Below are 84,211 nucleotides of genomic sequence, written 5' to 3'. Positions count from 1 at the left end.
CCACCGCCCCGAACGCCGCCCCGCTCAAAACGCCCAGAATGTCGGGGGAGACGAGAGGGTTGCGAAACGCCGCCTGATAGGCGCCCCCGGATGCGGCGAGGGCCGCGCCGATGAGACAGGCGGCCAGGATGCGCGGCAGCCGGATCTGAACGATCACATTGTAGAGAAAATCATAGTCAGCCGCAGGCAGGTGAATGAGGCCCGCGGAGGCGAGAACAAGGCGGCCGACGTCCATCAGGCCGACAGGGGCGCGGCCGATGGCGAGGGCGCTCGAGGCCGCCAGCGCGACTGCGCCGATGAGAGCGGCGGCAAACAGGCTCCCCGACGCGAGCGACCACGCTTTTGCGAGCCTTATGCCTGCGGAAATGTCTGACACCTCGCTCCTTCCCGCGCCATGCGCATGGCAGGCTAATTCAACAACCGGTCAAGATCGGCGTCGTCAAGATCGACATTGAAAAAAAGCCCGTAGAATTTCTTCGTTTCATCACGGACGTCGAGCGGAAAGGCGTCGGGGTAAAAGCGGTGCGCCAGAAATTGCGCGCCGAGCGCCTGCATATAGCCCGGCGGCCGGTCGATCCAGTTGAACGGCAGGCGGGGAACGCGCACGATCCCGCCATCACCCGCCGCTTTCACGGCGCGCCAGCGCGGGTCGGCCGCCGCGCGTCCGGCGAACGCCTCTTCCGCCGTGACGATGACGTCCGGCGCCCAGGAGATGATCTCCTCCAGGCTGACATGTTCAAGCCCGACCAGTTCGGCCTGTTTGCAGTGGTAGACATTCTCGCCGCCGGCGCGCCTGATCGCCTCGGCGTGGATCGACAAGTCGCAATCGGTCGCAAGACCGTCCGGCGATTCGGCGTAATAGACCTTGACCCGCGGCGGCTTCAGCGCTGCGACATGGGCGTCGAGCCGGGCGAGCGCCGCGCTCACATAACCCGCGAGCGCGCCGGCGCGCGCCGGCGCGCTCAGGATCTCGCCCATCAGGGCGAAGGCCTTCGGATAATCGGCGAGCGTATCGATCTTCATGAGGACGAGCGGCACGCCCGCCTCGGCGAAGCGCTTTTCGAGTGGCGCGCCTTCAAGGAAGGTGTTGGCCCAGCCGACGACGATGTCGGGCTTTAGCGCGAGCAGCGCCTCAAGGCCGGTCTGCTGGCCATGTCCCATCATATTGCCGAGCACTGGAAGGTCGCGCGCGTCCGGCGCTATGAATCGCGCTCTATCGCCCGGGCGCGGCAGATAGGGCGGAAAATTCCAGCCGAGCAGCGTCTTGGGATCGACCGCATAGACGACGAGCGCAACCGGCGGGGCGGTTGCATAGACGCGCTCGACCCGTTCCGGCAGGACGACGCGCCGGCCGGTCATGTCGACGATTTCGCGCGCCGTAGCCGGCGCTGCTAAAAACGCCGCCAGAAGCGCCGCTGCGAGCGCGAACCAGGCTTTGCGGGAGCCTCTGAAGATGGCCATCGTCTTATCGTTCCTTCGAGCCTGAAGCCGGCGTTAAGCCTGCAAAAGCAATGGGCCGCTTCAAGGGGAGCAGATCAAAAACTGCGACTATAATGCAACACTTACGCTTGAAGGGCGCGGGAGCGGTCAAATCGTTTTGCTCTCAGCGCGAGCCGTGCTGTATATTAATATATACAGCAATCCACGACGGGCAAGCTGAATCGCGGACGCATTGGAGCGGACCGCGTGGCGCTCGCCTTTTGTCCCGACGTCGAAGGTCGAAAAGATGGCCAGTTCGCAAAAATCTCGTAAAGCGCTTCTTATCCTCTCCTCTGCGGTTTCTTGCCTCGCGCTCGAGGCCCACGCGCAATCGGCCAATCCCGATCAGGCTGTCGTTTTATCGACCGTCAATGTCGACGCCTTGAGCGCGCAAACGCCGGACACGGTGGCGGCGAAGAACACGCCGGCGACGGTTTATGAAGTCGGGCCGACCATCATCGACATCCTCAATCCGGGCGGGGCGGCCAACCCCTATCGCGCGGTTTCGATCCTGCCCTCGGTCGACGCGCCGGCTCTCGACCCTTATGGCCTTTCCAATATTCCGGGCGGCAACAAGGGGTTTCGGGTGCGCGGCGAACTGCCGCAACATGGCTCGAGCAACATCACTTTCGATGGCGTTCCGCTCGCCGGCGTCAACCCCGGGGCAGGAGCGCAATGGCTGTTCGCGACCGAAAACATCAAGGCGATCGAACTCTATCAGGGACCGGTCGCATCCGACGTCAATTCCTTCTTCACTAACGCCGGCGTCGTCAATTCGCTGCTGCGGTGGCCCGAAACAAAGCCCGGCGCGGAATTCTCGCAAGGCTTTGGCTCCTATAATTTCCTGCGCAGCTTCTCCCGCGTCGATACGGGTCTGTTGTTCAACGGCACGACCAACGCCTTTGTTTCAGGATCCTGGACGGACGCCGACAACTGGCGTAGCCCCGGCAAGGCGGCCAATAATAATTTCAATGTCGCGGCGGGTCTCCATACACAAATCGAGGCCTTCGACGCCAAGCTTTTCTTCTCCTACAACAGCATGCGTCAGAATACGCTGCCGGCGCTGACCTATGCTCAGGTCAAAAATCTCGGGGCCAACAATTATTTCGGCTATTCGACGAGCCCTTTTGCGCTCGCCAATTACTACAAGAACGTCCGCCAGAATTTCAACGACTGGGCGCTTCTCGGCGAATTCACCTATGCGCTCTCGGATTCCGCAAAGATTGTGCTGAAGCCGTTTTACACAAATGAACAGGGCAATTACTGGGACCCTCTCGCCAATGGCCGCATCCGCAACTGGATCATCGATCACGACTGGTATGGGCTCACGGCCGAAATTCAGGGCCGCGTCGCAGATACCGACATGAAGCTCGGATATTGGTGGACGTCGCTCGGCTTGCCGGGGCCGCCGACGGCGTGGCGGACCTACGCGCCGACGACGAGCGGCTCCCTTGTCGGCCCGATGTGGATGTTGCTTGCGCAGGAGACGAGCCGCAACCAGTTCCAGAGCGTCTACGCGACGATGGAGAAACGGCTCGGCGATCTGCGCCTTGAATTCGGCAGCCGCTATGTCTGGAACGACATGCCCGGCGTCAACGCCTACTCTGGCGCCGGAGTTGGCGGACTCTCCTATGACGCGGCGCTTGCGGCTTCGCCAGGAGTTATTGCCGCGAACAGCGTAACGAGCCACACCACAGGCGCTTTCCTGCCCTTCATGGCGGCGAGCTACGATCTGACCAGCGAGCTGCAATTGCGGGCGAGCGCCGGCGCCAATTATGGCGGACCCTCTTACGACGCTTTTCCCGTATATCAGACGAACGCCGCCGCCTTTGCGGCGAAGGGGATCACCGCCAATCAGCTCTGGCAGCAGATCAAGCTCGAAACGTCGGCGGCGCTCGACGCTGGCCTGCGCTGGACCCATGAAGTTTCCGGCCTCGGCGTCTTCTCGATCGAGCCGACGGGCTATGTTTCGCGCAACTACAACAAAGGCGTCACCTACGATCCGGGCATCGGCATCCAATATGCCCAGAATGTCGGCCAGTCGCTCGCCTATGGCGCGCAATTGCTCGGTCGCTGGAAGCCGATCGAGACGCTCGATATTTTCGCCTCCATGTCCTATGATCGGAACGTCTTCGTCTCCAATCTGCCGGTGCTAGCCGGCGCATCGGCGGCGACTTACGCTGGCGCCAATGTCACGGGGACGCAGCTCCCGGACGTGCCGGAATGGACCGCGGCGCTTGGCGGCACATGGCGCTACGGGGATTTTGCCTTCACGCCCGTCGCCAATTTCACGGGCTCGCGCTGGGGCGATACGACTCGCACGCAATATCTTTCGGGCTATGCGACGGTTGACCTCAACTTCGCCTATCATTTCCAGCTTCCGGCCGCCACGCTCGAGGCGAGCCTCACAATCAGCAATCTCCTCAACGCGCAATACATCGGATTTATCAATAATTCCTACTTTCAGCAGTCGTCGCTGACCAACGCCTTCTACTATCCGGGGGCGCCGCGCGCGGTCATAGGCAAGATCGCCATGAAGCTCTGACAGGCTCTGGCGCACATGTTCCGAAGGCGCGGCGCCAGCTGTGCGGACTCGAATCAAATCAAGCAGGGGAACGGCATTCAAGATATGCTCTCGGTTTGAATTGGACTCCGTCGAAACGAGATGGAGATGAAGAACCAGTCCAGCGGGAACAGATCAACGCGGCGCCGACAAAGCCCGACGCGGCCGGAGGCCTTGGCCAGAAACTTCGGACGCCTCGACGGCGGAGAACGCTCTTGACGAAGATTCGGCGACTGTCGAGTTCGCCGAATCTTCGTCAAGAAGGCGAACCGCCCCGATCGCCCAGTCATCGGCGTTCGGGTTTTTGGCTTGGTCGAGGATGGATTGAACTAGCCGAGGGCGGCGCGAAACTCGGTTTTGCCGACGATCGAGCGTAGGGAAATCGGCACGACGATGCGCGCATAAAAATTGCCTTGCCGGTTTATCAGATGCTTGACCTTGCCAGCGATTTTCGCGCCAACTTTGTAGCACCAGAATGGACGGAAACGACTGATTTTCAAGATGTTTTAGAGATATCAAGGAGATAGAATGGTGCTGCGAGAGAGGATTGAACTCTCGACCTCTCCCTTACCAAGGGAGTGCTCTACCACTGAGCTACCGCAGCCGACGCCTCTCAGGGCGGGATGGGAGGCGTATGTGCCATAGGCGCGGCAGATAGGCAAGCCAGATCGGGCGATGCCAGCAGGAAGCTTGTCTCACCTGCCGCGCCGCTCTAAAAGCACTGGATGACGGCGGCTTGAGCCGGGCCGGGCCTTGAAACAAGGGTGAGAAGATGGGAAGTTCCCGCTTCGACGCTTCCGCTTCACACGAGGGGCGAGATGCGCCTGCCGACCGCAAACAGGCCGAGCGGGAGCGCCTCGCGGCGGCGCTGCGGGCCAATTTGAGTCGGCGCAAGGCGCAGAGCCGGGATCGCCGAAAGGATCAAGCCGTGGGAGAAACGCTGGAAGGCGCCCCGGCCGGTGGAGCGCGAGACGTCGCTCAAGGCGGCAATCCAGCTGAAAAAGGCTGATTCAGCGCGCGCAATGTTCCAACGGGGTTGGAAAATGGAGGATTGATGGATCGCATTCGCATCGTCGGCGGCCAAACGCTGAACGGCGTCATTCAAATTTCGGGCGCCAAGAACGCGGCGTTGCCGCTGATGATCGCTTCTCTGCTCACCGCGGGGACTTTGACTCTCGACAACGTTCCAAACCTCGCCGACGTCAGCATGCTCTTGCGCATTCTCGGCCATCACGGCGTCGATCATTCCATCGACGGCCGGCGATTCGGCGCCGCGCCAAATGCCAGCCGCCCGATTCATCTGACCGCCCGCGACATCGTGGATACGATGGCCCCTTACGAACTCGTCTCGAAAATGCGGGCGAGCTTCTGGGTCATCGCGCCGTTGCTCGCCCGTATGGGAGAGGCCAAGGTTTCGCTGCCCGGCGGCTGCGCCATCGGCACGCGGCCGGTTGATCTCCTCATCATGGCGTTGGAAAAGCTTGGCGCGAGCATAGAGATCGAGGCCGGCTACGTTCACGCCAAGGCGCCTAAGGGCCTCAAGGGCGCGACGATCGATTTTCCCAAAGTGACGGTCGGCGGCACGCATACGGCGCTGATGGCGGCCTCGCTCGCGCATGGCCACACTCTGCTCGTCAACGCGGCGCGCGAACCGGAGATCGTCGATCTGGCTGATTGTCTCATCAAGATGGGCGCGAAGATCAAAGGCGCCGGACAGTCGCTCGTCGAGATCGAGGGCGTCGGCAGCCTTAATGGCGCGAGCCATCGCGTCCTGCCCGACCGGATCGAAGCCGGAACCTACGCCATTGCCGCGGCCATGGCAGGCGGCGACGTCATGCTGGAAGGCGCCGAGGCCGGCCTTCTCCAGAGCGCGCTCGACGCCATCGAGCAGGCGGGCGCCAATGTCGCCGTGACGAATGAGGGAATAAGGGTCCGGCGCAATGGCGCGGGAATCATGCCGGTCGACATCACCACCGCGCCCTTTCCGGGTTTTCCGACCGATCTGCAGGCGCAGTTCATGGCCTTGATGACAAAGGCTAAGGGCAGCTCCAAAATCACCGAGACAATTTTTGAAAATCGCTTCATGCATGTGCAGGAGCTGGCGCGCCTTGGCGCCCATATCAAGCTCGACGGCGACGTCGCCCTGGTCGAGGGCGTCGAGCACCTTCAGGGCGCCCCTGTCATGGCGACCGATCTGCGCGCTTCAGTGTCGCTGGTCATAGCCGCGCTGGCGGCGGAAGGCGAGACCATGGTGAATCGCGTCTACCATCTTGATCGTGGCTTCGAGCATCTCGAGAACAAGCTCGGCGGCTGCGGCGCGATGATCGAGCGTCTGTCGAATCCGGCTTGACGCGGGACCGTTCGCAACCCAGATGCTTAAATAATACATCCACGGGATATTTCGATGAGCGAGACCGCGGCGCTTCAACAGCTTCGTCTGGTCGCATTCGACCAGGAAGATCTCGAAGTCATATCGGCCAATCTGCAGGATGCTCTCGTCCAGGTCGGCGACATGGCGTTTCTCGCCGACTCGAAACAGTTCGCTTTTCTTGCGGCGCGTTTCGATTGGGTGAAGGCTGCGACGGGCTGCTTGGAGCGTTGCCGCACAGGGCTCCATTTCGAGCGCGTTTTGAAGGTGTCGTGCGCGGGCTTCGCGCAGCGTGACAAAACGCGCATCCTGAACCTGCTCAGCATCGGCTTCAGGGAGACCGCCTCGCCGGGCGGCGAGATTGATCTCATCTTTTCGGGCGGCTGCGCGCTCCGGCTCCAGGTGGAATGCCTCGAAGCGCGTCTGCGCGACCGCGATGAGCGTTGGAAGGCGAAGGCGCTGCCTGGCCATCCCTGCAATCAGGAACCCCGTTCTGAGTGAACATTGCCGCCGGGGTTTCGAGCGCCAGCGGGTTGCGGCGCGGCGGACTTGCCCCTACTCTGGCGGCCATGTTCGAAAGTCTTTTTCAATCCTTTGAGGATCAGGCCGACGCCTCACAAACGTCGGCTCGGGTGGCGGCGCTACGCGCCCAATTGCGGCGCCTCGGCCTCGACGGGTTTATCGTTCCGCGGGCTGACCGGCATCAGAACGAATATGTCGATTCATCAGAAGAGCGGCTCGCATGGCTGTCCGGCTTCACCGGCTCGGCGGGACTTGCCGTCGTTCTGCGCGATCGGGCCGCGGTTTTCGTCGATGGCCGCTATACGCTTGCGGTGATGGATCAGGTCGATCTCTCCGTTTTCGAGCCGGTCGCGTTGGCCAAGGCGACGCCGTCGGCATGGCTCGAAGAGAATCTGCGTCGCGGCTCCCGGATAGGCTACGACCCCTGGCTCCATACGCCGGGCCAGGTCGAGCGTTTCGCCAAGGCGGTTGAGGCGGCGGGCGGCGCCTTGATCCCAGTCGAACGCAATCCCATTGACGTCATCTGGGCGAACCGGCCCGCGCCGCCGCTCGGCAAGATCACTCTGCATGCGCGCAAGCATGCCGGCGAGACGGCGGCGCGAAAACTTGCCCGCGTAGCGGCGGTTCTCGCAGGTAATGATCTCCTCGTCGTAAGCGATCCGCACTCCGTCGCCTGGGTTTTCAATATTCGCGGCCAGGACGTTTCGCACACGCCTTTGCCGCTTGCCCACGCGCTGATTTTCAAGACTGGCAAGCCACGCCTCTACGTGGATGCGCGCAAGCTTGGCGAGAAGCTGCGCGGAACGCTCTCCCAACTCGCCGATCTGAAAGAGCCGCGGCATCTCGAGCATGATCTCGAGGAGCTTGGCCGCAAAGGCAAGAAGGTGTTGTTCGACGCGGCGACGGCGCCGTCCAGGCTGGTCGGAATCGTCAAGGCCGCGGGTGGGGTCTGCGACATCGGCTCCGATCCCATCGCGCTGATGAAAGCCCGCAAGAACGCCGCCGAGATTGCCGGCGCGCGCGCGGCGCACATAAGGGATGGCGTAGCCTTTGTGCGCTTTCTTCATTGGTTTGCGCAAAATGCGCCCGCGGGGAAGCTTACGGAGATTGATGCGGCGCAAGCGCTTGAAACGTTCCGGCGCGAAACCGGCAAGCTGAAGGATGTGTCCTTTCCCTCCATCGCCGCCGCGGGCGCGAACGCCGCCATTCCGCATTATCGCGTTACGATCAAGACCAATGCGCGCATCCGCAATGGCATTTTCCTGATCGATTCCGGCGGCCAGTACGAAGACGGCACGACGGACATCACGCGCACGCTCGCGGTCGGGCGTCCCACCGCCAAGATGCGCGACCGCTTTACGCGCGTCCTCAAGGGTCATATCGCGATCGCCCGCGCGGTCTTTCCCAAAGGCACGTCGGGCGCGCAGATCGACGCTTTGGCGCGGCTGCCGCTGTGGCGCGCGGGCCTCGATTTTGACCATGGCACAGGGCATGGCGTCGGCTCCTATCTGTCCGTGCATGAGGGGCCGCAGCGCATCTCAAAGCTCGGTTCGACGCCCCTTGAGCCTGGGATGATTTTGTCGGACGAGCCCGGCTATTATAGCGCCGGGCATTGGGGCATCCGCATCGAGAATCTCGTCGTCGTCGAGCCGAGAAGCATCAATGGCGCCGAACTCGAAATGAACGGATTTGAAACCCTGACGCTGGCCCCGATCGACCTCGAGCTGATCGAACCGAGCCTTCTCGACGCGGAGGAGATCGCCTGGCTCAACGCCTATCATGCGCGCGTGCGGCATGAGCTTTCGCCTCTGCTCGAGCCGGGCGCGCGGCGCTGGCTAGCCAAAGCGACAAAGCGGATATGACGCCTTTCATTTCAAATTGACAGCAACGGCTTTTTCTTCATCTGTTCCAGATGCAAATGCGCCGCGCCCTTTCCGCTTGACGCTCCAGATATCCTTCTCATCGAGACGCTCCACATCATGTCCGACCTGAACGAACTCCAGACGACGATCCTTGCGGAAATCGCGGCCGCCCTTGACGAGGCGGCGCTTGATGCTGTGAGGGTGTCGGCTCTCGGCAAAAAGGGCTCGATTTCGGCGCTGCTTTCGGGACTTGGGAAGATGACGCCGGAGGCGCGCAAGAGCGAAGGGGCGGCGATCAACAGCCTCAAGGACAACGTCAATGCGGCGCTGGCGGAGCGGCGCGCGGTGCTGAAAGAGGCGGCGCTCGAGGCGCGGCTCAAGACCGAGACGATCGACGTCACTTTGCCGGCGCCGGCGCAAGGCGTCGCGCTCGGCCGCATCCATCCGGTGACGCAGGTGATGGATGAACTCGCCGAGATCTTCGCCGACATGGGATTTGCGATTGCCGAAGGGCCGGATATCGAGAGCGACGATTATAATTTCACAAAGTTGAACTTTCCGCCGGACCATCCCGCGCGGGACATGCACGACACTTTCTTCTTCAATCCCGACAAGGACGGCAATCGCAGGGTTTTGCGCACCCATACGAGCCCGGTCCAGGTGCGCACCATGCTGACGCAAAAGCCGCCGATCCGCGTCATTTGCCCCGGGCGCACATACCGCTGTGATTCCGACCAGACCCACACGCCGATGTTTCATCAGGTCGAGGGTCTCGTCATCGACCGCTCCGCCAATCTTGGCCATCTGAAATGGATTCTCGAAGAATTCCTCAAGGCGTTCTTTGAAGTGCCCGAGGTGAAGATGCGCTTCCGGCCGAGCTATTTCCCCTTCACCGAGCCTTCGATGGAGGCCGACGTCCAATGTTCGCGCAAGGGCGGAGAAGTGCGCTTTGGAGAGGGCGAGGATTGGCTCGAAATCCTCGGCTGCGGCATGGTGCACCCCAATGTCCTGCGCAATTGCGGCCTTGATCCCGACGTTTACCAGGGCTTTGCATGGGGCATCGGCATCGACCGCCTCGCCATGCTGAAATATGGCATGCCGGACCTGCGCGCCTTCTTTGAGGCGGACGTGCGATGGCTGAAGCATTACGGCTTCCGGCCGCTCGATCTTCCGACATTGGCTGGCGGTTTGAGCGGTTGAGGCGCCGTATTTCACGCCAAGGTTTCAATAACGCCGGAGCGATCGCCTGAGACGCGGAGCCAAGCGCCATCGAAACGCACGCGCCTAAAAATCGCTCGCGATGCCTTTCACCTCCCAATCGCCGTAGCGCACCGGCTCGGGTCCATCGCGGCCATTGATTTCCCTGGGCCGCTCCGCGCTTTCCCGCGCTTTGGCGCGGCGGCGTTCCTCCGCCTCGGCAAGCGCGCGGCGGGCGGCGGCGGGCAGATCCATCGCGGAGGCCGCTGCGCCGCCGTCGGTCTTCTCTTCAGTGCTCATCCATTTTTCCCCAGATTTTTGCATCAAAGGCGTGTTTACGCTTTTAGAAGCTTTTGGATTGGGACAAAAGCCCGCGCGAAATCTTGCCGGCCATGATATAAGAGCAGCGATTCAAGGCACATCTGGCAAAACCCTGATCCCAGTCATCAAAAAGCCCCCTGGCGGAGCATGAGTTTGAACGCACCTCCGCGCCGGCCCGATCGACAACGCAACCGCAAAGGCGCGCTCAATCGGCCGGGTCAAAGTGGGTACGCCGACGCTTCGAGACTCGAAGCCGAGCAGCATCCGGGCTTGCCGGCGCGCATCGCCGCGGCCGCCATTCTCAATGATATCGTCGGCAAATCCCATTCGCTCGAAGAATGTTTTTCGCCGGGCGCGATTCCCGCGCGGCTCGGCGGCCTCGACGCGCGCGATGTGGCGCTTGCGCGCTCGATCGTCACCGTTGCGCTGCGCCGGCTCGGCACCATCCGGGCGGCGCTGGGCGAACTTTTGGACAAGGCGCTGCCGCGTCAGGTCTCCTATCTCGAGTGGACGCTGATCGCCGCCGCGGCGCAGATCCTCTTCCTCGATGTGCCCGATCACGCGGCGGTCGATCTCGCGGTGCGCGCGACGCGCCTCGAGACGAAAAGCGCCCCCTTCGCGGGGGTCGTCAATGGCGTCCTGCGTAATCTCGCGCGGGGCCGGGACCAGATTTTGGCGAAGAGCGATCCGCTCGATGATGACACGCCGCCCTGGCTCGCCGCGCGCTGGCGCAAGATCTACGGCGAGGCGCTGGCGCGCGCCATCGCGAGCGCCAATCGCGACGAGCCGACCCTCGATGTCACCGTGAAATCTGATCCCGCGCTTTGGGCGGAACGGCTCGGCGGCGTGGTTCTGCCCACAGGCTCCGTTCGACTGACCACGCATGCCGCCATTACGGAACTGCCCGGATATGCGGATGGCGAATGGTGGGTGCAGGACGCGGCCGCGGCGTTGCCGGCGCGCCTGCTCGACCCCAGCCCCGGCATGCGGATCGCCGATTTTTGCGCGGCGCCCGGCGGCAAAGCCGCTCAGCTCGCGGCGGCGGGCGCGACGGTCACGGCGATCGACCGCTCGGCGGAACGGCTGAAACGTCTTGCCGCCAATTTTGCGCGGCTCAATCTCCATGCCGACATCATCGTCGCCGACATCGCCGGCCTCAAGGCGCCACCCTTCGATGCGGTCCTGCTCGATGCGCCATGCCTTGCGACCGGAACGATCCGGCGTCATCCTGACATCGCCTGGATCAAGAAGGCGACCGACGTCGCGACGCTCGCCGCGGTGCAATCGCGTATGCTCGACAAGGCGGTGGAGCTCGTGAAACCGGGCGGCGTGATCGTCTATTGCACCTGTTCCCTCGAGCCCGAGGAAGGCGAGCTGCAGATCTCCGCGCTGCTTCGACGCAATCCCGATGTGCTCCGGTCGCCGATTTTGCCGGGCGAGGTCGGCGAGGTCGCCGGGGTCATCAACCAAAATGGCGAATTGCGGACCTTGCCCTCGCATCTTCCCGCCGATGATCCGAGACTGTCCGGCCTTGACGGGTTTTTCGCGGCCCGATTGATGCGGCGTGGTTAATAAAGCCGAGAGGATTTTCACGGATAATTTAACCTTGCCAGGAGTTTTCCGGTTTCAGCGAATCGGCAAATTTCTCTAACTGTCTGTTTTATCGCATTTTCCTGGCGCAAGCGGCGGCTGCTTCGCGTGAAAATGCTTCTGGCGCCGATCGTCGTCGTGAAAGCGCGCGCCGCGTGCGGGATCGTTACGGCTCGGGTAGCCAGGAAGTCGAGGAGTTAAGACCTGTGGCCGGCGCGATTTTAAAGGATCGGCTGCATGTCGCGGGTCTTCTTGCCGCGCGCGGCGCGAGCGCCCTCTGGCGTTTGTCGATGGCGCCTTGGCGTCTCATGACCGGATTGCGTCAGCGCCCGCCCGAACGTTTGCTGATCGCGCCGCAGGACATCCGAACCAGCGACCCGACCCTCGCGGCTGACATTTATGCGGGCTATTTCGCCTTTGGCGGCAAGATCGTCAACGCGCATGGGCGCTCCCCCTTCGAGCTCGAACCGCGATCGGAAGCCTGGGCGCGGGCGCTTTCGAGTTTTAGCTGGTTGCGCCATTTGCGCGCCGCCGATACGGCGATCGCCAAGGCCAACGCGCGCGCCCTCGTCGAGGATTTTCTCACCGCCTCAGGCAAGCCGGGTCACGGGCCGGCGTGGGAGCCGCGCACCGCCGCGCGCCGCCTCCTGTCGTGGCTGTCGCAATCGCCGATCATTCTGCACGGCGCCGACCGCGTCTTCTACCGCCGCTTCATGAAAAGCATCGGGCGCACCGAGCAGTTTCTCGAGCGCAAACTCGCCGAGGGCCTTGCCGGAGAGGATCGCCTCATCGTCGCCGTCGCCCTTGTCGAATTGGGCCTTTGCGCCGAAGGCGCCGGCAAGCTGCTGCAGCGGAGCACGAGGCTGCTTGCCGAGGAGTTGCAGCGCCAGATTCTTCCCGATGGCGGGCATGTCAGCCGCAATCCGCAAATTCTCATCGACCTTCTGCTCGATCTGTTGCCGTTGCGGCAGACTTATGCCGCGCGCGGCGTGCAGCCGCCATCGCAGCTCCTCAACGCCATCGACCGCATGATGCCCATGCTAAGGCTTTTCCGGCATGGCGACGGCACGCTCGCCCTGTTCAACGGCATGGGCGTTACGCCGCCGGAACAGCTTGCGACCGTGCTTGCCTATGACGACGTCCGCGCCCGCGCTCTCACCAACGCGCCGCACTCGGGCTATCAGCGCCTTGAGATGCAGGACGCCATCGTCATCGTTGACGCCGGCCGGCCGCCGCCGCCGATTTTTTCGACGCGCGCTCATGCGGGCTGCGCGTCCTTCGAGTTTTCCGTCGGCGCGCAGCGTCTCGTCCTGAATTGCGGTTCGCCGGACGCCAACCGCGCCACGGCGCAGGAAGCCGCGCGCATGACGGCCGCGCATTCGACCCTCGTCGTCGATGACACCTCCTCATGCCGTTTCGCCTTTCACGTCGGCCTGCGCAAATGGCTCGGCGACGAGATCGTCTCAGGGCCGGATCCGGTGGACGTCGAGCGCCGGGACGAGGCGTCTGGCTCAACGCTCGTCATCCAGCATAATGGTTATGAGCCGCGCTTCGGACTTATCCATCAGCGCCGCCTCGCCTTGCACAGGGACGGCAAATGGCTCGACGGCGCGGATCGCCTGCGCGCCTCTGGCCCGGCCGGCTCGATGGAGCGGCGTCCCTTCGCCTTGCGCTTTCATATCCATCCCAATGTACGGTTGAAACGGGTGCGCGAAGGTCACGCCGTCCTTTGCGTGCTGCCGAACGGCAGGCGCTGGCTGTTCGAGACCTTATGGATGGCCGAAATCGAGGAGAGCATTTTCTTCGCGGCGCCCGATGGTCCGCGCGCCTGCGCCCAGATCGTCATCGAGGGCGAGACGGAAGACGATCTTGAGATCGCCTGGAGCTTTCGCCAGCTCGAGAAGAAAAAGCGCGATGCGGCGCCGGAAGGCTGATGCGCCGCCGTTCGCGATCCTTTAATGCGCGAAGCGCCGCGTCGCCTTCGTCCAGTCGCGCGCGCGCTGCTCTGGATCGGCGCTGAGCGTGATGTCGGTCACCACCGCCGCGCTGTCGGCTCCTGCCTCCAAGACGCCGGCCGCGCGCTCGAGCGTCACGCCGCCAATGCCGACGAGCGGGATTGCGCCGATGCGCTTCTTCCATTCGCCGAGCCGGGCGAGGCCCTGCGGCGCGAAAGGCATTTTCTTCAAAATCGTCGGATAGACCGGCCCCAGCGCAATATAATCCGGCTCTGTTTCAAGCGCGCGAAAAAGCTCGGCCTCGTCATGCGTCGAAACGCCGATACTTATCCCGGCGCGTCGAATGGCCGGCAGGTCAGCCGTGTCGAGATCGCTTTGGCCGAGATGAATAAAGTCGCAGCCGGCGTCGATGGCATGACGCCAATAATCATTGACGACGAGCTGCGCGCCCGCTGTTTCGCACAGCGCCCTGGCTTTACGGATTTCCGCGCTCAAAATATCGTCGGGAGCCTCCTTGACGCGCAGTTGCACGAGCCGCACGCCGCAGGGCAGAAGCCTTGCGATCCAGTCCGAGCTGTCGACGATCATATAAAATGGATCAAGCACGCGCGAGATCCGTGAAGGCGCGCCCGATCACAGGGGTCGAGGGCGCCGCCATATCGCGCGGCTGCATCGGATCGGCGCGATAGGCCATGCGTCCGGCCTCAACCGCGAGGGCGAAGGCGCGCGCAATAGTGGCGGGATCGCCGGCCTTGGCGATGGCGGTGTTGAGCAAAATCGCGTCATAGCCAAGCTCCATCGCCGCCGCGGCATGAGAAGGCGCGCCGATGCCGGCGTCGACGATCAGCGGAACTTGCGGAAAATGCGCTCTCAAGGCGCGCAGGCCATAAGGATTATTGAGGCCGCGCCCGGTTCCGATCGGCGCGCCCCACGGCATCAGCACCTCGCAGCCGGCGCGGAGCAGTTTTTCGGCGACGACAAGATCCTCGGTCGTATAAGGAAACACCTGAAAGCCGTCGCGGCTCAAAATGGCCGCCGCCTCGACGAGGCCGAAAACATCAGGCTGCAGTGTGTCTTCTTCGCCGATGACCTCCAGTTTGATCCAGGGCGTGTTGAACACTTCGCGCGCCATCTCTGCCGTCGTCACAGCCTCTTTCACAGTGCGGCAGCCGGCGGTATTCGGCAGCACGCGCACGCCGAGCTGGCGGATCAGCGCCCAGAAATTTTCGCCCGCGCGGCTTGATCCCGATTCACGCCGCAGCGAGACGGTGACGATCTCGGTCTTCGCCTGCGCGATCGCGTTGCTGAGAATCGCGGGGGAGGGATATTGCGCGGTCCCGACGATGAGCCGAGAGGCAAACGAAACGCCGTAAAGGCTGAGCGCGTCGGCGTCCATATCAGCCTCCCTGCCGTGGGCTGACGATTTCGATTTTGTCGCCCTCTTTCAATCTCGTCTCCGAGCGGTCGGTCCTGCGCACAAACTTCTGGTTGAGCGCGGTTGCGACATGATGATCGTCATAATCAAGTTCGCGCAGCAGGGCGGCGAGCGTATCGGCGGCGGCCTCAAGCCTCTTGCCGTTGACTTCTATTTGCATCCAACTCCTCCGCGAGGCTGGCGCCGTGGAGAGCGACATCAACGACCCGTCGCGCCAGCGCGGGCGCCAGCAAGAACCCGTGCCGATAGAGGCCATTGAGGGTGATCATATTGTCGTTGACGCCGATGCGCGGCAGATTGTCGGCGAAGGCGGGACGGACGCCGGCGCCGGTCTCGATGATTTCGGCTTCCGCGAAGGCCGGATGCACGGCATAGGCGGCGCCCAGAAGCTCCAGCATCGCGCGCGCGGTGATGCGGCCAGCCTCGTCGTTCTCGATCATCGTCGCGCCGATCATGAAGCGCCCGTCGCCGCGCGGCACGATATAGACGGGATTGCGCGGATGGATCAGCCGGATCGGCCGTGTGAGTTCAACCTCACGCGTGTAAAGGACCAGCATTTCGCCCTTGACGCCGCGCAGGGCAGGCAGCGTTTTCCGCGCGTCAAACCCACGGCAATCGACGATCCAGTCGGCGTCCTTTTCGCGCAGGTCAGCCTCGACGCCATATCGCAAACTCACATTGTCCATTGCGTCAAGACGCGCGGCGAGCGCCGCCGTCGCCGCGCGCGGATCGAGATGAGCCTCACGCGGAAAATACAGCGCCTCGTCGAAACGGCCTTCAAGGTCCGGCTCGAGCGCTGCGATCGCCGCCGCGCCGATCCGCTCATATTCGCGCGTCCGGCGCGCAAAGCGCGTCAGCTCCGGCCGGTCGCGGCTGGGAGCGATAACAAGGGAGCCATGCGTCTCTGCGACCGGCACGGTCCCGGTCCAGTAGCGCAGCGATTCGACGCCGAGATCGACGACAAGCGGCTCGGCGCTTTCCGCCTCGCACCAGGGCGCAATCATGCCGCCGGCGAGATAGGAGCAGCCGAGCCCTGGCCCCTCGCGCCGTTCAATAAGCTCGACCCGGCAGCCGGCGCGGGCAAATTCATAAGCCGTCGTCAGCCCGGCGACGCCCGCGCCAATGATTTTTACGCGCAAGGTCATGCGCGCCTCCAGAAGAGGAGGCCGGCGGAGTGGGGGACTCTATTGGTAGAGAAATTCAAAGGTTCACCATCCCTACGCCAGTGCGAGCTGGATCAGGTTCGAAGGGTCGCCGGGCCGCTTATTCAAGCGTTGCCAGCCTCTCAGCCCCCTGACGGGGATCCCCTAGGTTTGCGCGACCATAGGTAAGCGCGCGCGAGCCGGGCGTCAAGCGCAAGGTCTCGAGCACGGCAGTTGCTCGGCACATGAGTTCCTGATATGTTCTCCACGTCGCGTCGTACGGGCCAAAGCTTTTAGCTTCTCTTGTGGCTGCGTTTAAGGCGGGATCCTGTGCAATCTGTGGATAGACCGGCCGATGCCATAGGCCGCCGATTCTGCAAGCCTATGATAGCCGCCGCCCCCGCTACCTTTCACGAAAGGCCCGCGTGAAAAAGAACGTCTTCACCATCGCGCCGAGCGCGCCCTTTCTGAAGACCTTCGCCAAGGCCTTCCTTGATGGCGATGTCGTCGAAGGGTTTTCCAAAAAACTTGGGCCGTTGGCGCTCGCGGAAGCGACCATTTATGTGCCGACGCGCCGCGCCGCGCGCGCGCTGACGGACGAGTTTTCCCGCGCGGTCGGCGCCAGCGCGACCTTGCTGCCGCATATCCTGCCGCTCGGCGCGCTGGAGGAGACCGAGACGAGCCTCATCTTCGAGGAGGGCGCCGGAGACGAACTCGGCCAGCCGCTCGATCTGCCTCTGGCGATGGGCGACATCGCGCGGCGCATGCAGCTTTCAGAGCTGATCCTGTCCTGGGCGCGAGCCCTGCGCCACGCCATCGTGCGCGTCGACGCGCAAGGCGGTTATGTGGTCGACGCGCGGGAGTCTTTTCTCGTCGCGACCACCGCCGCCGACGCCTGGCATCTGTCCGGCGAACTGGCGGGGCTCATTGATGAACTGATCATTGAGGACATCGACTGGGAAAGGCTCGATCCCCTGGTGCTGCCGGAGTTCGATCCCTATTGGCGCATCACGCTCGATTTCCTGAATATCGCGATCAAGGGATGGCCAAAAATTCTGGATGAGCGCGGGCTCGTCGACAAGGCGCGGCGCCAGGTCGCGCTGATCGAAAAGCAAAGCATAAAATTGCGCGAGGGACGGTGGCAGGGACCGGTCGTTGCGATCGGCTCGACAGGATCCAATCGGGCGACGGCGCGTCTCCTCAAAGCCATCGCTGAATCGCCCAAAGGCGCCGTCGTGCTGCCGGGCCTTGATCTCGACCTCGATGACGCCGCCTTTGCGCTGATTGGCGGAGACGGCGAGCATGAGGCCGCCTTCACCCATCCGCAGGCGGCGATGAGCCGGCTTTTGCGCACGCTGCAGCTCTCCCGCGCGGACGTCGCGCCGCTTGGCGAGACATCGGTCAGTCAGCGCCTCAGGGAGCAATTCCTGTCGCAGGCTCTGCGCCCCGCCGAGGCCACGGATGAATGGATTGCCTATCGCGGCCGGATCGACCGCGCCATGCTCGACGAGGCGCTAGCGGGCGTCAGCCTGATCGAAGCCGCTGATGAGCGCGAGGAGGCGCTGGGCCTCGCCATCGCCATGCGCGAGGTTTTGGAGGCGCCCGGGCAAACGGCGGCGCTGGTGACGCCGGACCGCGAATTGGCGCGGCGCGTCGCGGCCGAATTGCTGCGCTGGGGCGTCGCGGTCGATGATTCCGGCGGCGATCCTCTGAGCGCGAGCCCTGCGGGCGTTCTGGCGCGGCTCGCCATCGCCTGCGCCGCCGAGGACATGAGCGCGGCGAGCCTCGCGGCGCTGCTGGCCCATCCCGGAGTGCGTCTTGGATTCTTGCGCGATGACATCGGGCGTCTGTCTTCCCTCTTCGAAATCGGCGTCTTGCGCTCCAGCGCGGCGGGCGAGCGAGGCGCTCGCGTCGTCGCTGATCCCGCGCGCGCGATCGCTATGGCGCGGGCGGAAGCGAGGGATCGTTTCGCCCATCCGGCCAAACGGCGCATTTCCGCGCCCGAATGGGAGATGCTTGAGGATCTGCTCCGCCGCCTCGCCGCGGCCTTCGCACCGGCGCTCGCCCTCGAAGGCGAGCACGATCTCAAAAGCTGGATCAGCGCGCATCGGGCGGCGATCGCAGCGATCACGGCCGGGGAGGACGCGCGAACGAGCGGCGAGGATGTCGGAGCGCTCGACGCCCTCTTCGATGAACTGTTCGCAAACGCGACGGCCGGCATGCGCTTCGACGCCGAATCCTACGGCTTCTTCTTCGCGGCTGTGGCGCGCGACGCCAGGTTGCGCGGACCGCAAAAGGCGCATCCGCGATTGAAGATTCTCGGCCTCCTCGAAGCGCGCCTGATGGACGCTGATCTGATGCTGCTCGGCGGCCTCGACGAGACAGTCTGGCCGCCGCAGGCGCGCGCCGACGCCTTTCTCAACCGGCCGATGCGCGCGGCGCTGGGCCTGACGCCGCCCGAGCGCAAGCTCGGCCAGACGGCGCATGATTTTACGCAAGGTTTTGCGCGGGCAACGGTGATCCTAAGCCGCGCGCAAAAGCGCGGCGGCGCGCCGACCGTCGCGTCGCGTTTCCTGCAGCGGCTTGCGGCGCTGGGCGATGAGAGCTGGCGCGGCTGCGTCTTGCGGGGACAGGTCTATGTCGATCTTGCGCGCGCGATCGACCGCCCCCTCGCGCCCGCGCCGCCGATCAGGCGGCCGGCGCCAAGACCGCCCCTCGAGCTGCGTCCTTCGAGCCTCAGCGTCACCAAGATCGAGACCTTGCGGCGCGACCCTTATGCGCTCTATGCCGAAAGAATCCTCGAACTTGCCGAATTGGCGCCGATCGGGCGCGCCGCCGGGCCGGCGGAAACCGGCAGCGCCATTCACGCCGCATTGGAGCTTTTCGTCAAAGCCCATGCCAGCGGAAAACTGCCCACGGGGGCGCGCGACGAGCTTCGCCAGCTCTTGCGCGACGGACTGAAGGATCAATTGGATGATCCCGATTTTCGTGGCTTCGCCTGGCCGCGTCTTGAAAAGATGATCGACTTTTATTTGCGCTTTGAGGCGGGGCGGCGGGACGGCGTTGAGCAAATCAGAAGCGAAATCTCGGGCAAGCTCGAACTGACGCTCGGCGATGGGTCGCCCTTCATCCTGACCGCGCGGGCGGATCGCATCGAGTTGGCGAAGGACGGCTCGATCACGCTCATTGATTATAAAACAGGGACGCCGCCGGGGACCAAAGAGATTCTGGTCGGCTTCGCGCCGCAGCTCACGCTTGAGGCGGCGATGGCCCGCCGCGGCGCATTTGATCTTCCGCCCGATCGAGACGCGATTTTCGGCCTCTACCTGAAACTCGGCGGCGCAGATGGCGGCGAGATCAAGCCGGTCGATTTCGCGCGGGAAAAGACAACCTTCATGGACGTGGCGGACGATCACTTTGCCGCGCTCATCGCTTTGCTGACCCAGTTCCGCGATCCGGCGACGCCCTATCCAGCGCGCCCGTTCCCCAAATTCGCCAAGACCTACAACGCCTATGACCATCTGGCGCGGGTCAAGGAATGGTCGCTGAGCGGCGAGACGGAGGGCGGCGCATAATGGCTCTCGCCAACATCCCTCTGCACACGCTGGAAAAGCAGCGTCAGGCCTCAGATCCCGGCGCTTCCGTGTGGGTCTCCGCCAATGCCGGCTCCGGCAAGACGCATGTGCTCGCCCAGCGCGTCGTGCGGCTGCTGCTGCAAGGCGCGCCGCCCTCGAAAATACTCTGCCTGACCTTCACCAAGGCGGCGGCGGCGAATATGGCGACGCGCGTCTTCGATACTCTGGCGCTATGGACGCGGCTCGACGACGCGGACCTGCGCAAATCAATCATCGCGACCGGCGCGCCAGACCCCGGCGCGCGGGACAGAGTCGCGGCGCGGAAACTCTTTGCGCGGACGGTCGAGACGCCGGGCGGGCTGAAAATCCAGACCATTCACGCCTTCTGCGAAAGGCTGCTTCATCTCTTTCCGTTCGAGGCGAACGCGCCCGCGCGTTTCGAGGTCGCCGATGAGACGGGGCAGGCCGAACTGTTGCAGCGCGCCCGGCGCGAGGTGCTGGATCACGCATCCCGCGATGACGCGGCGCTCGCGGCCATGCTTTCGCGCGTGACGGAGGATTGCTCGGGGCAGGGATTCGAAACCCTCGTCAAGGAGGCGATGCGCCATCGCGCCATGTCCCGCGCGTCCTGGCCGCAGAATCATGAGTCCAGTCTTCGCAGGGCTCTGGGGCTGGCCGCGGGGCGGGACGTCGCCGCGATCAGGCGGCAGATGATCGAGGACGGCCTCACTCCGGCGCGATGGCGCGAGATCGCCACATTTCTCGAAGCAGGCGGCGCAACAGACTGCAAGAGGGCGGCGTTGTTCCGGCAAGCGGCCTCGCATCGGGCGGATGGAGACGCCGAATCCTGCCTTGGCTCTTATCTTTCGATTTTCTTCAAGGGCGATGACGAGCGATATGTCAGCCTCCTCACCAAGGCTTTGGCGAAACAGCGGCCGGACATCGAGGCCGGGTTTTATGCCGAGCAGGAGCGGCTCGAGCTTCTACGCGCCGAACAGAAAGCCGCCGCCACCGTGGAGCGCTCAGTCGCGCTGGCTCTCCTCGTTGATGCGATCTTCCAGCGCTATGAGGCGATGAAGGCCGCGCGCGGCATCCTCGACTTCGATGATCTCGTGTCGAAGACGCTGGCGCTGCTCGAACGGTCCGAGGCGGCATGGGTGCTTTATAAGCTCGACGCCGGGATCGACCATATTCTCGTCGACGAGGCGCAGGACACGAGCGCCGCGCAGTGGCGGATTCTCGAGCGGCTGACGGGCGACTTCGCGGTCGGCGCGGGCAGCGCGACAAGCGCCCGGACTTTCTTCGCCGTCGGGGACGAAAAGCAGTCGATCTTTTCATTCCAGGGCGCGGCGCCGCATATGTTCGGCGAGATGCGGCAGAAATTCGAGCGTAAATTCACCGCCGGAGCGGAGACCTTCGCGCATGTGCGGTTGACGCAATCTTTTCGCTCGGCGCCCGGCGTGCTGGCGGCCGTCGACAAAGTGTTTGCTCCGCCAGCCCATCAAAATGGGCTCGTCGCTGATCTCGACGTCTGGATGCCGCATGAAGCCTTGAAGGAAAAGCTTCCGGGCCTCGTTGAGATCTGGCCGCCGGTTGGCGCCGAGGCGCGCGAGAGCGCGCGCGACTGGAGGCTGCCGCTCGACATTCTGGACGAGGTGGACCCGGCAAGCCTTATTGCGCAGCGCGTCGCGCAAAAGATCGCCGGTCTTATTGCTGAGGGGTCGGGAGAGTGTGTTTACGACAGCGCGGGCGGCGGCGCGCGTCCTATCCGCGCGGGCGATATTCTCATTTTGGTGCGAACGCGCGGCGCCTTTTTCGACGCCGTGATTCGAGCGCTTAAGCAGAATGGCGTGCCTGTCGCCGGCGCCGACCGGCTTGAGCTTGCCGAACATATCGCTGTGCTTGACCTTGTCGCGGCGGGGCGCGCGGCGCTTCTGCCCGAGGACGACCTGAACCTTGCCGCGGTTTTGAAATCGCCGCTGATCGGCTTTGACGATGACGATCTTTTAGCGCTCGCCCCGCGCCGCCCGGCGAGTCTTTTCGAGGCGCTCAAAGCCTCGCGCAAGGAAAAATGTGAGGCGGCGGGGCAAAAGCTTGACCTTTGGCGCAGCCGCGCCGCGCAAAATCCTTTCGCCTTCTATTCCAGTCTGCTCTGCGAGGATGGCGGGCGGCGCGCGATGGAGGCGCGGCTTGGCCCGGAGGCCGCCGACGCCATTGACGAATTTTTGCGCCTCGCTCTCGCCCATGAGGCGGAGGCGGCGCCTTCGCTTTCAGGCTTTCTGTCCGACTTCGAGGCGGTGGAGCGTTCGATCAAGCGCGATATGGAGAGCGGGGCCGACGTCGTGCGCGTCATGACCGTTCACGCGGCGAAAGGGCTTGAGGCCAAAATCGTCTTTTTGCCGGATACTTGCGGCGCGCCGTCGCCGCGCCATGATCCGAACATTTTTGTGCTTGGCGCCGGACCCTCCGCCGCAATCGCCTGGTCGCCGCGCAAGGCGGCCGATTGCCAGGCTGTGGTGCTCGCGCGGGAAAATATGCGCGGCGCAGGACAGGATGAATATCGGCGCCTTCTTTACGTCGCCCTGACGCGGGCCGAGGAGCGGCTCTATATCGCGGGGTTTCATGGCTCGAGAGGGCGCGCTCAAGGCTGCTGGGGCGAGATGATCGACGCAGCGCTTGCGAATGATCCGGATATCGAAAACGCCCCGGCGTTCTGGAACGCGGATGACAGCATCCTTCGTCTCGTCTCGAAAGGCGGTTATCCCGCCTCCCTTGTTTCGCGGGCGCCCCCCGCCGCCGCAGCGTCCCCGCCGGGCTGGCTCTGGCGGCGCGTCGATCCGGTGATGGAGCCGGCGCCGCCGATTCGGCCGTCGAGCGCGCTCGCATCGGCCGATCGCTGGGTTGACTCTTCTCTGACGCCGGCGCGGCGTGAGGCTTTGCGTCTCGGCTCCTTGACGCATGTGCTGCTGCAATATCTGCCCGACCTTCCGCCGGAGAGTCGCTCAAGGGCGGGGCTGGCGTTTCTCGGGGCGAGAGCCGGCGATCTCGATGCGCCGACGCGAGAAGATCTTCTCAAGGCGGCGCTCGCGGTGATCGGCGCGCCGGAGCTTGCGCCCCTGTTTGGCCCCGAATCAAGGGCGGAGGTCGCGGTTTCGGGCAAGATCGCCCTTCCGCGCGAAAAATCGATCGAGATCATAGGGCGGATCGATCGCCTGGGGATCGCGGGGGATGACGTGCTTGTGGCGGATTTCAAGACCGGCGCTCCTTGCGCCACCGCCGACATCCCGGCGCGCTATCTGATGCAAATGGCGCTGTATCGCGCCGTGCTGGCGCCGCTCTGGCCCGCCAAGCGCCTGCGCATGCTGCTGATCTGGACCGATGGGCCTCTTGTCGCGACCCTCGACGACGCTTTGTTAGACGGGGCTCTCGCGGCGGTGGCGTAAGGCGCGTTTGTGATCATCGTATCTATTTGTTCTGACATAAGAGTCAGCTAAAGCGCCAGGGAATCGGCGCGGCAAAAAGCGCGCACCGACGAGGGCGCCTTGACGCAAGAGCCGAGCCTTCTTACTTTCGAAATGAAACGCAGGTGGAATTTCTCCGCGCAGAATGATGAGAGCAGCCCATGTCGACCGTCAAAGTCACCGATGCGAATTTTAAAAGCGATGTGGTTGGCGCCGGCGGCCCGGTTGTCGTTGATTTCTGGGCTGAATGGTGCGGCCCCTGTAAAATGATCGGCCCGGCTCTGGAAGAAATCGCCGACGAATTAGAGGGCAAGGTGACGATCGCCAAGCTCAATGTCGACGAGAATCCGGGCACCGCGGGCGCTTATGGCATTCGCAGCATTCCGACTTTGTTGCTGTTCAAGGAAGGAAAGCTCGCCTCGACCAAGGTCGGCGCGGCGCCGAAGGGCGAACTCAAGAGATGGATATCCGAGGCTATCTGAGCTTTCCAATTCGCGCCATTTTGTGCGCCGGTTTATAATGAAAGGACCCCGCAGGGGTCCTTTTTGCTTGGGACAAGAATGGCTTACGCAGTCAAAGAGCTGTTCTTGACGCTCCAGGGCGAGGGCGCTCAGGCCGGGCGCGCCGCCGTATTCTGCCGCTTTGCCGGCTGCAATCTGTGGTCTGGCCGCGAAAAGGACCGCATCGAGGCGACCTGCAGCTTTTGCGACACCGATTTTGTCGGAACCGATGGGGAGGGCGGCGGCTCTTTCGCGCGCCCCGAGGCGCTTGCGGCCGCGATCGAGGCGGCCTGGCGCGGCGGAACCGGCGATCGTTTCGTCGTCTTTACTGGCGGCGAGCCTTTGCTGCAACTCGACGAGGCGCTGATCGAGGCGGCCCATGCGCGCGGTTTTGAGGTCGCCGTCGAGACCAACGGGACGCTGGAGCCGCCGCGCGGCGTCGACTGGCTATGCGTCAGTCCCAAGGCGGGCGCGGCGCTGACGGTAACGCGCGGATCTGAACTGAAGCTGGTGTTTCCTCAAGCGGATTTGCCGCCCGATGCGCTGAGCGGGCTTGATTTCGCGCATTTCTGGCTGCAACCCATGGATGGCGCTGATGTCGCGGCGAATACGGCCGCGGCGATCGCCTATTGTCTTTCGCATCCGCATTGGCGCCTCAGTGTCCAGACTCACAAGCTGATCGGCATTCCATGAAGATTTCGGCATGAAAATCACGCAGGCGTTTCATTTCGAGGCGGCGCACAGGCTGCCGCATGTCGGCGAAAAACATCGTTGCTACCGGCTGCATGGCCATTCCTACCGCGTTGAGGTGAACCTTGAGGGCGCGGTCGACCAAAGAAGCGGGTTTGTCGTCGATTTCTTCGATATAGAGGCGGCGTTCGGGCCGCTGCTGGAACGGCTCGACCATCATTACCTCAATGAGATCGAGGGGCTTGAAAATCCGACGGCGGAATTGATCGCGGTCTGGATTTTCGATCGCATCAAACCGAAGCTGCCGCAGCTCGCCGGCGTCAAAGTGTTCGAGACGCCGGATTGCTGGGCTGACTATGATGGGGCTTGACGGCCCCATCAGCTTGCGCGCCTCGCTCAATTGGATTTTTGCCGGCGCATCGCGCTCGGGTTCTGCCGAGGCGTCGGTCGAAGCCTATTGCGGCGGCGTTCCGTTCAGCGCCAGCACCTCGCCTGCCAGATAAAGGCTGCCGGCGATGAGGATGCGCGGCGGCAAGCGCCATTCGCGCGCCGAGAGGAAGCGAAGCGCCAGTTCGATGCTTTCGCAGGCCGCGGCGGGGATGCCGACTTCATCGGCGGCGAGGGCGACGTCCCGCGCGGGTTTGCCGTAGAGTTCCGCCTCGACGGGAACAGCCAGCGCTTCCTGCGCAATGCCCTTGAAGGAGCGCAGGAACGCGGCGGTGTCCTTGGTCGTCAGCGTGCCGCAAATAATGATCAGCGGCCGTTCTGTCCGGTCCTCGAAATCGGCCATGGCTTCGGCTAGCGCGCGCCCACCGTCTTCATTATGGCCGCCGTCGAGCCAGATCTCGGCGCCGAAGGGCGCAATTTCACAGATGCGTCCTTTCACCATATTTTGCAGGCGCGCCGGCCACTCGACCTGGGTTAGGCCGCGCTCAAAAGCTTGCGGATCGAGGTCCGGTTCGACGCAGCGCAGGGCAGCGATGGCGGTTGCGGCATTCTGCTGCTGGTGGCGGCCGAGAAGCCGCGGCAGCGGCAGGTCGAGCAGGCCGCGCTCGTCTTCGAATATAAAGCGGCCTTGTTCTTCCCGAGCCGAAAAATCGCGCGCCGCAATGAATGCCGGCGCGCCGACGCGCGCCGCCTCAAGCCGAAGCGCCTCGAGCGCCTCATCCTGTTGCGCGCTCAAAATTGCCGGAACGCCCGGCTTGAAGATGCCCGCCTTTTCAAAAGCGATCTTCGCGAGCGTATCGCCAAGATATTCCGTGTGATCGATCGAAATTGACGTGACCACGGTAGCTTTCGGGGGCGGGATGACATTGGTGGCGTCGCCTCTGCCGCCAAGGCCGACCTCGAGAAGCAGATAGTCAGCCGGCGTTTCACTGAAAATCTTGAAGGCGGCCGCGGTCGTAAACTCGAAAAAGGTGATCGGCGCGCCCGCGTTGACCTCTTCGCAATAGCTCAGCGCCGCGAACAGCGTGGCGTCGCTGACCAGTCTGCCGCCGCCCTTCGCGCCGAGCCGGATGCGCTCGTGAAACCGCACGAGATGCGGCGAGGTGTAGACATGAACGCGCTTGCCCGCGGCCTCGAGGATCGCCCGCATGAAGGCGATCGTCGAGCCTTTGCCATTGGTGCCGGCGACATGAATGACGGGAGGAAGCTTCTGCTCCGGCGACCCGATGGCGGCGAGCAGACGCTCCATGCGCCCGAGCGTCAGCTCGATGTCTTTGCGATGCAACAGGAACAGGCGAGCCAGAAGGGCGTCGAGCGGGGTCATGGTTCGCGTGTTCCGGCTTGCGTCAGGCGGCTCGCTCAACGAGCGGGGTGCGCGTCAAAAGGGAGCAAACGCGGGCGAGGGTCGCGCGCATATCCTGACGCTGCACGACCATGTCGATCATGCCATGCGCTTCAAGATATTCCGCGCGCTGAAAACCTTCCGGCAGCCGTTCGCGAATGGTCTGCTCGATGACGCGCGGCCCGGCGAAACCGATGACGGCGCCGGGTTCGGCGATGTGGACGTCGCCCAGCATGGCGTAGGACGCGGTGACGCCGCCCGTCGTCGGATTGGTCAGCACCACGATATAAGGCAGGTTGGCCTTGCGCAGCCGCTGCACGGCGATGGTCGTGCGCGGCATCTGCATCAGGGAAAAGATGCCCTCCTGCATCCGCGCGCCGCCGGAGGCGGTGAATATGATGAAGGGCGTGCGCCGCTCGAGCGCCGTCATCATGCCCGTGATGATAGCCTCGCCGGCCGCCATGCCGAGCGATCCGGCTAGAAAATCGAAGTCCTGAATGGCGACGACGACCTCCATCCCTTCGAGACGCCCGCTCGCGAGCTTCACGGCGTCCTGCGCCTCGGTCTTGGCGCGATATTCCTTGAGCCGGTCGGTATAGCGTTTGACGTCGCGGAATTTCAGCGGATCGAGCGGCACGTCCGGCGTCGCGAGCTCTTCATAGACGCCGCCGTCGAACAGATTGTTGAGGCGGGCCTTCGGCCTGAGGCGCATGTGATAGCCAGATCCCGGCACAACGAAAAGATTGGCCTCGAGATCTTTATGGAACACCAGTTCGCCGCTTTCCGGGCATTTGACCCAGAGATTTTCGGGCGTTTCCCGGCGCAGGAAGGATCTGACCTTCGGCGGGACGACGTTTGAAATCCAGTTCATGCAAGTTCCTGATGCAGCGGGCTCTTGGCGTTCCCGGCCTGTCGATCCGGCCAAGGCTGGCGCCTATTTACGGGCTTCGGGGCCTGTTTGCGACAGAAATATGCAAACGTGACGCTGACCGGCTTTGACCGGGCCGGCCTATGCTCTCGCCGGCGCGGCCTGACGGACGCCTTTTGCGATGTCGGCGATAAGCTCCGCGACCGCCGGGACGGTCCGGGGCGTCGCTTTGCCTGCGGCGTCGAGCGAGGCGCGCAGCGCTTCGACGATGGCCGAGCCGACAACCACGCCATCCGCATGGGCGGCTATCGCCGCGGCGGTTTGCGCCGACTTGACGCCGAAGCCGACCGCGACCGGCAGGCTCGTATGGCGCTTGATTCGCTCGACCGCCGCCGCCGTCTGACTGAAATCGGGCGTCGCGGCGCCTGTCGTGCCGGTGATCGAGACATAATAGACAAAGCCGGACGTATTTGCGAGAACCGCCGGCAGCCGCGCCGCGTCGGTCGTCGGCGTTGCGAGGCGGATGAAATTCAGCCCGGCTTTGAGTGCCGGCAGGCACAGCTCGGCGTCCTCCTCCGGCGGCAGGTCGACAACGATGAGGCCGTCGACGCCGGCTATCTTCGCGTCATGCAGGAATGCTTCGACGCCGTGGACATAGATCGGATTGTAATAGCCCATGAGGACGATTGGCGTCGTTTGATCGCCGGCGCGGAAATCCGCGACGAGGCGCAGGGTTTTGATCAGGGTCGTTCCGGCCGCCAAAGCGCGCAGCCCCGCGGCCTGGATCGCGGGACCATCGGCCATCGGGTCCGTGAATGGCATGCCGACCTCGATCACATCCGCGCCCGCCTTGGGAAGGGCCTTCAGAATCTCGAGACTGGTCGCAATATCCGGGTCGCCCGCCATGACGAATGCGGCGAGCGCGGCTCGGCCCTCTTTGGCGAGGTCCGCGAAACGGCGGTCAATGCGTGTTGGCGAAGAGTCTGACATCGGCTGTTGGACCATGAGCGGAAAGCGCCGCGCGGCGCGAACGCTGGCCAATAGAGGATTTTTCGGGCTGGGGGAAGGGTTTTGGGGCCGGGAGCAAAAAGCGGGCGAGCGGGCGCAGACGGCCTTATCCCTCACCGCGCTCATTCGCCGGATCTCGTTTTCCCTTGCGGCGCGGCAGTGCGGTCGGCAGAGCCGTGACGCCTTGGACCCGCATCTGCTAAGCTCGCGTAAGCTAACGCCCGCGCGCCTAGAGAGAGAGCATGACGCCAGAGAACGCGCCACACCCATCCCGAAACCGCTAACCCATGCTCCGGCGCGCGCTCTCCCGCGTCAGTGGCGCTTTGGCGACCTTGTTCATCGTCATCGCGCTGGCGTTCTTTCTGATGCGGCTCGCGCCGGGCGGTCCATTCGATTCCGCGCGGCCTCTTGATCCGGCGATCGCGCAAAATCTCCGCCATATCTACAGGCTCGATCTGCCTCTTGCGCAACAGTTCCTCGTTTATCTCCAAAGCCTCGCGCGCGGCGATTTCGGGCCGAGCTTTCACTGGCGCGATTTTTCGGTCAATGAGCTGTTTGCGCATGCGTTGCCGATTTCGATGCGGCTCGGCGCGGAGGCCATGATCGCCGCGCTTTTGATCGGCGGCGCGCTCGGGATCGCAGGCGCATCGAGCGGCGGCTGGCGCGCAAAGCTTGGCGCGCGGGCGGTTGACGTCGCCGCCCTCATCGGCGTCGTGCTGCCGCCCTTCGTCGTCGCGCCGCTCCTGCAACTTTTCTTCGGTCTCACGCTGCATGCGCTGCCGGTCGGCGGCTGGAACGATGGGGCGTGGCAAAATCAGCTGCTTCCCGTCGCGACTCTCGCCTTGCCGCAAATCGCGGTCATCGCGCGGCTGATGCAGGCCGCGCTGCGCGACGCCCTTGCCGAGCCGCATATCCGCACGCTTCACGCCTTTGGCCTGCCCGCGCGCCATATTTACGCCCACGCGCTTCGCGCCGCGATCTTGCCGACGCTCTCCTATCTCGGCCTCGCCGCCGCCAATATCCTGACCGGCTCGGTGATCGTCGAGACCATTTTCGGCATTCCCGGCATGGGACGCTACTTCGTCGATGGCGCGCTCGGCCGCGATTACACCCTCGTCATGGGAACGGTCGTCGTCGTCGCCGCGCTCGTCATCTTTTTCAATCTGATCGTCGACCTGATCTACAGCTGGCTCGATCCAAGAGTCGCGGACGCGCGCGCGCCATGAACGAGGCTTTGCCATCTTTGCATTCCGGCGCCGCGACGGCGAAGAGCATCCCGCGGAGCCTCGCACTGTTGGCGCTGATCGCGTTCTGCTGCGTCTTTGGCCCGCTCGTTTCGCCACATCCTTTCGATCGCGTCTATCCTGATTATGTTCTCGCCGCGCCGTCGCTCTCGGCGCATCCGACTGCCGAGGAGGCGCGCCTTGGGATCGAGGACCTCGCTCAGCGCATGGGAGCCCATATCGCGTCCATGCAACAGAACGGCGGTCAGCTCGACGTCCTGCTGGAGGCCGGGCGGCGGCTTGATCCGCAAACTCTCGATGTCTTTGCAAGTTCGGACCTTTTCGGCCGGCCCAAAGTCGCCGAGAGCAAGGACGACGGCCGAAAGCTGCGCCTCGTGATCCCGTTGCGGCATAATCTCTTCCTGTTCGGGACCGACGCCAATGGCCGCGATCTCCTGACGCGAACGCTGATCGCTGGCCGCGTCTCGCTCGCCGTCGGCCTGCTCGCCTCCTTTGTCGCTCTCGTCATCGGGGTCGCCTATGGCGCCATCGCCGGCTACGCGGGCGGGCGCATCGACGCCGTGATGATGCGCGTCGTTGAAATCATCTACGCGCTGCCTTTCATCTTTTTCGTCATCGTTCTCGTGATGCTCTTTGGTCGCCATTTCGTGCTCATCTTCGTCGCGATCGGCGCGGTCGAATGGCTCGACATGGCGCGCATCGCGCGCGGCCAGACCCTCTCCCTCAAGCGCCGCGAATATGTAGTCGCCGCGCAAGCTCTGGGCGCGAGCGCGCCGGCCATCATCTGGCGCCATATTCTGCCCAACGCCGCCGGACCCATCACCGCTTATCTGACGCTGCTCGTGCCGCGCGTCATTCTACTCGAAAGCTTCATCTCTTTTCTGGGGCTCGGCGTGCAGGAGCCTATGGCGAGCTGGGGCGTGCTGATTGCCGACGGCGCCCGCAATATCCAGGGCGCGATCCATCTCCTGATAGTTCCGGCGGCGTTTCTCGGCGCGACGCTCGGCGCCCTGCAGAGCCTCGGCCAGTCGCTGGAAGAAAGGTTTGCCGGCAATTTCGGGGCGGGAGACGCGCCGGAATGAGCCCTCAGCCGCCGATCCTTGCATTTCGCGATCTTTGCGTCGCCTATGGCGCGAGCCGGGTCGTCGATCATGTCAGTTTTTCGCTTCGCCGGGGCGAGGTCGCCGCTATCGTCGGGCAATCGGGCTCCGGCAAGAGCCAGAGCGTCCTTGCCGCGCTAAAGCTTCTTCCGCCCGGCGCGGTCGCTGCCGGCTCGGTCATGTTCGACGGGGTCAATCTGCTCGCCCTTTCCGAAAGGCGGTTGAACGCCATTCGCGGCCGCCGCATCGCGATGATTTTTCAGGAACCCATGTCCTCGCTCGATCCGCTCTTTTCGGTCGGCTCGCAGATTGTCGCGATTCTACGCTTTCAGGCCGGACTGTCCGCCAGGGCGGCGAATTTGCGCGCGGAGGAGTTGCTGGCGCTCGTCGGCATTGAGGAGCCAAAGCTGCGGCTTCGCGCCTATCCGCATCAATTATCCGGCGGCCAGCGCCAGCGCGTCGCCATAGCGATGGCGATCGCCTGCGACCCGGAGGTGCTGATCGCCGATGAGCCGACGACGGCGCTCGACGTGACCGTCGCCGCGCGCATCCTCGATCTTCTCGCTGAATTGCAGCAAAGGCTCGGGCTCGCGATGATTTTCATCAGCCATGACCTTGGCCTTGTGCGCCGCTTCGCCAGCAGCGTTCACGTCATGGCCGCAGGCTCGATCGTCGAGAGCGGCCCCGCGCGGGAGGTTTTTGCGCGCCCGCGCCACCGCGTCACGCAGGAGCTTCTGTCCGCAGCGCCGGTCCTGCGCCTTGGACCGCAAGGAGCGGCGCCCGAAATTTTGCATGCGGAAGACATCAAAGTGGTCTACCGCCTGCGCGGCGGCTGGCTGGCCAAAGCCAGAGAGATCAAGGCAGTGGATGGCGTCAGCCTCAGCCTCGGCCGAGGCCGCACCCTTGGAATCGTCGGCGAATCGGGTTCAGGCAAATCGACGCTAGCGAGGGCTCTGCTCAAGCTCGTCCCCGCGAGCGGAACCATTCGTTTCGAGGGCCGCGATCTTGGCGCGCTCGACGCCGCCGGTGTGCGTTCGCTGCGGCGCTCCATGCAGATGGTGTTTCAGGATCCTTACGGGGCGTTGTCGCCGCGGATGAGAGTCGCCGACATCGTCACTGAGGGATTGCGCGTGCATGAGCCAAATCTCACCTCCCGCGAGCGCGACGAGAGGGCGGCGGCCGCGCTTGAGGAAGTGCGGCTCGATCCGAACGCCAGGCGCCTGCTGCCGCGCGCCTTCTCCGGCGGCCAGAGGCAGCGCATCGCCATCGCGCGCGCGATCATTTTGCGGCCGCGACTTCTCGTGCTCGACGAGCCGACATCGGCGCTGGATCGGACCGTCCAATATGAGATATTGAGGCTCCTGCAGGATTTGCAGGCGGCGCACGGCCTCGCCTTTGTGCTGATCAGCCATGATCTTGCCGCGGTTCGCGCCATGGCCGACGAAATCGCCGTCATGAAGGACGGGCGCATTGTTGAGCAGGGTCCGGCGCGCGCGATTCTGGAGCATCCGCGCCATCATTATACGCAATCGTTGATCACGGCGGCGTTGCGCTATCGCGGCGGCTGATAGCGAGAATATTACGTCCATTCCATAGAGCTGCGGTCACGGCTATTGTGCTATGCGTGTATCGGAAGGATGCGTCAGGAGCGGGCCGCCATTGATCGGCCGTCAACATGAACATGCAGGGTGGGACATGCTTTTTGATGGTGAGACGATCCAGGTTGAAGAGCTTGGCGAGGGCCTTGTCGAACTCCGCTTCGCGCGCAAGGGGGAGGCGGTCAACAAGCTCGATCGCCTGGCTTTTGGCGAGCTGGCGCGCGCGATCGGCGCCGTCTCGCACGCGCCCGGGCTCAAAGGCGTGCTCATTTCAAGCGGTAAGGACGCCTTCATCGTCGGCGCCGACATTTTCGAATTTGTCGACATCTTCCGCCGCGAGGAGAAAGAGATCGCCGATTTCGTCGCCGCCAACGCCAAAATCATAACGGCGCTGAGCGATCTGCCGGCGCCAAGCGTCGCCGCCATCAACGGCCTTGCCCTTGGCGGCGGGTTCGAGGTCGCCCTTGCCGCAGACTATCGGGTGATGTCCTCCGCGGCGAAAATCGGCCAGCCGGAAGTCCATCTCGGCATTTTTCCCGGCTATGGCGGCACCGTTCGGTTGCCGCGCCTGATCGGCCTCGCGGAAAGCGCGCAATGGATCATTTCCGGCGCCCAGCAGACACCGGAAGCGGCGCTCGCGCGAGGCGCCGTCGACGCGGTGGCGAGCCCTGAGGATCTGCGCGAGGCGGCGCTGACCCAGCTCAGGAACGCTGTCGCCAATCCCGCCGAATGGCGCCAGCGGCGCGTCGACGCGGCGAAGGCGCTCTCCTTCGAGGGGCAGAACGTCCATGACTTCCTCGCCGGAGCCGAAGTGAACGCGGCGAGAGCCCTGCCGCATTACCCGGCGGCGCATGACGCCGTCGAATTGCTGGAGCTTGGAGCCGGACTGGATCGCGACGCCGCCCTTGCCCTCGAGGCGGAGCAATTCGCGAGAACGGCGCGCTCGCAGGCTGCGGCATCGCTCATCAATATTTTCATCAACGAGCAGGCGCTCAAGAAGATCAGCAGGCAATACGCGAAGTCCGCGGCGCCGGTGCGTCGGGCGGCCGTTATCGGAGCCGGCGTCATGGGCGCCGGCATCGCCTATCAGAGCGCATTGCGCGGCGTGCCGGCAATCTTGAAGGATGTTTCGGACAAGGCGCTCGACGCCGGCATGGCGGAAGCGCAAAAACTGCTCGCCAAGCAGGTCGAACAGGGAAGGCTTTCTCTCGATCGCGCCGATGCGATCGCCGCCGCGATCACGCCGAGCCTGACCTTCGACGGCTTTGGCTCCGTCGATGTCGTGATCGAGGCGATCGTCGAAAACATCGACATCAAGGCGGCGGTCTTCCGGCAGATTGAGGGGATCGCCTCCGCCGAAACGATCCTTGCCTCCAACACATCATCCTTGCGCATCGCCGATCTGGCGGACGGCCTGCGGCATCCCGAAAATTTCATCGGCATGCATTTCTTCAACCCGGTTCCGAAGATGGCGCTCGTCGAAGTCGTGCGCGGGCCGAAAACCTCGGAAGCCGCCGTCGCGACCATCGTTGGCTATGCCAGCGCGCTCGGCAAGACGCCGGTCGTCGTCGGGGACTGCCCCGGCTTCGTCGTCAATCGCGTGCTGACGCCCTATCTCATCGCGTTCCTGCACCTCGTCCGCGACGGCGTCGATTTCCACCATATCGATCGCGTCATGGAAGGATTTGGCTGGCCGATGGGGCCGGCCTATCTGATCGACGTCATCGGCCTCGATATTTCCCATCATGTCGCCGAGATCGTATCGGCCGGCTTCCCGGAGCGTATGGCGGCTTCGCATCCCTCAGCCATCGACATTCTTTTGGCCGATGGACGCCTCGGCCAAAAGAACGGCCGCGGTTTCTATCTCTACGCGAGAGATCCGAAAGGCCGGCCGCGCAAGGACTCCGATCCCGCCGCGCCGGAGCTTTTGGCCGCCGGGCAGCCGCGCGGCAAAACGACGATCACGGATGCGGAAATCATCGAACGCATGATGCTGCCGCTGATCCTTGAGACCGCCCGCTGCTTTGAGGATGGCGTCATCGGCTCGCCGGGCGAGGCGGATATGTGCCTGCTTCTCGGCCTGGGCCTGCCGCGCTATCTCGGCGGCGCGCTGAAATACGCCGATTACCTCGGCCTTCAAAATATCGTCGAACGCTCAGTGAAATGGCGCAGCCTCGGCGAGATTTATCGGCCGAGCGAGAAATTTTCCGCGCGCGCCGCGGCGGGGAAGGGGTTTTATGAGGGGTGAGGGGTCCACGCCGGGGGCCGTCGGCGATGCGCCAGCAGCCGCTGCCCCGGCCTTAAGGGCCAGCGGTAGTAGGGTGGAGGCTTCAGTCCAACTCTTAGAGCGCTTTCCGATCGAATGGAGTCATTCGATCGATCAGAAATCGCTCCAGATTCAAAAACTTGAGTATATCCTTGTCGATCAGATCGAACCGATCTGATCGGAATATGCTCTAGCCAGCATGCGGTTCAAGGTGTCTCATGGCGTTTGAAGGACGAGTTGTGTGTGGGCCGTACAACCGCCGCCTGTGACGCGTGTGACTCGCCGGCGGTCATTCACGCCCATCGCTTCAGACATATTCGCGGATGAACGCTCCTGCGTGAGCGAGCGCCCGGCGGCCGGCTTCAAGACGCGCATTCCATAGGGGCCACGCATGAATCATGTGCGGCCAGATCTCCAACGTCGCTTGCACATCGGCGGCGCCGATCGCGGCGGCGAAGCGCGTGGCGTCCGCAAGCAATGTTTCGGCCGACCCCACCTGAATCAGCGTCGGCGGAAGGCCTTTCAGATCGGCATAGAGGGGGGAAACCCGCGGGTCCTTCCTGTTTACGGCGGGCGGAAGATAAGCATCAGCCAATTCCACGAGGTATCCCTTGTGGATGATCGGGTCCGTTGCCTCTTTCGTGACGAGCGTCTCGCCCGACATGGTCAAGTCGGTCCATGGCGACACGAGCCAAGCGCAGCCGGGCGTCTCTTCCCCGGCGTCACGCAGCCGATTGATCAGCGCCACGGCGAGGCCTCCCCCCGCACTGTCCCCGCCGATGGCGATACGCCCCGCCGCGACGCCTTGATTTCGCAAGAAGCGCCAGGCCGTCCACGCATCGTCGAGGGCGGCGGGAAAAGGATGCTCCGGCGCCAGCCGGTAGGCCACCGCCAGCGTCCGGGCTTGCGCGGCCCGGCCCGCCTCGGTGACCATGCGGCGATGGCTGAGAATGGAGCCTGAGCAATAGCCGCCGCCATGAAAGAACATCAGGACCCGAGTGGCGTCGCTGCCAGGCGCGATCGACCATTCGCCGGGCACGCCGCCGAGATCGACCGGATCGAGGCTCACATCGTCGGCCGGCGGCCAGATGGAGCCGACTTCGTCGAGGCGCTCGCGCCGCTCGGCCCATCCAACGGGCCGGGGCCTGGAACTCAACAATGAGCGGACCGCAGTGATCTCGCCGCCATTCATATCCTCGGCTCCCCGATCGAAACAGCTTTAGAGGATCTCCCCGAATACTTCAGTCGTCCGCTTTGAGTCAGATGCTGATCGCCGATCTGGCCTCAATGCGCTTCGTCCCAGTTTTGCGCCGCTTTCGCATCCACCTGCAGGGCGACGGAGAGCTGCAAATAGGGATGCGGCGCCTCGACCATGATTTTCCGCACCACCTCGATCGTCGCCTCGATCTCGTCGTCCGGCGCCTCGAACACCAGTTCGTCATGCACCTGCAGCAGCATTTGCGCGGAGAGCTTCGCCCGCTCCAGCGCCGCGTCCATGCGCGCCATGGCGCGGCGGATGATGTCGGCGGCGGACCCTTGAATCGGCGCGTTGATCGCGGCGCGTTCGTTGAAGGCGCGCTCCGACGGATTTGTCGCTGTTATGCGCGGATAATGGCATTTGCGGCCGAAAATCGTCGTCACATAACCGTTTTCGCGCGCAAATTTCTTCGTCGCGTCCATATAGGCCCTGATGCCGGGGAAGCGTTCGAAATAGCGCTTGATATAAGCGCCCGCCTCCTCGCGCGGGATCGCCAGCTGATTGGCGAGGCCGAAGGCGGAGATGCCATAAATAATGCCGAAATTGATCGCCTTGGCGCGCCGGCGCACTTCGGGCGGCATGCCCTCGATCGGCACGCCGAACATTTCGGAGGCGGTCATCGCGTGAATGTCATGGCCTTCGGCGAAGGCGGACTTCAGCTGCGGTATCTCGGCGATATGCGCGAGGAGGCGCAATTCGATCTGGGAATAATCGGCCGAAATGAGCTTATGTCCCGGCGCTGCGATAAAAGCCTTGCGGATTTTTCGTCCCGCTTCGTTGCGCACGGGAATATTTTGCAAATTCGGCTCGGAGGATGAGAGCCGCCCCGTCGTCGTCGCCGCCAGCGCGTAGGAGGTATGCACGCGGCCCGTCGAAGGATTGACGAAGCTCGGCAAAGCGTCGGTGTAGGTTGATTTCAGCTTGGAGAGCTGACGCCAGTCGAGAATGCGGGCGGCAAGCGCATTGCCTTGTTCGGCGAGGTCTTCGAGCACGCCCGCCGCTGTCGACCATGCCCCGGTCGCGGTTTTCCGCGCGCCCGGCAGGCCCATCTTGCCGAACAGAATGTCGCCGAGCTGCTTTGGCGAGCCGAGGTTGAAGCTCTCGCCGGCGAGCTCGAAAATCAGGGCCTCGAGCCGCGCCATATCCTGCGCGAATTCGCCTGAAAGCCTTGAGAGAATGGCGCGGTCGATCGAAATGCCGCGTCTTTCCATGCGCGCCAAAACCTCGATCATCGGACGCTCGAGCGTCTCGTAGACGGCGCTCATGCGCTCGGCCGCGAGGCGCGGTTTCAACACGCGCCACAGCCGCAGCGTCACATCGGCGTCCTCGGCCGAATATTCGCTCGCCCTGTCGATCGCAACCCTTGCAAAGCCGATGAAGGTGCGCCCCGAGCCCGCGACCTCGCCGAACTGGATTGGCTTATGGCCAAAGTATTTTTCGCTGAGCACATCCATGCCGTGATCGGTGCGGCCCGCGTCGAGCACATAGGAGAGCAGCATGGTGTCTTCGACCGGGCCAACGTCGATGCCGCGCTGGAAAAACACCAGCCGGTCGAACTTCATGTTCTGTGCGATTTTCAGAATGTCCGGCGCTTCCAGGAGCGGCTTCAGCCGCGCCAGAACCTCGTCCATCGGCAATTGGCCGGGCACAAGATCGCCGCCGCCAAAAAGATCGCCGGCGCCCTCGCCCTTGTGGCGCAGCGGGATGTAGCAGGCGCGACCCGGCGCGGCGCAAAGGGAGATTCCGACGAGTTCGGCCTGCATCGGATCGAGCGAAGAGGTTTCCGTATCGACCGCGACGACGCCGCCCTCCAGCGCTTCGGCGATGACAGCGTCGAGCCGCTCAAGGCTCATAATGGTTTCATAGCTTTTGACGTCGAATTTTTCCGCAAGCGCGCTGGACGCGCGCGCCGCCGCCAGCTCGCCCGGCCCGGTCGCGATGGCTTTTTGCGGCGCCTGTTCCCCGTAGCGGGCGTTACGCTTCGGCGCCTGTTGCGCGGGGTCGGCCGCCTCGGCGCCGGGCTGGGCTGGAGCGGGGAGGGGCGCGCCGTCGCGGCCGCGCCAGCCGGCGGCGCCGGTGACTGCGGGGTCCGGCTCGATGAGCGCGGCCTCAACGCCATAGGCCTCAGCGGCGCGCTTGGTGATGGTGGTAAATTCCAGCGCCTTGAAGAAGGCGACCAGCGTCTTGCCGTCGGGCGCCGCGAGGCCGAGATCGTCGAGAGGAACCGTGAGTGGCGCGTCGCAAACAAGAGAAACGAGCTGCTTCGACACCTTGATCAGCGCGACGCTGTCGGGATCGGTCAGAATTTCGCGCCGCTTCGGCTGCTTGATCTTATCCGCGGCGGCGAGCAGAGAGTCGAGGTCGCCATATTCATTGATGAGTTGCGCCGCGGTTTTAAGGCCGATGCCGCGCGCGCCCGGCACATTGTCGGTCGAATCGCCGGCGAGCGCCTGAACGTCGATCACTTTTTCAGGCGGCACGCCGAAATAGGCGCAGACTTCCTCGAAGCCGATGCGGCGCTCCTCGCGCGAGCCTTTGGCGCCGGCCTCGCCCGAGGCCGGATCATACATTGCGACACCGGGCCCGATGAGCTGCATCAGATCCTTGTCGGCGGAAATGATGAGAACATCCGCGCCGCGCTCCTTCGCCTGCCGGGCATAGGTCGCGATGAGATCGTCAGCCTCGAAACGGTCCTGTTCAATCGGCGGCAGTCCGAAGGCGCGCACCGCGGCGCGCATCAGCGGGAACTGGGGGATGAGATCTTCGGGCGGCTCGGAGCGGTTGCCTTTATAGGGCGGATAAATCTCCTTGCGGAAGGAGTTCTCCGACTTATCGAAAATGATCGCAAGATGAGTCGGCTTGATGCCCGCCGCGCCATCCCGCACGAACTGAAACAATTTCGTGCAGAACAGGCGAAGGGCGCCCGTAGGCAATCCATCGGAGCGGTAATTATATTTCGCATCCTGGCGAATCGACTGGAAATAGGCGCGGAAAACGAAGGATGATCCATCAACCAGGAAAACATGATCTCCGGCCTGGACGGGTCTTTGCATGGGCGACATGGGTTGCGACATCTGGGAACGAGATAAAATACAGCATAAGCGGGCGCACCGGACGGCGCTACCTCGCAGAAGGCCCGCCTCGCAATGGGCCGCGTTCAGCCCGGGATTTGGTCAAAAGGCGGCGACGCTTCTTGTGCAACCAAACAAGGCCTCGATCGTTATGGCTCCGCCGCACGATTGCCTTTCGTACGCGCAAGACGTGGTTTAAGCGAGTGACGCCCGCAGTGTAACTAAACCCTTATGAAGTATATTTCCAGGCTTGGTTGCACGTGCCCTGGCCTGGTTCTTGTCTATGAGAGCGGACTATCGTAATCGCAAGCAAGCAAGAGCGTTCGCTCGGCCACCCCTCCTCAGGCTTCACGCCTCGTCGCGGCTCGAGCCCCTCCTGCGGCGCAAGCCCGGCTCGCGGCGCGTATCAGGGGAGCGGGGCAAGTCTCATTAGCGGCGATGATCCGCCGGCTCAAGGTTGTTGGTGAAGTTGGTCAAGCGCATGGATTTCGAGGCTGTCTTCAATTGCCTTCCCACGCCGACGATGGTCATGGACGCGAATTTCAATATCGTCGCCATGAATCAGGCCTATCTCGACGTCACGGGCCGGGACAGGGAGGGCCTCCTTGGCCTGAATGTCTTTACAGCCTTTCCCGCCGGAGGAGAAAGCCGCCGGCAGCTGCAGGAATCCTTTGAGCGCGTCCGCAATCAGGGGGTCGCCGACGCGCTCCCCGTACTTAATTATCCAATTTCGGGGGAAAATGGCCTGGAGCAGCGATCCTGGAGCTGCACCCATGTGCCTCTGTTTGGAGCGGACGGCAAAGTCGCTTTCCTTGTGCAGAATACACAGGACATCACGGAACTTCCGCAGAAGGCGCAAGCGAGGCAGGGCGTTCCCCCGGCAAGCGAAAACTTTGCAGGGTCGCCCCATCGGCGCCTGCAAATGGTTCAGGTGCTGAACCAAACCCTTCTCGCCACCGCCCACCAGCTGGACCGCCTGTTCATGCAGGCCAGCAATTTCATGTGCGTTCTGCGCGGGCCGGACCATGTTTATGAGATGGCCAACGTCGCCTTCCGGGAACTGGTCGGCGGCCGCGATATTCTCGGCAAGACCGCCCGCGAGGCGGTGCCGGAGGGAGCGAGTCAGGGCTATATCGACATCTTGGACAGGGTGTTCGCCACCGGCGAAGCTTTCGCCAACCGCAAGATGCGCGTCGTTCTGCAGAACGATAAGGGCAAGCTTCAGGAATATTTTCTCGACTTGATGTGTCAGGCGATTATCAGCGGGACGGGAGAGATCACCGGGCTGTTCGTCGAGGGCTCCGACGTCACTGAGAATGTGCGGTCCGAACAGCGTCAGTCGCTTTTGATCCGGGAGCTGCATCATCGCGTCAGAAATACGCTCGCCACCGTGCAGGGCGTGATGAACACGACTGCGAAGAGCTCCGTGACGATCGAAGAATTTCAGGCGGCTTTCGCGGGGCGCATCGGTTCGCTGGCGAAGACCCATGCCGTCATGACGGAAGAATTCGATCAGTCCGTCTCTTTCGAACATCTGCTCAATCAGGAGCTTGGCTGCTACGCGGAGGATCTTGGGGATCGCATCCGGCTACGCGGGCCGGCGGTCGATCTGCCGTCCCAGATCGCCGTTCCGCTCGGCATGGCGGTTCACGAACTGACCACCAACGCCGCCAAATATGGAGCTCTTGCCTCCGAGAATGGCCGTATCGCGGTCGATTGGAGTCTGGCCGACGGCGCCGCCGGCGCGGCGTTGCGCTGGGAATGGAGCGAGACCGATGGTCCGATCGTCAAGCCGCCGCGCCGGGAGGGGTTCGGCTCGATGCTGTTGAAACGCGTGCTGTCGCAACAGATCGGCGCTGAGGTCAATGTTGCTTTCGAGCCCGAGGGATTCCGGCTTCGAATGCTCGTTCCCCTGCGGTCGGAGCGCTAGCTTTTTTCCGCTCAAGCTTCTTCGAAGCTGGGCGACGGGGCCATGAAACAGCCGCCGCCCTCGGTCTCACGCTCGACCTGGACTTGAACCCGGACCTGGACGGGCGGCGAAAACACGCGGAGCATGATCGCCCTCGTGCGCGCTCGTCATGCTCCGGCGATTTTGCTCTTTCAGGCGTCGCGCCAAAGGATAAGGGGATCGACTGCGCGTCCAGTCGATCCTGCTGGTTCGGCCTGCCGCGTCCTACTGGGGCTGGGCCTGCGGCTGGGCCTCGTGATCCTCGTCGTGATCCTCGTTATCTTCGTGGTCGGCATGCGCGGCGAACGGGCCAAACGCGTGCGGCCTCACGCCACGCATGAGGAAGGGCAGCCGGCGCCGTTGATCATCGGTCAGGCTTTGATAGAGCGGAGCGGCGGCGTCCGCCAGCGCTTTCAAAGTCTCGCCCTTGGCGATGTCAAATTCGCTGAGCTTGCGCAGCCAGGCGATGGCGTCCGCGGGACGAGGTTCGTCATGGGCCTTCTCGAACCGGTCGGCGGCGTTCTTTGCGCCGGCGCGCAATGCGGCTTCGACCGGCGGCCACAGCTTTTCCTGTTCTGGGGTCAGCTGCAGGCCGGCATGGAGCGCGGCGATATGGGCGTCAAAGAAAGCGGCGCGATCGGCGGGCGAAAAGCGCGCATGCGGCGGTCCTCCGCGCATACCCATGCCCATGCCCATGCCGCCGCCCACTCCCATGCCGCCGCCCATTCCCATGCCGCCGCCCATTCCCATCCCATTGCCCATTCCGGGATGAGAAGGCGGGCCTCCTGGCGGCGACTCTTGCGCGCGGACGTTCCACGCGGCGAGAGACAGACCTGAGCCGAGCAGCGCTATCATCAAAAGAGGCAGGCGCGTTTTCATTGTTTTCTCCAGTGGCTGCACAGAAATGCATTAGAGAACACTGACCGGGCGTTTCAAATGAAGCTTTCGTCATTGCGAAACGTCCATTGGCGGAAGGGATCCCGCTGTCAGCGGCGCCATCCTGCCACGACCATGTCGACGAATTATTGACGTTTGCGGCGTTTCGCCCGGCGTTCAACCGGATGTTACTCCGGGCACCATATATCGGATCAAGATGGCGCGCTTGATTTAACTCAAATTCAACGGCGTCCTGCCAAACTCTACCCTAAATTTCTCGACCTGCGCATTGGGAGCGGATCACCACTATGGTCCAGCCGAAGAAAACGACGTCCGCGGCTTTCGGCGACATTCTGGCCGGGCTCGACGGCCCTCAACGGGGTCCGGCGGCTCGCGTCTCCTCGGCTCCTTCGTCGGCGTCGGGCGCCAGCATGGACGTGTCCTGGATAAAGTCCGCACAGGCGCGCGCAAGGGCCGCCCAAATGGCGCAGCAGGCCGCGGAGTTAGAGAAGGAGCCCGAAAGGGCGTCTGTGAAGGAGCGCGAAAAGGGTCTTGATCCAGCTCATCGGCTGCGGCGCAATCTCGGCGGCCTTTCATGGGGCTGGCGCGGCGGATTCGGCCCGCATTCTAGCTCCTATGGCCCGGATTCAGCGGGGGAAGAAGCCAGCGCCAGCTCGCCTGACGCCGCCGATGCGACGGGCGCGAGCGAGGTCGCCGAAGCCACGACGGACGCCGCCATCAGCCAGCACCCCGTGCATGCGTTGCGGCGGCTGCTGAGCCAGATCCCGTGGGTCTGGTGGCGCGCCGAGCGCGCCCGCGCGACGTCGCCGGGTGCGACAGGCGCGGAAGCCCCGCCGCGGATCGAGCTGGCGCCGCCAAAAAGCGAAGACGAAGCGATCGCGGAGGAACTCGGGCTTGGCGCCGATCTCGCAATTGCCGATCTGCGACGCATCAGGCGCGAATTCGCCAAGAAGAATCACCCGGATCGATTTGAGCCGGCCTTGAGGGTTGGAGCCGCCCGCCGCATGACGATCGCCAATATGTTGATCGACGCCCATTTGAAGCAGAAGCCGCATTGAATTAGCTGGCTCCGGGCGGCAAAGGGAAAAAGGCTCGCGCAGAGGAAAGGGCGAGACCTCGGAACGAAAGCCTTTTCAAGCGGGGCGAGGCCCGCATAAGATCGCGTCGGGCTTGCCGCGGACAGAAAGCCTTACGATCCGCAGGAGAGAGTCGTGACGCAAAATCCGACGCGCGCCAAAGCGCCGATGAGGCGCGCCCGATGAATGCGGCGGGAGAGCGGCCGCTCTCGATTGATCTCAATTGTGACTGCGGCGAGGGATTCGGCGCCTACGCCATGGGCGATGACGCCGCCATGCTCGATATTGTCACGAGCGCGAGCGTCGCCTGCGGCTTCCACGCCGGCGATCCGGACATTATGGCGGCGACGTTCAGGGCGGCCAAAGCCAAAGGCGTCGCCATCGGCGCACATCCGGGCTACCCCGATATTTCGGGATTTGGCCGCAGGCCCCAATCGTTCGGCCTCGATCAGATCGAGAGGCTGATCGCCTATCAGCTCGGCGCCGCGCAAGGCGTTGCGAGCTATGCGGGCCACAACCTTTCTTATGTGAAGATCCACGGCGCGTTGAGCAATCTCGCAATGACCGACCGCGACGTCGCCCGAGCGATCGTCCGCGCCATCAAATCCGTCGATCCGCGCCTTTCTTTTCTCGCCGTCGCCGGCACGCAGCTGGAGGCCGCGGGCCTCGCCGAAGGGCTTGCCGTCGCGCGTGAAATCTACGCCGATCGCGCCTATACGGACGCGGGGCTTCTGGCGCCGCGATCCTCGCCCGGCGCGGTGCTGCATGACGCTGAGGAAATCGCCGAGCGCGTTCTTTCCATGGTCCTCGAGGGCGCGATCATCGCACAATCGGGTAAACGCATCGCGGTCGGCATCGACTCCATCTGCGTTCACGGCGATCATCGGGACGCCGTCGCGACCGCGAAAACCGTCCGCCGGCGCCTCGAGGCGTCGGGCTTTGTCCTTGCGCCTTTTGCAGCCACGTAAGAAAGCCCATGTTGAAAGAAACGCCGGCCGCCACCGCGCCGCGCTATCTCGTCGCCGGCGAATCCGCGCTCGTCGTGGAATTTGGACAGTGTATCGACGCGTCCATCCACGAATGCGTGCTGGCGCTCGACGAGGCGATCGCGGCTGCGCAACTCGGCGGCGTCCTGGAGACAGTGCCGACCTACCGCTCGCTGATGATCCATTTCGATCCGAAGCGCACGTCGACGAGGGCGCTGGCGGAAGCCATCGCCCGCCTCGACGCCGTGAGCGCGCCTCGAAAGCGCAAAAGGCGTTGGCGTGTGCCGGTCTGCTATGATCCGCCCTTCGCGGAAGATCTCGGCGAGGTCAGCCAGATCCTCGCCCTGACCGCCGACGAGATCATCGCCCTACACTCCAGCGCGCTCTACCGCGTCTATATGTATGGCTTCGCGCCGGGCTTCACCTTCCTCGGCGGCCTGCCGGACGCGCTGGCGATCTCGCGCCGCGCCGCGCCAAGGCCGCCGGCGCCGCCGGGATCATTGCTCATCGCCGGAGGGCAGGCGCTGGTCGCCAGCATCGCCATGCCGACCGGCTGGTATCAGATCGGCCGGACTCCGCTAAAAATCTTTGATCCGCGCCGCGAGCCGATGTTCCTCATTGATGTCGGCGATGACATCCGTTTCGAGCGTATCGACGTAATGCGCTTCGCCGAGCTGAGCCTTGCAGCGGACGATGGATCGCCCATCGCTCATTGCGACGAAGATGAAGAAGACCCGCAAGTCGCGACGGATCGCTGACATGGCCGGGCGGCTGCGCATTCTGTCGGCCGGCCCCGGCGTGACGATCCAGGATGCCGGACGGCGCGGCTATCTGCGCTTTGGCGTCACGCCCGCGGGTCCGATGGACTGGAGCGCCTTTGAAACGGTCCTTCTTGCGCTCGGCAACGAAGATAGAGCGGCGGCGATCGAGATTTCCGTCGGCGGCCTTAGCGTGGCGGTCGAGGAGGGCGCGTTCCTGGTCGCCTTCGCAGGGGGCGCCTTCAACTGGCGCCGCGACGGCAAGCCGCTGCCCCCCGCGGCGCGGATTGTCCTGAAGCCTGGCGAGATCCTTTCGGCGCAGGCCGGAAGCGAGGGGGCCTGGGCTTACCTTGGCGTCGCGGGCGGCTTCGATACTCCGGTTGAATTGGGCAGCCGTGCGACCCATGTGCGCTCTGGCGTCGGCGGTCTCGAAGGCCGGATGCTGCGCCGGGGCGATGTTCTGCCGATTGGGGCTGCCGCTGCGCCTTCGCCGGCCGAAGAAGCCGAGATTGATGCGCCCTGGCTCAACAGGTCGAAAGGGCGCTTTCGCGTTCTGGCCGGGCCGCAGGACGATTATTTCTCGAGCGAGGCGCTGGCTGCTTTCTTCAGGGAGAAATTCACCCTGACGCCTGCCGCCGACCGCATGGCCTATCGCTTCCACGGCGCGCCGGTCTCCCATGCGCGCGGCTACAATATCGTCTCGGATGGGGTTGCTCTCGGCGCCATTCAGATCGCCGGGGACGAGGCGCCGTTGATCCTGATGGCCGACCGGCAGCCGACGGGCGGTTATCCGAAGCTCGGGCATGTCATTCGAGCGGATATCGGCCGCCTCGCCCAGATGCGTCCGGGCGAAAGCTGCGGGTTCAGCATCGCGAGCCTCGATGAGGCGCTGGCGGCCCTGAGCGCGATCGAGCAGGAGATCGCAACGACCATCGCGCGCCTGCGGCCGCTGCGGAGGGAGTTGACGACAGCCCTGTTGCTGGACTCCAATCTGATCGACGGCGTTGTCGACGCCCTGGACGGGCAGGGGTGACGGGCCAGACGAGTTCAACGCCGGCGCCGTTGTGGGCGCGGGTCGGAACATGTCGCGCTTGAAGGGGACCGCTTCACTCGCGGCTAAGACAACGCCTTATGGCGATTTGCACAGAAAATGACGGGGAAGGCGACATTTTGTTGAAGTCGATGACGCCTGCGTCAAACCGGCGGCTTGACGTCTTAAAAGGTAGACCCTATCCCTATAGACGGGACACCCCTCCCCAACGAGGGGCGCCCATCTGTAAGGATGGCAAAAATGATAGCGTCGACTCCCGCCGTGAAACCGGTGAGGCCTTATTTTTCGTGCGGTCCTGCGTCCAAGCGTCCGGGATGGAAGCTTGAAAACCTTGAGAACGCCCCGTCGGGCCGTTCGCACCGCTCCTCCATTGGCAAATCCAAGCTGAAGCTTGCAATCGATCTCACCCGCGAGATCTTGCAGGTTCCGGCCGATTATCGCATCGGCATCATGCCGGGCTCCGACACCGGCGCCGTTGAGGCCGCCTTGTGGTCGCTTCTGGGACAGCGCGGCGTCGACGTCGTCGCCTGGGAAGCTTTTAGCGAACATTGGGTCATCGACATCGTCGAGCATCTGCGGCTGGAAAACGTCCGCGCGATGGTCGCCGATTATGGCGAGATCGTTGATCTTTCAAGCCTCAACTTCGATCATGACGTCGTTTTCGCCTGGAACGGCACGACGTCGGGCGTTTGCGTGCAGAACGGCGATTTCATTCCCGCCGACCGCAAGGGCCTCACCATTTGCGACGCGACATCCGCCGCTTTCGGCCAGAAGCTCGACTGGGACAAGCTCGATGTCGTCACTTATTCCTGGCAGAAAGTGCTTGGCGGCGAGGCGGCTCATGGCATGCTGATCCTGAGCCCGCGCGCGGTTGAAAGGCTCGAGACCTATACGCCGCCGTGGCCCGTGCCAAAGCTGTTCCGTCTCGCCGAGAAGGGCCGGCTGATCGAAGCCATTTTCGAGGGCGAGACGATCAACACCCCGTCGATGCTCTGCGTCGAGGATTATCTCGATGCGCTGAACTGGGCGAAATCCATCGGCGGCCTCGATGCGCTGATCGCGCGCGTCAACGCCAACGCGAAGGCGATGGCTGATTGGGTTGAAAGAACGCCCTGGGTCGCCTTTCTCGCCGCTGATCCTGCGATCCGCTCGACAACCGCCGCCTGCCTCAAAATCGTCGATCCGGCGGTTGTCGCCGGCGGACCCGAGGCGGAGGCGGCGTTCTCCAGGGAGCTCGTGAGCTTCCTCGAAGCGCAGGACATCGCTTATGACATCAACTCTTACCGCGACGCGCCTCCCGGCCTGCGAATCTGGTGTGGCGCGACAGTCGACACAACCGATCTGATCGCGCTGACGCAATGGCTCGACTATGCCTACGCCAAGGCGAAGCGCGAGTTTTTCGCGAAAGCGGCCTGAACCTCGCGATCATCCGATTGCATTCGGCTCAAGGGGCGTTCTCTCTTCGCGGGAGGACGCCCATTATTTTTGCTTCGGCGCCCAACGCAGGAAACGCCGCCCTTGCGCCGCGGCGGCGCTCGCTTCATAGAGGGCCGCCTTCACAAGCCTGCCGCCCAATCGCGCAACCCTTGCTGCCTGGCTTGAAAATGGCTTGGGAGTAGGGCCATTTGATAAATGCCGCCTGATTGAGGCGCATTCGGAGAAGTTCTTTTGCCTGCGCGCGTCCTGATTTCGGATTCCCTTTCGCCCGCCGCCGTCGCCATCTTCAAAGCGCGCGGCGTCGAGGTCGCGTTTGAGCCGGAGCTAGGCCGGGACAAGCACGCGCTCGCCGAGGCGATCGGCGACTTCGATGGCCTCGCGATTCGATCGACGACGAAAGTGACGTCGAAGCTGCTCGAACGCGCGACGCGCCTCAAGGTCATCGGCCGCGCCGGCATCAGCATCGACAATATTGACCTCGCGGCGGCGACCGCCAAGGGCGTCATCGTGATGAATACGCCGTTTGGCAATTCGATCACGACGGCTGAACATGCGATCGCGCTGATGTTCGCGGTGGCGCGTCATATCCCCGCCGCCGACGCCTCGACGCGCGCCGGACGATGGGAGCAGAACAAGTTTCTCGGGGTCGAAATCACCGGCAAGGTGTTGGGCCTTATCGGCTGCGGCAATGTCGGATCGATCGTCGCCGACCGCGCGATCGGGCTACGCATGCGCGTCATCGCCTTCGACCCTTTCCTGTCGCCGGAACGCGCTTTCGATCTTGGCGTGGAGAAGGTTGAGCTTGACGACCTCCTGACGCGCGCCGATTTCGTCTCCCTGCACACCCCGGTGACGCCGCACACGAAGAACATTCTCTCGGCCGAAAATCTTGCCCGGACCAAGCCTGGCGTGATGATCATCAACAGCTGCCGCGCGGCCCTGCTCGATGAGAATGCGCTGCTCGCCCTCCTCGAGTCGGGTCATGTCGCCGGCGCGGCGCTCGACGTTCTCGAAAAGGAGCCGGCGCCGCTTCTTGGCCACCCGAATGTGGTGTGCACGCCGCATCTTGGCGCCTCGACCAAGGAGGCGCAGGAGAATGTCGCGCTGCAGATCGCCGAGCAAATGTCCGATTATCTGATGCGGGACGCTATTTCGAACGCGGTTAATTTCCCCTCGATCACGGCGGAGGAAGCGCCGAAGCTGAAACCCTTCATTGCCCTCGCCGACCGCCTCGGCTCCTTCGCCGGGCAGCTGATCGACAGCAATATCAAGAAAGTGTCGATCACCTACGAGGGCGAAGTCGGCGAGCTCAAGATCAAGGCGCTGACGGCTTCGATGATCGCCGCGCTGCTGCGCCCGCTGCTCGCCGACGTCAATGTCGTTTCCGCGCCGACGGTGGCGAAGGAGCTCGGCGTCGTGATCGATGAAGTGACAAGGGCGGCCGAGGCCGATTTCGAATCGGTCGTGACGCTTTGCGTCGAAGCTGCAGGCCGCGAGCGCTGCGTGTCCGGCACCGTCTTTAACGATGGCAAGCCGCGAATCATTTCGATCAATGAAATCAAGGTCGACGCCGCGGTCGGGCCGTCGATGATCTATGTCACCAATGAAGATAAGCCGGGGTTCATCGGCCGCTTCGCCAGCATACTTGGCAATGCCGCGATCAATATAGGGACCTTTGCGCTTGGCCGGGACCGCGAGGGCGGATCGTCGCTCGCCCTCGTCGAAGTGGACGGGCTGGTGCCGGATAAGGTGCTCGCCGAGGTCAAGCAACTGCCTGGCGTCAAAGAGGTCAAGGCGCTGCGGTTTTAAGAACGTGAGGGTTTCCGCGCCCGGTCATCCCGCTTAGAATATGATGCCGAAAGTTGCAGACTTATCGGGCCGGCGTCATGCGGTAAAACAAAGGCTTAAGGGGCGGAATGCGGCTCCGCCTGAACGCCTCGCGCTTAAGCGCCGTCCCGCGCGACGCGCTGTGGCGGGAAAACATCGCCCAGTCGCGATTTCGCGCCGGCCGCGTTGGGCCAATTGAATTGGCTGCTCCGCTGTGCGCCATAAACTGCATGGTCTTGTCGTCGAAAACGCGGCTTTTGCTCGGCTGCTCCGTTGGGCTTCTCGTCAGCCCGCTTGGCGCGCAACCGGCGCGCGCCGATGATTCGGCGCCTGCGCTCGACAAGAGCGCCTACAGCCTGTTCAACCCGACGCCGACGGACGCCATGCGGGCCTTCGAGCCCGAGCGCCCGGCCAAAATCCTCAATCCCTTTACCGTCGACGCAGGCCATTTCCAGATCGAAAGCGATTTTCTCTCCTACACCCACGCGAATGTCGCGGGCGCGGGCACGACGCAGTTCGAGACCGCTGATCCGACGATCAAGCTCGGCCTCACGAGCTCCATTGATTTGGAACTCGATTTCTACGGCTATCTGACGTCCGCGACGCATAGCAACCAGACCGGCGGCCTTATCGCCAACGGCCATGGTTTCGGCGACACAATCATCAAGACCAAGATCAATCTTGTCGGCAATGACGGCGGAGACTTTGCGATGGCGCTCGTGCCTTTCGTCAAAGCCCCCTCCGCCGCGCCGGGTCTTGGCAATGGCGTGGTCGAAGGCGGTGTGGCGCTCCCGATGCAGATCAACCTGCCGAGCGACTTCGTTCTCGCTTTGCAGACTGAGTATGACATCTTGAAAAACGCCAATGACAGCCAGCGCTACGCAAATCTCGTCAATATCGCCAATCTCAGCCATAGCCTGTCTTTCATCAGCAAGGATCTGAGCGCCTCCATCGAATTCTTCTCAGCAGTCGGCACGGATCCCTTTACGCCCGCCGTGTACACGCTGGATCTTGGTCTCGCCTATTTGATCCAGCCGAACGTGCAAGTCGACGCGGGAGCCAATTTCGGCCTGACCAAGGCATCGCCGAGCCTCAATCTTTATACGGGTGTCACGACGCGTTTTTGAGTCGGCGCTGAAGGTTAGAGGACGCCTGGCGGCGCGCCGATCTTCAAAATCTTGCTCGTGAGCGGCGCGTCTCACAAGCAAAAGAGCCTTGAAGTGGCTTGGCGCCGATCAAATCTGGTGAAAACTTAAGCAACTGTGGTCATTTGCAATGCAACGTGTCGAGCGAAAGGCCTAACTGTGGCGCTGATGTATCGCTTGACCGAGAAACGATTTCAGGATGCGATCATTCATTGAATGCTTTGCCATGATGTGCGCTTCTTAACCTTAGTCAGAGGCTTGGACTAAAGGGGAGCCGCATCCATGTCACGCCGGACGAACACTCTATCAACTCTTTGCGTGGGAGCCCTTTTGGCGGCTTCCGCGCAATTCGCCTACGCCGCCGATGTAGCGCCGGCTAAACCGCCGGCAGGATGGTGGGACACCTTTACCGTCGGCGCGGTCATCGAGGCCGGCATAACCGTCAACCCTGATTCTCCGTCGAACGGCCTGAACTTCGGCTCTCTTTACACCGACAAAGCCAATTCCCTGCTGCTCAATCAGTTTCTTTTGACGGCGGCGCGGCCGATTGATCCGACGTCGAAAGACTATGATTTCGGCTTCAAGTTCCAGGGCATGTATGGCTCGGACGCTCGCTACACTCACTTCCTGGGCGAACTCGACTACGCGATCAACAGCCGCTACCAGCTCGACGTCGTCGAAGCCAATCTTCAGGCGCATTTGCCCTGGCTGACCTCGGTATTTGCAGGTGGCATTGACGCGAAAGTCGGCCAGTTCATTTCGCTCCAGGGCGAAGAAACCATCGACCCCACCAACAACTTCTTCTATTCGCATTCCTATATCTACAACTTCGGCATCGCAGCCAAGCTGACCGGCGCCGCGTTCGTCGCGCATGTCATTCCCGAGCTCGACATTTACGCCGGCTTCAATACGGGCAATAACACAGGCTTCGGATGGCCCGGCGACAACAACGCCGGCGTTGGCTTCGAGGGCGGCATCGGCCTCAACCTGCTCGGCGGCAACCTGACTGCTCTGGCGACCACAAACATCGCCCCTCAGAATCCGGCGACGCCTCTCGGCGACGCGGCCTGCGCCTGCTACCCGAGCAACACCTTGCGCTATCTCAATGACCTCGTCGTCACCTGGAAAGCGACAGATAAACTCACCTTCGTGTTCGAAGGCAACTACGCCCATGATGACACGAACATACCAGCTGGCGGCGCCAGCGCTTATGGGGCTGCCGGATACGCCTCCTATGCCATCACCGACTGGCTGAAGCTCAACGGCCGCGCCGAGGTCTGGCGCGACAACAATAACTTTTTTGTTTCGTCGCTTGGAGCTCCCGGCAACTTCAATTTCGTCAACAGCGAGCACGGCTTCTTGAACTTCGGCGGATACCCGCCCGCGGGCGCCTTCGCTCCGGCGCCGACGACTTATCTGGAGCTGACGGCTGGCCTCAATATCAGCGCGCCGCCGATCCCGAACCTGTTTAACGTCCCGAGCGCCGCCTGGATCAAGAGCGTCATGGTGCGGCCTGAAATCCGCTACGACTCGTCCTTGAATGGCACGACGCCCTTCAATGTCGCGACGAAATCCTCCCAGTGGACCTTCGGCGGCGACATCCTCGTCAAGTTCTGAGCTGTCGGCCGGTCGCCGGCCGCGCTTCCGGAAGATCCTATAGGGCGCTCCCGCGGATATGCGGTGGCGCCCTTCTTATTGAGACAGCCGGCGCAGAATTGGCTGCGAGAGACCCCTCGTGGAGACTTGGCGGCCGTTCTCAGGGCGAAAATTAATGCAAAGCCTCAGCTCTTGGCCCATGCTGCGCCGGGGCCGGCCGCGCCTCGACGCCTTCCCGCGAACTGGCGCACGCTTTTTTTGTGCGGCGGCACGGCCAATAGGGGCCCTGAGTGTGGCAGCTATGCATCTCTGGGGACGCAAATTATTTTCCTGACGCGATAAGCCATTGAATGAATCTCGCTCCTGTGCCCTTTTTGTGTTCACGCAAAGCTTGGACCGAGGGGAGCCACATTGATGTCAGGCCGGACGAATACGCTACTATCCCTTTTCGCCGGAATTCTTCTTTCGGCTTCAGCGCCAATCGCCTATGCCGCCGATCTGGCGGCGACGCCGGCGCCAGCGCCCGCGACTCCTCCGATTGACCTCGCGTTCGGAATGAAGCTCGCGAATGATTACGTGTTCCGTGGCATCGATCAATCGAACGGCCATTTTGCGGCTCAAGGGTATGTAGAGGCCCGGATTCTGGATTTCGCCTATCTCGGCGCTTGGACGTCAAACGTCAGTTTCCCCACCGCGTATGGACTCACCAATCCTGCGGCCGAAGTCGATTTGTATGGCGGCCTGCGTCATACCTGGGGCGCCCTGACGCTGGACGTGGGCGCGCTCTATTATGAATATCCGAATCAGTCGTACCCGTTGCCCGGCCAGGTTTCGATCAATTATTACGAAGTTTATTTTAAGCCGACCTACGTCATCAATGACACATTTACCGTTGGCGGCAATCTCTTCGTCACGAACAATTACGTCAACACGGGAGCGGGTGGGACCTATCTCAGCGGTACGCTGAAGGCAAACCTCCCGCCACTATTGCCCTACAAGGATATCGCGACCTACATTTCCGGCGAAGTCGGAGAAGAGTTCCTCGGAACAGCCCGGACGGGACTCGATTTACCGTCTTACACCACTTGGAATGTCGGCATCGGCGCGACGTGGAATGTGATGACGCTCGACTTGCGCTACTCGGGCAGCTCGCTGAGCCGCGGGGAGTGCACGATTGTCAGCGGCGTGCCGAACTGGTGCGGCAATCGCTTCATCGCCAGTCTTGCGATCGACACCACGCTGCTTACGCTCGGCAAATAGGCTGATGGATCAGAGCCTCCGGTCATCGGCCTGAGCTCCTGAAGACAAAGGCCTTGATCGAGTCGAGGCGCGCATCCAAACCCATGATGCCGCGGCTGACGCTGCGGCATTTTTGTTTCGCCGGTAAGAATCGCGCCAGCTTCCTGCTGCGTCCGGGACGGCAAAGGGCCGCCACAAGTTGTGGCGGCCCTTAACTTATCAACGAGGCAATGCTTTAAGCCTGCCTCAGGCGGCGACGGCGGCCGGCTGCGCCTCGATGACTTCGGCGTCGACATGGGACGCGAATTTCTCGAAATTGGCGCGGAACATATCGACCAGTTTCATCGCCTGAGCGGCGAACTCTTCTCTCGAGGCCCAGGTCTCGACCGGATTAAGTATTGACGATTCGATCCCGGCGACGGCGAGAGGCGTCGCCAGGCCAAAATAGGTGTCCCTGCGATAAGCCGCCTTCGCCAGCGAGCCGTCGAGCGCCGCGGCGAGAAGGCCGCGCGTGACCTTGATCGGCATGCGGCGGCCGACGCCATATTTACCGCCCGTCCAGCCCGTATTGACGAGCCAGCAATTCACATCGTGCCTCGCGATGAGATCGCGCAGCAGATTGCCGTAGACGCTCGGATGACGCGACATGAAGGGCGCGCCAAAGCAGGTCGAGAAGGTCGCCTGCGGTTCGCTCACGCCCTTTTCCGTTCCGGCGACCTTGGCGGTATAGCCCGACAGGAAATGATACATCGCCTGCGCCGATTCGAGTTTTGCGATCGGCGGCAGAACGCCGAAGGCGTCGCAGGTCAGCATGACGATGTTGGTTGGATGGCCGGCGCGCCCCGTCGCCGACGCATTGGCGATGAAATGGAGCGGATAGGCGATCCGCGTGTTTTCGGTCTTCGACGCATCGTCGAAGTCGGGCGCGCGCGTCTGCGGATGAAGGACGACGTTTTCCATGATCGCGCCGAAACGTTCGGTCGTGGCGAAGATTTCGGGCTCCGCCTCGCGGGACAGCTTGATCGCCTTGGCGTAGCAGCCGCCCTCGAAATTGAAGATCCCCTCGGGGCTCCAGCCATGCTCGTCGTCGCCGACGAGCGTGCGCGCGGCGTCGGCCGAAAGCGTGGTCTTGCCGGTGCCGGACAGGCCGAAGAACAAGGTCGAGGCCCCGTCCCGGCTTACATTGGCGGAGCAATGCATCGGCATGACCTCTTTGGCCGGCAGCACGAAGTTCAAATAGCTGAACACCGATTTCTTGATTTCGCCGGCATAGCTGGTGCCGCCGATCAGCACGATTTTGCGGCTGAAATCGATCGCGACGACCGTTTGCGAGCGGCATCCGTGCCGCGCCGGATCAGCCTCGAAGGAGGGAAGATCGAGGATCGTCAGGTCAGCGACGAAGGACTGGATCTCCTCCCTTGATGGCCGGATCAGAAGGTTACGGATGAACAGTGAATGCCACGCATATTCGGTGATCACGCGGACATTGACCCGGTTGGCGGGCTCTGCGCCGCCGAAAAGATCCTGCGCGAAGAGATCGCGGCCAGCCGCATGCGCGAGCATATCCGCGTAAAGAACGTCGAAATGGGCTGGCGTGATGGCGCTGCTGTTGTCCCACCAGATCGTCTCTTCGGTCAGCGCGTCCCGGACGATAAATTTGTCTTTTGGCGAACGGCCGGTGTGAACGCCCGTTTCGGCGACGAGCGGGCCGTCCCTTGCGACCTTCGCCTCGCCGCGGCGAATGGATTCCTCATAAAGCTGTGGCGCCTCGAGGTTATAGGAAATGCTCTTCAAATCTTTGAGGCCGAACTTTTCGACTCCGAATGAAGGGTTAAAGAAACCGGCTTGGTTAGTCATTGTCTCTCCGCCAATTGGTCGGTGGCTCCGGGGCAAAGACGAAGAACAATCTCCGCAGCTCCCGGTGCATGAGCGAGTTGTCGAGGCAGACTAGACCAGTCTGCCCGTGAGTAACATCATACGTTTAGGCTATGACCCGGCCACTATCAAAACGCCGTTTAGGGGCCCGCTCCTCAGCGCGGCCCTGGAAAGCCATGGTACAGGCCGGACGAGGACGTGTGAAGCAATCCGCGCGCCATCCCGGTGAGCTATTATAATTACAGATCGCGCGAGCGGCTTCTGCGTTTCAATGCCGGGGGTTCGTCAGAACCGCAAGCCCATTGCTGCTGCCGGTTCCACGATTTCGCCTTTGACTCCCCTCAAAGAAACGCGAGCACGGCCTCCAGCGTCGCCTCGGGGTTTTCCTCGGGCAAGAAATGGCCCCCCTGGAGCGGCTGGCCCTGCACGTTCCCGGCCCATTGGCGCCAGATATCAAGGGTCGAGCTGTCGCCGCCGCCCAGTCCGCGCCCGCCCCAGAGAACCAGGAGCGGCGCCGTGATTTTTTTGCCGGCGGCTTCGTCGGCTTCGTCGTCGTTGCGGTCGATCGTCGCGCCGGCGCGATAATCCTCGCAGGTCGCATGAATGCGCGAGGGCTCGTTCAGCGCGGCGCGATAATGGGCGAGGGCGCGGGGATCGAAGGCGGACAGATCCTTGGCGGCGGTCCAGTTCGCGAGCGTGTAATCGACGTAAAAATTCGCGGCGGCGCCGATCAGCGTCTCCGGCAAGGGCTCCGGCTGCGCCAGAAACATCCAGTGATAGGCTTTCAACGCTTCCGCCGCATTGAGGCTCCGCCAGCGCGAGGCGGTTGGAATGATGTCGATGAGGGCGAGTTTTTCGAGGCGCTCCGGGTGATCGAGCGCGAGCCTATAGCCGACGCGCGCGCCGCGATCATGCCCAAGGAGGCTGAAGCGGATATGGCCGAGTTTTTCCATCACCGCTATGGCGTCCTGCGCCATCAGGCGCTTGGTATAAAGGGCGCCCTTTTCGCTGCGGGGCGCGCCGGACCAGCCGTAACCGCGCATGTCCATCAAAACGACCGAAAAGCGCTCGGCGAGCTTTGGCGCGATCCTGTGCCATTCGACATGGGTTTGCGGATAGCCATGCAGCAGCAGCAGCGGAGGGCCTTCGCCGTGCGCGCGCACGAAAAACCGCCCGGCCTCCGTAGCGACCCAATGCGTAGAAAAGCCGGGAAAAAGATCGGCGAGATCTGTCATAAGAGCGCTCCTTGCCTCTGCGCCGGGTCGGCGGCCGCGACGCCTGCGGCCCCGCCGCACTTGACATCAGAACCGCCGGACTCCTAAACGTGTTGCATCTCAGGCCGAGCGCTGCATGTCCGTCAAGCCAAAGCTAAATGTCCTTCTTTGCGCGCCGCGCGGTTTTTGCGCTGGCGTCGTCCGCGCGATCGACGCTGTCGAAGAGGCGCTTCGCATTTATGGCGCCCCGGTCTATGTGCGCCATGAGATCGTGCACAATAAATATGTCGTTGAGACGCTGAAAGCCAAAGGCGCCATCTTCGTCGAAGAACTCGACGAAGTGCCCGACACCTCGCAGCCGGTGATTTTTTCCGCCCATGGCGTTCCAAAATCGATTCCGGTCGAGGCTTCCTCGCGCAACATATTCGCCATCGACGCGACCTGTCCTCTGGTGACAAAGGTGCATCGCGAAGCCGAACTGCACCACAGGCAGGGCCGCCAGGTGCTCCTCGTCGGCCATGCGGGGCACCCGGAGGTCGTTGGCACCCTCGGCCAATTGCCGGGCGGCTCGATCGTTCTGGTGCAGACCGTCGAAGACATCGCGACGTTGCAGGTCGCGGATGAAAATAATCTCGCTTATGTGACGCAGACGACGCTGTCGGTCGACGACACGCGCAACATGGTCGACGCCTTGACGCGGCGGTTTCCAAATATCGTCGGGCCGCATCGCGAGGATATTTGCTATGCGACCACCAATCGCCAGGAGGCGGTGAAGCGCATCGCCCCGATCGTCGATGCGCTGATCGTCGTCGGTTCTTCGAACTCCTCAAACTCGCAGCGACTGAAGGAGGTCGCCGAGCGCTCGGGCTGCAAGCTGGCGCGTCTCGTGCTGCGGGCCGACGACGTGGAATGGGAATTATTTTCCAATATTTCTTCGCTTGGCATCACGGCGGGGGCCTCCGCGCCGGAAATCCTCGTCGAAGAAATCATGGACGCCTTCGCGCAGCGGTTTGATTTGCATGTCGAGGAGATCTCGACCGCGAATGAGGGCGTATTCTTCCCGCTGCCGCGTGAGCTGCGCCGCGCCACGGTCTAAAACATAACGCCGAAAAGGCGCACACTTTTCGGACCCACATCATGCGTCAAAACTAAGGTTCGAGCTTGATGCGTTTTCGTTTGAACGCATTCTGCTCAAACGCATGGTGATTCCGGTTGGAATCCATCAAGTCGCCCGCACATCGCAGTGACAACGCTCGCAAAACATCCCTCCGCAATTCTCATCGCCGGACCGACCGCCAGCGGCAAGTCGGCGCTGGCGCTACGGCTGGCGCGCGCCATGGGCGGCGTTCTCATCAACGCCGATTCAATGCAGGTCTACCGCGATCTGCGAGTTTTGACGGCGCGTCCCAGCATCGAGGAAGAGGCTCAAGCGCCGCATCGCCTGTTCGGCGAGATCGACGCAGCGGTCAATTATTCGGTCGCTCTCTGGCTCGAGGCCGCGCGCGAGGCGCTGGGCGAAGCGCAGACCGAAGGGCGCCTGCCGATTTTCGTCGGCGGCACAGGGCTTTATTTCAAAGCGCTGACGCAAGGCCTATCCGCCATTCCTCCTGTGCCGGAAGAGATTAGGGCTCGTGTGCGAGCTGAGGGCGCCGCCGCCACTCCCGCCGAGCTGCACCGGCGGCTTGCCGCCTGCGATCCCGTGATGGCGGCGCGCCTGCGCCCGACCGATCCGCAACGCATTTTGCGCGCGCTCGAAGTTTTTGAGGCGACGGGGCAAAGCCTTGCCGCGTTCCAGGGCCTGCGCTCGCCGCCGCTGATGGACATCACTCAGACCCGCGCCATGTTCCTCGATCCCGGCCGCGACGAGCTCAAGCGGCGGATCGGCGCGCGTTTCGACCTGATGCTTGACGCCGGCGCGCTGGAGGAGGCCGAAATCCTGCGCGGGCGCGATCTCGATTCCGCGCTGCCGCTGATGCGCGCGCATGGGCTTCGCCATCTGATCGCCTGTCTCAACGGCGAAATCACCCTCGGCGAGGCGAGCCTTTTGGCCAAACGCGACACCTGGACCTATGCGCGGCGCCAATTCACCTTCGCACGCCATCAACTACCTGGATTTGAATGCGCGAATGAAGCCGGCGCCGAGGCTTTGGCGCTGGCGTAGCCGTGAACTCAGCGCGGGCCGGCGAGACTTTCCTCATCCATGCCGGCGATGGCTCTGGCGAAATCGCGCGCCTCGAAGGCTGCTATGTCGCCGGGACCTTCGCCGATGCCGATGTAGTGGACCGGCAGCTTGAATTTCTCGGCGATGGCGACGAGGATGCCGCCGCGCGCGGTGCCGTCGAGCTTGGTCATGACGAGGCCGGTGACGCCCGCCACTTTACCGAAAATCTCGACCTGGTTCATGGCGTTCTGGCCGACGGTCGCGTCCAGCACCAAAAGCACGGCATGCGGCGCGGAGGGATCGACCTTTTTCATGACGCGGATGATTTTTTCGAGTTCGGCCATCAGTTCGGCGCGATTTTGCAGGCGCCCGGCGGTATCCATTAAAAGCACGTCCGCCTCGGTCTCGCGCGCCCTGCGGATGGCGTCGAACGCCAGCGCCGAGGCTTCTGACCCCTGCTCGCGGGCGACGACCTCGCAGCCGACCCGCGCGCCCCAGATGCGCAATTGCTCGATCGCCGCGGCCCGAAAAGTGTCTCCCGCGGCGAGCATCACGCGCCGGCCTTCGCCGGTCAATTGCGTCGCCAGCTTGCCGATCGTCGTCGTCTTTCCTGATCCGTTCACCCCGACGACGAGAATCACGTAAGGTTTGACGCCTGCGTCGATCTCGATCGGCCGGGCGTAGGGCGCAAGCACGCGCTCGACCTCCGCCGCCAGAATTTCCTTGACCTCTTCGACCTCGATCGTCTTGTCATATCGGCCTTTGCCGACGATTTCGGCGATGCGCGCGGCGGTGGCGACGCCAAGATCCGCCCGGATCAGCACGTCTTCGAGGTCGTCGAGCATTCCCGCGTCGAGACGTCGCTTGGTGAAGATCGCGACAAGGCCCGTGCCGATCGAATTGGACGAGCGCGCAAGGCTGTGGCGCAACCGCTCCCACCAGCCTTTCGGCGCGGGCTCAGCCGGAGCTGGAACGGGCGTCGCCGCTTCTTTCTGTTGTGGCGGCGGCTCGGCCGCGGCCGCCGGCTCCCCCCGCCGGTCGAACATCCGGCCAAGGAGACCGAGTTTCGGCTTGGCGGCGCCATTGCCCGCGTCATTGTCTTTTGCCATTCAAAGTCCGGTTTTGCCATCGAGGATGGCGCCATCAAAGGCTGGAGCCGCAACGCTCGCTCAGGGGCGGTGGCGGCAGCTCGCCTCACTGCTATATAAGCCCTCTGCGCTCAATTGAAGGCGCTGATCCTGCCCGGCGTGACTTTCAGCATTTGCGCCTTGCCTTCGAGACCGGCAAAAGCGGAAGGATCGGCGCCTGTCAGCCAGACCTGCGCGCCAAGGATCGCCAGCAAATCATAAAGCGCGGCGCGTCGCGTCGGGTCGAAATGCGCGGCGATCTCATCGAGCAGGACCAGCGGCGCCATGCCGCTCATCGCTTTGACGAGACGGGCCTGCGCGAGGATGAGGCCGACGAGCAGGGCCTTCTGCTCGCCGGTCGACGTCTGCGCCGCCTCCGCCTGCTTGACGCCGTGGCGGACGCGCAGATCGCTCGACTGCGGTCCGATCAATGTGCGCCCGGCGCTGGCGTCGCGCCCGCGATTGTCGCGCAGGATGCGGCGATAGATGTCTTCGGCCTCGAGCGCGGGACGGGTTTCGATGAGACTGTCGATTTCGCCCTGAAGCTTCAGTTCCGCGAAGGGAAACCGCGAATCGGCTTCGCCCCGCGCATCGGAAATCAGAGCGGAGAGTTTTGAGACCGTCTCGAAGCGGGCGGCGGCGACGGCGATGGCGAGTTCGGCGACTTCGCGCTCGATCGCGTCGAGCCAGATGCGCTCGCTCGACCCAAGACGGTCTTCGAGCAGGCGATTGCGGCCGCGCAGAGCGCGTTCGAGCGCATTGACCCTTGCGCCGTGATCGGCGTCGATCGAAAGCACGAGACGGTCGAGGAAGCGCCGGCGGTCTCCGGCGGGCCCGGTGAAGAGTCCGTCCATGGCGGGCGTGAGCCAGACGACGCGGACATGATCGCAAAAAGCGCGAATCGACGGCGCCGATTCCCGGTCGATGCGATATCTGCGCGAGGGCGCCGCCGCGCCATTCTGCTCGATCCCGGTGCCGAGCTGGACGCCGCCGAGGGACGTTTGGATCTCGACCGAAACGGCAAAGCCGCCTGCGCCGTCATTGCGGGCGCAATCGCCGAGCTCCGCCCGGCGCAGGCCGCGCCCCGGCGTCAGCAGCGAAAGAGCTTCGAGCACATTGGTCTTGCCCGCGCCATTGTCTCCCGTCAGCACGATCGTCCGCGCGTTCAATGCAAGGTCAAGCGTGGCGTAGGAGCGAAAATCAGAGAGCGTCAGGCGTTTGACGCCAGCCTGCGCCGGATCTTCGCGCTTATGCGTCAAGGTTTCGGTCGGCGGAGCGGCGGCGTGCATGGATTCCCGGGATTTTGCTTGCGTCGCGCCGGCGCGCGGGATTGGCTAGAGAAGTGCGGCGCTTCTTTGCCCCTGAAGCTCGAAGTGCTCAGGGGGATCGGTCAGCGGAGAAAATAATGGTTCGCGAGACGAAATGCAGCAAAGCAGCAACTCGGAGACATTTTCGTTTTCTTCAGCGCGGCAACCTCTTTCAGCAAAAATGCGCCGGATTTGATAGCGAACGCGCCTTCGGCGTCCAAAATCGCGCCGATGAACATGGCCGATGAGCTTCTCTCCTCCCTGCGCCGGAGGACCGACGCGGATCTTGAGCCCCTTGCCGATCTTTGGGTCGCGAGCTGGCGGGAAGCAATGCCGGATATTGATTTTTCCGCGCGAAGGGAATGGTTTTGCGGCCATCTGCCGGCGTTGGAGGCGGCTGGAGCGATGACGATCTGCGGCCGCGACGATGGTGGGCGCCTCCTTGGTTTCGTCACCTTCGATCCCGCCACCGGCTATCTTGACCAGATCGCGGTCGCGAGCGAGGCGAAGGGCTCTGGCGCGGCTGCGGCCCTTTTGCGGGAAGCCCGGCGGATCTCGTCCAAGCCTCTGTTTCTCGACGTCAATCAGGACAATCCAAGGGCGCTCCGCTTCTACGCACGAGAGGGATTTGAGACGGTCGCGACCGGCGTCAACCCGCATTCGGGGCTGAAAATCTGGCGGCTGCGCGCAGCGCCGCCCGGCTAAAATATCTTTTTAGAGCCCCTCGATTCCAAAAATTTTTCGGGAGGCCCTTGAGAAATTTTCTCAATCGCGTCATGAAGGCCGCGCATAACGTCGCAGCCGTCTTATGACCGCCGCGCGCAAACGCGCATGGAGATTTCACGAATGCTTCAACAGTTTGTCACGGTACAGGATTTTGGCGGAAAGCCGCTCAAACGCGTTCTGATGACGACCTCCGAGCAAGGCGTCCATGTCGCCGATCCGGGAATGCTCAGCGCCATCAAGTTCGGCATTTCCGCGCCGACCGCTGTCAATCCCCGGCATGTCTTCAACTTTGACGAGCCCATCTTCGACGATCTGATGTCGCAATGGCAAGCAAAAAAAGAAACATGCGCCACGACCTGGGCGAAGCTCGGACAGTTCCAGGCGAGCGATCACGACGACGATTGCGACGACTAGTCGCGGTTGAAGCGAACTCGTTTTCGCGCTGAATTCTGGTTTCGCGCCCTCTTGGCTGAGAGGGCGCTTTTTTATTCCGCCGCCGCCTGATCGCTTTTCAGAGCCGCCGCGCCGGTCTCGAATTGCAGCTTGGCCAGGCGGGCGTAGAGGCCATTCTTGTTGACGAGGGCCGCGTGGGCGCCTTCCTCGACGACGCGGCCCTTGTCCAGAACCAGAATCCGGTTGGCGTTGAGCACCGTCGCGAGACGATGGGCGATGACCAGCGTCGTGCGCTCGGACATGACTTTTTCGAGCGCCGTCTGGACCAGCACTTCGTTTTCCGAATCGAGCGCCGACGTCGCCTCGTCGAGCAGCAGGACGGGCGCATCCTGCAAGATCGCCCGCGCAATGGCGATGCGCTGGCGCTGGCCGCCCGAAAGCGTGACGCCGCGTTCGCCGGCCCGCGTGGCGTAACCTTCCGGCAAGGCGCTGATGAAATCATCCGCCGCCGCGCGCCGCGCAGCGTCTCGCACCTCTTCGTCGCTCGCGTCCGGCTTGCCATAGCGGATATTGTCGGCGATCGAGATGCCGAAGATCACCGGATCTTGCGGCACGCCTTTGATCCGTTTGCGCAATTCCGCCGGATCGGCGCTCTTGATGTCGACGCCGTCGAGCAGGATGCGTCCGGCGGACGGGTCGTAGAAGCGCTGCAGGAGCTGGAAGATCGTCGTCTTGCCGGCGCCGGATGGGCCGACGATCGCAACGGTTTCGCCGGGCGCGATGTGGAAGGAAAGATCGCTCAGCGCATCCTCGTCGGGCCGCGTCGGATAGGCGAAGGCGACGTCCTCGAAGCGAATTTCGCCGCGCCCCGGGGAGGGCAGGGGAACGGCCGGAACCGGCGCGACGATGCGTGGCTTCAGGGCGAGAAGCTCGCCAAGGCGCCCGGCGGCTCCGGCGGAGGAGGCGATTTCGCCCCACACCTGGCTCAGTTCGCTCAGCGAGCTCGCCGCCAGAACGGCGTAAATAAGGAACTGCGACAGCATGCCGCCGGTGATTCGTCCCGCGAGCACGTCATGGGCGCCAAACCAGAGCACGCCGACGATGCTGGAGAAGACCAGAAAGATCACCACGATGGTGAGGCGCGCTCGCGCCGCCGCGGCTTTCTGCGCGGCCTCGTAAGCGCCTTCCGCGGCGGCGTTGAAGCGCTCCGCCGTGGCGTGCTCCGCGCCATAGGACTGCATCACCCGCACGGCCGAAAGATTTTCGGAGGCGTAAGCGGTCGCCTCCGCCAGCGTGTCCTGCGCCTTGCGCGAGCGCTTGCGCACGAGACGACCCGAGGCGACCAGCGGCAGCACGATGATCGGAATGGCGATGAGGACAGAGGCCGAGAGTTTCGGGCTCGTATAGACCATCAGCGCGATCGCGCCGGCGAACAGGAAAAAGTTGCGCAAGGCGAGAGCCGCCGTCGCGCTGAAGGCCGACTTCAGCTGTATCGTATCGGCGGTGAGCCGCGACATCAGTTCGCCGATGCGGGCCGAATCGAAGAAGGCCGCGTCGAGCCCGCAGAGATGCTCGAAAACCCTCGATCGCAAGTCCGCGACGACCCGCTCGCCCAAAGTGGTGACAAAATAAAAGCGCGCGCCTGACGCGATCGCCAGGATCGCGGCGACGCCGATGAGCGCGAAGAAATACTGGTTGATGAGGCCGGCGCTCTCCTGCGTGAAGCCGAAATCGATCACGCGCCGGAGCGCCATCGGCACGGCGAGGGTCGCCCCGGCCGCCGCCGTCACGGCGAGCAGCGCGCCGGCGATCCGCCCTCGATAGCGCGCCACATAAGGCAGCAGCGGCAAAAGCGCGCGCGGCGACGGCTTCTTCGGCTTTTCGACCGGTACGGCGACCGGTTCTAAAGAGACGGCGGTTTCGGTCATAAATCTCTACCAGCTAGCTTCGATGTGCGGGCGGGACTCGCCCGCGCCCGTTTATGAAGGCGTGGGCGCCTTCACGGCAATTCACGGTTTGGACATCAGGTCGGTCGCATGATGCGGTCGCTGACGCTTTACTCCAGATTAAGGGCGACGTCTTCTGTTCGCCCGCTAGAGCATATTCCGATCAGATCGGTTCGATCTGATCGACAAGAACATGCTCTAGCTTTTGAATCTGGAGCGATTTCTGATCGATCGAATGACTCCATTCGATCGGAAAGCGCTAGGCGGCGGATTCGGCGCGATGGACAGCGCGCGCTTCGATCGCCGCGAGGAGAATGCAGAGTGCTATTCCCTCCGACGCGGCGCGCACCTCGGCAAGGGTCGGGAAGGTCGGCGCGAGGCGCAGGTTGCTGTCATGCGGGTCTTTGCCATACGGCCAGGTGGCGCCGGCGGGGGTGAGCGCGACGCCGGCGGCCTTGGCCAGCTCCACGACGCGCTTCGCCGTTCCGGCGGTGGCTTCGACGCTGATGAAATAGCCGCCCTCCGGCGCGGTCCAGCGTGCGGCGCCGGTCCCCGCGAGATGACGCTCCAGCGCCTCGGCGACGGCGGCGAATTTCGGCGCGATCAGAGCGCGATGGGCGTCCATGTGGCGCTCGACGCCGGCGACGTCGCGCAGAAAGCGGACGTGGCGCAGCTGGTTCAGCTTGTCGGGGCCGATCGAGCGCTTCGACGCGCTGGAAAGATACCAGCGCACATTGGCGGCGGAGGAAGCGAAAAAGGCGACGCCGGCCCCGGCAAGCGTGACTTTCGACGTCGAGGCGAAGATGAAGGCCCGGTCGGGATGGCCGGCGCGTTCGCATTCTTCAAGGATGTTGGGGATTTCGTTGCGGCGTTCCGTCAAATGATGGACGCAATAGGCGTTATCCCAGAACAGCCGGAAATCGGGCGCGGCCGCGCGCAGCGCGGCCAACCGTGCGATCGTCTCGTCGGAATAGATCTCTCCGGTCGGATTGGAATATTTCGGCACGCACCACATGCCTTTGACGGAAGGATCAGCGGCGAGCTTTTCAACAGCGTCCATATCCGGTCCGTGGCCCGTCATGGCGACGGGCAGCATGCGGATGCCGAATTCCTCAAGGATCGCGAAATGACGGTCATAGCCGGGCGCGGGGCAGATGAAAGCGGGGCTTCCCTCTTTCGACCATGGCCGGGCCGAGCCGGGAACGCCCTTGAGCAGAGCATAGACGATGCAATCATGCATCAAGGCGAGGCTCGAATTGTCGCCGACGACGACACGGTCTGCGGGCGCGCCGAGAATGGGCGAGAACAAGGCCCGCGTTTCGGCGAGACCCTGCAAATTGCCGTAATTGCGCCCGTCCTCGCCAGCCGCGCTGAAATAATCGCCATTGCCGGGAAGGGCGAGCATGGCGTTGGCGAGATCGAGCTGATCCGGCGCGGGCTTGCCGCGCGTCATATCGAGCTTCAGACCCTGGCTGCGGAAGGCGTCATATCGGGCTTGAACGCTGCTTCGCAGCGCCGCGAGCTCAGGCGTGGAAAGATCGGCGATGAGGGTCATGGGCGCTCTTCTTTTTCAAATGTCAGGCGATAAATTTGGCGTGTTCATAACGCTCCGCGCGCGTCCGCGCCAGCGCGCCATCGCCGCAGTTTGGAAACCAGCCATTGACGGCGGTTGCTGAAATGATGCCATAGGTGATATTGCCGCGGCAGTGGGGCAAGAAGCGATTTGCGCGTACACGGGAACTGGATGGCGTGACGGGTGACAAGGTTCTGGTCACGGGAGCCTCGGGCTTCGTCGGATCCGCCGTGGCGCATGCCTTGGCGAAAACCGGCTATCGGGTCAGGGTGCTGCTGCGCCCGACCGCGAGCCGGCTGAATCTCGCCAATCTCGACGCCGAAATTGTCGAAGGCGATATGTGCGATCCCGCGTCCGTCGCCAAGGCGATGGCCGACGCGCGGTTCCTGTTCCATGTCGCCGCCGATTATCGCCTTTGGGCGCGCCGCCCGCAGGACATCCTTCGCACCAACAGCGAGGGAACGCGCGTCCTGATGGAGGCGGCGCTCGCCGCCGGCGTCGAGCGCGTCGTCTATACGAGCAGCGTCGCCACCATCGCATGTCCCTTGAGCGGCGCTCCCGCCGATGAAACAGCGAAGCTCCCCGCGTCCGGCGCCATCGGGGCCTATAAGCGCAGTAAGATCGTCGCCGAGAACATTGTGCGGGAGATGATCGCGCGCAATCAACTGCCGGCCGTCATCGTGCATCCCTCGACCCCCGTCGGTCCGCGCGACGTGAAGCCGACGCCGACCGGCCGCATCATTGTCGAGGCGGCGATGGGCCGCATTCCGGGCTATGTCGACACCGGCCTCAATCTCGTCCATGTCGACGATGTCGCCGAGGGTCATCTCGCCGCGCTTCGTCAAGGCAAAATCGGCGAACACTATATTCTAGGCGGGCAGGATGTGCCGCTCGCCCGCATGCTGGGCGATATCGCCGAATTGTGCGGACGCAGGCCGCCGCGGTTTCGCTTCCCGCGTCCGCTGCTCTATCCCCTGGCCCTTGCCGCCGAAGCCGCCGCGCATTTCACTCAAAAAGAGCCTTTTGTGACGATCGACGGCCTGCGCATGTCGAAGCACCGGATGTTTTTCAGTTCGGCCAAGGCCGAGCGTTGCCTCGGCTATGCGGCGCGGCCCTATCGCGAAGCGCTGAGCGACGCGTTGGCGTGGTTCACCCAAAATGGGCATTTGAAATGAGCGCTATCGCGATCGAACCTTCAAAAACGCATAAGGGCGAGAATTTCCCGGTCGCCTCGAAACTGATCGCGCCGCAGCACCGGGCCGCGATCCTTGCCTATTATCAGTTCGCGCGCGGCGCCGACGACGTTGTAGACAATGGGCTTTTGTCACCCCAGCAAAAGCTCGACGGGCTCGACGCTTTCGAGGCGACGCTGCTGGGTAAAAGCGAAGCGGTTGCGGCGGCAAAGCCTCTGCGCGCGATTCTCGCCGCGCAAAAAAAATTGTCGCCGCGCCACGCGCTCGATCTCCTGCGCGCATTCCGCATGGACGCAGTCAAGCACCGCTACGCCAATTGGGATGAATTGATGGACTATTGCGCCCATTCGGCGGCGCCGGTCGGCCGATTCGTGCTTGACGTCCATGGCGAGAGCGAAGCGACATGGCCTGCCTCCGACGCGCTTTGCAGCGCGTTGCAGGTCATCAATCATTTGCAGGACTGCGCCGCCGACTATCGCAATCTCGATCGCGTCTATATCCCCGGCGACGCGCTTGCCGGGGCAGGCGCCTGCATCGGAGCCCTTGCCGGCGACAAGGCCTCGCCGCAACTCAGAGCCTGTCTTGACGGTCTCATCGCCAAAACCGCGACGCTGATCGAGGCCGGCGCTGCTTTGCCGCCACAGGTCCGCGATCTGCGCCTCAGTCTCGAGACTGCGGTGATCGCAAAGCTGGCTCAGCGGCTCAACCAGATCTTACGCGAACGCGACCCTTTGAGGGATGAAGTTCATCTCGGCAAGGCGGCCGCGTTAGGCTGGGCCTGCGTCGGCGTTGCGTCCAGCCTTCCCAATATCCTGCGGCGTTTGGCGCGGCCGGCCTGGAAGGCGGCGCAATGATCGCCAACGCTCAAGCCGGGGCGGCCAAAGCCTGCCCCGAGCCGCAGAACGCGGGAGCGGACGCCGCCGCGCATTCGCGCGGCAGCTCCTTTTATGCGGCGATGCGCATTCTGCCGCCGGCGCAGCGCGAGGCGATGTTCGAAATCTATTCCTTCTGCCGCGCCGTCGACGACATCGCAGATGACGGCGGCCCGGCCCCGGCGCGAAAAGCGGCGCTGGCGCAGTGGCGGAGCGACATCGACGCGCTTTACGCCGGAACGCCGCCGCAGGCCTTCGCCGCAAGCCTTGCGCCAAACGTTACTCCGGGGCTTGCGGCCGCGATCAGTTCCTTCGATCTGCGCCGCGAGGACTTCCTGGCGGTCATCGACGGCATGGAGATGGATGTCGACGCCGACATCAGGGCGCCGGACTTTGCGACCCTCGATCTCTATTGCGACCGCGTCGCGAGCGCGGTCGGGCGCCTCAGCGTGCGGGTTTTCGGCGTTCCGGCGCAGGAGGGCGGCCCGCTCGCGCATCATCTCGGCCGTGCGCTGCAACTCACAAATATCCTGCGCGACCTTGATGAGGACGCAGGGATCGGCCGGCTTTATCTGCCGCGCGAGGCTTTAACCGCCGCCGGCATCGACGAGACGACGCCGCAGACGGTTCTCGCGCATCCGGCGCTCGCCGACGCCTGCGCTCCTCTCATTTTGCGCGCGGAAAATCATTTCCGTGAGGCGCTGGCCATCATGGCGCGCTGCCCGCGCAAATCCGTGCGCGCGCCGATGATCATGGCGATGGCCTACCGGCCCATTCTGGCGCGCCTTCGCGAGAGAGGCTTCGCGCCGCCGCGCGCGCGCGTCCGGGCGTCGAAATTTCGCATTGTGCTTGCGCTGCTGCGCTATGGGCTCGTCTGATGAGACCGGCCTGATGGCAAAAGCTGTCGTCCACGTGATAGGCGCGGGCCTCGCCGGGCTCGCCGCCGCGGTGCGCCTTGCGGGAGGCTCTCGCGACATCATCGTCTATGAGGCCGCCCGCCAGGCTGGCGGGCGCTGCCGGTCTTATTTCGATACGACGCTCGGCATAGTGATCGACAATGGCAATCATTTGCTGCTGTCGGGGAATGCCGAGGCGCTGGATTTTCTGCGCCGCGTCGGCGGCCTCAAAGGCGTGTCGCAACCGGCCGAGGCTGATTTCGCTTTCGTCGATCTCGCCACCAAGGAGCGGTGGCGCCTGCGTCCCAACGCCGGCCCGCTGCCCTGGTGGATCTTCGCGAAGGGCCGCCGCGTTCCTGATACAGGCTGGCGCGACTATCTCGGCTTGGCAAAGCTTCTCATTCCGGGGCGCGACAAGCGCATCGACGAGGTGCTGACTTGCCGGGGCGCGCTCTATGACAGGCTCTGGCGGCCGTTTCTCCTCGCCGCTCTCAACACCGAGCCGGCAGAGGGCTCCTCGAAGCTCGCGGGGGCGGTCGTCGCGGAGACGCTTGCACGCGGAGGCGCCGCCTGCCGCCCCATCGTCGCGCATGGCCTTTCGGCCGCCTTCATCGAGCCGGCCGTGATGCATCTCGTCAAGCGCGGCGCCGACGTCCGGCTCGACCATCGGCTGCGGAAAATCATATTCGCCGGCGACCGCGCGGCGGCGCTGGATTTCGGCGACGCGCGCGTCGATCTGAACGCGGAGGATGAAGTCATTCTCGCCACGCCCCCGGGGGTCGCGCAGGATCTGATGCCGGGCCTCGTCGCCCCGCAGGATTTCCGGGCGATCGTCAACGCCCATTTCAAGATCGCGCCGCCGGCGGGTCTGCCGCCCATTCTTGGCGTCGTCAATGGCGAGGTCGAATGGATTTTCGCCTTCAAGGATCGGCTGTCCGTGACCATCAGCGGCGCGGATCGCCTGCTCGACGCTGGGCGGGAGGAGCTTGCCGCGCGGCTTTGGGCGGAAGTAGCTGAAGCGGCGCATATTGATCAGCCGCTGCCGCCGTGGCAAATCATCAAGGAAAAGCGCGCGACATTCGCCGCGACGCCGCAGGAGAATACGCGCCGCCCCGACGCCGTGACCAGCGTCGCCAATCTGACGCTGGCCGGGGACTGGACGGCGACGGGTTTGCCCGCGACGATCGAGGGCGCCATCCGGTCAGGACATCGCGCGGCGGATGTGATCGCTGGCCGCAAGGCGTGACCGCGACGGCCTTCGGCGGGCAATGGATAAAGGAACCTGGAGTGGAAGGTAAATTTGGCTCGGCCGTAGCCGATGAGGGCGAAGCGCCCGGATTGGCCCTCGGTCAGATCGAGGCTGCGATTTCTCGCGCCCAAAAAGCGCTGCTTGGCCAGCAGCGTCCCGACGGACATTTTGTCTTCGAACTCGAAGCTGATGTGTCCATTCCGGCCGAGTATATTCTGTTCCGGCATTTCCTCGGCGATCCCGCCGACGCTGAGCTTGAAGAAAAGATCGCCGTTTATCTGCGTCGGCATCAAACGGCCGATGACGGCTGGCCGCTGTTCGCCGAGGGCGCTTTCAACACCAGCTCTTCGGTCAAAGCTTATTTTGCGCTGAAGATGATTGGCGATTCGCCCGACGCTCCGCACATGAAGCGCGCGCGGGCCGCCATTTTGAAGCATGGCGGCGCAGCCAACACCAATGTCTTCACCCGGTCGCTGCTCTCGCTCTATGGCGCGACGCCGTGGCGCAGCGTCCCGGTGATGCCTGTCGAGCTGATGCATCTGCCGCGCTGGTTTCCGTTCCATTTGAGCAAGATCTCCTATTGGGCGCGCACGGTGCTGGCGCCCCTGGTGGTCGTGCACGCTCTGAAGCCGAAAGCGCGCAATCCGCGCAATGTTGGCATCGAGGAGCTTTTCATTGAGCCGGCAGACCAGGTGCGGCGCTGGCCGGGCGCTCCGCATCAGACATTTCCCTGGACGATGATCTTCGGCGGCATCGACCATGTGTTGCGCTGGCTCGAGCCTTACTTTCCAAAACGCTCACAGAAGAGGGCGATCGACAAAGCCGTGGCTTTCGTGACCGAACGGCTGAACGGAGAGGACGGACTCGGCGCGATTTACCCGGCCATGGCTTATTCCGCCATGATGTTTCATGCGCTCGGCGTTCCGGCTTCGGACCCGAGGATGATCCAGGTCAGGAAGGCGATCGACGGGCTCCTCATTATCAGGGCGGACGAGGCCTATTGCCAGCCTTGCGTCTCTCCGGTTTGGGACACGGCGCTCGCCAGCCATGCGCTGATGGAAAGCGCGGGGGCGGGGGCTAAAACGCCCGGTGAGCAGACCGGCGCGTCCGTACGGGAGGCGCTCAGTTGGCTCGCGCCGCGCCAGGTTCTCGATGTCGCCGGCGACTGGGCGACGCAAAAGCCGCATGTGCGTCCGGGCGGATGGGCGTTCCAATACGCCAATCCACATTATCCCGATCTCGACGACACCGCGGTCGTCGTTCTGGCGATGGATCGCGCCGCGAAGACCTTGCCGGGAGGCGGCAAGGACGCCTCTTACGACGAGGCGATTTCCCGCGCGAAGGAATGGATCCTTGGGCTGCAAAGCGCCAATGGCGGCTTCGGCGCCTTCGACGCCGATAATGATCGCGAATATCTCAACGCCATTCCCTTCGCGGATCATGGCGCGCTGCTCGATCCGCCGACAGCCGACGTCACGGCGCGCTGCGTCTCCATGTTGGCGCAGCTTGGCGAGACGGCGCGCGCGAATCCCGCCCTCGCGAGCGCGGTCGATTATCTGATCGAGGAGCAGGAAGAGGACGGCAGCTGGTTCGGCCGCTGGGGCATGAACTACATCTACGGGACGTGGTCGGTTCTCAGCGCCTTCAACGCGATCGACGCTGATCGCGGTCTTGAGGCGGTGCAAAAAGCCGCCGCGTGGCTGAAACGCATACAAAATGCGGATGGAGGCTGGGGAGAGGATGGAGAAAGCTATGCGCTGGAGTATAAAGGCTATGAGCCGGCGCCGAGCACTTCGTCGCAGACGGCTTGGGCCTTGCTCGGACTGATGGCCGCGGGAGAAGTCGATTCGCAGGAAGTGGCGAAGGGTCTGCGCTATCTGACGAAGACGCAAGCGGGGGATGGGTTTTGGACAGAGAATCGCTTCACGGCGACCGGCTTTCCGCGCGTCTTTTACCTGCGCTATCACGGCTATTCAAAATTCTTCCCGCTCTGGGCGCTGGCCCGTTATCGCAATCTGAAAAGCGGCAATCGCCTCACGACGCAGTTTGGGATTTAGACGCGCATCCGGCGAGGGGGCGCATCGTCGCCGTTACCGGCCTCAAGGCGGAGGCCAGGCTCGCAGCGGGGCCGCAGGTTCATGTCATATCGGGCGGGGGCGACGGCGCGCGCCTGAAGCGCGAGCTGGAAGAAGCCGCCGCATCGAAAGCTTGCGCCATCATCAGCTTCGGCGTCGCCGGAGGCCTCGCGCCCGGCCTCGCGCCCGGCGCTGTTCTGGTCGCGCGCGCGATCATCAGCGCTGATGGCGAGAGGGTTTACGCCGATCCCGCCTGGTCGCGGGCTTTGTCCGAAACGCTCAGTGCGCCGCTCGTTGATTTCGCAGGGGTTGACGCGCCGGTCGCCGGCAGTGCCGGCAAGCGTGATCTCCATCTTCAGACCGGCGCCCATGCGGTGGACATGGAATCGCATATCGCCGCGAAGATCGCCGCCGATCGCGGGATTCCTTTCGCGGCGCTGCGCGTCGTCGCCGACCCGGCCGAGCGGCAGCTGCCCCATGCGGCGCTGGTCGCCATGCGCCCGGACGGCGCCATCGCGTTTAAGGCTTTGATTGTCTCGCTGCTGCGGGATCCGGGTCAGATCCCACAATTGGTCCGCACGGCCCGCGATGCGCGAGCCGCCTTCACGGCTCTACTCCGCGGCAGACAGATGCTCGCCGTCGGATTTGGCTTCTCTAATCTCGGCGAGCTTGTGCTCGACGTGCCGGCTGAAGACGAACTCGGCGGGCCTTTGCCGGTCTAGCGGAATATCCGGCGACATTGGCCCTGTCGTGCGAATGCCGCCGATCGCGACTTTCAACGCCTGCAAGGGATTGCTGAAGGCCTCGTCGACAGCGGTCGCCTCGAAGCCGCAGTGCACCATGCAATCGGCGCATTTTTCATAATTGCCGGTGCCGTAGCGATCCCACTCAGTCTCCTCCATCAGCTCCTTGAAGGTTTTCGCATAGCCTTCGCCGAGCAGATAGCAGGGCCGCTGCCAGCCAAACACCGTGCGGGCCGGATTCGCCCAGGGGGTGCAGTGATAGGTGCGGTTGCCGGCGAGAAAATCGAGGAACAGAGTCGACTGGAAGAACGGCCACGCCTTACCGCCCTTGCCGCGTGAGAATATGTCACGGAACAGCGTCTTGGTTTTTTCGCGATTGAGGAAGTGCTGCTGATCCGGCGCGCGCTCATAGGCGTAACCAGGGGAAACAGTGATGCCCTCGATGCCGAGCGCCGCGATCGAATCGAAGAATGAGGCCACGCGCGCCGGATCGGCATTGTTGAACAGCGTGCAATTGATGGTGACGCGGAAGCCCTTTTCCTGCGCGAGCTTCAACGCCTTCAACGCGCGGTCGTAGACGCCCGGCTGGCATACCGACTGATCGTGCATCTCCTCATCGCCATCAAGATGGATCGACCAGTTGAAGTAGCGGTTCGGCTTATAGCGATGAATGTTCTTTTCGAGCAGCAGCGCATTGGTGCAGACGGTGACATATTTGCGCCGGGCGATGGCGCCCTCGACGATCTGCGGCAACTCCTTGTGCAGCAGGGGCTCGCCGCCGGCGATGACGACGACCGGCGCGCCGCATTCATCGATGGCGTTGAGGCACTCTGCGAGAGGCAGGCGCTGGTTCAAGATCTCATCTGGATAATCGATCTTGCCGCAGCCGGCGCAGGCGAGATTGCAGCGGAACAGGGGCTCGAGCATGAGCACCAGCGGAAAACGCTTGCGCCCGGAAAGACGCTGGCGAAGCACGTACCCGCCGATCTGGGCCATTTGGAGAAAGGAAATTCCCAATGCCTGCTCCTCGCATAAATTGTGCGCCGACGGCGATCGGCGTTGCAAATGATGTGTTCCGTCCGGATCGCTGAACTGCCCCTTTCATAAACCGGGACGCCCGATTTACCAAGGCTTGACGGCGTCCGCCTTCGCGCGCCAGCTCAAACGGTGCGGATCAGTCTTTTATCGTCTTGTTTCCAAGAATAATTTCAACCTAAAAGTCAGCCGCTTCCCCTGATCGTGATGGAGACTCGGCGAGGAGTTCTGGCGGCAGCTTGAATTCGATATTTTCTTCGACCCCTGGCAGCGTCGAAACTTCGACCGGCCCTAATTCCCGCAGCGCGTCAATGACCTCGCTCACGAGGATTTCGGGCGCCGACGCCCCCGCCGTCAGTCCTACGACCGCGACGTCGCGCAAAACTGCAAGATCGAGTTCACTGCGATCGGCGATGAGAAAGGTCGGGATTTTGGCTTCGCTCCCGATCTCGCGCAGACGATTCGAATTGGAGCTGTTCTTGGCGCCGACGACGAGAAGCACGTCGACCAATGCGCTGAGGTCGCGCACGGCGCTCTGCCGATTCTGCGTCGCATAGCAGATATCCTTGGTTTCCGGCCCAACGATATTGGTGAACTTTCGCTTCAGAGCTGCGATGATGGTTTTTGTGTCGTCGACGCTCAGCGTCGTTTGCGACACATAGGCGAGAGGGGCGTTGACGTCGATGTCGAGCCGCTCGACGTCGGCTTCGCTCTGCACGAGGCGCACAGGGCCGGGGATGCGCCCGACCGTCCCTTCGACCTCCGGGTGGCCCGCGTGACCGATCAGCAGCACGGCGCGCTTCTGCTGAACGTAACGCTGGCCCTGCGCATGAACCTTGGCGACAAGCGGACAGGTGGCGTCGATGACCGGCAGTCCGAGTTCGAACGCTTCCTCTTCGACGCTGCGGGCGACCCCGTGGGCCGAAAATATGGTCCGCGCCCCTCGCGGCACTTCGGCGAGGCTCTCGACGAACACCGCGCCCTTGGCTTTCAGCCGTTCGACGACATAGCCATTGTGGACAATCTCGTGGCGGACGTAGATGGGCGCGCCATATTTTTGCAGCGCCTGCTCCACGATGTCGATGGCGCGGACGACGCCGGCGCAGAACCCGCGGGGCTGGGCCAAGATTACCTTCATAAATTTACCTAGCGTCGAACCGGATGTGGCCTTACAAGCAGGCGACGCCTACTTTTAAACTTTGCGGTCAGCTTGTAACAATGACAATCCTCTTGTCAAACGCCCGCCGTTTCCAAATGCTGAACGTTACAGGGGATAAAGGGTTATCCTGATCTTCCCGACTTTGGCGAAGTACATCATCTAGCCCCGCGTCCGTCTCACCAAGGCCGCATCCAGGCTCTTTCGATTGGCGATAGCACCCGCATGATCACACTCCCAGACAATACCGACGCGACGGCGCCATCCGAATCAAAAGCTCCCGAGCCTATTTCCCGGGCGATCACGGCGATCGTTGATTCTTGCAGACGACTGAAATGGCTCGTTATCGCGCTCGCGGCGCTGGTCACGATCGCCTCCGGCTACTATGCGGCGACGCATTTCAACATCAATACGAACACAAATGATTTCATCTCGGCGAAACTGCCCTGGCGGCAGAATCTGATCGCGATGGACAAGGCGTTTCCGCAGCGGGCGGATCAAATCGTCGTGGTCATCGACGCAAAGACCCCGGAGCTAGCCGAGGAAGCGACGGAGCGTCTGACGGAACGCTTGAAGACGCGCCCGGACCTCTACTCCTCGGTGCTGCGTCCCGATGGCGGCCCGTTCTTCAACAAGAACGGTCTTATGTACCTGCCTGTTTCGGAAGTGCAGAATACCGTCGAGGGACTGTTCAAGGCGCAGCCCTTCCTCTCCGTCCTGGCGTCGGACCAGAGCCTTCGAGGCGTGAGCGATGCGTTCTCCTTCATCAACAAGGGCGTCCGCACCAAGGCCGGAACCTATGATGATTTCGACCGGCCTCTCGTCGCGCTCAACGGCGCCTTCGAGTCATTGCTGGCTGGCAAACCGACGTTCTTTTCCTGGCGCGGCCTGCTGACAGGCGAGCCGCCGGACCCGCGCGAGTTGCGGCGCTTCATCCAGGTCAAGCCCATCCTTGATTATGCCGCGCTGAAACCCGGCGAGGCGCCGAGCAATTTCATCCGTTCGAGCTGGCAGGAGCTTGGCTATGGGTCGACGCCCGGGGTGAGGCTGCGCCTGACCGGCCCGGTCCCGCTCGCCGATGAGGAATTCGCTACCGTGGAAGAAGGCGCGGGAGTGAATGGCGCGGTTACCGCCCTGATTGTTCTGTTCATCATCTGGAGGGCGCTCAAATCCCCGAGCATCGTCCTCGCGGTTGCGCTCAGCGTCGTCGTCGGCCTCAGCGTGACGGCCGCGGTCGGGCTTTTGATGGTTGGCGCGCTCAATCTGATCTCTGTCGCTTTCGCGGTTCTCTTTGTTGGCATTGGCGTCGATTTCGGCATTCAGTTCAGCGTGCGCTACCGATCCGAGCGTCACAAGGTGGCGGATTTTGACAAGGCGCTGTCGCAGGCGGCGGCCAAGGTCGGACGCCCTCTCGCCCTCGCGGCGGCGGCGACGGCGGCCGGCTTCTATTCGTTCCTGCCGACCGACTATCGCGGCGTATCCGAACTCGGCCTGATCGCGGGAACAGGCATGTTCATCGCGTTTTTCTCGTCGATCACGGTGCTCCCGGCCCTGCTCGCCATCTTCAAGCCGCCGGCGGAAGCCGAGCCCGTCGGCTATCTCTTTCTCGCGCCTGTCGATGAATTCATGGCGCGGCACAGATATGCGATCGTGATCGGAACATTGGGCGTCGCTCTCGCGGGAACGCCTTTGCTCGCCCATCTGCATTTTGACTTCAATCCGATCAACCTGCGCAGCCCGAAGGTCGAGTCGGTCGCAACCCTTCTGGATCTCATGAAGGATCCGGCAACCGACACCAATACGATCGACGTTATGGCCCCTTCGGTCGCAGCCTCCCGCGAACTTCAGGCAAGACTCGCCGCTCTGCCGGAAGTTGCTCAGGTCGTGACGATCGAGAGCTTCGTGCCGATGGATCAGGACCAGAAGCTGGCGATCATCCAGCGCGCGGCGGCGGCGTTCGGCCCGATCCTTGATCCGGGCCGCGCGTTGGAGCCGCCGACCGACGCCGAGGATGTCGCTGCGCTGAACAAGGCGGCCGACGCCTTCGCGACCACCGCCGACGATCTGAAAGGCAAGGGCGCCGACGACGCCCGGAGTCTGGCGGATTCGTTGCGTAAAATGGCGGAGGCGCCGCCTGAGGTTCGCGAAGCGGCCCGCAAGGCGCTGCTGCCCGGATTGGGGACGATGCTCAGCCTGTTGCGTGATTCGCTTTCAGCGCAGAAAACGACAATCGCCTCGATCCCGCCGGATCTTGCGCGCGACTGGGTGGCTCCGGACGGCCGGGCCCGCATCGCGGTTTCGCCAAAGGGCGACGCCAATGACAATGCGACGCTCGCCCGCTTCACCAAGGCGGTGCAGCAGATCGACCCGAATGCGACCGGCGAGCCGATCGCCATTCAGGAATCCGGCGACACCGTCGTCCGCGCCTTTATCGAGGCCGGGATCTGGGCGCTGCTGTCGATCAGCGTTTTGCTTTGGGTCGTCTTGCGCCGCTTCTCGGACGTGCTGCTGACGCTCGTCCCGCTGCTGCTCGCCGGCGCCGTCACGCTTGAGATCACCGTCCTCATCGGCTTGCCGCTGAATTTTGCGAATATCATCGCCCTGCCGCTTCTGCTTGGGCTAGGGGTCGCCTTCAAGATCTATTTCGTGATGGCCTGGCGGGCCGGGACGACCAACCTCCTGCAGTCGAGCTTGACGCGCGCCGTCTTTTTCAGCGCGATGACGACGGCGACGGCCTTCGGCAGCCTGTGGCTCTCGAAGCATCCCGGCACCTCAAGCATGGGCAAGCTTTTGGCGTTGTCTCTGGTCTGCACCCTGGCGGCGGCGATCTTGTTCCAGCCGGCGCTGATGGGGCCGCCGCGCAAGGTCGCTGCGACAGGCGAAGATGCGTGAACGCGTCAGTGAGGGAAGCCGCCCGCGTCATGGAGCGCAGCGGCTTCCATCAATAAGTTAAAGTATGACGCCGCCGAAAACGGATCGTCGCTTTTTGGCGTCATGCTCTCTTGGTCATGCTCTATTGAATGACGCGATATCTCGGCGCGTTATTGCCTTCGCTGGTGCCGCCGGTGCCAGCGCCAAGGGTATTCAGATCGCGAAGGCCGCCGGTGCCGGATCCAATGGCGCTGCCAATAACGCCGCCGGTGTTGATGCCCTGATTGCTGGCGTCTTTGATGCCGCCGGTCGGAGCGTTGAATCCCGCGCCAAAGCCGTTGACGCCGCCCGTACCGGAGCCAAGGCTCGTCTGATCGAAGATGCCGCCGATCCCCGCGCCGGTCGCATTGTCTTTGATGCCGCCGACAGCATTACCCATGCCAAGCCCCGTGCCGCCCGTTCCCGCGCCGATGTGAGCGGTGCCCGATATCATCGCGGGCGAACGCGCGCGATTGACCTGCGTCGCCGACGTCACGATGCCGGACGTTGTGGTGGTCGATGTCGCGGTGGTCGATGTCGATGATGTCGTCACTGAAAAGCTGGAGGTCGTCGTGGTCGTGCTGCCAGCTCCGGCGTTGGCGGCGCCAAAGCCGGTGCCCGCGAAGCCGCCGCCTTGTGTAATGACGGGGTTGGTTGGCGCCGCGGTCGCTTGTTGCGCCAGAGCGAGACCCGGCATGCCCATCAGGGCCGCGGCGGCGAGAGACAGCGTGTATGCGCGCATTGATAAATCCCGAAATTTAGGCTCAAGCAAAAACCGCTTTCGCGTCGAATCGATCCTATTCCCGGTCCCGCGGCCTCGCGGCCGCCAATCCTATCACGCCGCTCCGTGTCTTTCCTAACGCCAACATCCTTAAGCATTTCCAGGGCATATGCCGGTCAGTTTGAATCGATCTGGTCGGAATATGCTCAAGCTTTTGAATCTGGCGCGGTTTCTATCGACCGAATAATTCCATCCGGCCGGAAAGCGCTCTGGAGCATGACGCCGAAAAAGCTGGAGACTTTTCGCGCGCGCATCATACGGTAAAGGCAAAGGCTAGCTGTCCTGCTTGTTTTTTTCTTCCAGAGTGGCTTTCAGCGCGAGGAGCTTCGCGAAAGGAGAGTTCGGATCGGGCGGCCGATCATAGGATTTCTTTTCGGTGGTTGCGAAGGGCCCGCGGCTGTGACGCCGGTCCGCGTCGTTCGGCCGGCTATGGGCGCGATTCGCGCCGCCATTCGGCCCGCTCTCGCGCCGGTCGCGTTGACCCTCGAAGCGGGGCCGCCCCGCGCCGGCGCGCGCGGGCTGGCCCGATCCTGGCTGGCGTCCTCCCTTGTCATTGCGGCCGCGCTCCTCGCCCGCCGCGTGTCCGGCGGCGCCCTCGGAATTCTCAACGCGAATCTCGATGCCGGGTCGTTCGGGGTGGCGATTCGGCCGCCGTCTCTCGGGGCGGGCTTCCGGCGTCTCACCAGCGCCAGTCTTTGCTTCTTCCGGCGCCGCATTCCGCCGCTCTGGCCTTTTGCCGCCGCGCGGTTCGGCCCGGCGCGCATGGTGATGCTGACGATGCGGCCGCCATACCTCGATCAGAACGGGCGGGGCGGCCTCCGCGGGATCGGTCACTGTTTCCGCGGGCGCCTCGGACGTTGGCGTTTCGGCTTCGCTTAGTGACGCGTCGGCAGAGGGCGCCGGCTCCGCTTCGGCTTCCATCACGAGGCTCGGCGTTGCGACCGGCGTCGCGTTCAAAATCTCGGCCTCGGCGATCGGCGCGGCCTCCGCGATGACTTCGTCGAGCGCCGCGACTTCATCGACGGTGGCCGGATCGTTCGGCTGGTCGCCGGAGGAGGCAAGGCTCGGCGCGGTTTCGCCGGCGTCCGCCGCCGAGGGCTCCCCCTGCGGCTGAAGATCCGCGTCTTCCTCCGATGGCCGATCTTCCGATGGCCGATCTTCGCCGGACGCTTCATGCGGCTGCGGCGTGAGCGGCTGCGGCGCGAGCGGTTCTGTCGCGGCCTTGGGAACCAGGGACGCCGTGATGGGCGGGCCCGCCCGGCGATCCAGCACATAGCCGAGCGAGCGCAGAATGGACGCAAAGCTCTCGCCGGAGCAGCCGGCAAGCGACGTCATCGCGACTGTGACGACGAAACCGTCGCCGTCGGCGGCGCCAGGCGGCGGATCGCCGGGGGTCACGCCCGGCCGATAAGCGACGGCTGGCCGGATGAGATCTGCGAGCCGTTCCAGAATATCGACGCGCACGGCGCGGTCGCCGCAAACCCGAAAGCCAGCGGCCCTGTAAAATCCCTTTTGAACGTCTTTGTCGGCGATGAAGGAGGTGCGGCCGGAGGCGGCGAGATGCGGCACGTCGTCGAGGCCCTTGACCTCCTCGACGCCGCCATTCTTCAGCGCCCAAAGCTGGGCTGCGAGCGCGCGCGGAGCGGGTTTGACCAGATTGGGCAGATAAAGATGATAGGCGCCGAAGCGAATGCCGAATTTCCTCAGCGCCGCCCGCGCTTCCTGCGGCAAGGATTTGACGTCGTCGGCGACTTTTGCGCGGTCGAGCACGCCGAGCGATTCGGCGATCTGGAACGCGATTCCGCGCGCGATCCCTTCGACACCTTCCGCCTTTTCGAGGTCGGCGAGGGGGCCGAGCAGCTTCTTGACGTGTTGGGCCAGCCACAGGTCGAGCCGGCGCTGAACGGTTTCGAGCGCGGGACCTGTCAGTTGATCGTCCGCCAGAATGCGCACGGTCGGCTCCAGCACATGCGCGCCGGCGGCGATCTTGGCCACCGGCTCGCCGAGCCAGCGGATGACGCCGTCATTGGCGAGGACGAAGGCCTCGTCGACAGCCTCATGAACGCGGGCCGCGCGGCCTTCAATTTCGCTCGCGAGGGCCTTTTGCGCCGCGGCGTTCAAGGTCTTCGCGGCTTCGCCAACCGCATGGGGGTCGGCCGTGAAGCGAAATCCATTGAGTTGGCCGACGTGCTGGCCTTCGACCATCACGTCTCCGCTTGTGGTGACTTCCGCTTCCAACATGGCGTTCTCTCTCAAGCGGCGCATCAGCACGCTTGCCCTTCGGTCGACGAACCTCTGGGCGAGTCGCGCATGCAAAGCGTCCGACAACGTGTCCTCTACCTGACGCGCGATCCCCTGCCAATGCTCAGGATCACGCAACCAGTCGGATCGATTGGCGATGAAGGTCCAGGTCCGCACCTGCGCGATCCGCGCGGACAGAGCGTCGAGGTCGCCGTCGACCCGATCGAGAGACCCGATGTGGCGCGCGAACCAATCATCCGGAATATGGCCGGCGCGCACAACAAACCCGTAGATCGAAAGGACGAGCTCGGCGTGCGCCGCCGGAGACAATTTACGATAATCGGGAATTTGGCAACAGTCCCAGAGCCGCGCGATGTCGGCGCGCGTCTTCGCCTCGCGAATGACCTTCTCGTCGCGAGCCGCGATGTCGAGCACGAGTTGGTCTTCGGCTAGAGGGGCGCGCGTCAGTCCGGGCTCTTTGGGCAGCACGTCGAGCGATGCGACGAGCTCGCGGATCGAGGAAAAATCAAGCGAAGCGTTGCGCCATTGCAACAGCCTGACGCTGTCGAAACGATGATCTTCAAGCGCTTCGACGAGTTCTTCGTCAAAGGGAAGGCAGCGGCCGGTGGTGCCGAATGTGCCGTCCCGCAAGTGACGCCCGGCGCGTCCCGCGATCTGCCCGAATTCGGCGGGCGTCAGGCGGCGATACTGCCAGCCGTCGAATTTGCGGTCGGCGGCGAAGGCGATATGCTCCACGTCGAGGTTGAGGCCCATGCCGATCGCGTCGGTGGCGATGATATAGTCGACGTCGCCGTTCTGAAACATTTCGACCTGCGCGTTGCGAGTGCGCGGCGATAGAGCCCCAAGCACGACCGCGGCGCCGCCGCGCTGACGGCGAATCCATTCGGCGATGGCGTAAACATCTTCAGCCGAGAACGCGACGATGGCGCTACGGCGGGGCAGGCGCGTCATTTTCCTTTCGCCGGCGAAGCTCAACTGGGAAAGGCGCTGCCGCGACAGGATTTTGACGCCGGGCAAAAGCTCCTGCACCGCCCTTTGCATGGTGGCCGCGCCGATCAGAAGGGTTTCCGACCGGCCGCGCTGGTTGAGCAGCCGATCGGTGAAGACGTGCCCGCGATCGAGGTCGGCCGCGAGCTGGATCTCATCCACGGCGACAAAATCGAGATCAAGGTCGCGCGGCATGGCCTCGACCGTGGAGACGAAATAGCGCGCGCCTTTCGGCTTGATTTTCTCCTCGCCCGTGATGAGGGCGACGGCGGCCGGCCCAACCTTCTCGACGACGCGATTATAAACCTCGCGGGCGAGGAGCCTCAGCGGCAGGCCGATCATCCCGCTCTTATGCGCCAGCATCCGTTCGATGGCGTAATGCGTCTTGCCGGTGTTCGTCGGGCCGAGCACGGCCGTGACGCCCCGCGCGCGATCCAGCTGAGGCGACCTGGGTCCGGGAAAAGTGACGTTCATGGTTAATCGCCGGGTTGCGCGAGGCCAGGGCAGTTTCAGCAAAAGTGGACGCCGGTTTTGCTGAAAATGCCCTAGCCTCTTGATGAGAGCGATTTCGAAACGGTTGAGTGATTCGGCTCAACCTGAAACCGTTCCAGGAAAAAATCGACGAATGAAATCGAGGAACCGGGAAACCTGATGAGGGGGCTCCGCCTCGAACGGCGGCGAAAGCTGACGGTTCCTTCCGCTCCTTGAGACCCGGCGTCCCATCCTCCTCGATCCGGCCTCGCAGTCGAAACGCTGTCTTGCGCGGGCCTCGCCGCGTAGCCTCGCCGGCCTTGCGAAAGAGCCTTGGCGCAACAGCGCAGTTTCGCCCTTCGTGTATCATAATGGCTCTCGCTTGCGCAGCATTCTTTACGCTTCGAACGAGAGTGGAACGAATCGCGCCCGAATCGGCGCCTGGAGCCGAATCAGGGTTTGTTCCCTGCGAGATATTGAAGGCTGAAGCCAGTCTTCCACTATGTGTAGTGATTTTGCGGTGTTTTAGACCGAAGGCGCGGCGTCGTTCATAGGCGTGGCTCCTTGGCCTCGCAAGGACTCCGAAGAACGGTTCTGTCAAGCGCCCTCAGCGACGACGGCGTCGCGGAGAAAGCGGATCGGCGAGAGTCTGGCGCCGTCCGGCGAGACGTTCGGCCGATCCGCAAAACGATGTTAGTTCGCGACCGTCTGCATGGTCACATTGGCAAGACCGGCGTGACGGAATCCGAGCGCGTCCGCGGCGCCGGTCGACACGTCGATGATGCGCCCTGCGATGTACGGCCCTCGATCGTTGACGACCAGCACAACGGAACGGTGGTTCGCGAGGTTGGTGACGCGAACATGGGTGCCAAAAGCCAGGGAACGGTGGGCGCAAGTCATATGGCCTCGCGCGCCATAGTAAGAGGCTTTGCCTGTCCAGCTCTGCGCTTCGGCGCCGGCTGAAGATATGAGCAACGCGGCCACCACCATGATATATTTATTCAATATTAAAACTCCATACACGTTTCAATGTCCGCTCATATACGAGCAGAGTGCGTCTATGGATGGCTTATGTGATTAAAAAGTGGCAATGTATCATAGTATATTATATCTGTATTGTATAAATATACGCTGACTATTTGACAATTATTCGACTTTGCCACATATGTGGTGAAGTATAATAGACTTATGTTTGGCTATATCAATCGTATGAAAAACTGCTTATCCGAATGTCATTTACAAAAATTGGCTCGGAGCGGATGTCGTGCCGAAGATGACTGAGCCGGAGCCATTGGCGCTCCTGCAATAAAGCGCAAGCAGTGGCGGGCGCAGAGCGGCGGATTGCCAGAAGAGAGTTCACGAGGATATTTCGATCAGATGGGTTCGATCCGATCGACAAGAAATGCTCAAGCTTTTGAATCTGGAGCGATTTCTGATCGATCGAATGGCTCCCTTCGATCGGAAAGCGCCCTAGGCGCGGAACAGGATCACGGCCCCGGTGACGATCATGGCGATGCCGACCGCGTCACGAGGCGATGCGCCCTGCTTGAAAAGTCGCCGCGAGACCATCTGCGCGAAGATCACTTCGACGAGGCCCAAGGTGCGTACGCGGGCCGCGCTATCGACGGCGAAGGCGAGAAACCAGAATTGGGAGGCGAAAGCCCCAAGAAAGCCGGCGAGCAGCGACGGCCTCCATTCGGCCGCGATCGCTCGCAGCAAAGGGCGGTTGGTGAGGCCAAGATGCAAGAGGATCGCCAGGGTCTGGACGAGCAGCCCGGTGACGAGCGCCGTCGACGCGGCGACGAGGAACGTTGGACCGTCGAGAGCAAGGATTGCGCCGCGAAAGCCGACCGCCGAGATTGCAAAGCAAGCTCCGGCGCAAAGGCCAAGAATGGCCGGGCTCCTGTACGCTGGAACCGCCCCGGCTGATGTTTTCGGCGAAGGGATCCGCCCGGATCCGGGCCACGATAGGACGAGGACGCCGATCGTCGCCACAAAGATTGAAAGCGCGGTCGGGCCAGTCAGGCGGTCGCCGAGAAACACCAATCCGAACAAGGCAACCTGCAAGGGCTCCGTCTTGGTATAGGCGATCGTCACCACGAAGGAGCGCTCGCGCATGGCTGCGAGCATCAATCCGGTTGCGAGCACCTGGGCCAAAGCGCCGACAAAAATCCAGCCAAGCGCGTGACTTCCTATGGGAGTGGGATGGCGGCCGGTGAGGCCCACCACGACCCCCAGAAACAGAAGAGCGAATGGGAGTCCGTACAGAAACCGCACATAAGCGGCGCCGGCGGCGCCAACTCCATCGAGAAGGTCACGCTGCGCGGCGTTCCGTAACGTTTGCGCCGCCGCCGCCGTGATGGTGAAGACGATCCAAAGCCAGGGAGGCAGAAAAGGCACGCAATTTCCAGTGCAGCTTGCTCAGGCGAAAAGCGAG

At 63.3% G+C, this 84,211-nt stretch carries 65 protein-coding genes, 1 tRNA gene and 1 riboswitch; of the genes, 37 read left to right on the top strand and 29 right to left on the bottom strand.

The window, feature by feature from the left end; all coding sequences use genetic code 11:
* Window positions 1-376, bottom strand: a 376-nt coding sequence (locus MPC4_RS17135) for an iron chelate uptake ABC transporter family permease subunit (RefSeq protein WP_244629075.1), incomplete at its 3' end; no start/stop codon positions are given.
* Between the two features lie 32 nt (window positions 377-408).
* On the bottom strand, window positions 409-1,461 hold the full coding sequence (locus MPC4_RS17130; protein ID WP_174513576.1) for an ABC transporter substrate-binding protein: 1,053 nt from the start codon (window positions 1,459-1,461) through the stop codon (window positions 409-411).
* 265 nt (window positions 1,462-1,726) lie between these two features.
* Between MPC4_RS17130 and MPC4_RS17125 the strand changes: the two genes are divergently transcribed.
* Entirely contained in the window at window positions 1,727-4,024 is a 2,298-nt protein-coding gene (locus MPC4_RS17125) for a TonB-dependent receptor (protein WP_174513575.1), read from the top strand.
* A 347-nt stretch (window positions 4,025-4,371) separates the two neighbouring features.
* Here MPC4_RS17125 and MPC4_RS21805 read toward each other — a convergent pair whose 3' ends face one another.
* From MPC4_RS21805 to MPC4_RS17115, 3 genes are all read right to left on the bottom strand, one after another.
* Window positions 4,372-4,542, bottom strand: coding sequence for a DUF6538 domain-containing protein (locus tag MPC4_RS21805; protein WP_425312495.1), 171 nt, complete (start codon window positions 4,540-4,542; stop codon window positions 4,372-4,374).
* Between the two features lie 29 nt (window positions 4,543-4,571).
* Window positions 4,572-4,646: transfer RNA gene (locus tag MPC4_RS17120), tRNA-Thr, on the bottom strand.
* A gap of 198 nt (window positions 4,647-4,844) precedes the next feature.
* Window positions 4,845-5,024, bottom strand: coding sequence for a hypothetical protein (locus MPC4_RS17115; protein WP_174513574.1), 180 nt, complete (start codon window positions 5,022-5,024; stop codon window positions 4,845-4,847).
* 72 nt (window positions 5,025-5,096) lie between these two features.
* On the opposite strand from MPC4_RS17115, the gene murA reads away from it, so the two are divergent.
* From murA to pheS, 4 genes are all read left to right on the top strand, one after another.
* Window positions 5,097-6,392, top strand: a complete 1,296-nt coding sequence (gene murA, locus MPC4_RS17110) for a UDP-N-acetylglucosamine 1-carboxyvinyltransferase (protein ID WP_174513573.1) — start codon at window positions 5,097-5,099, stop codon at window positions 6,390-6,392.
* A gap of 54 nt (window positions 6,393-6,446) precedes the next feature.
* Window positions 6,447-6,911, top strand: a complete 465-nt coding sequence (locus MPC4_RS17105) for a DUF2948 family protein (protein ID WP_174513572.1) — start codon at window positions 6,447-6,449, stop codon at window positions 6,909-6,911.
* Between the two features lie 68 nt (window positions 6,912-6,979).
* Entirely contained in the window at window positions 6,980-8,794 is a 1,815-nt protein-coding gene (locus MPC4_RS17100) for an aminopeptidase P family protein (protein WP_174513595.1), read from the top strand.
* A gap of 117 nt (window positions 8,795-8,911) precedes the next feature.
* Window positions 8,912-9,994, top strand: coding sequence for a phenylalanine--tRNA ligase subunit alpha (gene pheS, locus MPC4_RS17095; RefSeq protein ID WP_174513571.1), 1,083 nt, complete (start codon window positions 8,912-8,914; stop codon window positions 9,992-9,994).
* An 84-nt stretch (window positions 9,995-10,078) separates the two neighbouring features.
* On the opposite strand, the gene MPC4_RS17090 is transcribed toward pheS, so the two are convergent.
* Window positions 10,079-10,291, bottom strand: a complete 213-nt coding sequence (locus MPC4_RS17090; RefSeq protein ID WP_174513570.1) for a DUF1674 domain-containing protein — start codon at window positions 10,289-10,291, stop codon at window positions 10,079-10,081.
* 174 nt (window positions 10,292-10,465) lie between these two features.
* Between MPC4_RS17090 and MPC4_RS17085 the strand changes: the two genes are divergently transcribed.
* Both MPC4_RS17085 and MPC4_RS17080 read left to right on the top strand, forming a co-directional pair.
* Complete coding sequence (locus tag MPC4_RS17085) at window positions 10,466-11,884, top strand: RsmB/NOP family class I SAM-dependent RNA methyltransferase (RefSeq protein WP_425312494.1); 1,419 nt, start codon at window positions 10,466-10,468, stop codon at window positions 11,882-11,884.
* A 173-nt stretch (window positions 11,885-12,057) separates the two neighbouring features.
* Window positions 12,058-13,836 carry a heparinase II/III family protein gene (locus MPC4_RS17080; protein ID WP_342343639.1) on the top strand — a complete coding sequence of 593 codons (1,779 nt, stop codon included), beginning with the start codon at window positions 12,058-12,060 and terminating at the stop codon, window positions 13,834-13,836.
* Between the two features lie 21 nt (window positions 13,837-13,857).
* Here MPC4_RS17080 and MPC4_RS17075 read toward each other — a convergent pair whose 3' ends face one another.
* From MPC4_RS17075 to thiO, 4 genes are read right to left on the bottom strand one after another with little or no spacing between them, the layout of a single operon-like run.
* Window positions 13,858-14,445, bottom strand: coding sequence for a thiamine phosphate synthase (locus MPC4_RS17075; protein WP_174513593.1), 588 nt, complete (start codon window positions 14,443-14,445; stop codon window positions 13,858-13,860).
* Window positions 14,446-14,455: 10 nt separating this feature from the next.
* Window positions 14,456-15,253 carry a thiazole synthase gene (locus tag MPC4_RS17070; RefSeq protein ID WP_174513568.1) on the bottom strand — a complete coding sequence of 266 codons (798 nt, stop codon included), beginning with the start codon at window positions 15,251-15,253 and terminating at the stop codon, window positions 14,456-14,458.
* Window position 15,254: 1 nt separating this feature from the next.
* Window positions 15,255-15,452, bottom strand: coding sequence for a sulfur carrier protein ThiS (gene thiS, locus MPC4_RS17065; RefSeq protein WP_174513567.1), 198 nt, complete (start codon window positions 15,450-15,452; stop codon window positions 15,255-15,257).
* Window positions 15,421-16,431, bottom strand: a complete 1,011-nt coding sequence (thiO, locus tag MPC4_RS17060) for a glycine oxidase ThiO (protein ID WP_174513592.1) — start codon at window positions 16,429-16,431, stop codon at window positions 15,421-15,423. The genes thiS and thiO overlap by 32 nt, the downstream gene beginning before the upstream one ends.
* Window positions 16,432-16,489: 58 nt before the next feature.
* Window positions 16,490-16,611, bottom strand: a riboswitch (TPP riboswitch).
* Between the two features lie 248 nt (window positions 16,612-16,859).
* Between thiO and addB the strand changes: the two genes are divergently transcribed.
* From addB to queD, 5 genes are all read left to right on the top strand, one after another.
* Window positions 16,860-20,009: a double-strand break repair protein AddB gene (gene addB / locus MPC4_RS17055; RefSeq protein WP_174513566.1), complete on the top strand. Its 3,150-nt coding sequence runs from the start codon at window positions 16,860-16,862 to the stop codon at window positions 20,007-20,009.
* The gene (gene addA, locus MPC4_RS17050; RefSeq protein WP_174513565.1) at window positions 20,009-23,452 is read left to right on the top strand and encodes a double-strand break repair helicase AddA; all 3,444 of its coding nucleotides are present in this window, start codon (window positions 20,009-20,011) and stop codon (window positions 23,450-23,452) included. The genes addB and addA overlap by 1 nt, the downstream gene beginning before the upstream one ends.
* A gap of 179 nt (window positions 23,453-23,631) precedes the next feature.
* On the top strand, window positions 23,632-23,952 hold the full coding sequence (gene trxA, locus MPC4_RS17045) for a thioredoxin TrxA (protein ID WP_134489242.1): 321 nt from the start codon (window positions 23,632-23,634) through the stop codon (window positions 23,950-23,952).
* Window positions 23,953-24,030: 78 nt separating this feature from the next.
* Window positions 24,031-24,663, top strand: a complete 633-nt coding sequence (gene queE, locus MPC4_RS17040; protein ID WP_174513564.1) for a 7-carboxy-7-deazaguanine synthase — start codon at window positions 24,031-24,033, stop codon at window positions 24,661-24,663.
* Between the two features lie 10 nt (window positions 24,664-24,673).
* Complete coding sequence (queD, locus tag MPC4_RS17035) at window positions 24,674-25,030, top strand: 6-carboxytetrahydropterin synthase QueD (RefSeq protein WP_174513563.1); 357 nt, start codon at window positions 24,674-24,676, stop codon at window positions 25,028-25,030.
* 84 nt (window positions 25,031-25,114) lie between these two features.
* Here the strand turns inward: queD and MPC4_RS17030 are convergent, their stop codons facing one another.
* From MPC4_RS17030 to trpA, 3 genes are all read right to left on the bottom strand, one after another.
* Window positions 25,115-26,431: a bifunctional folylpolyglutamate synthase/dihydrofolate synthase gene (locus MPC4_RS17030; RefSeq protein ID WP_174513562.1), complete on the bottom strand. Its 1,317-nt coding sequence runs from the start codon at window positions 26,429-26,431 to the stop codon at window positions 25,115-25,117.
* 22 nt (window positions 26,432-26,453) lie between these two features.
* Window positions 26,454-27,320, bottom strand: coding sequence for an acetyl-CoA carboxylase, carboxyltransferase subunit beta (gene accD / locus MPC4_RS17025; protein WP_174513561.1), 867 nt, complete (start codon window positions 27,318-27,320; stop codon window positions 26,454-26,456).
* A gap of 138 nt (window positions 27,321-27,458) precedes the next feature.
* Window positions 27,459-28,307, bottom strand: a complete 849-nt coding sequence (gene trpA / locus MPC4_RS17020) for a tryptophan synthase subunit alpha (RefSeq protein ID WP_134489225.1) — start codon at window positions 28,305-28,307, stop codon at window positions 27,459-27,461.
* A 305-nt stretch (window positions 28,308-28,612) separates the two neighbouring features.
* Between trpA and MPC4_RS17015 the strand changes: the two genes are divergently transcribed.
* The 4 genes from MPC4_RS17015 (at window position 28,613) to fadB (ending at window position 34,515) form a co-directional block, all read left to right on the top strand.
* Complete coding sequence (locus MPC4_RS17015; protein WP_174513560.1) at window positions 28,613-29,551, top strand: ABC transporter permease; 939 nt, start codon at window positions 28,613-28,615, stop codon at window positions 29,549-29,551.
* Window positions 29,548-30,651: an ABC transporter permease gene (locus MPC4_RS17010; protein WP_174513559.1), complete on the top strand. Its 1,104-nt coding sequence runs from the start codon at window positions 29,548-29,550 to the stop codon at window positions 30,649-30,651. Before MPC4_RS17015 ends, MPC4_RS17010 begins: the two co-directional genes overlap by 4 nt.
* Window positions 30,648-32,237, top strand: a complete 1,590-nt coding sequence (locus MPC4_RS17005; protein WP_174513558.1) for an ABC transporter ATP-binding protein — start codon at window positions 30,648-30,650, stop codon at window positions 32,235-32,237. The genes MPC4_RS17010 and MPC4_RS17005 overlap by 4 nt, the downstream gene beginning before the upstream one ends.
* Window positions 32,238-32,364: 127 nt before the next feature.
* Complete coding sequence (gene fadB, locus MPC4_RS17000) at window positions 32,365-34,515, top strand: fatty acid oxidation complex subunit alpha FadB (RefSeq protein ID WP_174513557.1); 2,151 nt, start codon at window positions 32,365-32,367, stop codon at window positions 34,513-34,515.
* Window positions 34,516-34,840: 325 nt separating this feature from the next.
* On the opposite strand, the gene MPC4_RS16995 is transcribed toward fadB, so the two are convergent.
* Window positions 34,841-35,725, bottom strand: a complete 885-nt coding sequence (locus MPC4_RS16995; protein WP_174513556.1) for an alpha/beta hydrolase — start codon at window positions 35,723-35,725, stop codon at window positions 34,841-34,843.
* Between the two features lie 92 nt (window positions 35,726-35,817).
* Window positions 35,818-38,853: a DNA polymerase I gene (gene polA / locus MPC4_RS16990; protein ID WP_174513555.1), complete on the bottom strand. Its 3,036-nt coding sequence runs from the start codon at window positions 38,851-38,853 to the stop codon at window positions 35,818-35,820.
* A gap of 472 nt (window positions 38,854-39,325) precedes the next feature.
* Here polA and MPC4_RS16985 point away from each other — a divergent pair, with 472 nt between their 5' ends.
* Window positions 39,326-40,792, top strand: a complete 1,467-nt coding sequence (locus tag MPC4_RS16985; RefSeq protein WP_174513591.1) for a sensor histidine kinase — start codon at window positions 39,326-39,328, stop codon at window positions 40,790-40,792.
* 243 nt (window positions 40,793-41,035) lie between these two features.
* Here the strand turns inward: MPC4_RS16985 and MPC4_RS16980 are convergent, their stop codons facing one another.
* Window positions 41,036-41,689 (bottom strand): Spy/CpxP family protein refolding chaperone, encoded by a 654-nt coding sequence (locus MPC4_RS16980; protein ID WP_174513554.1) that lies wholly within the window; start codon window positions 41,687-41,689, stop codon window positions 41,036-41,038.
* A gap of 305 nt (window positions 41,690-41,994) precedes the next feature.
* Between MPC4_RS16980 and MPC4_RS21380 the strand changes: the two genes are divergently transcribed.
* The 9 genes from MPC4_RS21380 to MPC4_RS16935 all read left to right on the top strand — a co-directional run bounded on the left by MPC4_RS21380 (window position 41,995) and on the right by MPC4_RS16935 (window position 52,843).
* Window positions 41,995-42,765: a hypothetical protein gene (locus tag MPC4_RS21380; RefSeq protein WP_244629074.1), complete on the top strand. Its 771-nt coding sequence runs from the start codon at window positions 41,995-41,997 to the stop codon at window positions 42,763-42,765.
* A gap of 200 nt (window positions 42,766-42,965) precedes the next feature.
* On the top strand, window positions 42,966-43,751 hold the full coding sequence (locus MPC4_RS16970; protein WP_174513553.1) for a LamB/YcsF family protein: 786 nt from the start codon (window positions 42,966-42,968) through the stop codon (window positions 43,749-43,751).
* A gap of 8 nt (window positions 43,752-43,759) precedes the next feature.
* Entirely contained in the window at window positions 43,760-44,527 is a 768-nt protein-coding gene (locus tag MPC4_RS16965; protein WP_174513552.1) for a 5-oxoprolinase subunit B family protein, read from the top strand.
* Window position 44,528: 1 nt separating this feature from the next.
* Window positions 44,529-45,560 (top strand): 5-oxoprolinase subunit C family protein, encoded by a 1,032-nt coding sequence (locus MPC4_RS16960; RefSeq protein ID WP_174513551.1) that lies wholly within the window; start codon window positions 44,529-44,531, stop codon window positions 45,558-45,560.
* Window positions 45,561-45,818: 258 nt separating this feature from the next.
* Window positions 45,819-46,994 carry a phosphoserine transaminase gene (locus tag MPC4_RS16955; RefSeq protein WP_174513550.1) on the top strand — a complete coding sequence of 392 codons (1,176 nt, stop codon included), beginning with the start codon at window positions 45,819-45,821 and terminating at the stop codon, window positions 46,992-46,994.
* Window positions 46,995-47,246: 252 nt separating this feature from the next.
* Entirely contained in the window at window positions 47,247-48,824 is a 1,578-nt protein-coding gene (serA, locus tag MPC4_RS16950; RefSeq protein WP_174513549.1) for a phosphoglycerate dehydrogenase, read from the top strand.
* Window positions 48,825-48,931: 107 nt separating this feature from the next.
* Window positions 48,932-49,969: a transporter gene (locus tag MPC4_RS16945; RefSeq protein ID WP_174513548.1), complete on the top strand. Its 1,038-nt coding sequence runs from the start codon at window positions 48,932-48,934 to the stop codon at window positions 49,967-49,969.
* A 348-nt stretch (window positions 49,970-50,317) separates the two neighbouring features.
* Window positions 50,318-51,604: an outer membrane beta-barrel protein gene (locus MPC4_RS16940; protein ID WP_174513547.1), complete on the top strand. Its 1,287-nt coding sequence runs from the start codon at window positions 50,318-50,320 to the stop codon at window positions 51,602-51,604.
* 393 nt (window positions 51,605-51,997) lie between these two features.
* Complete coding sequence (locus MPC4_RS16935) at window positions 51,998-52,843, top strand: TorF family putative porin (RefSeq protein ID WP_174513546.1); 846 nt, start codon at window positions 51,998-52,000, stop codon at window positions 52,841-52,843.
* 225 nt (window positions 52,844-53,068) lie between these two features.
* On the opposite strand, the gene MPC4_RS16930 is transcribed toward MPC4_RS16935, so the two are convergent.
* Complete coding sequence (locus MPC4_RS16930) at window positions 53,069-54,679, bottom strand: phosphoenolpyruvate carboxykinase (protein ID WP_174513545.1); 1,611 nt, start codon at window positions 54,677-54,679, stop codon at window positions 53,069-53,071.
* A gap of 359 nt (window positions 54,680-55,038) precedes the next feature.
* Window positions 55,039-55,932, bottom strand: coding sequence for an alpha/beta fold hydrolase (locus MPC4_RS16925; protein ID WP_174513544.1), 894 nt, complete (start codon window positions 55,930-55,932; stop codon window positions 55,039-55,041).
* A gap of 115 nt (window positions 55,933-56,047) precedes the next feature.
* Here MPC4_RS16925 and ispH (MPC4_RS16920) point away from each other — a divergent pair, with 115 nt between their 5' ends.
* Complete coding sequence (gene ispH, locus MPC4_RS16920; RefSeq protein ID WP_134489187.1) at window positions 56,048-57,007, top strand: 4-hydroxy-3-methylbut-2-enyl diphosphate reductase; 960 nt, start codon at window positions 56,048-56,050, stop codon at window positions 57,005-57,007.
* A 147-nt stretch (window positions 57,008-57,154) separates the two neighbouring features.
* Window positions 57,155-58,072: a tRNA (adenosine(37)-N6)-dimethylallyltransferase MiaA gene (gene miaA, locus MPC4_RS16915; RefSeq protein WP_174513543.1), complete on the top strand. Its 918-nt coding sequence runs from the start codon at window positions 57,155-57,157 to the stop codon at window positions 58,070-58,072.
* An 8-nt stretch (window positions 58,073-58,080) separates the two neighbouring features.
* Here miaA and ftsY read toward each other — a convergent pair whose 3' ends face one another.
* The 3 genes from ftsY to MPC4_RS16900 form a co-directional block, all read right to left on the bottom strand.
* A complete protein-coding gene (ftsY, locus tag MPC4_RS16910) occupies window positions 58,081-59,181 on the bottom strand; it encodes a signal recognition particle-docking protein FtsY (protein WP_174513542.1) in 1,101 nt (366 codons plus the stop codon).
* A 110-nt stretch (window positions 59,182-59,291) separates the two neighbouring features.
* Window positions 59,292-60,488: a DNA replication/repair protein RecF gene (recF, locus tag MPC4_RS16905; RefSeq protein ID WP_174513541.1), complete on the bottom strand. Its 1,197-nt coding sequence runs from the start codon at window positions 60,486-60,488 to the stop codon at window positions 59,292-59,294.
* A gap of 101 nt (window positions 60,489-60,589) precedes the next feature.
* Entirely contained in the window at window positions 60,590-60,745 is a 156-nt protein-coding gene (locus tag MPC4_RS16900) for a hypothetical protein (protein WP_174513540.1), read from the bottom strand.
* Here MPC4_RS16900 and MPC4_RS16895 point away from each other — a divergent pair.
* Window positions 60,744-61,211 carry a GNAT family N-acetyltransferase gene (locus MPC4_RS16895; RefSeq protein ID WP_244629073.1) on the top strand — a complete coding sequence of 156 codons (468 nt, stop codon included), beginning with the start codon at window positions 60,744-60,746 and terminating at the stop codon, window positions 61,209-61,211. The two genes, MPC4_RS16900 and MPC4_RS16895, sit on opposite strands and share 2 nt — an antisense overlap.
* Window positions 61,212-61,352: 141 nt before the next feature.
* The gene (locus MPC4_RS16890; RefSeq protein ID WP_174513538.1) at window positions 61,353-61,646 is read left to right on the top strand and encodes a hypothetical protein; all 294 of its coding nucleotides are present in this window, start codon (window positions 61,353-61,355) and stop codon (window positions 61,644-61,646) included.
* A gap of 71 nt (window positions 61,647-61,717) precedes the next feature.
* On the opposite strand, the gene MPC4_RS16885 is transcribed toward MPC4_RS16890, so the two are convergent.
* Complete coding sequence (locus tag MPC4_RS16885; protein WP_174513537.1) at window positions 61,718-63,553, bottom strand: ABC transporter transmembrane domain-containing protein; 1,836 nt, start codon at window positions 63,551-63,553, stop codon at window positions 61,718-61,720.
* 277 nt (window positions 63,554-63,830) lie between these two features.
* The gene (locus MPC4_RS16880; RefSeq protein ID WP_174513536.1) at window positions 63,831-65,126 is read right to left on the bottom strand and encodes an aspartate aminotransferase type Ic; all 1,296 of its coding nucleotides are present in this window, start codon (window positions 65,124-65,126) and stop codon (window positions 63,831-63,833) included.
* Window positions 65,127-65,320: 194 nt separating this feature from the next.
* On the opposite strand from MPC4_RS16880, the gene hpnA reads away from it, so the two are divergent.
* The 6 genes from hpnA to MPC4_RS16850 all read left to right on the top strand — a co-directional run bounded on the left by hpnA (window position 65,321) and on the right by MPC4_RS16850 (window position 72,151).
* Window positions 65,321-66,319, top strand: a complete 999-nt coding sequence (gene hpnA / locus MPC4_RS16875; protein ID WP_210253677.1) for a hopanoid-associated sugar epimerase — start codon at window positions 65,321-65,323, stop codon at window positions 66,317-66,319.
* Complete coding sequence (gene hpnC, locus MPC4_RS16870; protein WP_174513535.1) at window positions 66,316-67,191, top strand: squalene synthase HpnC; 876 nt, start codon at window positions 66,316-66,318, stop codon at window positions 67,189-67,191. The genes hpnA and hpnC overlap by 4 nt, the downstream gene beginning before the upstream one ends.
* Complete coding sequence (hpnD, locus tag MPC4_RS16865) at window positions 67,188-68,087, top strand: presqualene diphosphate synthase HpnD (RefSeq protein WP_174513534.1); 900 nt, start codon at window positions 67,188-67,190, stop codon at window positions 68,085-68,087. The genes hpnC and hpnD overlap by 4 nt, the downstream gene beginning before the upstream one ends.
* Window positions 68,088-68,100: 13 nt before the next feature.
* A complete protein-coding gene (hpnE, locus tag MPC4_RS16860; protein ID WP_174513533.1) occupies window positions 68,101-69,351 on the top strand; it encodes a hydroxysqualene dehydroxylase HpnE in 1,251 nt (416 codons plus the stop codon).
* Window positions 69,352-69,443: 92 nt separating this feature from the next.
* Window positions 69,444-71,411 (top strand): squalene--hopene cyclase, encoded by a 1,968-nt coding sequence (shc, locus tag MPC4_RS16855; protein WP_210253679.1) that lies wholly within the window; start codon window positions 69,444-69,446, stop codon window positions 71,409-71,411.
* On the top strand, window positions 71,333-72,151 hold the full coding sequence (locus tag MPC4_RS16850; RefSeq protein WP_244629080.1) for a phosphorylase family protein: 819 nt from the start codon (window positions 71,333-71,335) through the stop codon (window positions 72,149-72,151). The genes shc and MPC4_RS16850 overlap by 79 nt, the downstream gene beginning before the upstream one ends.
* On the opposite strand, the gene hpnH is transcribed toward MPC4_RS16850, so the two are convergent.
* Complete coding sequence (hpnH, locus tag MPC4_RS16845) at window positions 72,041-73,189, bottom strand: adenosyl-hopene transferase HpnH (protein WP_134489167.1); 1,149 nt, start codon at window positions 73,187-73,189, stop codon at window positions 72,041-72,043. The two genes, MPC4_RS16850 and hpnH, sit on opposite strands and share 111 nt — an antisense overlap.
* 196 nt (window positions 73,190-73,385) lie before the next feature.
* On the bottom strand, window positions 73,386-74,345 hold the full coding sequence (ispH, locus tag MPC4_RS16840; protein WP_134489165.1) for a 4-hydroxy-3-methylbut-2-enyl diphosphate reductase: 960 nt from the start codon (window positions 74,343-74,345) through the stop codon (window positions 73,386-73,388).
* A gap of 243 nt (window positions 74,346-74,588) precedes the next feature.
* Between ispH (MPC4_RS16840) and hpnN the strand changes: the two genes are divergently transcribed.
* Entirely contained in the window at window positions 74,589-77,255 is a 2,667-nt protein-coding gene (gene hpnN, locus MPC4_RS16835) for a hopanoid transporter HpnN (protein ID WP_174513531.1), read from the top strand.
* Window positions 77,256-77,376: 121 nt separating this feature from the next.
* Here the strand turns inward: hpnN and MPC4_RS16830 are convergent, their stop codons facing one another.
* From MPC4_RS16830 to MPC4_RS16815, 4 genes are all read right to left on the bottom strand, one after another.
* Window positions 77,377-78,015, bottom strand: a complete 639-nt coding sequence (locus tag MPC4_RS16830) for a hypothetical protein (RefSeq protein WP_174513530.1) — start codon at window positions 78,013-78,015, stop codon at window positions 77,377-77,379.
* Between the two features lie 312 nt (window positions 78,016-78,327).
* Window positions 78,328-81,777, bottom strand: a complete 3,450-nt coding sequence (locus MPC4_RS16825) for a helicase-related protein (RefSeq protein ID WP_174513529.1) — start codon at window positions 81,775-81,777, stop codon at window positions 78,328-78,330.
* 690 nt (window positions 81,778-82,467) lie between these two features.
* Window positions 82,468-82,779: a septal ring lytic transglycosylase RlpA family protein gene (locus MPC4_RS16820; protein ID WP_244629072.1), complete on the bottom strand. Its 312-nt coding sequence runs from the start codon at window positions 82,777-82,779 to the stop codon at window positions 82,468-82,470.
* A 465-nt stretch (window positions 82,780-83,244) separates the two neighbouring features.
* Window positions 83,245-84,174 carry a DMT family transporter gene (locus MPC4_RS16815; protein ID WP_244629071.1) on the bottom strand — a complete coding sequence of 310 codons (930 nt, stop codon included), beginning with the start codon at window positions 84,172-84,174 and terminating at the stop codon, window positions 83,245-83,247.
* Window positions 84,175-84,211: the final 37 nt, after the last annotated feature.

Origin of the sequence: Methylocella tundrae (genome assembly GCF_901905185.1) — a bacterium.
GTDB classification, from domain to species: Bacteria; Pseudomonadota; Alphaproteobacteria; order Rhizobiales; family Beijerinckiaceae; genus Methylocapsa; species Methylocapsa tundrae.
The sequence above is the reverse complement of the archived record's forward strand: the minus strand, read 5'-3'. Positions and strand labels throughout refer to the sequence as shown.

Bases quoted from the DNA above. Each gene is read 5' to 3' on its own strand.
- MPC4_RS17015 (WP_174513560.1), top strand. From the start codon at position 28,613: ATGCTCCGGCGCGCGCTCTCCCGCGTCAGTGGCGCTTTGGCGACCTTG.
- MPC4_RS16900 (WP_174513540.1), bottom strand. From the start codon at position 60,745: ATGTTCATCGGCGCGATTTTGGACGCCGAAGGCGCGTTCGCTATCAAA.
- queE (WP_174513564.1), top strand. From the start codon at position 24,031: ATGGCTTACGCAGTCAAAGAGCTGTTCTTGACGCTCCAGGGCGAGGGC.
- MPC4_RS17010 (WP_174513559.1), top strand. From the start codon at position 29,548: ATGAACGAGGCTTTGCCATCTTTGCATTCCGGCGCCGCGACGGCGAAG.
- MPC4_RS16970 (WP_174513553.1), top strand. From the start codon at position 42,966: ATGAATGCGGCGGGAGAGCGGCCGCTCTCGATTGATCTCAATTGTGAC.
- hpnD (WP_174513534.1), top strand. From the start codon at position 67,188: ATGATCGCCAACGCTCAAGCCGGGGCGGCCAAAGCCTGCCCCGAGCCG.
- MPC4_RS17105 (WP_174513572.1), top strand. From the start codon at position 6,447: ATGAGCGAGACCGCGGCGCTTCAACAGCTTCGTCTGGTCGCATTCGAC.
- MPC4_RS16930 (WP_174513545.1), bottom strand. From the start codon at position 54,679: ATGACTAACCAAGCCGGTTTCTTTAACCCTTCATTCGGAGTCGAAAAG.
- MPC4_RS21380 (WP_244629074.1), top strand. From the start codon at position 41,995: ATGGTCCAGCCGAAGAAAACGACGTCCGCGGCTTTCGGCGACATTCTG.
- ftsY (WP_174513542.1), bottom strand. From the start codon at position 59,181: ATGGCAAAAGACAATGACGCGGGCAATGGCGCCGCCAAGCCGAAACTC.
- queD (WP_174513563.1), top strand. From the start codon at position 24,674: ATGAAAATCACGCAGGCGTTTCATTTCGAGGCGGCGCACAGGCTGCCG.
- addA (WP_174513565.1), top strand. From the start codon at position 20,009: ATGGCTCTCGCCAACATCCCTCTGCACACGCTGGAAAAGCAGCGTCAG.
- MPC4_RS16935 (WP_174513546.1), top strand. From the start codon at position 51,998: ATGTCAGGCCGGACGAATACGCTACTATCCCTTTTCGCCGGAATTCTT.
- murA (WP_174513573.1), top strand. From the start codon at position 5,097: ATGGATCGCATTCGCATCGTCGGCGGCCAAACGCTGAACGGCGTCATT.
- MPC4_RS17070 (WP_174513568.1), bottom strand. From the start codon at position 15,253: ATGGACGCCGACGCGCTCAGCCTTTACGGCGTTTCGTTTGCCTCTCGG.
- MPC4_RS16945 (WP_174513548.1), top strand. From the start codon at position 48,932: ATGCGGCTCCGCCTGAACGCCTCGCGCTTAAGCGCCGTCCCGCGCGAC.
- MPC4_RS16895 (WP_244629073.1), top strand. From the start codon at position 60,744: ATGGCCGATGAGCTTCTCTCCTCCCTGCGCCGGAGGACCGACGCGGAT.
- MPC4_RS17100 (WP_174513595.1), top strand. From the start codon at position 6,980: ATGTTCGAAAGTCTTTTTCAATCCTTTGAGGATCAGGCCGACGCCTCA.
- MPC4_RS17030 (WP_174513562.1), bottom strand. From the start codon at position 26,431: ATGACCCCGCTCGACGCCCTTCTGGCTCGCCTGTTCCTGTTGCATCGC.
- ispH (WP_134489187.1), top strand. From the start codon at position 56,048: ATGTCCGTCAAGCCAAAGCTAAATGTCCTTCTTTGCGCGCCGCGCGGT.
- MPC4_RS16885 (WP_174513537.1), bottom strand. From the start codon at position 63,553: ATGACCGAAACCGCCGTCTCTTTAGAACCGGTCGCCGTACCGGTCGAA.
- polA (WP_174513555.1), bottom strand. From the start codon at position 38,853: ATGTCGCCCATGCAAAGACCCGTCCAGGCCGGAGATCATGTTTTCCTG.
- ispH (WP_134489165.1), bottom strand. From the start codon at position 74,345: ATGAAGGTAATCTTGGCCCAGCCCCGCGGGTTCTGCGCCGGCGTCGTC.
- MPC4_RS17090 (WP_174513570.1), bottom strand. From the start codon at position 10,291: ATGAGCACTGAAGAGAAGACCGACGGCGGCGCAGCGGCCTCCGCGATG.
- MPC4_RS16825 (WP_174513529.1), bottom strand. From the start codon at position 81,777: ATGAACGTCACTTTTCCCGGACCCAGGTCGCCTCAGCTGGATCGCGCG.
- thiS (WP_174513567.1), bottom strand. From the start codon at position 15,452: ATGCAAATAGAAGTCAACGGCAAGAGGCTTGAGGCCGCCGCCGATACG.
- pheS (WP_174513571.1), top strand. From the start codon at position 8,912: ATGTCCGACCTGAACGAACTCCAGACGACGATCCTTGCGGAAATCGCG.
- MPC4_RS16960 (WP_174513551.1), top strand. From the start codon at position 44,529: ATGGCCGGGCGGCTGCGCATTCTGTCGGCCGGCCCCGGCGTGACGATC.
- hpnE (WP_174513533.1), top strand. From the start codon at position 68,101: ATGGCAAAAGCTGTCGTCCACGTGATAGGCGCGGGCCTCGCCGGGCTC.
- MPC4_RS16965 (WP_174513552.1), top strand. From the start codon at position 43,760: ATGTTGAAAGAAACGCCGGCCGCCACCGCGCCGCGCTATCTCGTCGCC.
- recF (WP_174513541.1), bottom strand. From the start codon at position 60,488: ATGCACGCCGCCGCTCCGCCGACCGAAACCTTGACGCATAAGCGCGAA.
- MPC4_RS16890 (WP_174513538.1), top strand. From the start codon at position 61,353: ATGCTTCAACAGTTTGTCACGGTACAGGATTTTGGCGGAAAGCCGCTC.
- fadB (WP_174513557.1), top strand. From the start codon at position 32,365: ATGCTTTTTGATGGTGAGACGATCCAGGTTGAAGAGCTTGGCGAGGGC.
- trpA (WP_134489225.1), bottom strand. From the start codon at position 28,307: ATGTCAGACTCTTCGCCAACACGCATTGACCGCCGTTTCGCGGACCTC.
- MPC4_RS17125 (WP_174513575.1), top strand. From the start codon at position 1,727: ATGGCCAGTTCGCAAAAATCTCGTAAAGCGCTTCTTATCCTCTCCTCT.
- MPC4_RS17075 (WP_174513593.1), bottom strand. From the start codon at position 14,445: ATGATCGTCGACAGCTCGGACTGGATCGCAAGGCTTCTGCCCTGCGGC.
- hpnN (WP_174513531.1), top strand. From the start codon at position 74,589: ATGATCACACTCCCAGACAATACCGACGCGACGGCGCCATCCGAATCA.
- MPC4_RS16995 (WP_174513556.1), bottom strand. From the start codon at position 35,725: ATGAATGGCGGCGAGATCACTGCGGTCCGCTCATTGTTGAGTTCCAGG.
- accD (WP_174513561.1), bottom strand. From the start codon at position 27,320: ATGAACTGGATTTCAAACGTCGTCCCGCCGAAGGTCAGATCCTTCCTG.
- MPC4_RS16980 (WP_174513554.1), bottom strand. From the start codon at position 41,689: ATGAAAACGCGCCTGCCTCTTTTGATGATAGCGCTGCTCGGCTCAGGT.
- MPC4_RS16880 (WP_174513536.1), bottom strand. From the start codon at position 65,126: ATGACCCTCATCGCCGATCTTTCCACGCCTGAGCTCGCGGCGCTGCGA.
- MPC4_RS16925 (WP_174513544.1), bottom strand. From the start codon at position 55,932: ATGACAGATCTCGCCGATCTTTTTCCCGGCTTTTCTACGCATTGGGTC.
- hpnC (WP_174513535.1), top strand. From the start codon at position 66,316: ATGAGCGCTATCGCGATCGAACCTTCAAAAACGCATAAGGGCGAGAAT.
- MPC4_RS16955 (WP_174513550.1), top strand. From the start codon at position 45,819: ATGATAGCGTCGACTCCCGCCGTGAAACCGGTGAGGCCTTATTTTTCG.
- MPC4_RS16830 (WP_174513530.1), bottom strand. From the start codon at position 78,015: ATGCGCGCATACACGCTGTCTCTCGCCGCCGCGGCCCTGATGGGCATG.
- MPC4_RS17130 (WP_174513576.1), bottom strand. From the start codon at position 1,461: ATGGCCATCTTCAGAGGCTCCCGCAAAGCCTGGTTCGCGCTCGCAGCG.
- MPC4_RS17005 (WP_174513558.1), top strand. From the start codon at position 30,648: ATGAGCCCTCAGCCGCCGATCCTTGCATTTCGCGATCTTTGCGTCGCC.
- trxA (WP_134489242.1), top strand. From the start codon at position 23,632: ATGTCGACCGTCAAAGTCACCGATGCGAATTTTAAAAGCGATGTGGTT.